The organism is Pseudomonas sp. ICMP 561 (assembly GCF_002699985.1).
Taxonomy (GTDB): Bacteria; Pseudomonadota; Gammaproteobacteria; order Pseudomonadales; family Pseudomonadaceae; genus Aquipseudomonas; species Aquipseudomonas quasicaspiana.
Window position 1 is genome coordinate 173,015 of record NZ_LKBT01000045.1, and the last position, 113,383, is coordinate 286,397.

Genomic DNA, 113,383 nt, shown 5'->3' on the forward strand with positions numbered 1-113,383 from the left:
ACCCTCCGACCAAAAGTCATCCAGCAGATGCAGATAGTGGTCAGACAGCCGCTCGCGGGTATAAGTGAATATTGCCTTGAGCCCCTCACCGCCGATGTTCCTTGCCAGAAATGCCTCATCCACTGTGTCGTGGCGGGTATACAGCGCAACGACATCACTGTGAGATGCATCCATGCCTTCAATAAGTGCTTGAATCATCCCGTCCGTGAGAGAGATCGAACGCAACAACGAACCGTCCGTGGTTCGTTCATTGAGGAACAAGATGTCAGGGTTGTAATCGACTCCGGCCTTGAGCAGCGCTGCGCCTATGAGTGTTCGAGCCGCTTGACGCAAGCTGGGCAAAGAAGAAATTAATTCGGCTGCCTGGGCTGAGGCTTCACACAGTCGGCCCAGAGACAGGGATATTTGCGAAGAGGACGAAACAGAACCCGAGGACGTGAAACGCGATGCGACAGAAAGATCATTCATGATATAGCTCCACTAGAGCGGTCACGTCCAAGAGGCATCCAGCCAAATGAAAGAACACGTGAACCGCCGAAAACACGTTCATAAGACGCGTTCGATGGATCTATTTTGCGGTATCTATTGATGTCCCCAAGGACAGAAATTGACGGGAAACGCGAGTTAGCCTGACAGACATTTTACCGGTGGCTGTAAGCAATCCCGTAGCGACCATTGCGTTTACTGCAACACTCCATATCTCGAACCCCTCTTTTTCAGGGTTCAGCGAGTCACTATCATCCGGGCCACGTTGATTTTGAAGCTCCTGGATCTGCGTAATATTTAGCCGCTGCCCGTGCAGCGGCTTTTTTTTCGCCACTACCTGATCGGCTTCAAAGCTTGTTGCTTGGGAATTTCACCTGCATCCTCCCGACGTTTGCGTGTAACGCTGTCGTAGCTGTCGCCCGTGGCACCGAAGTGCTGCAGGCACTTCAATACGTGTACGGCTCGCACATAATCAGGCATCAACAGCTTTGCGTATTTATCGCCTTTAAGAGACTTCGCCTTTATCTCATCAATCTGCGTAACGAAAAACTCCAGCACATTTATTTCTTCATCAGGGTTGGAGGGATTACCGTCTTTATCAAACTCCAGCGCAGCGCGACCTAACAAATCGGCAGTCAGATTATCAATCAAGCCAAATGAATAGAGTTGCTTGCCAACTTTATCGAGACCAGAGGAGCTGATACTTTCCGGATTAAAGCCTTTGAACATCGGTTTTAGCTTGCCTAATTCCATCTTTGTCGTGTTAAGCGCCGTACGATTTTCGCCGATCTCGTCAAGCATTCTACTGACTTCAGCGGCACGATGCCTGACCGCAGGTTGAGTGGGTAATGGTTTAAAAGTTACGGGCGGAAGTTCTGGAATATACCATCGGCTCATGATCATGCTCCTGCAATGAAAGTTCCTGTATCGAGGAGCATATCGGTGCCTGACACGCAGACTTTATAGGGTATGGACTGCAGATTTAAAATCCAGAGAAGTACTACACTTGAAGTGGAAAAGCCTTACACAGCATCAATATATTTCAGACAACTTATTAATAAAATAGGAAATATCACCATTGTAAGCTCTCATCCTTTTACCCCATAACAACATCACTTTAATAATGGATTAAAACGCAGACCTGGTAGGAGCCAACTTGTTGGCGAAGCGTAATTTCTGACGATGCAGGTCCGACGTCTCGCCAACAAGTTGGCTCCTACCAGGGTCACCCGCTTGCTTCGCTACAGCGGTGTGTCATGTACATCGGGGCAGCTCTCATCAAACATCACTTCAATAATGGATCAAAACGCAGACCTGGTAGGAGCCAACTTGTTGGCGAAGCGTAATTTCTGACGATGCAGGTCCGACGTCTCGCCAACAAGTTGGCTCCTACCAGGGTCACCCGTTTCCTTAACGAAAGCGAGGTGTCAGGGACATCGGGGCAGCTTGTACAGATCCATTGCTCCGCAAGAGCGCCTTTCGCAACTCAATTAGCACCACTCATACTGCATATTTCTGCAAATGAGCCATCATTTCTTTAAGCGCCTCGACGTTGTCCTGCGGATGGACCGCTTCATTGAAGTCACTGATAACTTGCCATTGAGCTGCGACGTCCTCCGGGCTGAAGCCGGCACGGGGATCGAAGCCCGCACCAAGACTGCGTTCCCAGCGAACCTTGCCGATCCAGCCGCCACCCACTTCGAATAAACCTGCGGTGTCCTGACACGCTTCGCTGCCCAGATACACCACCAACGGGCTGACCAGTTCCGGCTTGAGCAGTTCGAACACGTCAGGCGGGAGCAGCCCTTCGGTCATGCGGGTTCCGCCGGTGGGAGCGATAGCGTTGACCAATATATTGTTTTTACGTCCCTCCAGCGCCAGGGTACGAGTCAACCCATAAAGGCCTAACTTGGCCATCGCATAATTGGACTGGCCAAAGTTGCCGTAAATACCGGAAGTGGATGAGGTGAAAATCACCCTGCCGTAATTCTGCTCACGCAGGTGCGGCCAGGCGGCATGGGTCACTTTGTAAGCGCCTTCCACATGAACACGGTAAACCAGATCCCAGTCGGCGTCATCCATCTTCGCAAAGGACTTGTCGCGCAAGATACCGGCGTTGTTCACCAGCACATCAACACGTCCAAAAGCGTCCAGAGCGTTCTGGACGATTTTGTCGCCGTCGGTCACCGAGTCATGATTGGCGACAGCGATACCGCCCGCCTCACGAATTTCGGCTACAACGCGGTCGGCTGCCGAAGCATTGGCACCCTCGCCGTGCGCCGAACCACCAAGGTCGTTGACCACCACCCGCGCACCGTAGCGCGCGAACAACAGAGCATGAGCACGGCCAAGGCCGCCGCCTGCCCCCGTGACAATGACGACCTTGTCTTCATAATGAATGGCATGACTCATGATTGACTCCGGCAAAGGATTGCAAGAGACCAGTGTCATCCACCCATGCGGCAGTCACAATCAACACAATCGATGCTGAATAGTGCGCGATAACGGAGCGGGATAATTTAGAAGTCCCGCACGCAGTGTCAGGCGCGCAACCGCTCGATCAGCGTAGCCAGCCAAGGTTCGGCGTCGGTCTCCGGAGTGACGCTTTCACTGCCATCCAGACGCAGCATTTCCTGGACTTCATTCACACCCAGCTCGGCAAACAGCTCACGAATCAGCTCGCCCCCGCCACAGAAAGTGTCGCCATAGCTGGCGTCGCCCAACGCGATCACTGCGCCCGGCAGACCGCGCCAGGCAGCTGGCAATACGTCGCGAATCTGCGAATAAATAGCCTGAATGTTATCGGGCAGCTCGCCCATACCGGTGGTCGATGTCACGCCCAGTAGCGCTTGCGGCTCAAAGGCCTGAAGCTCGGCCAAGGTCACGCGAGGGTTGTGCAAGACTTCAAAACCAGCGTCACGCAGGATCTTCCCGGCATGACGAGCGACTTCTTCAGCCGATCCGTAGACCGAACCGGAAATAATGGCGACTTTCATGAATCATCCTGTAGCAACGTAAAAAACGTTTGGCATTATGCCCCAAGTGGCCTCATGACCTAGAATGCGGACTTTGCTTCTTCGCTCCGGATACTTTCATGATCAACGCAAAACTGCTGCAGCTAGTAGTTGACGCCTCCAACGACGGTATCGTCGTCGCCGAGCAGGAAGGTGAGGACAATATCCTCATTTATGCCAACAAGGCATTCGAAACCCTGACGGGCTATGCCGTCGACGACATTCTGTATCAGGATTGCCGTTTCCTGCAGGGTGACGACCGCCATCAGGCGGCGCTGGACCATATTCGCGAAGCGTTGATCAACAAACAGCCGTGCCGCCAGATCGTGCGCAATTACCGCAAGGATGGCAGCCTGTTCTGGAATGAACTGTCGATCACGCCCGTGTTCAATGAAGCTGATCAGCTGACTTATTTCATCGGTATCCAGAAAAACGTCACGCAGCAGATCGAAGCCGAACAGCGAGTGCTGCAGCTGGAAGCGGAGCTGAAACTGGCACGCGAAGAAATAGATTCATTGAAAAGTTGACGAATGGATGTAACAAAACGTTGAATTAAAGGTCTGCTTCCTCAATAACGGGTTCCTTCGAGCTCCATCATGCCCCACGAAACGCTACTCACTCAGGCTGAGCTGGATTTCATCCAGAGCATGCAGCACAACCCCAAGCTGAACGTGCGCGATGCGACACGTAGCCTGACTGTGAACGGCGGAAGGCAAATTCAGGATTTGCTGACACGTCTGGCTGCTCATGAGCAAGTCACGATCCAGGCGCAGTTCGATAACCAGCAAATGACTTTCCCGCTGCACCTGGTGGAAGACGAATTTCACGCGCTGCATCTGGAACTGGGCGCACCGTCTATCTTCGAGGAAGGGCCACGCATCCGTCCATGGCGTCTGACGCTGCCGGAACCGGTAGCGCTGGAGACAGAGAAAGGCGCACAGACCGCGCTGTGGGTGCATGAGATTTCGTTCAAAGGCGTGCTACTGGAACACCGCAAGACCACGCGGCCTCCCAAGCTCTTCAACGCCTGGTTCGTTCCACCAGGGCACGCGCCGATTTCCATGCGAGGCGCTTTCGAGCGTCTTACCGAGTCAGGTCTGGCGGCTTACCGGTTGAGCGACCGGAACAAGGAAGACACTGAACGTCTGCGTCAGTACATCCTGCAACAGCATCGCAAGATGTACCCGACGATGCACCGCGGTTAAGCCTCACCCTCAGCTATCAAGACGCCCCTTCAGAAACAATTGCAGACCACGCTGCATGGCAAGCCCCTCGCTGCCGATGCAGGCAACCGGCGAGCCGTCCAGCGCTTCCCGAGCAAGATCCGCCCCTTCGCCCGCCAACAGCAGCGGACAATCCAGTGCCAGCGAGAGACGCTTCAGACGACGAGAAAAGTCCGGGGCTGGCGGATGATTGCTGTAGAGCACCACGGCAACGGGCTCGACCTTGCCGCACACCAGTGTCAGCTCTTCCAGTGGCTGCCCCAGGGCCAGCACTTGAATGTCCAGATCCGGGCTGCCAATCAATAGCCCGGCAACCCACAGCTCCAGTTCCCGGCACTGCTCAGGCACGGCAGCGAGAATGACCTTGTGCGCTGCCGAGCCACGAGCGAACTGCAGGCGCTGCGATGCTCGTGCACGCAGGAAGCTGTCCAGAAACAGCCACTCACTGGCCTGACCGAACTGATCATGATGCAGAAGCAACTCTCTCCAGACCGGCAGAAACACGTCTTCGAACACCACCGTCAGCGGATAAGTCGAGAAGACCCGGCCATAGAGTTGCTCAAGGCGCGCGTCATCAAACGTCCCTACTGCCTGTTTTATCTGCTGCTGCAATTGCGCCCAGTCACCGGGCAGAACATCGCTGTCGAGTGCCGATGCCTGTAGCCGAACGTCATTGGTCTTCTCCAGAATCTTGCCGACTTTGCTCACTGCGACGCCGCGCTCGATCCAGCCAAGGATACTGCGCACTTCGTCGATATCGGCCTGTGAGTAAAGACGATGCCCGCTTTCTGTGCGAGTTGGCTGAATCAGACCGTAGCGCCGCTCCCAGGCACGCAAGGTGACCGGGTTGATGCCCGTGATACGGGACACTTCGCGAATGGGGAAGAGTTCTTCTTGCTTTAGACCGGAGCAAGGGTCCAGGCCAGTAGCGGATTCAGTCATGACGAGGATCGCTTGAAAACAATCGGCGCATTGTACGCCTGCACCGGGCTTATTTCGCAAAAACAGGGCCCAATACGGCTATTCGTCAGGGAATTACTGCCGCCCTATAGCTTATTCAAGGATTTCAGGAATAATCCTTGCTTGCTTGAACAACGAAGCTGACGCCGCCCACCACCCCGGAGCTGCGTCATGTGACTTCCTTACCCGGGAATCTCACTCGTTTATCGGAGATACATAATGTCTACCACTCCTGTCACCCTGCTGGTTGCGCGCCGCGTTGCCCATGGCCGCTATCAGGAACTGATCGCCTGGCTGCATGAAGGCGAAAGACTGGCCACCGATTTTCCCGGTTATCTGGGCTCAGGCGTGCTCGCGCCGCCACCCGGAGACGACGAATTCCAGATTATTTTCCGCTTTGCCGACGCTGAAACCATGCACGCCTGGGAGCATTCCGCCTCCCGAAGCTCCTGGTTGGTGCGTGGCAGCGGCCTGTTTGCACAACCTTCAGAGCATCGCGTCAGCGGGATCGACGGCTGGTTCGGCGCAGCTGGCCAACGCCCACCACGCTGGAAGCAGGCCGTAGCCATCTGGCTGGCATTCTTTCCGGTGTCGCTGCTGTTCAACTTCGTACTCGGCCCGTTGCTCAATGACTGGCAATTGGTACCACGCATCATGATCAGCACAATGATCCTCACGCCGCTGATGGTCTTCTGGTTCATCCCGCTGTCGACCCATCTGCTGGCCGGCTGGCTGAATCCGGAACCTGCCCCTGGCCGATCAGGCTCTGAGTCTGTGCGCAGCAATTGAATCAAGCTGGCCCGGAAGCGTTGAGCTGCCGGGTCCGGAGCACCCCCGCCGCAACAAACTTCGGTATGCTATGCGCTCTCGTGACGACACCACTGAACGCATGCCAAACAGTTGCTAATGAATAATCCAATCCTGATTACCGGGGCCAGTCAGCGGGTCGGGCTTGAACTGGCTATCGAACTGGCCAAAGCGGGCCATTTTGTAGTCAACGCCAGCCGCAGCATTGCGCACACCCCTGCACACCCGAACATAGTTTCGTTTCAGACGGACCTGCTGCTTGCAGAAGACCGGATGGCACTTGTCGGCTATCTGAAAGCCAATTACACCGGCCTTCGTGCCGTGATTCATAACGCATCACTTTGGCTTGATGACAGCGTCGACAACCTGAACACCATGTTCAAGCTGCACATGGAAGCGCCCTATCACTTGAACCATGAGTTGGCACCACTGCTGGCCATGAGCGAGAAGTCGGACATCATCCATATCTGCGACGAAACCTCATCGCGAGGCAGTAAAAGCCATATCGCCTACGCAGCGACGAAAGCTGCACTGCAGAACATGGTTCTGTCGTTCGCCGAAAAGCTCGCGCCTGATATCCGGGTCAACGCCGTCTTGCCGGGCCTGCTGATCCTCAAGGAAAACAGCGATGAGGCCTATCGCAGCCAGACACTTAAAAAAGCCTTGCTCGAGTTCGAACCCGGCTCCAGGCCTTTGATCGATGCGGTGTTCTATCTGCTCAATACGCAATACAGCACTGGAAGCAGCGTGGTCGTTAATGGCGGCCGGCATCTCAAGAAAGGGATTTGAAAACGCGCTTCAAATCCCTCATGTTGGCGGGGCTATCATGCTTCGCCTCCCCCCATTGAAAGTGGCAGGAATGATATGACTGACCAACAACGCCTTGAACTCGAAGCAGCGGCCTTTCGCAGGCTCGTTGCGCATCTGGACAGCCGCAAGGATGTGCAGAATATCGATTTGATGAACCTGTCCGGCTTCTGCCGTAATTGCCTGTCCAAGTGGTACAAGGCAGCCGCCGACGAGAAACACATTGAGGTCAGCCTCGATGAGGCTCGCGAAGTGGTTTACGGCATGCCGTATAGCGAGTGGAAAGCCCAATACCAGAAAGAAGCCAGCGTCGAGCAGCAAGCGACGTTTGCCAAGGAAACCAAGCATGACTGATCTGAATACACTGCGCGCCAGCCTTGAAAGCGGTGAGCATCTCTTCGCTGACACCCTGGCATTCATCGCCGCTGGCTATGATTACCAGCCACAGGCGTTTACCAACGGCGGCGTGGAAAACGCTGCTGGCCAGAACGAAGGCTCATGCAAGACATTGGGCCTGGCGCTGCTGGAAGGCCTGAGCGACGAACAGGCGCTATTGGCTTTTGGCGAACATTATCGTTCGGTTGTCGCTACGCCAGACGGCAGCGATCACGGCAATATCCGTGCACTGATCGCCAATGGGTTGGCGGGCGTGAAGTTCGCGGACGAGCCGCTGACGCGCAAGGCTTGAGCCTGCAGGATCAAAAACAAGATAAGTATATGAATTGAAACGCTTTCCTGTAGGAGTGAGCTTGCTCGCGATAGCGGTAGATCTGTAGAGAAATGATCGTCTGACCTAACGCTATCGCGAGCAAGCTCACTCCTACAGAATTAAGTGTTTTCTCCACCGACAGCGCTGTATCAAGGAGATCGCGGGACCCCATGCGGGAGTTTCGCGTCAAAAAAAACCGGCCTGGGCCGGTTTTTTTATTGCTGCTGAACAGCCGCTATCAGAACGAAGCGTTCGCCAGGCCGTCCAGATACCGCTCGGTATCCAGTGCAGCCATGCAGCCTGCGCCAGCCGAAGTGATGGCCTGGCGGTAAACGTGGTCAGCCACGTCGCCTGCCGCAAACACACCCTCAACGCTGGTTGCAGTGGCATTGCCTTCACGGCCGCCCTGCACAACCATGTAACCGTCTTTCAACGCCAGCTGGCCTTCGAACAGCGAGGTGTTTGGCGTGTGGCCGATGGCGATGAACACACCGTCCACTTTCAGCTCGGAGGAGCTGCCATCGTTGTTTTTCAGACGTGCGCCGGTCACACCCATGTTATCGCCCAGCACTTCGTCCAGTGTGGCGTTCAGCTTGAGCTCGATCTTGCCTTCGGCAACCCGGGCATGCAGCTTGTCGATCAGGATCTTCTCGGCGCGGAAGGTCTCGCGACGGTGAACCAGAGTCACTTTGCTGGCGATGTTAGCCAGATACAGCGCTTCTTCAACAGCGGTGTTGCCACCGCCCACTACCGCCACTTCACGGTTACGGTAGAAGAAACCGTCGCAGGTTGCGCAGGCCGAAACACCTTTGCCCATGAAGGCTTCTTCAGAAGGCAGGCCCAAGTAGCGAGCGCTGGCACCGGTAGCAATGATCAAAGCATCGCAGGTGTAGGTGCCGCTGTCGCCTTTCAGGCTGAACGGCTTGCCAGCCAGGTCCACAGCATTGATGTGGTCGAAGACGATTTCAGTCTCGAAACGCTCAGCGTGTTCACGCATACGCTCCATCAACACCGGGCCGGTCAAACCATGCGGATCGCCAGGCCAGTTATCAACCTCGGTGGTAGTGGTCAATTGACCGCCAGCCTGCATGCCGGTGATCAGCAAAGGCTTGAGATTGGCACGCGCGGCATACACCGCAGCGCTGTAACCGGCAGGGCCAGAGCCGAGAATGATTACCCGGGAATGACGTACATCAGACATGACAGACTCCTATCGACCGACCATTGACGCCGTGGTCGTACCGGCTGGAATAAAAAGGATCACCGATAAGCACTTGGGGAAGGCTCAGAAACACGGCAATCCTGAAAAAATTGAGGCTGCGACCAAAGCCGCAGCGACGTGTTACAGGCTAGTAGCGTTTTCGGCCAGGTAATCAGCAACGCCTTTTGCGTCAGCTTTCATGCCTTTTTGACCTGGACGCCAGCCCGCTGGACAAACTTCGCCGTGCTCTTCAGTGAACTGCAGCGCTTCAACCAGACGGATCATGTCTTCAACGTCACGACCCAATGGCAGGTTGTTCACCACCTGGTGTTGAACAACGCCTTCACGGTCGATCAGGAACGAAGCACGGAGTGCTACGCCGGCATCATGCTCGATACCGTAAGCGCGGGTGATCTCGTGCTTGACGTCAGCAACCATGGTGAATTCGACTTCGCCGATGCCGCCCTTTTCTACCGGGGTGCTGCGCCATGCGTAGTGAGTGAACTGCGAGTCGATGGAAACACCTACCACTTCAACACCCAGCTCGCGGAACTTAGCGATGCGGTTGTTATGGGCGATGATTTCCGAAGGGCAAACGAAGGTGAAATCCAGAGGCCAGAAAAACAGCACAACGTATTTGCCACGCAGCGAGGACAGTTTGAAGCTGTCAACGATGGAGCCGTCGCCCAGCACTGCTGCTGAATCGAAATCCGGTGCCTGTTTGTTTACCAGTACGCTCATGATGTCTCCTTGGAGGATCAAATTTGAAAGGGATAGGTTGAGAAATTGATGGCCAGCCTATCGGGGCTGCAAAGATTAAGGAAATATCGTTTCACAATCCACCTCATAGGCAATCCCTATTCCGATAAGCCCTTTATTCAAGCCGTTGGACAAATTTTACGCTCATGGGTTTATTACTGCGAATGTCCATCTTCCCAGGCCCAAACATAACTGTAGGACCGGCTTTAGCCGGGAGAGGGCCAGCGCATTCGGCGCAAATGCAGCGTCTGGAATTACGACCTCGCGGCTGAAGCCGCTCCTACGCAGACTGTGTGAAAACGTAGCGAGCGACGGCAAGACAAGGCAAAAACAGGCGAAAAAGCGGAGTCTAGGTGTTCTAAATGAGCATTTTTCGCCTGTTTTTAACGCAGTATTGCCGAGCGCAGTAGTTTTCACACAGTCTGTACGGGCACGCACAATTTGGCGGTCTGAAGCCGGTCCCAACGCGCCAACACCGCTTTCACCCGTCAGGCAAAGCCGGTAATGTCGGCGGGTTTTCCATCATTCGGAGGCTGCCATGCCTGCTCCCGCTCTCTCGGGCCCGCAATATCTGCGTGAAGGCCTGAAACTGGTGCTCAGCCCAGGCCTGCGTCTTTTTGTGCTGCTGCCCCTGACCATCAACTTGTTGCTGTTCGGTGGCCTTATCTATCTGGCCATGCATCAGTTCAGCATGTGGGTCGATACGCTCATGCCCGAACTGCCAGGCTGGCTGAGCTTCCTTAGCTATATTCTCTGGCCACTGTTCGTCGCTCTGGTGATATTCATGGTGTTCTTCACCTTCACCATGCTCGCCAACATCATCGCCGCGCCATTTAATGGCTTCCTTTCGGAAAAGGTGGAAGTGGTCGTCCGCGGCACTGATGACTTTCCACCCTTCAGTTGGGGTGAACTGATTGTCATGGTGCCACGCACCTTTGGCCGGGAAATGCGCAAATTGGGCTACTTCCTGCCTCGCGCCATCGCCCTTTTCATTCTGTCGTTCATCCCCGTGGTCAACCTGATTGCCGCGCCGTTGTGGCTGCTGTTCGGGGTCTGGATGATGGCGATCCAGTACATCGACTATCCGGCAGACAACCATAAGCTGGGCTGGAATGAAATGCTCGCGTGGCTGCGCGCCAAACGCTGGCAGAGCCTGAGCTTCGGCGGCATCGTTTATGTCGCGCTGCTGATCCCGGTGATCAACATCCTGATGATGCCGGCGGCTGTCGCTGGCGCGACTTTATTCTGGGTGCGGGAGCGAGGCGAAGAAGCGTTACTGACGCATAAATCCTGAAACTAATAAAAAGGCCCTTGATTGGGCCTTTTTTTTATTATCGCCACAAGAAGTCAAGCTCAACCAAACTTACCGACAATTAATATAAAAAGAAATATCCCACACCTCTATCCAATACTTCCTACAAACACCAAAAACGCCATTAAAACCTGCCCGGCAAACCATTGCCTATTAATGGCAAACACCTGCCGACTTCCTACAAAACTCTTTCTGTAGGAAGTTTACGTAGGAGCATAACTCCGTTTTCCATCTCGCCTTATTTCATTAACAGTTGCAACCACTCTATTTCCTACACGAAAGAATCTGGCACTCCTGTTGCTATGAGAGTTATAAAACAAGGAGTGAGCAAAACATGGAAATCAAGGCAAATCCCGTCCACCCCAATGCTGCAACCGCGCCAAAGAAAAACCCACAGGCCGACTCCACAGGGTTCGCGAAAATCCTGAATAACATGACCCAACCAAAACCCGCTCAAAAAATCGAAGCACAGCCCGCCGCATTGTGCCGCCAGATCAAACCGCGTTCACACCTGCAACTGACCAGTCTCAACCCAGTAGGCACCCTGCACAAGCCAAAGCCTGCGGCGCTGGAAACAATCGGCGAGTCGCGGATTTTACCGTTTGTTTTATCGACTACACGCTAGACATGCGGATCAGGAGCAGCAATGAACATCAACAATCCAGGATATATCGAACGGCGGCCTGTCTCTGACAGACTTAATGAAAGTATCAAACCAACCAACAGGTTTTCACAACAAAACAAACACAGTCTTGAAGAACCTCCATTCGCAAGAACACTTAAAGAAAAAACAGGCTCAGTGGAAACCCCGGTCTACGCTCGGAGCGCCTCCACAAAAACGGAATGCAACCGCTTGATGAATGAAATTTTGTCAAATCCTGAAGTCGCCGACATGCGGGTAAGGGGTTACGCCCATGAATCACTCGGTGTAGTGGCCTACAGCATCGCGGAATACCCCATTCTCAGGCTTGTAACTACAGGAGAAATTTATACGCCAGAAGTACAAGCAGAATACGATAGCATCTGGAAAGAATGGCAATACGGCCGACTATCACTTTATGAAACAGAGCTTTCCAAAGGTACTCCAGCGGCGGAAATACTCAAAAAACTATGGCAGTACAATGACACAATGCCTGCTGATTTTCTAAAGCGTGCGGGCTGGTGACAGAAACATAAAGGGCTGGGCTGACACACTCATCAGCCCACCCTCCAGCATCAGTATCTCTCTACCATTGAACAGTCAACGAACCCTGCAAGGTGCGAATCGGGAAAAACGGACTGCGATATGCCCTGATATTAAAATAGAATGGAAATTCAGCGTAATAGCTATTAAATACTGAAGTAGAGCCAGACGGTCGGTTAGTCACATCAAGGCATTGGTTGGTAACCATTTGGCATAGCTCAACCGTGACCGGTTGCGAGCGCCCTTGATTCACCCAGCTCCAGCTAACATTCCTCGCCCTGACCGCCACCGGGGGAGCCGGTGCGTAGGGTACATTAAATCTATATGTCTGATTTTTAACTTCAATATTGGGTAAGCTGAATGTCGAATGATATTCATCTGCAAACGACAGTTCGGCCATCATTGCCATACAAAAAACCAACCCAATACATATGCATTTACTTTTCATTAAACTATATCCTTATCACAAAGGCCACTGAAAAAGCTTTCCAAGCCAGCACCTCTGTTTTCAAATTTTAATGCGACCAGAGATCGCAGACATGTCTAAACTAGACAAAACTCACTTTACGCAAGAAAACCCTGAACCTTATAGACATATGTATTACAGCCTCACTTTCAGAGTTCTCCTACAACATCTCTAAAATGTAGGACATGAACTACACGGGCATCACAATGGCTATCAAGTTTTCGTACCATTACACGTCTTCGTCACAAATCCATCACCCCCCCGCCACATAACCGAAATCATTGCAGCCGACACTGGCTGTCATGAGCCAAATTCTTCACATCACGTTAATTACTGAAACCTTCGCCCCCGAGATCAATGGCGTTGCCAATACCCTGGGCCGTTTGTGCGATGGGCTGCGGCTGCGTGGGCACCGGGTCGAGCTGGTGCGGCCTCGTCAGTCTGGCGACGTCGGGCTGGCTGCCGATGATTTGATGCTGTGCCGCGGTTGGCCGATTCCGGGTTATCCGGGGCTGCAATGGGGGCAGTCGTCAATGCACAAGCTGTTGCGCCGTTGGCAGCGACAGCGTCCGGACGTGCTGTATATCGCCACAGAGGGACCGTTAGGGCTGTCTGCCTTGAGGGCGGCGCGACGTCTGGGGATTACCGTGATCAGCGGTTTCCACACCAACTTTGCCCAGTACACCCAGCAATACGGTATGGGCTTCATGAACCGCCTGCTGACTCATTACCTGCGCTGGTTTCACAACCGCTCCAAGATGACCTTGGTACCCAGTGTCAGTCAGAAAATAGCGCTTGAAAGACGGGGCTTCGAACGTATCGAGCTCTTGTCACGCGGGGTGGACAGCGCGCTGTTCCATCCTTCGAAACGCTCACAGCCACTGCGCGAAAGCTGGGGGCTGAACACCGGTGATATCGCCGTATTGCATGTCGGAAGACTCGCGACCGAAAAAAACCTCTGCCTGCTCAATTCCACCTTTGAAGCGCTGCGCAACAAATACCCGCAACGCCAGTTGAAGCTGGTGATTGTAGGTGACGGCCCGCAACGCGCAGCGCTGCAACAGCAACTTCCGGAGGCTATTTTCTGCGGCACTCAGCGCGGAGAAACACTGGCTGAACACTACGCCTCAGGGGATGTGTTTTTGTTCCCGAGCCTGACCGAGACCTTTGGCAACGTTGTGCTGGAGGCGCTGGCTTCGGGGCTGGGTGTCGTGGCGTATGACGAAGCCGCGGCAGGGCAGCATATTCGCCACGGCCATAATGGCGCGCTGGCCATGCCGGGCGACGAGGCCGCGTTCATTGATGCAGCCTGCTGGTTGCTGGAGGACAGCGAAACCTTGCGTCGCGTACGCCTTAATGCGCGGCAGCACGCCAGTCGCCAGGGTTGGGGAGCAATCATTGATCTGTTCGAGCGCAAAATGCTCAGTGCCTGCCCGACACCAGAACCGGCAAAGCCTGAACCGGTCCATGGTGCCGAGCTGAAGCTCAAACGCTAGACCAGCGTCGTCAGCGCATCGCGACTAAAGGGCAGAATGTCTTGCTCACGGCCTTCGCGGACTTTCACGGCCCAATCTGGATCGACCAGTAATGCGCGCCCGACGGCGACCAGATCAAACTCTTCATCGCCAAGACGCTTGAGCAGATTCTCCAGGCTGGCGGGCTGAGCGATCTTGTCGGTGTTGACCATGAACTGCAAGAACTCGCCATCCAGCCCGACGCTGCCCACGGTAATGGTCGGTTTGCCGGTCAGTTTCCTCGTCCAGCCGGCCAGATTAAGGTCCGAGCCTTCGAACTCCGGCTCCCAGAAACGCCGCGTAGAGCAGTGGAAAATATCCACGCCAGCGTCAGACAATGGCTTTAAAAACTCACCAAGCGCCTCAGGCGTTTGCACGAGACGCGCGCTGTAATCCTGCTGCTTCCACTGTGAAAAACGAAAGATGATCGGGTAATCAGGGCCGACCGCGGCTCTGACGGCTTCAATCAATTCAATAGCGAAGCGCGATCTGTTGGCCAGGCTGCCGCCGTACTCGTCGTCACGTTGATTACTGCCCTCCCAGAAAAACTGATCCACCAAGTAGCCATGGGCGCCATGGATTTCTACACCGTCCATGCCGATGGTTTGAGCGTCCTTGGCGGCCTGGGCAAATGCGGCGATGACTTCATCAATGTCCTGCTGGCTCATGCCATGCACCACGACCTGACCATCCTTGAGCTTTTCCATCGGGCCGTAGGCCGGGACGCTGGCATCCGGCTCCGTTCCCAGACGGCGCACGGCACCCACATGCCACAGCTGCGGGACGATCTTGCCGCCTTCGGCATGCACCGCCTCGACCACTTTCCTCCAGCCAGCCAATGGCGCATCACCGAAGAACTGGGGCACGTTCGGGTAACCGTTGGAGGCTTTGTGATTGACGGTGGTGCCTTCAGTGATGATCAGGCCGACACCTGCTGCAGCACGGCGTCGGTAGTATTCGATCACTTTCGAATTGGGGACATGACCGGGCGAGAAGGAACGAGTCATTGGCGCCATGACCACCCGTGACGACAGCTCAAGGCTGCCCAGGTGGAAAGGTTTGAACAGGGCTTTGACCGGCATGCGAGGCTCCTTGGTAATCATTTCGAATCATCAAGGATAGGGCGGGGTTTCAGGCGGGTGACAGCACTATTGATCTGGGTGATTTAGGTTGAGAAGCAGCTGCAGGCTTCCCGTTGGAGGCCACTCTGTGTCCCTGACATTACGCTGTCACGAAGCAAACAAAGAAGCCGTAGGACCGGCTTTAGCCGGGAGGGTTTAGTTCTGACGAAGAACACTGTGCGAATGTACCGACCCCCTCCCGGCTAAAGCCAGTCCTACGGATGCGCAAGCTGCATTAGCTCAACGCTTTCTCAATCGCCAGAATCACAGCCGGATCATCCGGTGCTGTACGAGGAGAGAAACGCGCGAGCACTGCGCCATTCTTGCCCACCAGAAACTTTTCGAAATTCCAGGTGATGTCGCCTGGAAACTCTGCGCCTTCACCGGCCAGCAAGCGGTAAAGCTGGTGACGATGAGGATCATTCACCTCAAGCTTCTCGCCCAAAGGGAACGTCACGCCATAGTTGAGACTGCAGAACTCTTGGATTTCCTGCGCAGAACCTGGCTCCTGCCCGGCAAACTGGTTGCACGGCAGGCCCAGCACGCTGAAGCCCTGGTCCTTGTATTTCTGATAGAGATTCTCGAGCGCCGCGTACTGAGGCGTCAGCCCGCACTTTGAAGCGACATTGACGACCAGAACCACTCGCCCCTTGAAGGTCGCCAGCGACAACTCCTGACCATCCAGATCCTTCAATTTAATGTCGTGAAACGCACTCATGACCCACTCTCCCCTCAAATCCCGCGGACAAAAAAGGCGCCTGCCAGACTGCTTGAACCAAGTTGTTCGCGCAGAACCTGCCTGGGCGCCTTTTCAGCTACCTGAGCTTAGCAGCTCAAATCAATGGTGGTGACCACCTTCGCCATGCACGTGACCGTGGGCGATTTCTTCCTGGCTGGCATCACGAATATCAACGATCTTCACTTCGAAGTTCAAGCGCTGACCGGCCAACGGGTGGTTGCCGTCAACGGTAACGTCGTCGCCGTCCAGGTCGCGGATAGTCACGATCTGCATGCTGCCGTCCGGGCCGGAAGCGTGGAACTGCATACCCACTTCCAGTTCGTCGACACCTTCGAACATGCTGCGGCTCAGGGTGCTGACCAGTTCGGCGGAGTATTCGCCGTAGGCGTCTTCCGGCTCGATAGCGACTTTCAGTTCGTCACCAACATTCTTGCCGTCCAGAGCCTTTTCCAGGCCAGGGATGATGTTACCTGCGCCTTGCAGGTAAACCAGCGGCGCGCCGCCAGCGGAACTGTCGATGACCTCACCAGCGTCATTGGTCAGGGTATAGTCAATGGAGACAGCCTTATTGGCGGCGATCGGCATGGGTCAAGACCTTTTGCTTAAGATTGAAGAACGAGCAAGTTTAACCAAGCCATCGCTCGAAAGCGAACGCAACACGGACAGACGCAGACAGACGGGCCCTATTGGATAACGTGACGGTTACAGATTTCCGGCAGGACGAAGAGGGCCATTGGGTGGTCATACTCTCGTGCGGACATACTCAGCACCTGCGTCATCAACTACCCTGGCAATCACGCGCCTGGGTACTTGATCCAAAACAACGGCTGCAAAAAATAGGTAAAGGCTTTCGCTGTGGCTGGTGTGCGCAGCCTACGGATAACGATAACCTTAGCCACCTCTGAGACGCTGCAATTCGACAGCGCCCTGTTTCCGGTCAGTTGGCTGTCCATCGCCGCCTTGGCCCTTGTACTGCTCAAGCGAGAACCCTGAATGCAGACTTTCTTTATTGCCCCCACAGACTTTGGTGTGGGTCTGACATCCATCAGCCTTGGTCTGGTGCGCACCCTGGAGCGTGCCGGGCTGAAAGTCGGCTTCTTCAAACCCATCGCCCAGCCGCACCCCGGCGATCTGGGCCCGGAGCGCTCTACCGAGCTGGTCGCTCGCACTCATGGTCTGAATCCGCCACGACCACTGGCCTTGTCCCACGTAGAGCGGATGCTTGGCGATGGTCAGCTGGATGAGTTGCTGGAAGAAATCATCAGCCTCTATCAACAGGCCGCAGTCGGCAAAGACGTGTTGATCGTTGAAGGCATGGTGCCGACCCGACACGCTAGCTATGCGGCCCGGGTTAACCTGCACCTGGCCAAGAGTCTGGATGCCGATGTGATTCTGGTGTCCGCGCCGGAGAACGAAGTGCTGGCCGAACTCTCGGGCCGGGTCGAATTGCAGGCTCAACTGTTCGGCGGCCCCAAAGACCCGAAAGTCCTGGGGGTGATTCTCAATAAAGTCCGCACCGATGAAAGCATGGAAGCCTTCGCCGCACGGCTCAAAGACCATTCGCCTTTGTTGCGCAGCGGCGACTTCCGCTTGCTGGGCTGCATTCCCTATCAGGCTGAACTGAACGCGCCGCGTACCCGTGATGTGGCCGAACTGCTCGGCGCGCAGGTGATCAACGCCGGCGATTACGATCAGCGGCGCATGTCGAAAATCATTATCTGCGCCCGCACCGTGCTCAATACCGTGCAGTTGCTCAAACCGGGCGTGCTGGTGGTAACGCCCGGTGATCGTGACGACATCATTCTTGCCGTCAGCCTTGCGGCCATGAACGGCGTGCCACTCGCAGGCTTGCTGCTGACCAGCGACACCGTGCCGGACCCACGCATCATGGAGCTGTGTCGCGGCGCATTGCAGGCTGGCCTGCCGGTTCTGTCGGTCAGCACCGGTTCTTACGACACCGCCACCCAGCTCAATCAATTGAACAAGGAAATTCCTATTGATGACCGCGAGCGTGCCGAGATCATCACTGATTTCGTCGCCAGTCATCTGGACGCCAACTGGCTGCACCAACGCTGTGGGACCCCGCGAGAACTGCGCCTGTCCCCGGCGGTGTTCCGTTATCAATTGATCCAGCGCGCTCAGGCCGCCAACAAACGCATCGTGCTGCCGGAAGGCAGCGAGCCGCTGACCATTCAGGCCGCCGCGATCTGCCACGCACGCGGGATCGCCCGATGTGTGCTGCTCGCCAGGCCCGAAGAAGTCCACGCGGTGGCCAAGGCGCAGGGCATCGAGCTGCCACCGGGCCTTGAGATTCTCGATCCGGATCTGATTCGCGAGCGTTACATCGCGCCCATGGTCGAGTTGCGTAAAAGCAAAAGCCTTAATGCGCCGATGGCTGAACAGCAACTGGAAGACACGGTGGTGATTGGCACCATGATGCTGGCGCTGGACGAGGTCGACGGGCTGGTTTCCGGGGTCATCCATTCCACCGCCAATACCATTCGCCCGGCCTTGCAACTGATCAAGACCGCACCGGGCTGCACGCTGGTGTCATCGGTCTTTTTCATGCTGTTTCCGGATCAGGTACTGGTCTATGGCGACTGCATCATGAATCCGCACCCAAGCGCCAGCGAGCTGGCAGAAATTGCCCTGCAAAGTGCCGATTCCGCAGTGGCTTTCGGTATTACGCCGCGGGTCGCAATGATCAGTTATTCCAGCGGCAATTCGGCCAGTGGCGAAGAAGTGGAAAAGGTTCGTGAAGCGACCCAACTCGCCCAGGAAACGCAACGCGACCTGCTGATCGACGGGCCGCTGCAATACGATGCTGCCGCCAACGAGAACGTCGCCCGGCAACTGGCGCCGGATAGCGCCGTAGCAGGTCGCGCCAATGTGTTCGTATTCCCCGATCTGAACACCGGCAATACCACCTACAAGGCGGTACAACGCAGCGCTGATTGCGTGAGCATCGGCCCGATGCTGCAAGGCCTGCGCAAGCCGGTAAACGATTTACCACGTGGAGCACAGGTGGATGACATCGTCTATACCATCGCGTTGACCGCGATTCAGGCAGCCACTCTTTCCTGACACACTGCTGCGTCATACTCACACGATGCTGTCGCCTGCCAGGCGACAGCATCCGAACTCTCTTCTGGAGCCCTTCCGGTATGGATTTTCTGCCTGCCCCATTGCGCGGTTTCATCGCCTCGCTGCTGTTGGCGCTGAACACCATTGTTTGTTGCACGCCGCTGTTCGTCGTCGCCATCTTCAAGCTGTGCCTGCCCTTCCCAGCAGCTCAACGCGTGACGGACTGGCTGATGAGCCACATTCACGAAGCGTGGATCGCCAACAACAACCGCTGGATAAATCTGCTTGGGCATACCCGCTGGCATTTGAGCGGTCTGGAAGGCCTGGATTACGAACACTCGTATCTGGTCACCAGCAATCACCAGAGCTGGGTCGACATCATGGTGTTGCAGTACGTCTTGAACCGCCGGATTCGCCCGTTGAAGTTTTTCCTCAAGCAGGAGTTGATCTGGGTGCCGATCATAGGTCTGGCATGGTGGGCACTGGGTTTCCCGTTCATGAAGCGCTATTCCAAAGCGTATCTGGCGAAACACCCGGAGAAGCAAGGCAAGGACCTGGCCACTACCCGACGCACCTGCGCCAAATTCCGCAACAACCCGGTGGGTATTTTCAACTTCGCTGAAGGCACCCGTTTCACCAGCGGCAAACAGGCCGCGCAGTCATCACCGTTCCGCTACCTGCTCAAGCCCAAGGCAGGCGGAATCGCGTTTGTACTGGATGCGATGGGTGAACAGCTGGAGTCGATCATCAACGTCACGATTCATTACCCGCAGGGTCGGCCAGGTTACTGGGACCTGCTATGCGGCAATGTTCGGGAGGTGGTCGCGCATTTCGAAGAGATCAAGATTCCGCAGCACTTCATCGGCAAGAACTACGATCAGGACGGCGAATACCGTCTGGAATTCCAGCAGTGGATCAATAAGCTGTGGGAAGAGAAGGATCAGTTGTTGGCGCGGTTGCACAGCGAGTATCCGGGTGACGCGAAACCATAACACCCTGTAGGAGTGAGCTTGCTCGCGATAGCGGACTGTCAGTTATATACCCAGTGACTGACAAACCGCTATCGCGAGCAAGCTCACTCCTACAGATCTAACGTATGCCCCGCGACAGCGCGGTGCCATTGGCACCGCAGCCCCTCGAATTACTGCTGATACTGCTCATATTGCTGACCCGGAATCGGTTTGAGGTTGACCTCAACGCGACGGTTCTGAGCACGGCCGTTCACATCAGCGTTGCTGGCAATCGGCTGATCAGGACCGGCACCCCGCACTGACAGGCGGGCAGGATCAACGCCTTGCGACGTCAGATAGGTGCTCACGCTCTGCGCACGTTGCTGAGACAGGTCCATATTGTGCTGACGCGAACCTGTACTGTCGGTGTAACCAACGATCTCGATGTTGTTCTGATTGAACTGCTTCAACGAACCGGCAAGGTTGTTCAGCGGTGAGTAGAAGCTGCTGGCGATAGCCGAGGAATCGGTCGCGAAAGTGATATTGCCCGGCATGATCAGCTTGATCTGATCGCCCTGACGCTGCACTTCGACGCCGGTGTTGGCCATGCTTTCGCGCAGCGCCTTTTCCTGTTTGTCAGCGTAGTAACCGTAACCGGCAGAAGCAGCGCCCACTACCGCAGCACCAATCAAAGCCCCTTTGCCGCGACTATTGTGATCGATCGCTGCACCAGCCAAAGCCCCCGCCAGCGCACCCAGCCCGCCGTATTTGGCCGTTTTGCTGACACCGCCAGCGCTTTGCGCCTGGCCCTGATTGTCGTAAGGGTTTGGTGACGCACACCCGGAAAGCATAGCCACGGCAGTAGCGGCAATAATCAAACGACGCGAGGTAAACATGCAGATGCTCCTGAATTCTATGAACATCAAGTCCTCAGACTTGTGACGAAATTAGAGCATGGCAGCCCTGTTAAATTCCTTAACCCTGCCTGAACAGCGCTCAAGCCCGAACGAACGGGTTCTCACGCATTTCATCCCCCAGCCGGGTATCAGGACCATGCCCTGTGACAACCGTAGCCTCTTCATCCAGTGTGTACAAACGCTGCTTGATGGAACGCACGATGGTCGGCTGGTCCCCGCCCCACAAATCCGTACGACCGATACCTCGACGAAATAAGGTGTCCCCGGCAATCAACAATCCGGCATCGGCAAACCAGAAGCTCATCGAGCCAGGCGTATGACCCGGAGTATGCAGCGCCACACCACAACCGCAGGCCAGCTCCTCATCATCGGCTAACCAGCGATCCGGCGGCGGCACGGGCGTATAAGGCACGCGAAAAACCTGACATTGCGTCTCAAGGTTGTCCCACAGGAACTGATCCTCTTTATGCAGGTGCAACGTCGCCCCGGTCTTCTCTTTCAAGAGCCCCGATGCCAGAAAATGATCGAGATGCGCATGGGTATGGATGATGCTCACAACCTTCAGATCCAGTGCTGTCAGGCGAGCCAGAATCAATTCATGGTTGCCCCCCGGATCCACCACGATGGCTTTTCGGGTGATCGGATCGCCAATGATCGTGCAGTTGCACTGCAATGGGCCAACGGGGAATGTTTCTCGTATCAGCGTGGGCTTTGCCGCTTGCATGCAGGGCCTGCGAAGGTTAATGGATCAATCGGGATTGAAGACTACCGACCGGAAGCCTCAATTGCTCTCAGACTTTGCGCCCTTTAGCTCACAGTTCGTGCTGCCTGTAACGCCACTGGTATGCACGCTGACATGCCGTGTCTTGAAGCCCGGTGTCTCAAGCAATTGCTCTTCAGATTTGCTGTCCGCGGTAGCGACCTGGTACGTAATTGATCCATCCTCGTGCCACGCCAGCCGAAGGGAAAAGTCGCCGTTCGTATCGAGCGCCTTGAAGAACGTTGAACGCACGATCGGTTTGTCATTCAGGTGCGTTCGCACGCTGAAAAGTCGCGTGTCCCCAACAGGTTTTGTGGGTGAGCTGGTGAGGAACATGCTGTAGTCCTCTTTATCGTCCTCGGCCGCAGCCAGCACGACAGAGGGAACCCATGCGTCGCCCAGGTTATTTTTCTCGACGTGCACCTGGCAGACCAACTCACCTTTAGACAGAACGTTGTGTCGTACCAGCGTGTGATATTGACCATAAGGAACATCGAAGCTTTGGGAAATTTTCAGCGGCACTGGCTGGCATGCCTGAAGCGTCCAGACTGCCGCAAGACCAACGAGCACCTTGACGGCTAAACCTGATTTTTCAGTGGTGCAATCAATGCGCATCGAGCTTCCTTGGGTGAAATAGGTTTTCTGACAGTGCGCATTTTAGGCGTGGGATTGGCAATCGTCACCGAGCAACGCGAAAGATCGTTGCTGATGCCTTGAGGCAAAGTCTTCATGTCAGCCGAAACCAATAGCATCCTGGAAAGCGAAGCGCCTGATCATTGAGCGCTAACCACAGCGATGAGTCATGGATGGGTTCCAGGATCGGAGCCGTCGGCCAAAGCTCAGCTCAACAGGCCTAGCTCCTGTGCCCGGGCCACGGCCTGGGTTCGGCGCTCGACCCGAAGCTTGCCATTGATGTGGCTGGCGTGGGTCTTGACGGTGTGCAGCGAAATAAAGAGCTGATCACTGATCTCCTGATTCGAGCAACCCTGGGCGATCAACTGCAGGACGCTTAACTCCCGTGCGCTCAGGGTGTCCCTGGCAGAAAAGGTCTCAGTGCTTTCTTTGAGCTGGGTGCAGGCCAACATAGGCAGCCTTTCCAGGAGTGCATCGCGCACCGCACAAGGGGCGAACTGCAGCAGTTGCTCGCGTAACCAGCCAGGGTGATGCTCAATCAGCTCATGAAACGGCAACAACGCCCCGCCCGTTGCGGCGCGCAAACTCTGATCCAGTAAAGCGCGGGCCTTAGCCTCGTCGCCGGTGCCAATAAACAACAACATCTGCTGGATCAATGCCGTCAGGTTCAGAAGTTGACCATCGACGCTACGAGCATGAATCTCCAGTTGATTGAGGCGTTGCGCGCAAGCGTCGACCTTCCCCTGAACTCGCTCAAGTGCAGCGCACTGCAACTCGACATAATGCGGAAGTTGCGGATGGCACTCAGGTGATGATGCTGGCGTATCGCCGCTGTAGGTCTGGGTCAACCGCAGTAACCAGGCTTCGGCCAGATCGAGTCGGCCTTGCGCCAACCACAGCTCACACTTGACCAGCGTGATCATCGCCAGATAGTAAATCGACGGCACGTCCCAGATGTGCATCAGCCGCTCGGCTTCGGAAAGCTCCGCGAACGCCTCGGCAAAGCGCCCTTCTCGCCCCAACAGCCCTGCAATCACACAGTGGCCGATCAGCACGCTGATGTCCCGACATGCCCGCGCTTCGGCAAGACCAGCCAGTAGCTGCGCGCGACCGGTCTCATCCTGCATGCGAAGGGTCAGTAAATAGCCTTCATAAAGCGTGAGTCGCGCACGAACGGCGTACAAGCGTTGTGCAGACAAGCCCTTCAGACGGTGTAGCCCGTAGCGAACCTCATCGAGCGCACGCAGGATTTCACCGCGAGCCTGCAACGCACGGGCGCGATCATAACGCGCGAGGGCTTCGAACAAGGGATTGGCGACCCGCTGCGCCAGCTCAAGCGCGTCACGATTCAAGGCGCGAGCACGCCACAGGTCACCTTCGGCAATCGCCAGACTGGCCAGGGTCGACAAGCACATCAAGCGCTGGCCATAACGTTTGCGCGGCAGGCTGAGCAATGCCTCGCTGCAATAACGCTGAGTCTTTTCAGTGTCACCTCGCCCGCGGGCAATAATCCCGCTCAGGGCCAGCCACTGAGCGAGCATTGATTCTTGCGCCGTGGCAGAAGGTGCCGGCAGAAAACGACTGAGATGTTCGGCCAATTCTTCGGCGGCATCAAGTTGACACGCCAGCCCCAGCGCCCAGGCGTACAACACAATCAGTCTCGGCGTACTGATCAGCAGGCTGTCGGGCAAATCCATCTTCCAGCGTAACAACATGCCGACGTTCTGCTCAGCCAGCAGTTGCTCTTCGGAAAGGTTCTGGACCAGATTGGCGGCGACGTCCAGGTGCCCGGCCCGCAGCGCCTGTTCAACCGCTTCATCCAACAAGCCCTGTTCGCTGAACCAGCGGCAGGCATTAAGATGCAGGCGGTTTTGTTGGGGGCCGTCTTGAGCCTTGGCGCGCAGCAGATCGGAAAACAGGTGGTGATAACGGTACCAACGACCGTGCTCATCCAGCGGTACCAGAAATACTTGATGCGCCTGCAAATAACCCAGCAATTGCGCGCTGTCATGGCTGTCCCTGACGGCGTCGCACAGCTCGAAGCAAAAACGCTCCAGGCACGCGGTGTCATACAGAAAGGCCTGCACATCGTCGGGCAAGCTATCGATGACTTCTTCAAGCAGATAGTCGCGTATCAACCCCTCACCACCATGCAGCGCTTGCGGCAACTCGTTATCAGTCCCCTCTTCAGATGCCGCCAGCAACCAGAAGCGTAGCCCGGCCACCCACCCCTCGCTGCGCTCGATGAGGCTCTGCAGCGCATCGGCCCCGAGCGAGTGGCTACGTGCACCCAACAGGGATAAAGATTCAGCATGTGTCAGACGCAAGTCGTGTTCGTTAAGCTCTACTAATTGCCGCGACAGCCGCAGACGCGCCAGATGCCACTCGGGGCGCTGGCGACTGGTGACCATGATGATCAATCCGGCAGGCAGGTGATTGAGGAAAAACTGCAGACAGCGATCCAGCACGGGCCCTTGGGCCAAATGGTAATCGTCCAGCACCAGCAATACTGGCTTGCCCAGCATCAGGTGCATCGACAGCTCATCAAGCAGACCATCGAGCCACTCTTCAAAAGCGAAGGGCTGATGACGCTGACGCATCTTCAATAAACCCAGGGCCTGAGCGCCCAGCTGTGGGAAGAACTGTTGCAGCGCTGCCAGCAAACGCTCCAGAAAACGCCCCGGATCGCTGTCACGCGGACTCAAACCCAACCATGCACTTTGCCAGTCCTCGGGTAGATTCTGGCAGAACTCGATAGCCACTGAGCTCTTGCCGAAACCGGCAGGCGCACTGATCAAGAGCAGCCGTCCGGATAAACCGGCAGCCAATCGTGTACAGAGACGGTTACGAGGTACGTAGCCGTCAGGCAAGGGTGGCCGGAAGAGTCGTCCTTCCAGCGCGGGGACCACGTTGCCTGCGAACGCTTGCAAACGGGACAAATCAGTCATGGCCGGCTCTTGATCGGCTAGGCGAATGCTCTGGAGACTAGCCGGTAAGTCAGCTGTTTTGAAGGTTGCGCGGGAAAAGACTGTAACAATTTCCCTACAATCATTGACTCGAATACACAGCCATAAAAAAGCCCCGGTGAAGGGGCTTCAGGTGCAAATGATCGGTGGGAGTTTGCCCGGTGTATGGACGCTGCGCTGTGGCACAGCAAATACCATCCCTGTAGGAGTGAGCTTGCTCGCGATAGCGTCAGGCCGGATGATAATTTCTCAACAGTTCGACCGCTATCGCGAGCAAGCTCACTCCTACAGGTCCAATATTGCGCTGTGCCAGAAAGAATACCTTCGCAGCCTTCAGCAGTTACTCGAAAAGATGGTAACTGAAGTTACCGAACACCCTCCTGACGCAACGCATTTGGTGTGAACTCACTGGTAGTCGCAGTGAAGCCGAAGTCATAGGCCCTCTTCTCTTCGTTCTTCATGCCCAGCGCCAGATAGCGGCCCGATTGCAGGTCGTATATGGCTTCCAGGGCATACCACGGCACTTGCTTGTCGTAGTAGTTCTCGGCATGAGCTTCAGCAACACGCCACAGCTGGCCACGACCGTCGTAGTGGTCGATGACCGCGGCTTGCCAGGTATCTTCATCAATGAAGAAATCACGCTTGGCGTAAATGTGACGCTGCCCTTCCTTGAGGGTTGCGGTGATGTGCCAGACGCGGCGCAACTCGTAGCGTGTCAGGTCCTGATTGATATGCCCTGCCTTGATGATGTCAGCGTACTTGAGCTTCGGATCGTCCAGTTTGTAGCTGTTGGCAGCGATGTACATTTCCTGCTTGCCGACCAGCTTCCAGTCATACCGATCCGGTGCGCCGTTGAACATGTCCAGATTGTCGGATGTGCGCAAGCCATCAGCGGCAGTGCCCGGTCCATCATAGGAAACCTGCGGAGCGCGGCGGACCCGACGTTGCCCTGCGTTATAGAGCCAGGCAGAACGCGGTTCGGCTACCTGATTGAGGGTTTCGTGGACCAGCAGCACGCTACCGGCCAGACGCGCTGGCGCAGTGACTTCCTGCTTGAAATAGAACAATACGTTGCCGGGATTCTTCGGATCGTAGTCCTTCATTTTGTCGCGAAATACAAACTGATCACTGAAATACACCAGGCTGTATGATCCGTTCGGCTGCGGCGTTGCCTGGGTCACCAGACGCTTCACGCTACCGCCACGATAACGCCCAATGTGGTTCCAGATGACTTCGGTAGCACTCTGAGGAATCGGGAACGGTACCGCTGTATCGAAGTTTTCGACACCATTACCACCCCCTACGAGCTTGGCATTGGTGGCATTTCTCTTGATGGCAGCCGACACGTCATCCGGTACCGTCGCGCCGCGATGGGACGGGTAGACCGGCATTTTGAAGGTTTCCGGGTAACGCTTGAACATCGCATACTGGCCCGGCGCAAGGTTGGCTTTGTACTGCTCAACGTTAGCGGCGGTGATGGTGAACAGAGGTTTCTCGCTGGCATAGGGGTTGGCCAGGAAGCCTTTGCTGTCCACCGCCCCGGCATTCTTCGGCATCGGGCTCCAGGCAGGAATAGTGTTGCTGGCATTCCCGGCCTTTTCAGCGCCCATTGGCGTCAGCGTAGTGCCCAGCTTTGCAGCTTCGGATTCAGATACAGCAGCCATCACACCAGTCGCCAACAGCGACAAACCCAGCACACCGACCTGCAACAGATTTTTTGTTATTTTCATATTCATCGTCGTCCTGAAAATACCGGGCTCTTAGAAGTTCATGCCAAAGCTGAGCGACACAAAATCGCGATCATCAACCGTGGTGTACTTGCCATCAAAGAAGTTGGTGTACGCGAGAGCCGCTGTGTAAGTGTTCTGATACTCGGCATCCAGTCCCAGACTCACAGCTTTGCGGCCTTCCTCGAAGTTGCCGCCAGGCCCTGGCGAATAGCCTTTGACGTCATGAGACCAGGCGACGTTTGGACGCAGGTTTACCCCGGCAAATACGCTGTTGTAGTCCCAGATGGCGCGAGCGCGATAGCCCCAGGAGTTGGCTGTGGTGAAGCCGTCATCTTCGCAATAGCGGGTGAGGTTGTTTTGTGCGGCACCCGTAAGCGTGCCTGCGTTGAGTGTCGCGCACTGCCCATTAGGCAGCGGGCCAGGACCATAACTCGGGTCACGGCCGTAGCGAATTTTAGAAGTGCTATCCAGGCCGCCAACATGCGTCCAGCCCACCTCACCCACTACGGTCAGACGTTCAGCCCCCATGACTTGATCAAAGAACTGAGTGAAGCTGGTTTGCAGCTGAGTGATTTCTTTACGGCGATAGCCCTTTTGATCGGTATCCGGGCGACCTTGCAGCACCGAAACGTTCGGGTTCAGAGGGGTGATGCCCGAATACAGGATATCGGTGGTATTGATCTGCACCGGAGCATTCGGCCGGTAGCTGAGTTCGCCGGACCAGGCCGTGCCGGTTGGCAATGTGGTGGAGAAGCTCAGGCCGTAAAGATGAATGTCTTCCGGGTACTCGACGTAGTAGCTGGAATTACCCGCAACGACCAGAGGTAAAAGCGTCGGCGCCAAAGCCCTGGCCGTAGCCAACGGAATGCCACTGCCCACAAGTCCACCCACTAACCCTGCGGCACTATAAGCGCTGGCTGGAGCGCCTCTGCCACTGAAAATCGGCGCACGACTGTGATAATTCATGAAATACGCACCGAACTCGGTGTCCAGCGGCTCGAAGTTATAGTGCATGGCTAAGCCAAACTGGCCACTGTCACGAGCATCCCGATCAGGGCCGCGACGTACGACTGCACCTTCATCCGGGTTGCCGAAAGATACGCCGCGTTGGCCGAGGCTATTGAAGACCGCGCCACGCGCCCCGGCGGGCAAACCGGCGGCAGTCAGTGAACTATTAAGGCCGCTTCGACTGCGCAATACCGCCAGGTTGCTGTCACAACCATCCGAAATCACATCCGGCTGCGAGAAGAACGTGCCGCAGTTATCGGTAACGGTCTGGTCCCACTCAAGCTGGTAGAAGCCTTCTGCCGAAAGGTTTTCAGTGATGCTCTGCGACAGGTAAAACATGTTGACCGGAATCAGGCCTTCCTTGATTTCGGCGCCTGGACGACGGAACGCGGACACATCGACCGGGTTGATGCTGTTGATGCCGCCCTGGATGAAAGTACTTTCACCCCAACTGACCACTTGCTTACCGAAACGCACCGAACCTGGCTCATCGCCAATGCTGTAGTTGTGATAAACGAAGGCGTCGAGAATTTGCCCGCCGGAAGACTTGGCGCCTTCCTTGCGGTTGGAATCGCTGATGTCCTTGAACTCCCGGTTCTCGTCCTTGAGTTCAAAGTCATACCAGTATTTGCCGCGTACAAACACGCCGGTGTCGCCGTACTTCAATTCAAGATCGTGAATGCCCTTGAAGATTTTCGAAAACGTTTCACCGCGTTTGAAGTTCAAGTGGCCGTCATCGGACGTCTGCGACAGACCATGCCCGCCGTTGTTCGAACCGATGAGATTCTTGTTGGCATTTTCGGTGGACCAACTGGCGCCCACGGAGAGCGAAGAGTCGAACTTGCCTTCGATTTCGCCAATGTTGAAGCTGACGCCGAAAGCAGGACCGGCGAGCGTAGAAGCGATACTGACGGCCAAAGGCAGTTTTGCCCGGCGCCAGAACTGGTTTGCTGATGTCATCAACGCTACTCCATGTGTTTTTTATTGTTTTGGCAGTGGTACTGCTAAAAAACGGGCAGCCGATCTTTCGAAAGACAGCCCAGCGCTCATCGGGTAACCCGGAAGGTTACAACGATTCGCCTTGTTATTGGTTTTTACGCAGCCCCTGTATCGACTATAGCCAGCCCAACGCACTGCTTGATCCCTCTAAAGTGTGATTTGTGGCGCTAAACGCTCTGGGAAGCGCCTGTTGGGAGATTTTTTATGGGGCTGCAAGCCCGCGGAGATTCCTTGGTCTTGTAGGACCGGCTTCAGCCGGGAGGGCGGCATTGCTGACGGAAGAAATGTAGCGAATCCACCGATGCCCTCCCGGCTGAAGCCGGTCCTACAGAACGCTTACAGCGTCGACAAAAAAGCGCTATTGGTGCTCTGCCATTCGGCGATGTCCAGGCGCATTCGCTTCTTGTCGAGCTTGCCGACGCTGGTCTTGGGAATTTCAGTAACAACCGCAATCTGGTGCGGGATTGCCCACTTGTTGATGTGCCCCAGTTCAACGAAAGGCTTGAGATGCTCTTTCAAATCCTTGGCCTCAACGCTGTGCCCTTCACGCAACACCAGCAACGCAAAGGGCCGCTCTCCCCACTGGGGATCAGCGATGCCCACTACCGCGACTTCGCGAACCCCCGGATGGCGACTGCACAGATCCTCCAGCGCCAAAGAAGAAATCCATTCACCACCGGTCTTGATCACGTCCTTGATCCGGTCGCGGATATCGATCACACCCATGCTGTCGAGCGTCGCCACATCACCTGTGTGCAACCAGCCGCCGGCCCACATCTCGGCGCCTTTCTGCGGCTCCCGGCAGTAACCCTCGCTCAACCAGGGGGCGCGCAGCACCAGCTCACCCATGGTTTCACCGTCAGCCGGGAGGAAATTGCCGTCTTCATCAACGATTGCTGCGTCTACCAATACGCCAGGCACACCGGCCTTGATGCGGTAGGTGATGCGCTCGTCTTCGCTACCCGCACGCAATTCGTCATTCAAATGAGCAACCGAAATCAGCGGGCCTGTTTCCGACATGCCGTAAGCAGCCGTCAATTGAATACCCCGCGCTTTGGCCGCCTCATAGAGTGTCCGGTTCAGTGAGCTGCCGCCGATGATGATTTTCCAGCCAGCAAAGTCGACGCCCTGCGCGCTTTTCGCGTTGAGTACCATCTGCATGATGGTCGGCACACAGTGGGAAAAGGTCACCTTCTCCTTACGCCACAACTCGACCAGAAACTCCGGATCGTAACGACCAGGATAAACCTGCTTTACCCCCAGCATGGTTGCTGCATAAGGCATGCCCCAGGCGTGAACATGAAACATTGGCGTGATGGGCATGTAAACATCACTGGTATTCAGCAATCCCTCGATGCTGCCTAAACCGCTGGCAAGTCCCAAGGTATGCAGCACCAACTGACGATGGCTGAAGTACACGCCTTTGGGGTTGCCCGTAGTGCCGGTGGTGTAAAAAGTGGTGGCGACAGAGTTTTCGTCAAAGTCTTCGAATTCATACTGGTCGCTCGCCTGGGCCAGCAGCGTCTCGTACTCGCCGATCAGGTTCGGCAGTTCGGCGGTCTTCTCGGGCAGGTCCGTCAGCAACAGGGTTTTCTCGACCGTGGTCAGATGCCCGGCCATTGCTTGATACAGGCCGACGAACTCACTGTTGACCAGCACAAACTTATCGTCGGCGTGGTTCATGGTGTAGGCGATTTGATCAGGCGAGAGCCGCACATTGATGGTGTGAACCACTGCACCAATCATCGGAATGGCGAACATGCACTCAAGGTAACGATGGCTGTCCCAGTCCATCACCGCCACCGTATCTCCGGCTTTCACCCCCGCCGCGCTGAGTACGTTTGCCAGCCGACAGACGCGCTCAATCAACACTGGATAGGTGTAGCGGACTGAGTCGCGGTAGACAATTTCCCGGGTTTTTTCGTATCGACTGCCTGACATCAATAGCCGCTTGATCAACAGAGGATATTGGTAGGCACCGTCGGCTGGCGGAATAACGCGGGTCTGTAGCATAAGAGTTCCTTTTCAAAGTACACAGGCGTGGCTTGAAATATGGACTCTAGAGCGGTACCTCGCCAGTCAAATCAGCCGAAGGGATGATTTGCGACCCGGATACTGCCTGCTCCGATCTGTAAGAGGGACGGTATTTCTGACACCACGCTGTCTGGCAGCAAACATTGGATCTGTAGGAGCTGCCGAAGGCTGCGATGGCGGTGTGTCAGCATAAATGCCTCGCAGCCTTCGGCAGCTCCTACCGTTGTATCGCATAGGGCAAGAATTTGTATCAATGACTTTCAGTCAGCGCCAGCTTCAACCCCAACGCGACCAGCACACCACCCATCGCCCGATCAAACCAGTGGCCCATGCGTGCAAAGCCTGCGCGTACGCGCTCCTGACTGAACAGCCGCGCGACCAGGCAGAACCAGAGGCCTGTCGCAACCGCCAGATAAACGCCATAACCGGCTTGTACCCACATCGGTGTGTGCGGGTTGATCACCACGGTAAACAACGAAAGAAAAAACAGCGTTGCCTTGGGGTTCAAGCCATTGGTAATGAACCCACTGGTGAATGCACCACGGGCCGTGCGCTCGCCTGCAACAACATTGACCGGCGCATCACCGGGGCTGGCAGGTTTGGCCCTTAGCGCTTTGATGCCGATGTACAGCAAATAAGCCGCAGCAGCCCACTTGAGGGCGTTGAACAATACGATGGACTGCGAAACGATCAAGCCAATCCCAAGCAATGAATAGCCGACGTGCAGAAAGATCGCCGTACCCACACCCATGGCGGTATAGGTGCCGGCCTTGCGTCCGTGGGCAACGCTTTCACGAACAACCACCGCAAAATCGGGGCCGGGGCTTGCGACAGCGAGCAAGTGGATCAAGGCAACGGTAAGAAACTCAGGCCAGTACATGGGGACACTCCAAAAAATAATCTGGCTAAAAGGCAAGCAGGCCAGGAATGTAAGCAGACGTTTCGCTCTGGTAGGCTAGCCACATTAAGGCTTCGATATGTCTATTAACAGGTACAGCTGATGAGCAATCACGTTAAGGCAGTTTTTCTCGACTACACGTCACTGGATCTGGGCGATCTGGATTTCAGCGAGCTGCGTGAATGCTTCGGTGAACTGACGCTGCACGCCAGCACCAGCGCAGACGAGGTAATCGAGCGCCTGCAAGGCGCACAAGTGGCAATCAGTAACAAGATCGTGATCGATTCCAACACGTTCGCAGCATGCCCTGACCTGAAGCTGGTACTGGTGACGGCCACCGGGACCAATAACATTGATCTTGTGGCGGCCCGTCATCACGGAGTTACCGTATGCAATTGCCACGGTTACGGCACGCCGTCAGTGGCGCAGCACACCTTGATGCTGCTGTTGGCCTTGGCGACCAGCCTGCCCGATTATCAGAAGGCGGTTCAGCAAGGCCTGTGGCAAAAGTCGAAACAGTTCTGCCTGCTGGACTTTCCCATCGTCGAACTGGAAGGCAAAACCCTCGGTTTGCTGGGGCATGGCGAACTGGGTAGCGCCGTCGCGAAACTGGCCGAAGCTTTTGGCATGCGCGTACTGCTGGGGCAAATCCCCGGTCGCCCTGCCCGGCCGGATCGTTTACCGCTGGAAGAGCTGTTGCCGCAGGTGGACGCACTCACGCTGCACTGCCCGCTTAACGACGACACCCGCGACATGCTGGGTGCCCACGAGCTCAGCTTGCTCAAGCCTCACGCCTATGTGATCAATACCGCCCGCGGCGGACTGATCAACGAGCAGGCACTGGCTGATGCCCTGCGTGAGGGTCACTTGGGCGGCGCCGCCACCGACGTACTCACGGTCGAACCGCCTACCGCGGATAATCCGCTGCTGTCAGGTGACATTCCCCGCCTGATCATCACGCCTCACAGCGCCTGGGGCGCTCACGAGGCACGGCAGCGGATCGTCACTCAGGTGACTGAGAATGCGCTGGGATTCTTCGCGGGCAAGCCGGTTCGGGTGGTGAGTTAGGTCGCACCACTGTGTCCTGACATCGCATTTTTGCGAGTCAAACACCGAACCTGTAGGAGCGCACGAGCACCGCGAGGCCGCGATAGCGGTATATCAGACAGACCGCCATCGCGGCCTCGCGGTGCTCGTGCGCTCTTACAGGATGTATTTCAATTCAAGGGATCGCGCCGCCGTTGCAGGCTCCAAACTGTTAGACTCCGCGCTTTTTCGAGGAGCCCACCATGGACCCGCGCAGTGAAGTGTTACTCCGTCAGGCCGAATTGTTTCAGGGCTCCCTGCTGCTGGCGGGCCTGCCTGCTGACGATTTGCTGGGTCGCCTGCCGAACGCGCAAGGATGGTGCTGGCATTCGGGCGATCAAGCCGCGCTGGACGCTCGCTTCGAAGGTCGCAGCCATTTCGGAGTAACAGCCCCCGAGCAGCCATTCGAGGCCGCCGTGGTGTTTTTGCCCAAAGCGCGAGAGCTGACCAACTACTTGCTCAATGCCCTCGCCTCGCGTCTGGCGGGCCGTGAATTGTTTCTGGTCGGTGAAAAACGCAGCGGTATCGAAGCTGCGGCCAAACAGCTGAGTCCGTTTGGCCGAGCCCGCAAACTCGACAGCGCCCGCCATTGTCAGCTGTGGCAAGTCACCGTTGAAGATGCCCCGAAAGCGGCAACGCTGGAAAGCCTCGCCCAGCACTACGAAGTCGAAATGGAGGATGGCCCACTCAAGGTTGTCAGCCTGCCGGGCGTTTTCAGTCAGGGTCGACTGGATCGTGGCTCGGCATTGTTGCTGCAAAATATCGACAAGCTGCCCAGCGGCAATTTACTCGACTTCGGCTGCGGCGCCGGAGTGCTGGGCGCTGCGGTAAAACGTCGCTACCCGCACAACAACGTGATCATGCTCGATGTGGACGCCTTCGCCACTGCCAGTACGCGTCTGACCCTTGCCGCAAACGGCCTTGAGGCCGAAGTCCTGACGGGCGATGGTATCGATGCAGCTCCTATGGGTTTGAGCACAATTTTGAGCAATCCGCCGTTCCATGTCGGTGTCCATACCGACTATAAAGCGACCGAGAATTTGCTGAGAAAAGCACGCCAACATCTGAAATCAGGCGGCGAACTGCGGCTAGTTGCCAATAGCTTCCTGAAGTACCAACCGATCATTGAGGAGCATTTTGGCATGTGTGCGATCAAGGCTGAGGGCAACGGCTTCCGGATCTATCGTGCCAAGCGGGCTTGAAAATAAGCACTTGCCGAAAGCGAAAGCTGAAGGCAGAATCCGCTCCGTCCTAGGGGAGTAGTCTCCCACGAGCGCCATGCTCGTCCGGTACGCATCAACATACTTGGTCCTCAGACCATGGTGCGTACGACCCCGAATCCGCTCAGACGGATCGGTGGTTTGACAAGACCTATGACACGAACACCTTACCCGGGGCGGGGAGGCTGTACGTGTCATAGCCGTGTCGACCCGCCCCTTAGGAAAACCTGATGCTGGAATCCCTGTTGGTCCCCACCGCTGTTGTCGCGCTTGCCGAAATAGGTGACAAGACCCAACTTCTTGCCCTTATTCTGGCCGCTCGCTTTCGCAAGCCATGGCCAATCATCGCTGGCATCGTTGCCGCAACCCTGGCTAACCACGCCGCCGCCGGTGCCGTTGGCGCCTGGTTTGGCAGCTTCTTCTCCGACGCCACCCTGCACTGGATTCTCGCCGCGAGCTTCACGGCGACGGCGCTATGGACGCTGGTTCCAGACAAAATGGATGACGACGAGGCCAATACCGCACGCAAGTTTGGCCCGTTCATGACCACGCTGATCGCGTTCTTCATCGCCGAGATCGGCGACAAGACGCAAATCGCCACGGTCATGCTCGCCGCGCAATATTCCTACCTGTGGCTGGTCATTCTAGGTACGACGCTGGGTATGTTGCTGGCCAACGTGCCAGTGGTACTGGCAGGTAATTTCGCAGCCGAAAAACTCCCGCTGACCTTGATCCGCCGTCTGGCGGCAGGCGCTTTCTTCGTCCTTGCGCTGGTTGCGGTCTACAAGGCGATGCAGGTGAGTGGCTGGGTATAACGACATTGACCTGTAGGAGCGCGCTTGCCCGCGATGCGTCAGACCAGACAAAAAATTTGTCTATCTGACAGGCACTATCGCGGGCAAGCGCGCTCCTGCCAATGGGCGTACTCAGGATTTTTTGGCAGCGTTATACAACGGCATCACCTTGGGAATAGCAGCCTGCAACGAAGCAATGCGACTTTCCGAAGCGGGGTGAGTGCTCATGAATTCAGGTTGTGAACCGCCTGAGTTCTGGGTCATTTTCTGCCAAAGGGTGATCGCGGCGTTCGGGTTGTAACCCGCACGAGCTGCCAGCTCCAGGCCGAGCAGATCCGCTTCGTTTTCGTTACTGCGACTGTTAGGCAGCGTCAGGCTGTAATTCACCACGGTATCGGCCAGCGCCATGCTGTCCTGCCCCAGGCCCAGAATGGCACCCGCCCCTTGCTTGGCCATCGCAACGCCGTACGCCTTGGACATCGACTCGCGTCCATGCTCGCGCAGGGCGTGGGCGATTTCGTGCCCCATCACCGCCGCGATCTCATCGTCAGTCAGCTTCAACTTGTCGATCAGACCGGTGTAGAAAATGATCTTGCCGCCAGGGCCGCAGTTGGCATTCAACTCATCACTTTTGATCAGGTTCACTTCCCACTGCCACTGCGCAGAATCCGGGCGCAACTTGGGTGCCTGACCGATCAGGCGATCGGCAATGGCATGCACGCGCTTGGCATTGGCGCTGGTCGTGTCCAGCACGCCTTTGGTCGACGCCTCGCCGACGGTTTCTTTATAGGACTGGGCATACATCTGATTGACCTCATCGGTCGAGAGCATGCTGAACATGTATTGCTTGCGCTCTACACCGACCGAATCGCCACTGGTGGTATTCACGGCCTGACACCCGCCAAGCAGCAAGGCGGCGCTCAAGGCACATAGAGCAAATTTCTGACGCATGATGGATCTCCCTTTGAACATGGCGCTCATCCTAGGCGGTGAACGACGGATGCGCCAGATGTTGGCTGACAGCCGATTTGTCCGCATGGACCGGTTATGGTTCCCGCCCACCATATCCGTAAACGACACATCGGCACGATTTACGCCGTTTGTAAGACCGTTGCTCATGAATCCAGAAATAAATGCCGATAGCGGTAGATAGCGCAAAGCCATGCATGGAGCTCTCATGAAGTTCAAATCGATCCAGTCTTCCATCGCAGCACTGGCGGGTGCGATTGTCCTCTCTGTCGTTGCCGCTCTGGTGCTCTACTCGGTTTTCGCCAACGAACGTACCCAGGAACTGATGGATGAGCGAACTCAGTCCCTCTTCGAACACGTCATGGAACAGCGTCTCAGTGCACTGGTTCAAACCCAGGCCAGCGAGATAAAACGCGAGCTGGAAGCGCCGTTGCTGATCACCGCAGGCCTGGCCCAAGTCAACGCATTGCTGGGCGTTACCGACAAAGCAGGCGAACCACAGCTGAAAACCAGCCGTGAGCAACTGCTCAACATGCTGCGCCACACCGTAGAACAGAATCCGAAAGTGCTGGGTGCCTACATAGGCTGGGAACCGAAGGCCCTGAATAATGATGATGCAGCCTACGTTGGCTCATCCAGCACCGGTGCCGACCCGGCAACCGGTCGCTTCATGCCATGGTGGTATCGCAATACCGATGGATCGCTGGCCCTGGAAAAACTGGCCAGCCTGGAAGACACCAAATTGCTCTCCACCGGTGTGCGCGCCAGCGAGTACTACATGTGCTCGCGCGATACCAAAAAGCCCTGCGTCATTGACCCTGCGCCCTACAAAGTCGGTGACAAGATGGTGATGCTGTCCTCTTTCATTGAACCCATCATGGTCAACGGAACATTTCAAGGCATCGTCGGCGCGGACCTGTCGGTCAACTTCATCCAGGACATGCTGACTACCGCTGACAAAAAACTGTACGACGGCGCAGGTGAGATGGCATTGATCTCCACTGGCGGTTCGCTGGTGGCTTACACCAAAGACGCCAGCAAGCTGGGAGATAAAGCGACGACCATCCTTGATGCCAACGAAGTCGAGAACCTGAAGAAGATTGCTGCAGGCGAGGTGCTTTACGACATCGACCGGGACCACGGCCACATTGAGGTCTACATGCCCTTCAGTATCGGCACGACCGAGGCGCGCTGGACCTTGATGATTCAGGTGCCTCTTGAGGCCGTCATGACGGACGTGAAGAAGCTTCACGATGACCTGGAAGAGCAACGCAAAGACGACGTGTTCGGTATGGCCTTGGTCGGTCTTCTTATTGCTGCACTGGGACTGGTGGTGATTTGGCTGGTGTCCCGCGGTATCGCGAAACCGCTCAAACAAATGGTGCTGATGCTGGACGATATCGCCCAGGGCGAAGGCGATCTGACCCGCCGTCTGAAAAGTGACCGGGTGGATGAAGTCGGCCAGATCGCGATTCGCTTCAATACGTTCCTGAGCAAGCTGCAGGCCATGATCACCCAGGTGGTTGCCTCTGTGCAGAAGGTCAGTGACTCATCGGAACACACTGCCGACATCGCCATACGCACCAATCAGGGTGTGCATAAGCAAATGTCGGAAATAGAACTGGTTGCCACCGCCGTTCACCAGATGACCGCCACCGCGCAGGACGTCGCCCGTAACGCCACCCAGGCAGCACAAGCGGCAAGCCATGCCGACGGCGCGGCCAGTCAGGGGATGAAAATCGTACAGAACACCTCGAACTCCATCAGCGCCCTTGCGTCGGAGATCGGCCGCGCTGTAGGGGTGGTTCAGACACTCGCTGCCGACAGTGAAAACATCAACGCGATCCTGACCACCATTCGCGGCATCGCCGAGCAGACCAACCTGCTGGCTCTGAACGCCGCCATCGAAGCCGCTCGCGCAGGTGAGCAGGGTCGCGGGTTTGCCGTGGTTGCCGATGAAGTGCGCAACCTGGCGCAGAAGACGCAGCAGGCGACTCAGGAAATCCAGGCCATGATCCAGCAACTGCAAAACGGCACTCGCCAGGTGGTGCAGGTGATGGAGCAAAGCCAGGGGAAGACAGAAGAAAGTGTCGGTCACGCGGCAGAAGCTGCGCAGGCGCTGGAAACCATCACCAAAGCGGTTTCGGTCATCAATGACATGAACACCCAGATCGCCAGCGCCGCCGAAGAGCAGAGTTCGGTCGCCGAGGACATCAACCGTAACGTGACAAACATCGGCGAGGTGGCCAACGAAGTCGCGAGCGGCGCGGACGAATCCAGCCAGGCCAGTGCGGAACTGACGAAACTGGCCGAGCAACAGCGGCGGTTGATCAACCAGTTCAAGGTGTAAGGGCCCGCACAGCCCTCCTATCAAACAGAATATAACTTACTGATTAGAATGGTTTTTATCTGTAGGAGTGAGCTTGCTCGCGATAGCGTAATGCCAGACAGTAATTTCTTGACAGGACTACCGTTATCGCGAGCAATGTGGATCGCCACCCCGGTCACTCCTGCAAGATCCGTGTTTGCTGCGCGACAGTGCGTGCGACTCCTGCCGCAGCAACCATCACAACGGCGTCAAACACTCCGGCGCGTTTAACTTCGGATCATTGACAAGATTTGCCAGTGGGCGCTCGCGCAGAGAGGTTTGCGGCGCGGCGAGCAAGGCTTGCAAGGTCGGCAGCGGCGTGTCGGCCGCCAGCCAGTCCTTCTGCCCTTGCGGGTCCAGAATCAACGGACGCCGCTGACTCGCGGCCAGTTGCGTAACCACCGCGACACTCAAGTACGTATGGCCCTGCACCGGATAAGCTTCCCAGATCGCTGCGAAAAACAGCGCTGAGCCCTCCCCCGGCGTCAGCCAGAATGGACGTTTGCGCGTCGTGCCGCGCCATTCATAAAAGCCATTGGCGGGCAGCAGGCAGCGGCGCAAGCGAAAGGCCTCGCGAAACATGGGTTGCTCGGCAATGGTTTCAGCACGGGCATGAGCCGGTGTTCGCGACAGATCAGTCAGCCAGGGTGGCGTCAGCCCCCAACGCGCCCGGGCCAGTTCAAGATCGCCGTCAGTTCCAGCGGTGGCGCGCAACATGAGCACCGAATCCGCTGGTGAGATATTCCATTGCGCCTGTTGGTCAGCCGGAAAACCGGGCAAGGCCGCAAAAGCGGGCGTCCAACGAAACAGCGCATAACGTCCACACATGGGGCAACAAAACTCGTTTGGACGTGCCGAGCGGTGAAGAAAAGGCGCTTACGCCACTCAACACACCAGCACGTCAGGGAAATTGTCCGGCTCATCACCGGGCTCGCCTCCAGAGAAGGGCAGCGCCGCATTGTACTCAGTGATCAACTGCCGCGCCCGCTCGACCTCATCGTTATCCACCAGCAGGCCCAATAGCCCGAGGGCCGGCAACTCGCCAAGGGCACCCAGCAAGTGCCCACCGGTCAGGTGCGCTTCAATTCCCTCGCTGGCGAGCATGCCTTGCAACAGCTCGCCTTCCATCAGATTTTCAGGCTCGTAGACTTTCTGCATCACTCGTTCTCGCTGCGAACATCCAGATTCCAGTCTTCACCATCGGTTTGCAGGTCGAATACGATGGGCCGACAGCATACCGGGCAATCCTCAATGTACTGCTGATCACCGCCGGACAGATCCAGCACGGCCTCAACAGGCTCACCGCAGTAAGGGCAGTCGTAACTCTGAATTTCCTGCATCGCGGTCTCCGGGTTCAGTTGTGCGTATAATCGCGCTCTTTGAAGGCTCCGATAGAGTCTGGACGCAATTCCCAGACCCGGCCTCCCCTATTTTTGTCACCCTTAACAAGAGAGCATGATGGGCGAATTTGATGCCATCCGACCTTACAACGACGCTGAAGTCTCAGCGGTACTTGAGCGTTTGCTCAGCGACAAAGAATTTCTATCGATCCTGACCCGCTTCCGCTTCCCTAAACTGGCGGGCGCTTTGGGCTGGGCATTACAACCGATCATTGCCCGCAAACTGCGCCGTCAGTTCGTTGGTATCAATTCGGTCGCTACTTTGCAGGACAAGGTCGAGTACTACGTCGATCACACCATTGAGCGCGCTACCGACGGTGTGACCTACACCGGTGTCGAGCAGTTCAAATCCGGCAGCGCCTATCTGTTTCTGGCCAACCACCGCGACATCGTGATGGACCCGGCCTTCGTCAATTACGCGGTTTACCACGCTGGCCTGCCAACACCGCGCATCGCGATTGGCGACAACCTGCTGCAAAAACCGTTTGTCAGCGACCTGATGCGCCTGAACAAAAGCTTCATCGTGCATCGCTCTATCGCCGGGCGTCGGGAAAAGATGGCGGCTTATCAGTTGTTATCGGCTTACATCAACCACTCGATTCGCAATGACTGCCAGTCGATCTGGATTGCCCAGGCCGAAGGCCGTGCCAAGGACGGTGATGACCGTACCGAGTCGGCGATCCTCAAGATGTTCCATATGAGCCGCAAGGACGAGCCGTTCGCCGAGGTGATCAAGTCACTGAACCTGACGCCAGTGTCGATCAGCTATGAGTACGATCCTTGCGACCAGGCCAAGGCCCGGGAGCTTTACATTCGCGCGACGACCGGCAGTTACACCAAAGTGCCGGGCGAAGATGATGTCAGCATCGCCTTGGGTATTACCGGCTATAAAGGCCGTGTCCACGTGAACTTTGCTCCGCCCATTACCGAGCTGTTCGAAGACACCAAGGCGCTGGCCACGGAAATGGACCGGCAGATTCTCGGCGGATACCGCCTGTTCCCGGTGCATTACCTGGCGTATGCACAATGGGCCGATGCGGATTCGTCGCTCAACGTGCCATTGGCCAAGGATGTATTTGCCGCGCCGGAGCTGGCAAAGGCTCAGGAAGAATGGCAACGCCGTCTCGACGAGTGCCCGGCAGAGCATCGTCCTTACCTTATCCAGCAATACGCGACGCCGGTGCGCAATCAGTATCGCGTCAAGGCTGGTATCCCGCTCTGATCCTGCTGATGGTAAAAGGCGCTGATATTCAGCGCCTTTTTTATGCCCGAAACTTGTCAGACAATTTTCATTATCGTCATGTGAACGTAACCTGATCCGGGCACTGTATGGCTCCTTCGAGGAAGAACTTCGACCCAATGGAGCTTCACATGCTGCACGCCAAAAACCAGGACCGCCTTTATCTGATTGCCCCTAGCGATGAACAGGAAGCCCTGATCGATGCCTGGTCCTTCAATGTTCAGGATCGTCACTGGCTCGTGTATTGCGCCCTTGGTGGTCACCAGCACCACGACCTGCCAGACATGGATCTGCAGACGGGATTCAGCTTTCTGGATTTTTATCAGCAGGCGGCTTGAGCCTGAACGAAGATCATAGAAAGGAAAAACTCTAACTGTGGGAGCCGAGCTTGCTCGCGATAAGGCTGGACGCGGTTTACGTTAAATCGTGTACAGCTTTATCGCGAGCAAGCTCGGCTCCTACTGAAGACTGAGTTAAGACATGCAAAAAAAGCCCGGCATCTCGCGAGAGAGCCGGGCTTTTTTTACAACAGCGCAGGTTTTACTGAGCCAGCGTGTTGCCGATGGTCTGATCCTGGAACAGACGCGTCAGGGCGTCGCTCAACACGTCGCTGACCAGACGGGTATTGGTTTCCTGATTCGGCGCCATGCCGAAACGCTGGTCCAGCGAAGCGGCATAACGACCGGCGTAGCTGCGGCCGTTGTTCTTCACTTCGGCACGGAATGTAGTGCTGATAGTCGCTTCAGTCACGTACAGGCCTTCTTTCGGCGATTGGTACTTAAGATCCGCCAGAGTAATAGTCAGCTGTGGACCGCCGCCGTTAGGCGACGGGGTGAAGCCCAACAACCGCACGGCGGCTTCTGCCTGAGCCTGCAACTTGGGCAAGACGTCAGCACTGGATACGCTGACGGCGCTGGTTTCCGGATACATACCGCCGCGAGTACCCAGCGTCGGGCTTGGACGGCCATCGACCACACGCACCATCACAGGCTGACCACGACCTACCGGCGCCAGCTGGGCGTTCAGCTTGGGCTGCGGGCTAAGTTGTTGCGGGCTGTGGGCACAGCCAACCAGAGTCAGACTCGTTACAGCAAGCAAACCAAACAAAATGCGACGCAGCATGCTCATCTCTCCAATGGGCCAGGCACTAAATGTGCCGCAGTATAGCGGCCTCCCAGCACCGCCAACCAGTGAAAATCGGACCGCGCCAGACATGCAATGGTTCAGCAACACCTACGTCACGATGATGTCATGTGCGGTGTGCAGAATTGCGCCTAAACCAATCGGGAGCCGCCCCATGGACTTTATCTGGTCACTCTTCACTGCTCGTCCCAAGTACCGCAACTACGCGCGCATCGATCAACGTGGCGTTTGCTGCGCTTTCAAGCAGTGCACCCAGCCACCAGCCGGCCAGGACTGGGTTGAAGTCACGGAGCAGAATCTGTCGTGGCTGAACAAGCCACTGCCCCTCAATGCCCGCATCACCCGCCGCGCCGGACAACCTGCAGCCCGCCAGTTGCGCATGGCCTGACTGCAAACCGAATAAAAGTCACTTAATACGATCAATTCCTGTCGTTTCATCGCTATAATCTTCCCCCGATTATAAGGACGTCTCCTGATCGGGCCTCGCAGCATGGCTAATCTCCGGATTAGCGCCTTCGTAATGCCCACAGAGAGCCGCCCACACAGGTCACGATTACGCAGATGCGCGTGTTGATCGGTGCTGACGGGCTCGAATATTTTGAATCCGTATCGCTCGCCAACACGCCGGATCGCATGTCTCTGACCTGCCGGTGCTGCCATCGCGCAGCCCTTTTGAGGTTGAGGTTCGCGTCTCCAAAAGAGCGCGGAAAAACGGGTTTCACTACTTCACAAGAGTGTGGCGAGCAAATGAACAGGTACGCGTTTGTAAATGCACCATTAGCATCTGACCCAGCCATTTTGAACAGGATCTATTGCTGCTGCGCAGCCTCCACGACTGGAGTCTGAAGCCTGTCCGCTACGGATTTGGTTGCATAACGGATGCCTTGACGATAGTCGAATGGCTGACCGGGCTGAAAAATGCGTTCATGCTGACTTGATGAATTCAAGCCCGTTTGGTGGCCTCCGTTGACGATGCGAAGAATTGCGAAGAATCGGACATGCAGATCCTGGCCAGGATTATCGGGACACAACTTTGAACAAAGTCCCGCTACCAGGCATCTGACCTCAGGATCGTATGCCGTCAATTTGGTGCTGCAGATTTTGGAGACGCGTTAATGGCGCATAACGAAGCAGTCGATGTGGTATTGGTTGGGGCGGGCATCATGAGTGCCACCCTTGCCGTACTGCTCAAGGAGCTCGACCCCGGCCTCAAGCTGGAAGTCGTTGAGCTGATGGACTCTGGCGCTGCGGAGAGTTCCAACCCGTGGAATAACGCCGGTACCGGCCATGCGGGTCTGTGCGAACTCAATTACACCCCGCCGGCAGCTGATGGCTCCATCGACATCAAGAAAGCAGTGCAAATCAATACCCAGTTCGAGGTTTCCAAACAGTTCTGGGCTTACCTGACGCAAAAAGGCACCTTCGGCTCCTCGAAGAGCTTCATCAGTGCAGTGCCGCACCTGAGCTTCGTGCAGGGCGAGAAAGGCATCGCTTTCCTCAAGACCCGTTTTGAAGCCATGCGCACGCACCATGCGTTCTCGTCCATGGAGTACACCGAAGACAAGGCGACCCTGGCCGAGTGGATGCCGCTGATGATGCCCGGCCGCCCGGCCGATGAGCAGATCGCCGCAACGCGAGTCATGAACGGCACTGACGTCAACTTCGGCAACCTGACCAATCAACTGCTCAAGCACCTGAGCAGCGGTCCGGATGCGCAGGTCAAGTACAGCAAGCGGGTCACAGGCCTGAGCCGCAAAGGTGCGGGCTGGAGCGTCAGCATCAAGGACGTGAACAGCGGCAGCACCCGTGAGATCGACGCGAAATTCGTGTTCCTGGGCGCAGGTGGCGCGGCGTTGCCGTTGCTGCAGATGTCAGGCATCGAAGAAAGCAAAGGTTTCGGCGGCTTCCCGGTCAGCGGCCAGTGGCTGCGCTGCGACAATCCTGAAGTGGTCAAACACCATCAGGCCAAGGTCTACAGCCAGGCAGCGGTTGGCTCGCCGCCAATGTCTGTGCCGCACCTGGACACCCGCGTCGTCGACGGCAAGAAATCCCTGCTGTTCGGACCTTACGCCGGTTTCACCACCAAATTCCTCAAGCACGGCTCGTTCCTCGACCTGCCGCTGTCGGTACGTATCGCCAACATCAAACCGATGCTGGCCGTGGCCCGCGACAACATGGACCTGACCAAATACCTGGTCAGCGAAGTCATGCAGTCCATGGAGCAGCGTCTGGAATCTTTGCGCCGCTTCTATCCCGAAGCGAAAGCCGAAGACTGGCGTCTGGAAATTGCAGGCCAGCGCGTGCAGATCATCAAGAAAGACCCCAAGAAAGGCGGCGTTCTGCAATTCGGTACCGAACTGGTTTCGGCCAAGGACGGTTCCCTTGCCGCACTGCTGGGTGCTTCGCCAGGGGCTTCGGTTACGGTTTCGATCATGCTGGACCTGATCGAGCGCTGCTTCCCTGAAAAAGCCCGCGGCGAGTGGGCAAGCAAGCTGAATGAGATCTTCCCGGCCCGGGAAAAAGCTCTGGAAACTGACGCGCAGCTTTATGAGCGGGTCAGCACCCAGAACAACGAGCGTCTGGAACTGGTCGAGAAACACAGCGAAGCACACAGCATCGCCTGATTTTGCCAGTAAAAAGAAACGCCCCTCGGGGCGTTTTTTTTTGGCCGAAAAAACCTCAACCGCGGGCTTTTTCGATCAGCTCAATGTATTCGTCGGCGTTACGCTGGTCCTTGATCGTCGCAATGAAATCATTGCCGTGCTCGTCCTTGCCATCCAGGTCGTAACCGGCTTCAAGGAAGAACACCAGAAAGCGCTCGAAATCATTGACCCGCAAACCGCGGTAAGCCTTGATCAGCTTGTGCAAGGATGGCGAAGTAGCGTCAACCGGTTCAAAGAGCAGGAACGCTTTAACCTGCTCGTCACCGATCTCATCACCAATCAACTGCTTTTTATCTTTACGCATTGCGTACTCCAACTGGATCGCTGACTTGTTAACCGGCGGGCAGTTTACCCCTCGCCCGGCAAAAGCCTCAACGAGTACGCACCGCCCCAGTGTGCAGGTCGGCCCAGATGTGGCCATTGGCATAGCTGAGGAACTGGCAGTAAAGCTTCTCGTTGCGCAGCAGGTCCATCAGTGTTCGATATTGTGTGACCGGGTAATAGAGGTTCAGCACCCGGCTCTTGTCATCAAAGACCGGTTTCTTCAGGCTTTTGCTCTCGCCATCGAAATGAATCAGCACCTCATTAATCGTAGCGCCCTTGTTCATTGGCTTGCCTTTGAGACGCAGCAGTACCGGGGCGGTTACGGGGATCGGTGTTTGATTGGACTGACGCTGGTTACCCACCACCACCGAATACTCGGTGATCTGCAGCAATTGCTGCTGCTCGGGTTCCCCTTCACGCAGATTCAGGTCGTCTGGCGGCAGGTATTGGGCGTGCATGGGTTCAGCTGAAACAGGCGCTGCAACTGGTAGGCAGCACAGCAGCGCGAGTGTTGCGCTACGGATCAAAAGCTTCATTTCGACTTCCCGCAAGGACAGGGCTGGCACTTTAGCATGCGGGGTGAAGAGAGATCGCCCTCGCGGCTGAAGCCGCTCCTACGGAACGGGGGGCTCCGTAGGAGCGGCTTCAGCCGCGAGGGCGTCCTTCTTGGCAATAAAAATGTAGCGCGATCAACGGCCATCTCCCGGCTAAAGCCGGTCCTACAGGATGGGGTGTGCCTTTGAACTACATCCCTTTAACCGCATAAATCCCGGCAGCATTGCGCCAGTAACCCTTGTAATCCATGCCATAACCGAAGATGTAACGGTCAATGCATGGCAAGCCTACGAAATCGGCTTTCAGGTCAGGACGCGCTTTGCGGTCATGGTCTTTGTCGATTAAAACGGCGGTGTGCACCGCTCGGGCACCGGCATGTTTGCAGAAGTCGATGATCGCGCCCAAGGTGTGACCTTCGTCGAGGATGTCGTCGATGATCAGCACGTCGCGGTCGATGAACGAAACTTCGGGCTTGGCTTTCCAGAACAGATCGCCGCCGCTGGTTTCATTGCGGTAGCGGGTAGCGTGCAGGTAGGAAGCTTCCAGCGGGAAGTTCAAGTGCGTCAGCAGTTTGCCGGAGAAAATCAGGCCGCCATTCATCACGCAGAATACGACCGGATTGCGGTCAGCCAGCTCGGCATTGATATGCGCACCGACGCGAGCAATGGCCGCTTCGACTTCAGCTTCTGTGTACAGGCAGTCGGCTTCGCGCATGATTTGACGGATATGCTCGAGATCAGCGGACATGGCGCTCTCCTGGGGGCAGTGTAAGAAAAGCGGGCAAAGGTACGCATCCGCTCCAGTCAGGGCAAGCAATTCTGGACTAACGTGTCAGGAATTGTCTGAAAACACCGCAAGGCACGTAGGACAGTAACAGCTGAATAGATTAACCTAGGCCGTTTTTTTGCCCACGCCGGAGCTTTTTCCTATGCCTATTCGTGAGATCCGCCATCCGCTGATCCGCCACAAGCTCGGCCTGATGCGCCGCGCCGATATCAGCACCAAGAACTTCCGTGAGCTGGCTCAGGAAGTCGGTGCCCTGCTCACCTATGAAGCCACCTCCGATCTGCCGCTGGAGACCTACGATATCCAGGGTTGGGCGGGTACTGTCCCGGTCGAAAAGATCGCAGGCAAGAAGATCACTGTCGTACCGATTCTGCGCGCTGGTATCGGCATGCTCGACGGCGTGCTCAGCCTGATTCCGGGCGCCAAAGTCAGCGCCGTGGGTGTGGCACGCAACGAGGAAACCCTCGAAGCCCATACTTATCTGGAAAAACTGGTTCCGGAAATCGACGAACGTCTGGCCATGATCATTGACCCGATGCTCGCTACCGGCGGATCGATGGTTGCCACGATCAACCTGTTGAAAAAAGCCGGCTGCAAGGAAATCCGCGCCATGGTGCTGGTTGCTGCACCGGAAGGTATCGCAGTAGTTGAAGCCGCCCACCCGGACGTCATGATCTACACCGCCTCCATCGACGAACGCCTCAATGAGCACGGCTATATCATCCCGGGCCTTGGCGATGCCGGTGACAAGATTTTCGGCACCAAGCAAAAGGACGCGTGATGAGGCAGGACGAGTTCAACGATCCACTGTGGCGCACCGTGCTGTCCGGTGCGCAGATGCTCTTCGTGGCATTCGGCGCGCTGGTATTGATGCCGCTGATCACAGGGCTGGACCCTAACGTCGCACTGTTTACCGCTGGCCTGGGTACATTGCTGTTTCAAATCGTCACCGGGCGTCAGGTGCCGGTGTTCCTGGCGTCGAGCTTCGCGTTCATCACCCCCATTATTCTTGCCAAAGGCCAGTTCGGCCTCGCGGCGACCATGGGCGGGGTCATGGCGGCGGGTTTCGTTTACACCTTTCTCGGCCTGGCCGTGAAGATCAAAGGCACTGGCTTCATTGACCGACTGCTGCCGCCGGTGGTTATCGGTCCGGTGATCATCTCCATCGGCCTGGCGATGGCACCCATTGCCGCGAATATGGCCATGGGTAAAAGCGGCGACGGCGCGGAACTGATTCCATACAGCACCGCGATGCTGATCTCGATGCCTGCGCTGCTGACCACGTTGATCGTGGCCGTGTTCGGCAAGGGCATTTTCCGTCTGGTGCCTATTATCTCCGGCGTACTGGTGGGCTTTGCGCTGTCGTTCTACTTTGGCGTCGTCGACACGGCAAAAATCGCCGGGGCGCCTTGGCTGGCTTTGCCTGCGTTCACCGCTCCAGAGTTCAACTGGCAGGCGATTCTGTTCATCGTCCCTGTGGCGCTGGCGCCCGCCATTGAGCACATCGGCGGTGTGATCGCAGTGGGCAGCGTGACAGGCCGTGATTACCTGAAGAAGCCAGGCCTGCATCGCACGCTATTCGGGGACGGCATTGCTACCACCGCGGCGGGCCTGTTTGGCGGCCCACCCAACACCACCTACGCCGAAGTCACGGGCGCAGTGATGCTGACCAAAAACTACAACCCGAAAATCATGACCTGGGCGGCTGTGTTTGCGATCACCCTGGCATTCATCGGCAAGTTCGGTGCGCTGCTGCAAAGCATTCCGGTGCCGGTGATGGGCGGGATTCTCTGCCTGCTGTTCGGTTCGATTGCGGCGGTGGGCATGAACACCCTGATACGCCACAAGGTCGACCTGGCCGAAGCCCGCAACCTGGTGATCGTTTCAGTGACGCTGGTGTTTGGTATCGGCGGCGTGTTGATCGGAACGGGCAACGGCCCGGACGATTTCGGCCTGAAGGGTATTGCCCTGTGCGCGGTAACAGCTATCGCGCTGAACCTGCTATTGCCGGGCAATGACGGGTGGAAGAACAAGCAGGAATGAAAAACTGTAGGAGCCGAGCTTGCTCGCGATAGGGCTGGACGCGATTCACTTTAGATCGCGCGGCCATTATCGCGAGCAAGCTCAGCTCCCACAGATTCAGCCTTGCAGCTTCACAACATCAATGGCGCCCGCTCGCACAGTTTGTTCAATGCCGCGGCCCAGTTCGGGTCATCGTTCAGGCACGGTATCAAGGTCAACTCCTCTCCCCCGGCAGCCTTGAACTGCTCCGCACCGCGATCACCGATTTCTTCCAGCGTTTCGATGCAGTCCGCAACAAATGCCGGGCACATCACCAGCAACTTCTTCACGCCCTGAGCAGCCAGTTCTTCCAGCCGCGCTTCGGTGTAGGGTTCGATCCACTTGGCCCGGCCCAGTCGCGACTGGAACGACACCGACCACTTGCCATCGGCAATGCCCATCTGCTTCGCAAACACGGCTGCCGAACGCAGGCATTGTGCGCGATAGCAGGTAGCAAGTACTTCTGGCGAAGCGTTCTTGCAACAGTCGGCATCCTTGAAGCAGTGATTGCCGGTTGGATCAAGTTTGGTCAGGTGTCGCTCGGGCAAACCGTGGAAGCTCAGCAGCAGGTGATCATGGGGCTGCTCAAGATGAGGTTTTACGCTTGCAACCAAAGCGTCGATATATTCCGGCTGATCATAAAACGCCTGCAGTACAGAGAACTTCACGTTCAGTGACTTGGCCTTCACAACCCGTTTGGCCTCCTCGATCACCGTAGTCACCGTACTGTCGGCAAACTGCGGGTAAAGCGGAGCCAGGGTAATTTTGCTGATGCCCTGAGCTGCCAATCGGGTCAGCACGGTTTCAATGGACGGCTCACCGTAACGCATGGCCAGTTCAACCGGGCCTTGTGTCCATTCTTTAGTCATGGCCTGGTGCAAACGCTTGCTCAGTACCACCAGCGGTGAGCCTTCGTCCCACCAGATAGAGGCATAGGCATGGGCGGACTGCTCAGGTCGCTTGATCAGAATCAGCGACACCAGCAGCCGTCGCACCGGCCACGGCAGATCAATGACGTAGGGGTCCATCAGGAACTGGTTGAGATACCGGCGAACATCAGCCACAGACGTGGAGGCTGGTGAACCCAGATTGACCAGCAACAGCGCGTGATCGGTCATGCAACATCCTATTTCAGTGGCGGCCGAGGAAATCGTCCAGGGCGGCGTGCAGTTCGGTAAATTTGAATGTGAAACCGGCTTCTTCCAGTCGGGCAGGTCGAGCGCGTTGACCGCCCAATAGCAAAACAGACAATTCGCCCAACAAGATTTTCAAGACCAGTGCAGGCAACGGCATGAAAGCAGGACGGTGCAGGACACCGGCAAGTGTTTTGGCAAACTCATGATTGCGGACCGGGTGGGGAGCGCAAAGATTATAGGGGCCCTGTGCGTCACTCTTGTGCAACAGAAAATCAATCGCGGCGATTTGGTCTTTGATGTGTATCCACGGCATCCACTGCCGACCGTTGCCGATGGGCCCGCCCAGGCCGAATTTGAAGGGCGGCAGCAGCCGCTGCAACATACCGCCATCACTGGAGAGCACCAGGCCGGTCCGAATGATCACCACTCGCACGCCCAAGGCCTCGGCTCGCTGCGCCGTTTCTTCCCAGGCGTCGCACAGATGACTGGCGAAATCTTCTTTCACCGGCAGAGAAGTTTCGTCCAGCTCACGCTCGCCACCGTCGCCGTACCAACCCACTGCCGAGCCGCTGATCAGCAGCTGTGGCTTCTGCGAACGTTGCTCCATCCAGCTCAGCAATTGTTCGGTCAAGCCAATACGGCTGTCCCACAATTGGGTTCGGCGCTTGCGCGTCCAGGGCCGGTCAGCAATGGGCGCGCCTGCAAGATTGACCACCGCGTCCAGCGGTTGATCATTCAACTCACTGAGTTGGGCGATACCTCGCACTCCGCTGCCACACAATCGCGGTACTTCATCAGGCCTGCGGCTCCAGACCGTGATCTGATGACCCTGTTGAGTGCAGAACTGGCAGAGTTGTCGTCCTATCAGACCAGTACCGCCGGTCAGCAATATGTGCATGGCAGGTTTCCTTGCGTGGCGTTCACGAGCTTTCGGTAGTCTATTTTTTATGCGTCAACAGATGGCTTATGAACCATAGGCCAAACATTGCCAGGAAGCGTCCGGACTGTCCGTATGGATAGTTGCCTGTCGCCTTCAAGTATCAGATTTTAGATCTCGAGCCGTACGAGACAGGCTATGCAGGCCCCAGGCTGTAATCGAAGCAAGTTATACCAAAAAACAATATTGTACAGGTTTTAACTACGGCGTAGTCTGTGCAGACAAGGTAACGAGGCCCCTATGACTGTACCTATCGCAATCATCGGTACCGGCATCGCCGGACTCTCCGCGGCCCAAGCGCTCCATGCTGCCGGGCACTCGGTTCATCTTTTCGACAAAAGCCGCGGCAGTGGCGGAAGGATGTCCAGCAAACGCAGTGATGCAGGCTCGCTCGATATGGGCGCGCAATATTTCACTGCTCGCGACCGGCGCTTCATGGCTGCGGTGCAGCAGTGGCAACTTCAGGGTTGCGCGGCTCAATGGACGCCATCACTTTACAACTCCCACGTCGGACAGCTCAGCCCGTCACCCGACGAACAGGTTCGCTGGGTCGGCCAACCCGGCATGAGCGCCATTACTCGCGCCATGCTGGGCGACTTGCCGGTGTCGTTCTCCTGCCGGATCACCGAAGTCTTTCGTGGCGAGCAGCACTGGAGTCTGCAAGACGCAGAGGGCCAGAGTCACGGCCCATTCAGTCATGTGATCATCGCCACGCCCGCTCCCCAGGCAACGGCATTACTGGCCAGCGCGCCAAAACTTGCAGGTGCTGCCGCCAGCGTGAAAATGGACCCGACCTGGGCCGTGGCGCTGGGGTTCAGCAGCCCGTTGCAAACGCCTTTGGAAGGCTGCTTCGTACAGGACAGCCCCATTGACTGGCTTGCTCGAAATCGCAGCAAACCCGAGCGCGATACCACTCTGGACACTTGGGTGCTGCACGCTACCAGCGCCTGGAGCCGACAGCACATCGACATGCCCAAGGAAGAAGTCATCGAGCATTTACACGGCGCGTTTGCCGAACTGATTGGCTGCGCAGTGCCTGCACCGACATTCAGCCTGACGCACCGCTGGCTCTATGCCCGCCCTGCCACGGCTCACGAATGGGGTGCGCTTTCAGATCCTGATCAGGGCATTTATGTGTGCGGCGACTGGTGCTTGTCAGGCCGCGTCGAAGGCGCCTGGCTCAGCGGCCAGGAGGCAGCGCGTCGCTTGCTGGAACACCTCAATTGAACCGCCTCAATCCGCGCAAGCTGCTGCTGTCGAAATGGACAGCCGCTCAGCCGGTCAACCGCGAAAAGCATTTTCTGGTCACTGAGTTGTTTCGGGACGACGAAGGCACAGTGCTTGAAATCGAGCTGCAAGCGGTGCTGACACAACGCAGTGAACGCTTGCCCTGGCAGACGTTGCAGGACGCTGACACCTGGAAGATGGGCTGGAAATAACCCAAGGCCTGACTGGCGCCCTCCGTAGGACCGGCTTCAGCCGGGAGGACGTCGGATAATTCTCTAAATTTCCTTCGGTAGAAATACTGCTCTCCCGGCTAAAGCCGGTCCTACAAGGGCGGGGAGCGCTGACCCACCCCATACAAACCCTATACAAACCATTTGACTTGTACAGCATTGAACCTATGATGAACCGAAGTTGTACAGCGAATAACCTCTGTACAATTATGTTCCGAGGTTTGCATGCTTTCTCCTGCAGTCCATAAACCGAAACTCGGCATCAGTGCCTGCCTCATGGGCGACGAGGTACGGTTCAATGGTGGTCATAAAGAATCCCATTTATGCACCCGCGAGCTGAGTCGATATTTCGAGTTCGTCACCGCGTGCCCGGAAGTGGCCATCGGCATGGGCATCCCCCGCGAACCCATCCGTCTGGTAGGCGATGCGCAAAGCCCTCAGGCTGTCGGAACGGTAAACAAAGCGCTGAACGTTACCCAGCCTCTGGCCGACTACGGGGTAAAGATGGCCGAGGAACTGGGGGATATCTGCGGCTATATCTTCATGCAGAAGTCGCCGTCCTGTGGGCTTGAGCGAGTCAAGGTCTACACGGAAAACGGCGCTCCCGTTGAGGGAGGTGGACGCGGGATTTATGCTCAGGCGTTTTGCGAACTGCACCCCAATCTCCCGGTAGAAGAAGACGGCCGCCTCAACGACGCGGTGTTGCGCGAAAACTTCATCACCCGCGTGTTTGCCTATGCCGCGTGGCAAGACTTGCTCAAGGCAGGTATCACGCGCCGCAGCCTGACCGAATTTCACTCGCGTTATAAATATCAGCTCATGGCCAACGACCCGGTGCAGTACAAAGTACTGGGCAATTTTCTGGGCAGCATGGGCCGCAGCGATCCCAACGAGATCGCACCGCGCTATTTCAGCGACTTGATGGCGGCCCTGAAAAAACCCGCTACCCGCCGCACCCATACCAATGTCCTGCAGCACATCAGCGGCTATCTGAAACAGACCCTGAACGCGGCGGACAAGCAGGAAATGCAGCAAATCATCGCCCAATACCATCAAGGCATCGTGCCGTTGATCGTGCCCTTGACGCTGCTCAAACACCACTTCCGCCAACATCCTGATCCTTACGTGGCCTTGCAGGTTTACATGCAGCCGCACCCGGAAAACCTCAGCCTGCGGAATGCGATCTGAACATGAACAACACACTGCATGTGATCCCTGCGCCCGAGCCAACCGATGAAGACCCGGGGGTTGAAGGCGGCTGGTTGCCGATACGGGAAGTCGCCCGTCAGACCGGAGTCAACGCAGTCACGTTGCGTGCGTGGGAACGTCGCTATGGGCTGATCGTGCCGCACCGTACGCCGAAAGGGCATCGACTGTATTCCGGCGAGCATGTCCAACGGGTGATGAACATTCTCACCTGGCTCAATCGTGGCGTATCGGTCAGCCAGGTAAAAAACCTCATCGACAGCCGCCAACCGGACACCAGCGTCGCCGGTAACGATTGGGACGATTTGCGTCACAACCTGATCAAGGCCATCAGCGAACTGGCAGAGCGCAGGGTTGACGACCTGTTCAACCAGGCCATGTCGCTTTACCCACCGCGAACTGTCTGCGAACAACTGTTGATGCCGTTGCTGACAGAGCTTGAATTTCGCTGGCAGGGACACTTCGGCGGGCAAATGGAGCAGGTGTTCTTCTACTCCTGGCTGCGCAGCAAATTCGGTGCCCGGATTTACCACAATAACCGTCAGCTCAGCGGTAAGCCGGTATTGCTGGTCAACCATTCTGATTCACCGCTGGAGCCGCACCTGTGGCTCAGCGCCTGGCTGATCAGCAGCGCCGATTGCCCGGTTGAGGTTTTCGATTGGCCGCTGCCCAACGGTGAACTTTCGCTGGCTGCCGAGTTGCTTAAACCGCGAGCGGTATTGCTGTATTCCAGCAAAGCATTGAATCCCGGCCAGCTCCCAAAATTGCTCAGTAACGTTCAGTGCCCGACCGTACTTGCCGGTGCCTGTGTCCGTATACATTGCGACGACCTCGCCATGACGATCAACAAGATAGAAGGCCTGCACCTGGCCGAAGACCCGCTGGGCGCCCTCGCCGCTTTGCAGCTACTGGATCTTATCTAAGGAATAAACATGCAACTGCTATGGCTGCGCAGCGATTTGCGCATTCACGACAATACCGCCCTGACCGCTGCCATAGAGCAGGGTCCGGTGGTGGCTGTTTACCTGATCAGCCCCACGCAATGGCGCAGCCACGACGACGCCCCCTGCAAAGTAGATTTCTGGCTGCGCAATCTGGTCGAGCTGCAAAAAGCCTTGGGCGAATTGAACGTGCCATTGCTGATCCGCGAGGCCGACAGCTGGGATGAAGCACCACGAGTGCTGCTGGAACTGTGTCGCGAGCACAATATCCAGTCCGTACATGCCAACGAAGAATACGGTATCAACGAAACCCGCCGGGACGCCGCCGTCGCCGATGCGCTTGAGGACGCCGACATTCAGTGGCGCAGCTATCTGGATCAGCTGTTTTTCAAACCTGGCACGGTGCTGACCAAGACCGGCACCTACTTCCAGGTGTTCAGCCAGTTCCGCAAAGTCTGCTACGCCCGCATGCACCAAGCCATGCCGCCGCTGATTCACTTGCCGAAACCTCAGGCAGCGCTGGATATAAAAAGTGATCGCGTCCCCGAACAGGTAGAGGGATTCGCCACGCCTCCTCAGGCACTGCAAGCCTTGTGGCCTGCTGGTGAGGACGAAGCGCGTCGGCGACTGGCCGCCTTCAGCGATGAGCAGATTGATTACTATCGCTCCGAGCGTGACTTTCCGGCCAAACCCGGCACCAGTCAGTTGTCGGCGTACCTGGCTGCTGGCGTGATATCGCCGCGCCAATGCCTGCATGCGGCCTTGAGCAGCAATCAGGGTGAGTTCGAGACAGGCAGCGTCGGCGCAGTCACCTGGATCAACGAGTTGCTCTGGCGTGAATTCTATAAACACATTCTGGTGGGCTTCCCTCGAGTATCGCGGTATCGCGCTTTTCGCCCGGAAACCGAAGCCCTGAAATGGCGTGATGCCCCCGAGGAGCTGGCCGCCTGGAAAGAAGCGCGCACAGGCCTGCCGATCATTGACGCCGCCATGCGCCAGTTGCTGGAAACCGGCTGGATGCATAACCGCCTGCGCATGGTCGTGGCGATGTTCCTGACCAAGAATCTGCTAATTGACTGGCGCGAAGGCGAACGCTTTTTCATGCAGCACCTGATCGACGGCGATCTGGCCGCCAATAACGGTGGCTGGCAGTGGAGCTCGTCGACGGGTACCGATTCATCGCCGTATTTCCGGATATTCAATCCGTTGTCGCAATCCGAGAAGTTCGACCCTGAAGGTTTGTTCCTGAAGAAGTGGTTGCCCGAACTGACCGACCTCAACAAAAAAGAAGTGCATAACCCGGCGGCGTCTGGCGGCCTGTTTGGTGTGGCTAGTTATCCCAAACCGATTGTCGACCTGAGTAGCAGCCGCGCCCGCGCGTTGGCTGCGTTCAAGGCTTTGCCTCATCGCCAGCCCGCGGCAGAGGTTGCTGATGACTGATTTCCTGCGGCGCTTTGCTCATGAATTTGCAGCTCTGGACAAGAACAGTCTGGACCGCCTCGGTGACCTGTACAGCGACGATGTGCAGTTCACCGATCCGCTGCACCAGATTCACGGGCTGCCGCAGATGCGTCGTTATTTCGCCGAGTTGTACGCCAATGTCAGCGATCTGCGTTTTGACTTTCATGGGTTTGACCAGGTCAGCGAGGGCAGCGGTTATCTGCGCTGGACAATGAGCTACTCCCATCCGCGCCTTGTCAGAGGAAAGACGATCCGGGTTGAGGGCTGCTCGCATCTGCTCTGGCGCGACAAGGTTTATCAACATCGTGACTATTTCGATGCAGGCGCTTTGCTGTACGAGCACTTGCCGATCATGGGCCAGCTGATTGCCTGGCTGAAAAGGAGATTGGGATGAGTGATTCGAACGTGCGACGTATCTGGTTGACCGGTGCCAGCAGCGGCATTGGCCTGGCGCTCGCCGAAGAGCTGCTCGTCGCCGGTCACAAGCTGGCGCTGACGGCTCGAACTCTGGGCCCGCTCGAAGAGCTGGACCGACGTTTTCCCGGGCAAGTCCTGCTCGTACCAGGGGATTTGACCGATGGCGAACAAATCACCGCAATCGGTGATCGCATTGGCCAGACGTGGGGGGCCCTGGACAGCGCGATCATCAACGCTGGCACGTGCGAATACATTGACACCAACCATTTCGATGCCGCGCTGCTTGAGCGAGTGGTTCGTACCAATCTGCTGGCCAGTTCCTACTGCGTGCAAGAAGCATTATTGCTGCTGCGCAAAGGCAACAAGCCGCATCTGGTGGGCGTGTGCAGTTCGGTGACCTATCTGCCGCTCACCCGCAGTGAGGCTTACGGCGCATCCAAGGCCGGCATGCGTTATTTGTTCGAATCCCTGCGAATCGATCTGGCCCACGAAAATATCGACGTCACCGTCGTCAGCCCAGGCTTTGTCGATACCCCGCTGACAGCTAAAAACGACTTCGCCATGCCCATGCGCTGGCCGGTCAAAAAAGCCGCGAAATACATCTCCGAGCGCTTGCAGCGGACACGTCGCCCGATGGAAATCGCATTCCCCGGATTGTTCATTTTGACTCTGCGTTTATTGGCGCTGCTCCCTACCCGTCTGCAACTTGCGTTAGGCAAACGCATGGCCCGCTCAGCGGCTCAACACAAGGACGCCCAATGAAGATCGCCATCATCGGCAGTGGTATTGCGGGCCTGACCAGCGCTTATCTGCTCAACCGTTCTCACGACATCACGGTGTTCGAGGCGGCAGACTGGATTGGCGGGCATACCCATACCGTTGATGTAAACGTGAATGGCCGCGATTACGCCATTGATACCGGCTTTATCGTGTTCAACGACTGGACCTATCCAAATTTCATCCGCTTGCTCGGCCAACTGGACGTTACCTTCAAGCCCACCGAAATGAGCTTCTCCGTCACCGATCCTAAGACCCGGACCGAATACAACGGTAATAACCTAAACAGCCTGTTTGCCCAGCGCAGCAACCTGTTGTCCCTGAGTTTCTGGGGAATGCTGCGCGACATTCTGCGTTTTAACCGCGAAGCGCTGGCCGATCTGGAAAGCCAGCGGATCGCTCAAGACACCACCCTGGGTGAGTACCTGCGCAGCCGCGGTTACGGCGAGCGCTTTATTGATCACTACATCGTGCCCATGGGCGCGGCGATCTGGTCCATGTCCCTGGCAGACATGCTCGCCTTCCCGCTGCAATTCTTCGTGCGGTTCTTCAAGAATCATGGCTTGTTATCCGTCAGCAATCGGCCGCAATGGTGCGTCATCGAAGGCGGTTCCAGCCGTTACATCGAGCCGTTGACAGCGTCGTTTGCCGAGCGGATTCGTTTGTCGTGCCCGGTCAATCGCGTTGAGCGGGATGCAGAAGGCGTGACCGTTCACAGCGCCGCAGGCAGTGAGCGCTTTGACAAAGTCGTGTTTGCCTGCCACAGCGATCAGGCCCTGAAAATGCTTGCGCAGCCGAGCGCCGCCGAGCAGGAAATCCTGGGTGCCCTGCCCTACGCCGAAAATGACGTGGTGCTACACACAGACACCCGCCTGTTGCCCAAGCGACCGCTGGCCTGGGCCAGCTGGAACTATCGACTCGGCGGCGGCAAGCAACAATTGGCCGCTGTGACCTATGACATGAACATCCTGCAGGGCATCGACAGCGACACGACCTTTTGCGTCAGCCTCAATCAGACCGAAGCCATCGACCCGAACAAAATTCTTGCCCGCTATACCTACTCCCATCCGCAGTACAGCCTGGCAGGCGTAGACGCTCAGGCGCGCTGGCCTGAACTGGATGGCGTTAACCATACCTGGTTTTGCGGCGCTTACTGGGCCAATGGCTTTCATGAAGACGGCGTGGTCAGCGGCCTTCGGGTTGCCTCGGCGTTGGGCGAATCATTGTGAACAGCGCCCTGTACAGCGGCTGGATAGCCCACCGGCGCTTTGCGCCGCGGGCTCATGACTTTCGTTATCGGATCGGCCTGCTGTATCTGGATCTGGATGAACAGCGCGAGGTATTGAAAGCCTCTCCCCTCGCAGGTAAAAGTCGCTGGTCGCCGTTTTCATTCCGGGAAACGGATTACCTGCGTGAACTTACGCGCAAAGGCATACCACTGACAGACGCCGTCCGTGAACGCATTGGTCAAGCCATCGGCCATGTTCCGCAGGGCAAAATCTGCCTGCTGACTCAAGCGCGCAGTTGGGGCCTGGCCTTTAATCCAGTGAGCTTTTTTTATTGCTTTGAAGAGGATGGCGCGCTGGCGGCGATTCTCTGTGAAGTCAGCAATACACCGTGGCGCGAGCGCTACCACTATGTATTACCTGCTGACGGTGAAGGGCATCAGCACTTCGCCGTAGCCAAGGCCTTCCACGTTTCGCCGTTCCTGCCCCGCGATCTTGAATACCGGATGAGTTTCAGTCCGCCCGGCGAGCGTCTCGGCGTTCACATGGCAGACTGGCAAGGCGATCTGAAAATGTTCGACGCCACGCTTAACCTGCAACGCCAGGACCTGACAAGAAGCAATCTGCATCGTTATTTACTGGCTTTTCCATGGATGACCGCCAAAACCTGCCTGGCGATTTACTGGCAAGCATTGCGTCTATTTTTGAAACGCGTTCCACTTTTCTCTCATCAGGCCGCTGACGGCGACTACCGCACTGCCGCCACGCAATTGAAGGGTAAACCCCATGAAAAGCAGTAGCAGTTTTTCGGCCAATCTGGGCACCAACAGCCTGACCGCCAACATCCTGCGGCGCGGCGTGCTACGCCAGCTTGCCCGGTTGCGCAGCGGCCAACTGGTCGTCAATGAAGGCGATGAGCGCCATGTATTCGGCGTGGCAGGGGCCGTTGTCCAGGGCGAGATCCAGATTCTCGACTCAGCCACCTGGGGCATGGTCGCCAGTAATGGCTCCATTGGCGCAGGCGAAGCCTACATTCATGGCTACTGGACCTCGCCGGACCTGACTGCCGTCATCAGGGTTTTCGTCAGCAACCTGGATGTGCTGGACGCGATGGAAGGCGGAATAGCACGGCTGGGCCGCCCCTTCATTCAGGCGTTGCACTGGCTGAATCGCAATACCCGTGAAGGCTCGCAGAAAAATATCGCCGCCCATTACGATCTGGGCAACGAGCTGTTCAAGCAGTTTCTTGACCCCACCATGATGTATTCGGCGGCGCAGTTCCTGACGCCTGAAGACACCCTGGAACAGGCGCAGTTGAACAAGCTGGAACGAATTTGTCAGAAGCTGGCGTTGAAACCCGAGGACCACCTGCTGGAAATCGGTACCGGCTGGGGCAGCATGGCGATTTACGCTGCGCAGCACTATGGCTGCAAAGTCACCACGACGACACTGTCCCAAGAGCAGTTCGCCTACACCGAGGAGCGAATTGCGACGCTGGGCCTGAAAGATCAGATCACCCTGCTGCTCAAGGACTATCGGGACCTTACCGGACAGTTCGACAAGCTGGTCTCGATTGAAATGATTGAAGCGGTCGGCCACCGGTTTCTGCCAACTTACTTCAAGCAATGCGCCCACCTGCTCAAGGACAACGGCCTGATGTTGCTGCAAGCCATCACCATCCGCGAGCAGCGCTACGAACAGGCCAAAGGCAGTGTCGACTTTATCCAGCGCTATATTTTTCCCGGTGGCGCGCTGCCGTCGGTGCACAAAATGCTGGAAATTGTCGGTCGCGACACTGACATGAACCTGCTGCATATGGAGGATTTTGGCCTGCATTACGCGCGCACCCTGCGCATCTGGCATGACAACTTCCGCCACGCTCATGGTTACCTCGCAGAGCTGGGCTACGACGACTACTTCCTGCGGCTGTGGGAGTTTTACCTGTGCTACTGCGAGGGTGGTTTCCTGGAACGTACCATCGGCACCGCGCAGTTGCTGCTGGCCAAACCCTGCGCATCGCCACAGCCGCTGTTGGGCCGCTTCAATGCTTAAGCAGATCGCCAATGCCGTGCTTTTCCAGCTCGGCTGGTTTGCCTGCGTGCTGGGCGGTAATAGTTATTGGCTGTTGATCCCGGTTGGCGTCCTGCTCATTCATCTGCTGTGGATAAGTTCGTGGACGGCCGAAGGTAAATTATTGCTGTGGATAACCGGCCTGGGCACCTTGCTGGACAGCGGGCTGATGCTGCTCGGTGTCTTCGACTTTGGCAGCCAGGGCTTGCTGATCCCGCTGTGGCTGATTCTGCTGTGGGCAGTATTGGGCACTACGCTCAGGCATTGCCTGGCCTGGACCGCAAAACCGTGGTGGCGCGCCAGTATCCTTGGAGCGATTGGCGGGCCGATGTCGTATTACGCCGGTTCGCAGCTGGCTGGCGTGCAGCTGCCGCTGGGTTTATGGCCGAGCATGGCACTGCTGGCGATGCTATGGGCCGTAGTGTTTGCGCTGCTGCAATGGCTATCCGGTCGATTGCTCGCCGGTCATTCAGTCAACATGCCCGCCTCGCGCTGACATACACTGCGCGCCTATGACTGCCACCCTGATCCCGACCCGCCCGATTACCACCGAAACCGCCATCACCTGCTCAACCTGCGCGGCCTGTTGCTGCCAGCTTGAGGTCATGCTGATTACGGACACCGGCGTGCCTGAACGCTTTATCGATACAGACGACTGGGGCGGCGAAGTCATGCTGCGTCTCGACGACGGCTGGTGCGCCGCGCTGGATCGCAACACGATGATGTGCACCATCTATGAGAAACGTCCGCTGATCTGCCGGGAGTTTGAGACCGGTTCAGAGGAGTGCATGCATGAAAGGCTGGGGATTGAAGGGGCTTACTTGTAGTTGTAGCCGAAGCCTACACAGATCCGTAGGACCGGCTTTAGCCGGGAGTGGGTTGTCCAAAAAAAACATATGCGTCGAGCTTCCTGGCCCTCTCCCGGCTAAAGCCGGTCCTACAAATAGTCGAGATTAGAGCGGCATCGTGTAATGCAATGCGTAGCTCTCAATACCGTCGTTTGGCTCTTTGATACCAGCGTTCGAGTAGTGGGTCGCACGGATGCCAATTTCATGACCGCCGTTGAAGCGCACGCCAAAGCCGATACGGTCTTCAAAGTTGAAAGCCGAACCCAGTTTGTTGTCTTCGATTTGCGTATTCGAGAATACAGCGACACCGATACCGGCTTCGATGTATGGCTTCACGTTCTGGCCAGCGAATTCGTAAACAAATACCGGGGAGAACGAAAGGCTGTTGTTGCTGGAACGCTTGTCGCCATCCCAGTACGTGTAAGCGCCATCCCAATAACCGGTCAGGCGACCTACATCGCTCTGCAGCCAGCTTTTATCCCAATCAAACTTCATGCCCAGGCGGTAAGTCTGGGTCGTCTGGCCCGTCTGACCGACCGAAAACTCAACGCCAGCGGCTTGAGTAAGTGAAGTTTGCCCCATCAACGCAGCCGCAAGCGCAGCCAAACACAACAGACGCTTCATCAGAAACTTCCTATTTCGAATGCAATTATTAGGTGTTTTTGCAGATAACCGACTTGCTATAGAAATCCGGCGTGGAACGTTAGTTCCAATGCCATGCAAAGCTTTTCACGATTTTTTTACAAATCGAAGAATCGCACATTGTCAGATTTTTTCCATAGTGTAGGTAGGATGTTTCCGAAATTATACAAATCAGCGCTGGTCCAGAACTGCGTTTCCTGGGCGTTTCCATCGTGCAGGAGGCCGTGTTGAGCCAACAACCGCTGGAGCTGGCGAGCCACGGCGTGACCGGTGTCGATCAAGATGACCGATTCCGGAATCATTTCCCGCAGCAGAGGTTTGAGGAAGGGATAGTGGGTACAGCCGAGGATGATCGTGTCGCAGCCCTCGGCGAGAAGCGGTTCGACATAGCCCCGCAGCAGGGCACGAATGGTCGGGCTGAACAGATCGCCCGCTTCGATCAGTTCCACCAGGCCAGGGCACGGCTGCGTCACGACCCGTACATCACCCGCGAAACGGTCGAGCAAGGCGGCGAACTTCGCGCTTTGCAAAGTACCGGTGGTAGCGAGCACCCCAACCACACCACTGCGGGTCGCAGCCGCCGCCGGTTTGACCGCAGGCTCCATTCCGATAATCGGCCAGTCAGGATAATGTTCACGCAATTGAGCGGCGGCAGCGGCAGTCGCGGTGTTGCAGGCCAGCACCAGTGCCTTGGCCCCTTGCTCGCGAAAGAATTGCGCGATGATCATGCAGCGTTCGCGGATGAACTCCGGGGTTTTCTCTCCGTAAGGGATATGCCCGCAGTCCGCGACGTACAGCAGCGACTCGTTGGGTAACAGGTTGTGAATCTCGCCCAGCACCGACAAGCCACCTACGCCGGAATCAAATACGCCCACCGGCGCATCGCTGGCTTTACTCATGCTGCCCTGCACCGCAGACGCTACACCCCGGATCACGCTTGACCTTCAATTCACGAAAGCGGGTGCTCAGCGCGTCAATCAACAACAAACGCCCCACCAGCGGCTCACCGAAACCGACTAGTACTTTGAGTGCTTCAAGGGCCTGCAGGCTGCCGACCAATCCCACAAGAGGCCCGATCACACCGGCTTCGCTACAGGTCAGCTCGGCTTCGCTGCCGTGACCGTATAAACAGTGGTAGCAAGGGCTTTCAGGTCGACGTGGATCGAACACCGACAACTGCCCTTCCAGGCGAATGGCCGCACCGCTGACCAAGGGGGTTCTGGCCGCCACACAGGCGGCATTGACCGCACCACGAGTCGCGAAATTGTCTGAGCAATCGAGTACCAGATCGACACCCTCGACGGCCGTCGCCAGGGAATCGACATCCAGCGCGGCGCGATGAGGGACAAGAGATATCTCAGGATTGATTGCAGTCAGACGAGCGATGGCCGAATCCACCTTGCTCTGCCCGACTGTCTGGCTGTCGTGAATAATCTGGCGTTGCAGGTTCGTCAGGTCAACGGTATCGAAGTCGGCCAGGTGCAATTCGCCAACACCTGCGGCGGCCAGATACAAGGCAACGGGAGAGCCCAGGCCACCGAGGCCCACGATCAGCACCCGGCTTTGCTTGAGTTTGAACTGACCTTCGATATCGACGTGCTGCAGCAGAATCTGTCGGCTATAGCGCAACAGTTCCTGATCACTCAGCACGGCAGACGCCCAAAGGTAATGCGCTCATGGTCGCCCAGGTCGCGGCGGGTCTGAATCTTCTCAAAACCATGGCGGCTCAACAGCTCGCGGACCGCTGCGCCCTGATCGTAGCCGTGTTCCAGCAGCAACCAGCCATCGTCGTTCAAGTAGTTGGGGGCCTGCTCGATGATCATGCGCAGATCATCCAGACCATCCGACCCTGCCACCAGCGCGCTGCTGGGCTCGAAACGCACGTCGCCCGCCGCCAGATGCGGATCTTCGGCAGCGATGTACGGCGGGTTACTGATGATCAGATCGAAACGCTGACCCTCAAGAGAGCTGAACCAGTGACTGCTCAGCACCCTGGCGTTGTCCAGATGCAGACGTTGACGATTGCGCTCGGCCAACGCCACGGCTTCAAGCACCCGATCCACCGCCGTCACTTGCCAGACCGGCCGCTCGCTGGCCAGAGCCAACGCAATAGCGCCAGTACCGGTGCCCAGGTCGAGCACACGAGTGGGCGCAAAGGCAGGCACCAGTTCCAGCGCGGCCTCAACCAGCATTTCGGTTTCCGGACGTGGAATCAATGTATGAGGCGCGACGTCAAGATCCAGCTTCCAGAACCCCTGCTGCCCCAGAATGTAGGCCACGGGTTCACCGGTACGACGGCGCTGCAGATGGGAAGCAAAGGTCAGTGCGGCTTCGCTGCTGACAATTCGCTCCGGCCAGGTATGCAGGAAACTGCGCGGTTTACCCAGCGCAGCCGCCAGAAGCAGCTCAGCATCAAGACGGGCAGTTGGTGAATCAGGAAGCTCGGCGCTTCTTAACAGGCTGGCGATGATGGTCATTTACTCACCCAGTGCCGCTAGTTGGTCTGCCTGATATTCGGCAAGTAGCGGCTCTATCACTGCATCGACACCACCGGCTAAAACTTCATCCAGCGAATACAAGGTCAAATTCACGCGGTGATCCGTTACTCGCCCCTGAGGGAAGTTATAAGTCCGGATACGCTCGGATCGATCACCCGAGCCCACCAGCAGTTTACGCTCACTGGCAATTGCATTGGCAGCAGCGCTGGTTTGCTGGTCGTTCAGTTTGGCAGATAGCCAGGACATCGCACGGGCACGGTTCTTGTGCTGCGAGCGCTCTTCCTGGCACTCGACGACAATACCCGACGGAAGGTGAGTAATGCGAATCGCCGAGTCGGTCTTGTTGACGTGCTGACCACCCGCGCCCGATGAGCGATAGGTGTCAACACGCAGGTCCGCAGGATTGATTTCGATTGCCTGTTGCTCGTCCGGCTCAGGCAGAACGGCTACTGTGCAGGCGGAAGTATGGATACGACCCTGGGATTCTGTTTCCGGAACCCGCTGCACGCGATGCGCACCGGACTCGAATTTGAGCTTGCCGTAAACGTTCTCGCCTTCAACCCGGGCAATCACCTCTTTATAGCCGCCATGCTCGCCTTCGTTTTCGGACAGAATCTCTACCCGCCAACCACGGCGCTCGGCATAACGCGAATACATGCGGAACAGATCGCCGGAAAAAATCGCCGCCTCATCGCCACCGGTCCCGGCGCGAATTTCGAGGAAAACGTTACGCCCGTCATTCGGGTCCTTGGGCAGCAGCATGCGTTGCAGCTGGCTTTCCAGATCGGCGAGCAACTGCTTGGTCTCGCGGACTTCCTCCACCGCCATTTCACGCATGTCCGGATCGCTGTCCTTGAGCAGTGCCTGAGCACCGTCCAGATCAGCCAAGGCCTTGAGCAGCTGTTTATAAGCAGCAACGATTGGCTCTACTTCAGCGTATTCCCTGGAGTACGCACGAAATTTGGTCTGATCCGAAATAATCTCGGCATCGCCAAGCAACGCGGTCAGTTCCTCGAAACGATCGCTGAGGATATCGAGTTTGTTGAGCAGTGAGGCTTTCATTGCGGGGGTTTATCCGTCGAGCCCTCACCGAGGGCAAAAAGTTCCTGGGCCATGGCCAGCGCGTCGAGGCGGCCTTCGGCAGAGAGTTTTTTCAACTGCACGCTCGGCGCGTGCAATAACTTGTTGGTCAACCCGCGCGCCAGCTGCACCAGCACGTCTTCGGCGTTGCCGCCGTTGGCCAGCATACGCTGGGCCTTGAGTAATTCTTCGTCGCGCAATCGCTCGCTTTGCTGCCGATAAGCCCTGAGCACGTCCACTGCGGCCAGTTCACGCAGGCGGAACATGAATTCATTGGCGCCCGTCGAGACCAGCTCTTCGGCTGCCATGGCAGCGCCCTGGCGACTCTTGAGGTTCTCGGCGACGACTTCATGCAAGTCGTCGACGGTATATAGATAGACGTCGTCCAGCTCGCCGACTTCGGGCTCGATGTCCCGTGGCACAGCGATATCGACCATGAAGATCGGCTTATGTTTGCGCAGCTTCAGGGCACTTTCAACTGCGCCCTTACCAAGAATCGGCAGTTGGCTGGCCGTCGAGCTGATCACAATGTCGCTATTGACCAGCTCTGCCGGGATGTCAGAGAGCAATACCGCATGAGCGCCAAATTCGGCAGCCAGAATACTCGCCCGCTCAAGGGTCCGGTTGGCAACCACGATGCGCTTGACGCCAAGGTCATGCAAATGACGCGCAACCAACGTGATGGTTTCACCCGCGCCGATCAGCAAAGCCTGGCTGCGTTGCAAATCACTGAAAATCTGTTTCGCCAGACTGACAGCGGCAAAAGCCACGGAAACCGGGTTTTCACCAATAGCGGTATCGGTGCGTACCTGCTTGGCAGCGCTGAACGTGGCCTGAAACAGTCGGCCCAGCAACGGACCGATGGTGCCGGCTTCCCGGGCCACGGCGTAGGCGGACTTCATCTGACCGAGAATCTGCGGCTCACCCAATACCAGCGAGTCGAGCCCGGAGGCGACTCGCATCATGTGACGAACAGCCGCATCGTCGGCGTGCACATAAGCACTCGCGCGCAGCTCATCCAGGCTCAAATGGTGATATTCGGCCAGCCAGGCGAGCACCGTCTCAGAACCGATCTGGTCCTGTTCGATGTACAACTCGCTACGGTTACACGTAGAAAGGATCGCAGCTTCGCGGCTATTGGTAAGGCGGCAAAGCTGCTGCAAGGCCTCAACCAGCTGCTCTGGCGTAAATGCCACGCGCTCGCGGACGTCTACTGAGGCAGTCTTATGGTTGATACCAAGTGCAAGGAAGGCCATTCAAGGTCGCTGATGGTGACGTGAAGCCGACAATTGTCCTACTTCAATAGACTCAGAACAACCACCGTTGACTATTGTCCTAATAGACTCACGCTGCAAACGCCCCGAAATGGCGCTTATGGCATAAACAAATATGCGTTCCGGCAGTTTTCCAACCGGCTGTGGGTTTGCTCCCAGCCTTGTGTCATGATGCTCAAAACCGCAGGTAAGTCGTCCCTTCTTATATATGAATAGATCCTCCGCGCTGTTTCTCGCCCTCGTCTTTCTCAGCGGTTGCCAGTCCATGGCTCCGGTTCAGCCGCAGACTACTCCTGCGCCGAAAGACACCGCCCCCGCACCTGAAGCCAAGCCTCAGGTCTACGGCTCGTTCACTCAGGAAACCCTCGTCAGCCTGCTGAGCGCGGAACTGGCTGGCCAGCGCAATCGTTTCGACATTGCCCTGGACAACTACGTGACCCAGGCGATCAACACTCAGGATCCGGGTGTTTCCGAGCGCGCATTCCGCATTGCCGAGTATCTGGGTGCCGATCAGGCGGCGCTGGACACTTCGCTGATCTGGGCCAGAAACGACCGGGAAAACCTTGAAGCACAGCGCGCAGCAGCCATTCAACTGGCTCGGGCGGGACGCTATGACGACTCCATGGTGTACATGGAAAAAGTCCTGCAAGGTCAAGGCGACACGCATTTCGACTTCCTGGCACTGTCAGCGGCGGAAACCAATCCGGAAACCCGCAACGCGCTGCTTACCAGCTTTGACCGACTGCTGGTCAAATACCCAAACAACGGACAGCTGATTTTCGGCAAGGCATTGCTGCTTCAACAGAACGGTGACGCACAAGCCTCACTGAAGCTGCTGGAAGATAATCCGCCTAAAGAAGGTGAAATTGCTCCGATACTGCTACGCGCTCGCCTGCTGCAAGGCTTGAACCGTGGCAAGGAAGCATTGCCGATCCTCGAAAAAAGCATCAAGAAATACCCGGACGACAAGCGCCTGCGCCTGACTTACGCCCGCATGCTGGTTGAACAGAACCGCATGGAAGACGCCAAAGTGCAGTTCTCCAGCCTTGTGCAGCAGTATCCAGATGACGATGAACTGCGTTTTTCCCTGGCGCTGGTCTGCCTTGAAGCCAAGGCGTGGGATGAAGCAGCAGGTTATCTGGAAGAGCTGATAGCCCGCGGCGCTCATGAGGATTCCGCGCACCTGAACCTGGGGCGCATCCATGAAGAGCGTAACGATCAACAAAGCGCACTTGCCGAATATGCCCAGGTTGGCCCCGGCCCGGATTATCTGTCCGCACAGTTACGTCAGGCCGATATTCTGATGAGCAACGGCAGCGCGGCCGAAGCTTCCAAACGTTTGTCAGAGGCTCGCGATTCACAACCTGACTACGCGATCCAGTTGTACCTGATCGAAGCCGAAACCCTGTCCAGCAACAATCAGGTGGATCGCGCCTGGCAGTTGCTGAATCAAGCGCTCAAGCAGTATCCGGATGACCTGAATCTGCTGTACACCCGCTCGATGATGGCGGAAAAACGCGGTGATCTGGCCCAGATGGAAAAAGACCTGCGCTCGATTCTCAAGCGTGAGCCGGAAAACGCCATGGCGTTGAATGCGCTGGGCTACACCCTTTCCGACCGCACCACGCGCTATGCAGAAGCCAAGGAGCTGATCGAAAGAGCCCACAAACTCAATCCGGAAGATCCTGCAGTCCTCGATAGCCTTGGCTGGGTAAACTACCGCCTGGGTAATCTGGACGAAGCCGAGCGCCTGCTGCGCCTGGCACTTGAACGCTTCCCCGATCATGAAGTGGCCGCCCACCTGGGCGAAGTGCTGTGGGCCAAAGGCGAGCAGCGCGAAGCCCGCAAAGTCTGGGGCAAAGCCCTTGAAGAACAACCTGACAGCCCTATTCTGCGCAGCACTCTGTTGCGCCTGACCGGATCCGAGACTCTTTAATTTTATGTTTTTGCGCCATGTAGTCGTATTCAGCCTCATCGCCCTGCTCGCCGGTTGCGCAGGCCTCACTTCCCGGGAAGCCGTCGAAGGCAAGGGAGACCCGGCGCAGTGGCGTCAGCACAAAGAACAACTGACCGCCCTCGACGGCTGGCAGATCAACGGCAAGGTCGGCATTCGCGCGCCAAAGGATTCAGGAAGCGGCACGCTGTTCTGGCTGCAACGCCAGGACTACTACGACATTCGTTTGTCCGGTCCACTGGGACGCGGCGCCGCACGCTTGACCGGCCGTCCCGGCAGCGTTGCGCTGGAAGTTGCCAACCAGGGTCGCTACGAGGCCCCCACTCCAGAGACACTGCTTGAAGAACAGCTCGGCTGGAAACTGCCCGTGTCGCATCTGGTCTGGTGGGTGCGCGGCCTGCCCGCCCCCGACAGCAAGAGTCGGCTGACACTTGATGGTGACAGTCGTCTGGCAAACCTTGAACAGGATGGCTGGCAGGTTGAATACCTGAGTTATGTCGAACAGAACGGTTATTGGTTGCCCGAGCGCGTCAAGCTGCACGGCCAGGACCTTGATGTCACGCTGGTGATCAAGGACTGGCAGCCACGCAAACTGGGTCAATAAGCATGAGCGATGCACGCCTGACCCTGCCCGCTCCTGCCAAACTGAATCTGATGCTGCACATTCTCGGCCGTCGCCCCGATGGCTATCACGAACTGCAAACCCTGTTTCAGTTCGTCGACTACGGCGATGACCTCAGCTTCGCCGTTCGCCAGGACGGTGAAATCCGCCTGCAGACCGATGTTCCCGGTGTTCCCCATGACAGCAACCTGATCGTCAAGGCAGCCCGGGCACTGCAACAACAATCGGGTTGCACCCTCGGCATGGACATCTGGCTGGAAAAGCGCTTGCCCATGGGCGGCGGAATCGGCGGCGGCAGCTCCGATGCAGCGACGACATTGCTGGGGTTGAACCATCTGTGGAATCTTGGCTGGGACGAAAATCGTCTCGCCGCGCTGGGCCTGACTCTCGGGGCAGACGTTCCGGTTTTCGTACGCGGACATGCCGCATTTGCTGAGGGTGTAGGGGAAAAACTCACCCCTGTAGACCCGGAAGAACCGTGGTATCTGGTACTCGTGCCGCAAGTATCTGTAAGTACAGCAGAAATTTTTTCAGATCCACTGTTGACACGTAACACTCCTCCCATTAAAGTGCGCCCCGTTCCCAAGGGAAACAGTCGAAATGACTGCTTACCGGTTGTAGCAAGGCGTTATCCAGAAGTACGTAACGCTTTGAATTTGTTAGGTAAATTTACCGAAGCAAAATTAACCGGAACTGGAAGTTGTGTGTTTGGGGCCTTCCCAAACAAAGCTGAAGCTGATAAAGTCTCGGCCCTTCTTACAGAGACCTTTACGGGGTTTGTAGCAAAAGGAAGCAACGTTTCGATGTTGCATCGCAAGCTGCAAAGTCTGCTCTAAAAAGGAACCGGGTACTGGGTACTCGTTGCAACAAATACAGGGGCGTCGCCAAGCGGTAAGGCAGCAGGTTTTGATCCTGCCATGCGTTGGTTCGAATCCAGCCGCCCCTGCCATTTTCCTATACTCATCCAGGTTACCCTCAGCCTTCAGGTACTGCGCGTGTCCAAGATGATGGTCTTTACGGGGAACGCTAACCCCGATCTGGCTCGACGTGTCGTACGTCAGCTGCATATCCCACTAGGTGATGTTTCTGTCGGCAAGTTTTCCGACGGCGAAATTTCTACTGAGATTAATGAAAACGTCCGCGGTAAAGACGTATTTATCATTCAGCCGACTTGCGCTCCGACCAACGATAACCTGATGGAACTGGTTGTGATGGCTGATGCCTTCCGCCGCTCCTCAGCGTCCCGAATCACTGCTGTGATTCCTTACTTTGGTTATGCCCGTCAGGATCGCCGTCCGCGTTCCGCACGTGTGGCTATCAGTGCGAAAGTTGTTGCTGACATGCTTACCGTAGTCGGGATCGATCGTGTTCTCACGGTTGATCTGCATGCTGACCAAATCCAGGGTTTCTTCGATATTCCGGTAGATAACATCTACGGCTCCCCGGTTCTGGTGGATGACATTGAAGATCAACGTTTCGAAAACCTGATGATCGTTTCCCCGGATATCGGCGGCGTCGTGCGTGCACGTGCTGTTGCGAAGTCTCTGGGTGTTGATCTCGGGATCATCGACAAGCGCCGTGAGAAAGCCAATCACTCTGAAGTGATGCATATCATCGGTGATGTCGAAGGGCGTACCTGTATTCTGGTCGATGACATGGTCGATACCGCCGGCACACTGTGCCATGCGGCCAAGGCCCTGAAAGAGCATGGCGCTGCCAAGGTCTTTGCCTACTGCACACACCCTGTGCTGTCGGGTCGGGCGATCGAAAACATTGAGAATTCCGTGCTGGATGAACTGGTGGTGACTAACACCATCCCGTTGTCCGCTGCAGCACAAGCCTGTAGCCGTATCCGTCAACTGGATATCGCTCCGGTAGTCGCTGAGGCGGTCCGCCGCATCAGCAACGAAGAATCGATCAGCGCGATGTTCCGCTAAGGGGTTTCCCTTAGCTGACACCCTGTTGACGAAAAGCGCCCCGCCCTGACATTCGGTCAGGGCGGGGCTTTTTTGCCCATATCGTCCTGACGTCGGTCGCAAACGTCAGGTCGAATGTGGCTAATTTGGAGATACAAAATGAACGATTTTACTTTGAATGCTGAACTGCGTTCCGACCTGGGGAAAGGTGCGAGCCGCCGCCTGCGTCGTCTCGCAAGCCTGGTTCCAGCTGTAGTTTACGGTGGCGACAAAGCCCCTGAATCCATCAGCCTGCTGGCCAAAGAAGTTGCAAAACTGCTGGAAAACGAAGCTTCGTACAGCCACATCATCGCGCTGACCGTTGATGGCAAAAAGCAAAACGTGATCATCAAAGCTCTGCAACGTCACCCGGCCAAAGGCCACGTGATGCACGCTGACTTCGTACGCGTTGTAGCTGGCCAGAAACTGACCGCTATCGTGCCTGTGCACTTCATCGGTGAAGAAGTTCCAGTCAAGAAAGGCGGCGAAGTTTCGCACGTTACTTCCGAGCTGGAAGTAAGCTGCCTGCCGAAAGATCTGCCTGAGTTCATCGAAGTAGACGTGTCTGCTCTGGAAATCGGTTCGATCGTTCACTTGTCCGACGTTAAAGCACCTAAAGGTGTTGAGTTCGTTGCTCTGGCGCACGGTAACGACCTGGCTGTTGCCAACGTCCACGCCCCACGCATCGCACCGACCGAAGACGAAGCAGAAGAAGGTACTGCCGAGTAATTCATTACTCGGTCATACCGGAGTTGCTCGGGAAACCGCTGTAAAAGTCAGGCAAAACGGGCAGGATCGCGGAGTTTACATCATGGTAAATGAGCAGTTTTCTTCCAGTTTTGCCGCTGTCTGCAGCGGCTTCAACCACAACTCCATAAAAGGGCCCCTGTCGTGACTGCCATACAACTGATCGTTGGCCTGGGAAATCCAGGCGCTGAATACGAACAGACCCGGCACAACGCAGGGGCTCTTTTTGTTGAGCGTATCGCTGACGCGCAACGAGTCAATCTCGTCGCCGAGCGCAAATTTTTTGGCCTGACCGCACGCTTCACTCATCAGGGTCAGGATGTTCGTCTGCTGATTCCCACTACCTACATGAACCGCAGCGGTCAGTCCGTGGCGGCGCTCGCTGGTTTCTACCGGATTCCGGTTGATGCCATCCTGGTGGCGCATGACGAACTCGATCTGCCACCGGGCGTTGCCAAGTTTAAACAGGGCGGCGGACATGGCGGACATAACGGGTTGCGGGACATCATCGCGCAGCTCGGCAATCAGAATACATTTCACCGCTTGCGGCTTGGCATCGGCCACCCGGGCGACGCCAATAAGGTCTCCGGTTTTGTTCTGGGTCGAGCGCCACGCGCCGAACAGGAGAAACTGGACGCCAGCATCGACTTTGCCCTCGGCGTGCTGCCGGATATCTTCGCCGGTGAATGGAACCGGGCGATGAAAAACCTGCACAGCCAGAAGGCCTGACATCACTCGAGGGGAAACACCATGGGCTTCAATTGCGGCATCGTCGGCCTGCCCAACGTCGGCAAATCCACTCTGTTCAACGCCCTGACCAAGTCCGGTATTGCAGCGGAGAACTTCCCCTTCTGCACCATCGAACCGAACAGCGGCATCGTGGCCATGCCAGACCCACGCCTTGCGGCATTGGCGGCCATCGTCAATCCCAAGCGCATCCTGCCGACCACCATGGAATTCGTCGACATCGCGGGCCTGGTAGCCGGTGCGTCCAAAGGTGAAGGCCTGGGCAACAAGTTCCTCGCCAACATCCGCGAGACCGACGCTATCGCTCACGTGGTTCGCTGCTTCGAAGACGACAACGTGATTCACGTTTCCAACAGCGTCGACCCGAAGCGCGATATCGAAATCATCGACCTGGAACTGATCTTTGCCGACCTCGACAGCTGTGAAAAACAGCTGCAGAAAGTCACGCGCAACGCCAAGGGCGGCGACAAGGATGCAGTGGTTCAGAAAGGCCTGCTGGAGCAGTTGATCGCTCACTTCACCGAAGGCAAGCCAGCCCGCAGCCTGATGAAGAACATGAACGCTGACGAAAAAGCAGTGATTCGTGGCTTCCACCTGCTGACCACCAAGCCGGTCATGTACATCGCCAACGTTGCCGAAGACGGTTTCGAGAACAACCCGCTACTGGACGTCGTTCGCGCCATCGCCGAAGAAGAAGGCGCAATGCTGGTACCTGTCTGCAACAAGATCGAAGCGGAAATCGCTGAACTCGATGACGGCGAAGAAAAGGACATGTTCCTCGAAGCGCTGGGCTTTGAAGAGCCAGGCCTGAACCGCGTGATCCGCGCAGGCTACGAAATGCTGCACCTGCAGACCTACTTCACAGCTGGCGTTGAAGAAGTCCGCGCCTGGACCGTACGTGTCGGTGCCACAGCACCACAAGCCGCTGGCGTGATTCACACAGACTTCGAAAAAGGCTTCATCCGCGCCGAGTGCATCGCCTACAACGACTTCATCCAGTACAAGGGTGAAGCCGGTGCCAAGGAAGCCGGCAAATGGCGTCTGGAAGGCAAGGACTACATCGTCAAAGACGGCGACGTGCTGCACTTCCGCTTTAACGTCTGATCGGAGTGTTCAGTTTCAGGTGTGTCTGAAGCACTGAGAAACCGACCAACCCTCATTAAAACCGCGCCTTTGCGCGGTTTTTTTGTTTCTTCATCACCAAAAAAGTCCTGTCCCCCAGTGCCGGCGACCAGGCGTGGACTTTTCTCGGTACCAAGGTCGAAGGGTACAAAAAAAACCGGTCAAGTGTTACAAAAGCTTCTCTTGAACACCATCTGAGGGATCCAGCATGTTCGTTCGTAGTACCGCTCTGGCGGCCGCCGTCGCCGCCACCCTGCTCTGTTCATCGACATTCGCCGTCCAAGTGCCTCCAAAGCAACTCCTCAAAAACGCCGAAGCCGAACAGAAGGCTTATCTGGCGACCGTTGAACAACTCGTAGATATCGATACCGGTACCGGCCAGGCGCCAGGGCTCAAGACCGTCAGGGAAATGCTCGTAAAACGCCTCGAAGCATTGGGGGCAACGGTGCAGACCACCCCAGCTTCGCCATCAACGGGCGATAACATCGTCGGTACGATCAAGGGCAATGGCAGCAAATCATTCTTGCTGATGATTCACTACGACACGGTGTTTGGGCCGGGTACGGCGGCCAAGCGGCCATTCAAGGTGGAAGGCGAACGTGCCTTTGGGCCGGGTGTAGCAGACGCCAAAGGTGGCGTGGCCATGGTCCTGCATTCACTCAAGCTTTTGCAGGATCAAAAGTTCAAGGACTTCGGCACCATCACCGTGCTGTTCAACCCGGACGAGGAAATGGGCTCGGCGGGCTCGAAAAAGACCATCGCCGAACTGGCTCGTAAACACGACTACGTATTCTCCTACGAGCCGCCTGACACGGATGCGGTAACGGTAGCCACCAACGGCATCAACGGCGTGTTCGTGGAGGTCAAAGGCAAGTCATCCCACGCAGGCTCCGCTCCTGAAGCGGGCCGCAATGCGGCAATGGAGCTGGCCCATCAACTGGTCCAGCTCAAGGACCTGGGTGACAAGGCCAAGGGCACCACAGTGAACTGGACGATGATCAACGCCGGTACCAAGCGCAATATCATCCCGGACAGCGCCGTTGCTGAGGGTGACATGCGCTACTCGGACCTCGGCGAGTCAGACCGTGTGCTTGGCGATGGTCAACGTATCGCGCAGAGCAAAATGATCGATGGGACTCAGGTGACTTTTCGTATGGACAAAGGCCGCCCGCCACTGGTGAAGAACCCTGCCACCGAAGACCTGGCTAAATTGGCGAAGACGCTATACGGCGAGATCGGTCGCAACATCGAGCCGATCGCCATGCGCTTCGGTACCGATGCCGGTTATGCCTATGTGCCCGACAGCCAGAAGCCTGCGGTGCTGGAAACCATGGGCGTGGTTGGCGCCGGGTTGCACTCCGAGGACGAATACATAGACCTGTCGAGCATCGCGCCGAGGCTTTACCTGACGACGGCGATGATTATGCAACTGTCTGGAAAGTAGTCGTCAGTACACATAAAAGCCACGGTTGACCTCGGACCTATTGGAGATCGCGCAGCAAACATTGGGTCTTGTAGGAGCGAGCTTGCTCGCGATAGCGGTTGAATTGTTGAGAAATTATCGCCTGACCAAACGCTATCGCGAGCAAGCTCACTCCTACAAAAAAACTTTTGAATCCAAATAGTTATTCTATGTTTTTTGCGGTGGCCATCACTTCCCATTAAACGCCGTCATGTCCTGCTGCAACAGTCCCAGCAATCGGCTCGAACCAACGCTCAACTGCCTGCCCAACCGGCTGATGATATGCACCTGTGACTCGCTGAACACTTGGGATTCCAATGGCAATGCTATGAGCTTGCCGCTCGCCAGTTCGTCCACCACCACGAACGTCGGCAACAGGGTTACACCGCCGCTCATGGCAAAGCGTTTGAGCATGGCGAAGGTGTTGCAGGTCAGGGTTGGCATCAGGGAAACGCCGCACTGCTGTTCGGCCTGAGTCAGGATCTGACGGATGCCGTAGGAAACCCCGAGTAGACCCAATCGGTAGCTGTCCAGATCTTTCAACGGGATCGGCCCGTCATGCTGCGCCAAAGGATGGTCGGGGCTGACCATCACGCAGACCGGCTGTTTCTGGTGGGCGTGGGAGCGAATCTTCGGGTCTGCGGGTGGGTTGAACACCAGGCCGATGTGCGCCTCGTCTTCTACTACCTGACGGATTACTTCATTGGTGCCACACACGTTCACTTGCAGTTCGACCTTGGGGTACAGCGTCGAGAATTTTGTCAGCGGCTCGGTCAGGCCATCGATAAACCCTTCACCAATCGCCAACACCACCGAACCACTCTGCAAACCGCGCAACGCTTGCAGCGACTCCAGTAAAACCTCTTGCTGAGAAAGTCGCTGACGATAGTAAGCCAGCACGCGATCCCCCGCCTCAGTCGGCTTAACGCCACGACGATGACGCTCCAGCAAGGGTGCGCCCAGCTCATGCTCCAACTGGGCGATCTGCCGACTGACTGCAGACGGCGCAACGTCGAGAAAATCCGCCGCTGCACGAACACTGCCCAGTCGTACGGCCTCGAAGAAATAAAGAATGCGTCGATCCTGAACCAGACTCATGGGCCACCTGCGTTGCTTTCAACGCAACAAAAATGAATTTGGTGATTATTGCTGTGTGTGCAGAGCGGTGTCCATACTCGGTTCATCTGCCGATAACCATTGACGGTGCGACGTAGCCTGTCAACCAGCTGAGCGAGCATTCTGAATGACTTTAAAAGTAGGCGTGATTGGACTGGGCAACATGGGCGGCGGCATGGCTGCAACCCTGGCCAGCAAAGGCTTTGACGTAAGCGGCTTTGACCTTTCACAGGCAGCACTGGAAATTGCCGAGAGCAAAGGCGTCAAACCAGTCGCTGACCGCACCGCACTGATCAAACAGGTCGACGTGCTGATCCTGTCATTACCAAAAGCAGAACACGTTGAACTGGTTTGCCTGGGCGCTGAAGGCGTACTGCAACACGGCAACGCTGGCCTGATCGTGGTCGACACCACCACCTCGACACCGGAAGCCAGCCGCAAGGTGGCCGCTGCTCTGCTGCAAAAGAGCATTGGCTTCATCGACGCACCGGTTTCTGGCGGCCCTAAAGGTGCAGCCACCGGCACTATGTCCATGGTCATCGGCGCAGAAGACGCAGACCTGGAAAAAGTATTGCCGGTACTCGAAGGCATGAGCGGCACACGGGTTCACGTCGGCAAATGCGGCGCGGGCAACGTTGCCAAGATCGCCAACAACATGCTCGCCGCCTGCCACCTGATCAGCACCGCAGAAGCCGTGAGCATGGCTGCCAAAGCGGGCGTCGATCCGGAAAAACTGATGCTCGGCCTTAATGCCGGTTCCGGCCGCAGTGGCGCCACCCAAGTGATGTTCCCGACCTGGGTACTGAACAAAACCTACAACTCCGGCTTCACCATGGGTTTGATGCGCAAGGACGTCGGCCTGGCCAGCGATCTGGCTGATAGCCTGGATATGGACCTGCCATTGGCGCGCATCGTCGCCCAACTGTGGGCCGCCAGCAGCGAAACGCTGCCGGACGGTGAAGACTTCAACTGCATCGTCCAGCGGACCGATGCCCAGCTGTTCGGCAAAGGGGAATAACCGATGAGCACGCAAAAACTGCTGGACTTGATGCGCCCGTACTGGGGCGACCGCAACACAGTAGCCAGCTACGTTGGCGGCGAATTCGTAGAAGGCCATGGCGAGCCGGTGGAAGTGCGCAACGCCCACGACGACAGCCTGATGTTGAGCTTTCCCGATGCCGACGCATCACTGGTGGCAACCATCGATGCCGCGGCGAAAACCGCCCAGTCCCAATGGGCAGCCCTGACTGCTCAGGCCCGTGGCCGCTTGATGTATCAGGTCGGCGCGCTGATTCGTGAGGAAGCCGCCAATCTGGCGCAGATCGAATCCATCACCGCCAACAAGCCAATCCGCGATGCCAACGTTGAAGTCGCGAAAGTCGCCGAAATGTTCGAGTACTACGCCGGTTGGGCCGACAAGCTGCATGGCGAAGTCATCCCGGTGCCGACCTCGCACCTCAACTACGTAACCTACGAGCCGCTGGGCACGGTGCTGCAAATCACCCCATGGAACGCGCCGATTTTCACCTGCGGCTGGCAGATCGCTCCGGCGATCACTGCTGGCAACGCCGTGATCCTCAAGCCGTCCGAGCTGACTGCTTTGTCTTCGCTGGTGGTCGCGGTGCTGATCGAGCGCGCCGGTGTGCCAAAAGGTCTGGTCAACGTCGTGGCCGGTTTCGGTCACACCATTGGCCAAGCGCTGATCGCCAAGGCTGATATCCGCAAAGTAGTCTTCGTAGGCTCCCCCGCCACCGGTCGTCACATCGCGACTGCCGCCGCGCAACGTTGCATTCCTTGCGTGCTGGAGCTGGGTGGCAAGTCAGCGAACATCGTCTTTGAAGACGCTGATCTGGAGGTTGCCCTGCGCGGCGCTCAGGCCGCGATTTTCTCCGGAGCTGGTCAAAGCTGCGTATCCGGTTCACGCCTGCTGGTGCAGGAATCGATCTTCGAGCGTTTCACCACTGCCCTGGCCGCAGCCGGTAAACAATTCAAGGTAGGCGACCCAAGCGACCCTGAAACACAGATCGGCCCGATCAACAACGCCAAGCAATATGCACACGTAAAGAGCATGGTCGAAAACGCGCTCCAGGATGGTGCAAAGCTGGTGGGTGTCGATGCTGATCCGCTGCCGAACGTGCCGGGCTATTACGTCAACCCAACCGTGCTGGCGGGTGACAATGCACTGAACTGCGCGCAGGACGAAATCTTCGGTCCGGTGGTCGTAGCGATTCCGTTCAAAGATGAAGCAGAAGCGATCCGTATTGCCAACGACAGCCGCTTCGGTCTGGCAGGCGCGGTATGGACGCGCGATGTTGGCCGCGCCCACCGCGTCGCCAAACAAGTGCGCGCCGGGACCTTCTGGGTCAACGGTTACAAGACCATCCACGTCAGCTCGCCTTTCGGCGGCTACGGTGACAGCGGCTACGGTCGTTCGTCGGGCCTCGACGCACTGCGCGAATACAGCGAAGTCAAAAGCGTCTGGGTCGAAACGGCTGCCGTACCTGCGGTCAGCTTCGGTTACGGCGCGAGCCTGGAGTGAATCTGATGAAGCTATCCCAAACGTTGATCGAAGACGCCACGGTATGGCGTCGCGACTTCCACTCGGCCCCGGAACTGGGCTTTGAAGAACTGCGCACCTCCGAGCGGGTTGCGCAGTTGCTCGAAAGCTTTGGCATTGAAGTGCATCGCGGCCTGGGCGGCACGGGCGTGGTGGGTACCTTGCGCACCGGCGAAGGCCCAAGTATCGGCATTCGTGCCGACATGGATGCCTTGCCGATTCAGGAGCTGGGTACCCACTCCCACGCGTCGACGCACAAAGGCTGCATGCATGCCTGTGGTCACGACGGCCATACCGCGATTCTGCTGGCCACCGCTCGCCACCTGAGCGAGACCCGCAACTTCAAAGGCACCGTGTATTTCGTGTTCCAACCCGCGGAAGAAAACCTCGGCGGCGCAGGCAAAATGATTGATGACGGCTTGTTCGAGCGCTTCCCGATGGACGCCATCTACGGCCTGCACAATTGGCCGGGCGCCCCTGCCGGGCAGGTGATCATCAATCCGGGGCCAATGATGGCTTCGCTGGACACCTTCGAAATCACCCTGACCGGCAAAGGCAGTCATGCTGCCATGCCGGATAAAGGCGCCGACCCGATTGTTGCCGCTGCGCAGTTGGTGCTGGGCCTGCAGACCATCGTATCCCGCCGCCTTTCGCCACTGGACTCAGCAGTGGTCAGCATCACTCAGTTCAACGCCGGTGAAGCGATCAACGTGATTCCGGAAACGGCGGTGCTGCGCGGTACGGTGCGCTGCCTGCAAACCCCGGTGCGTGACAAGGTCGAGAAGTTGATTGGCGAGTTCGTCGAGCAACTGCCAGTCGCGTTTGGCGTGACAGGCAAGCTGGCTTACAAAGTGGGCTATCCGGTCACCGAGAACAACGTCGATGCAGCGGCCACGATTCGTCGTGCAGCCATCACGGCGGTGGGTGAGGAAAACGTGCAGTGGGGTTGTAACCCGTCCATGGCGTCCGAAGATTTCGCCTACATGCTCCAGGCTCGCCCCGGCGCTTACATCTGGCTGGGCGTGGACGGTGAAAAACCATCAGCGGCGTTGCACAACCCGTACTACGACTTCAACGATCAAGTGATCGGCGCAGGCGTGGCGGTGTGGACGAAGCTGGTGGAACAGGAATTGGCTGCGAGCTAACACAACACTGTTGGAGCGAGGCTTGCCCGCGAATGGGCCTATCAGGCGACATCTTCGTCAACTGACCTGGCGCCTTCGCGGGCAAGCCTCGCTCCAACAAAATCCTCAGCACTCCACCCACTTCACCGCCAACCCACCGCGTGACGTTTCCTTGTATTTATCAAGCATGTCCGCGCCGGTGTCGCGCATGGTGCGGATGGCCTGGTCCAGGGAGATGAAATGCTCGCCGTCGCCACGCATGGCCATTTGTGCGGCGTTGATCGCTTTCACAGCAGCAATTGCATTGCGCTCGATACAGGGTATTTGCACCAGACCGCCAACCGGGTCGCAGGTCAGGCCCAGGTTATGTTCCAGCCCGATCTCCGCAGCGTTTTCCACCTGCTCAGGCGTCGCGCCAAGAATCTCTGCCAGGCCCGCAGCCGCCATGGCACAAGCAGAACCCACTTCGCCCTGACACCCCACTTCCGCGCCGGAAATCGAAGCGTTCTTCTTGCACAGAATGCCCACCGACGCCGCGCTCAAAAAGAACCGGACGATGTCATCTTCATTGGCATCAGGATTGAATTTCATGAAGTAGTGCAGGACCGCCGGGATGATCCCCGCAGCGCCATTGGTAGGCGCCGTCACCATACGCCCGCCTGCCGCATTCTCTTCGTTGACCGCCAAGGCGAACAGATTGACCCATTCCATGGCGCTGAGGGTCGAGCTGATCACGTTGGGCTTGCCCAGCTCCTGCAAACTGCGATGCAGCCGGAAAGCACGACGCCGCACATTCAGGCCACCGGGCAAGATGCCCTCTTCTCTCAGGCCTTTGTTCACGCAGTCCTGCATGGCGCCCCAGATGTGCAGAATCCGCGAGCGGATTTCCGCTTCGGTGCGCCAGACTTTTTCGTTCTCCATCATCAGCGCAGAAATACTCAGACCGTGCTTTTTGCACAGGCGCAGCAGCTGGGCGCCGCTGGAGAAATCGTAAGGCAGCTCGGTGGTATCGCTGTCCAGAATGCCGCTGGCGGCTTGCTCGGCATCAACGACAAACCCACCGCCGACCGAATAATAAGTCTGCTCATACACTTCACCAGTGGCACCATAGGCGCAGAGCGTCATGCCGTTGGGGTGATAAGGCAGGCTCTCTTCCAGCAGACGCATGTCGCGCTGCCATTCGAAGGTAATGCGCTGTTCGCCGCCGAGCAGCAGAACCTGTTGCTCCAGCACAGCGTCTACACGAGGTGCGACCAGCGCCGGGTCCACCTGATCAGGCCACTCGCCCATCAGGCCGATAACCGTCGCACGGTCACTGCCGTGACCAATGCCGGTGGCCGACAACGAACCATACAAACGTACCTCGACGCGCTCGACCTTGTTCAGCAGATCCAGCTCGCGCAACTGCACGGTGAAGATCGCAGCAGCACGCATGGGTCCGACCGTATGCGAACTGGAGGGGCCGATGCCGATTTTGAACATGTCGAAGACGCTGATAGCCATACGGTTTGCTCGATTCGTGAGAGGCTGTCGCCTCGAAAGACACTTTGTTATGTGCTGGTATTTTTAGGCTCCAGCCAAGCGATCCACAAACGAAACTTCCTAAGCCATGGTTAAGCAGAACTGATAGATGAGCAAAATCCTCAACGCGCAAATGCACGCATGGCTTCAGGTCTTCGCCTGTGCTGCCCGGCACCTGTCGTTTACCCGCTGCGCGGACGAACTGCATGTAACGCCCGGTGCGATCAGCCAACAGATGCGTCAGCTCGAAGAGCGACTGGGGTTTGCGCTGTTCCATCGGGTCGGTCGTGGTCTTGAACTGACCGCCGAAGGGCAGCGGCTGGCCATCGTTGCCAACGAGGTACACAGCCGTATTGATGATGAGTTGAGGCTGTTGCACTCGGGCCGCATCGGCGGCGTGTTCAAGCTGCGCTGCATCCCTTCCTTTCTGAGCAAATGGCTGATGCCGCGCCTGCCGCAACTGGAACAGGCGTTTCCGGACATTCAGCTACGAATCATTGCCGAGGACAGCAGCGGCTCCTTGCGCGATGACGATTTCGACCTGGCCATCGACCTCAACGACGGCAGCTATCCGGGGCTGATGACGACTTCTTTATTGGAGGAAGAGCTGTTCCCGGTCTGCTCGCCCGCGCTGCAAGCTGGCAAGCCACCGCTGGATACTCCCAGCCAGTTGGTGCATTACCCGTTGCTGCACGACATCACCGCCTGGCGCGGCAGCTATGAATACGCCGAGTGGGAGTTTTACCTGAATGCTATCGGCGCTTCAGGCGTTGATGTGCGTCGTGGTCACACGTTCAATCGCAACCACCTGACCATTGAAGCGGCGATCATGGGCATGGGCGTGGCGATTGCGCGCAAGGCGCTGATCACCAACGAACTGGAAGAAGGTTCGCTGATCATCCCGTTCGGCCACCCGATTGCAGCCCGCAAGAAGTATGTATTGGTCTACCGCGAAGGCGCCCTGCAAACCCCGGCACGCAGGGCGGTGCATGACTGGCTGGTGGAGCAGGCAAACCTCGCTTGATCCTTCTCGCGGCTAAAGCCGCTCCTACGACGGATCGCAGAGTTCACACAAATCCGTAGGACCGGCTTTAGCCGGGAGGGCGTCATTCGAGACGAATGAAATGTGGCAAATGATCTATTGCCCTCCCGGCTAAAGCCGGTCCTACGGATCCTGCGAAACCACCACACACAAAAACGCCGGGCAGATTCGATCTGCCCGGCGTTTTTTATTGCCAGCCACTCAATGCTTAGTGAAAGAACTCTGCAATCAGCACAGCACCAATGAACGTACCGAAGTTGGCCAGGAACGACACCAGCACAATGCGCCAGCCCAACAGGCGGAACGCTGGCAGGTCTTTGGCTACCGACAAACCGGCGAACGCCAGCATCGGCGTGATCACGGCAAGCATGTTGATCGAACCCACCATCTGCGCGATTTCTGCGGCCCAAGGGCACGCTGGCGAAGTCATGAACATGGCAACCAGAGACACGGTGCACACCGCCGGGATCTTGCGGCGCAGGGCAACACAGATCATTTCGCCAATGAACACCGCCAGGATCATCACTGCGATACCACCGAAGGCCGCTGGCGACAGCGTCTTGTAGCCGACATAGTTGGCGATCAATGCCAGGGCACCGGCTGCCAGCCAAGCGCTGATCCGACCGCCCCAACCCAGTTCCTTGACCTCAAGGGACACCTGGTCATGCTTCAGACCCGTGCTCATCACCGAAGCCTTGGTCGTACGACCGATGATCGGCTCAAGCACACGGTAGCCCCAGACCGCCAGCGGCAAGGAGATAAACAGCGTGAAGTAAGTGCCAATGGTCGTGGTGATCAGGTTCGACGCGGCGGCAAGCGCCATGACTTCCTTGGCCACTTCCGGGGTCTGCTGCGCCGCAATCGCGCCCGCTGCCGCCGCCATCATGCTGCCGGAACCGATGCCTGAGCCCATCGCCAGCGAGTTGGGATGGAAGATCCCGAGGCTGGTAATGAAGCCTGCAACAACGGCAATGAACAACGCGCCGAACAATGTCCCGGTCAGATACTCGGCCAATACACCGCGACCTTCCGGGGAGTCCATGCCGTAGCGCTCGCCAATGATCGCCAGGCTTGGCTCACGACCGACAGAGAACGTCGCACCAATGGCTTCTCGCTTGATACCCAGCATCAGCGCCACTGGCAGACCGAGAATCACGGTGCCAACAAAGTGGCCAAACTCCTGGAACAACAGCGCCCAGCCTGAAGCAAACACCAGCGGCAAAGAACCGCCGACGACCATGCCCAGTTTGGCGATGAACACCAAAAGCGCCGGTTGCAGGATGGAAGCAGAACGCACCTGATCGCCGAGGCTCAGGCCGATCGGGCCCGGCATACGGCGGCTGAAAATGCCGATGCCCGCGCCGATCAACAGCGCCCAGACCATCGGCAGCAGAACGACTTTGCCAGGGCCGAGGGGAATACTGATCGCACCGATTGCCTCGGCCACCACGAGAATGACCGCTGCCCAGATATACAGTTTTACGGTCGATGAAACGGCACGATTTTCGCCCAGCGTCGCAGCGTGAGAATGTTGCATGGTTGTCCCCTCACCTGTTGACCAATCGTCATGCGACTGGCCAATAGTTGTTGTTTTTTCAGGAGGTGCCGACGGCACCCAGGGCAGATTCAAAAGTCCATGTCAGGCATGGAGACTCGCGTGCTGCGAGCGGAAAAACTTGATGCTCTCGCCTGCTTTATGACGCCCCTTGTGAGGGTTGCTCCGTCAGCAGATCCGGCCTTTCGCCCCCGGCTGGTGGCGTCGGGGTGCAGTTCGAGTATGGGTAGGGAGAGGACACGCACCAATATTACAGAATGAATTTATTGTTGCCTAAAAGAGAACACCAAAAGGCTCCTCTATCCCTTGTTGGAGCGAGGCTTGCCCGCGAACCAGCCGACTCTCTATGCCAGACAAACCGCATTATCGTTCTTCGCGGGCAAGCCTCGCTCCAACAGAGAATACGTTCAATTTGGATGGAGTCGGCACTAGGAGACTCAGCAGACACTTCCCCTCGCCCCCGAATTGCTCGGAGGCGGGTCTCACTCAACCCTCAATCCAGCTGAAAGCGCGACGTGTTATCGCTCAACGCGCGGCTGCCTTTGCTCAACGTATCGGCAGCCTGATTCACAGCCCGCGCACCTTCAAGCAAACGTCCGGCGGCCTGATCGACCTGCTGAATGTTGCCACTGACTTCGTCGGCCGTGCTGGCCTGCTCTTCAACCGCAGTGGAAATCTGCGCCAGGGTATCGGTAACGCCCTGCACAGCGCTGGCGATCTCAACCAGACGCTGACCCAGATCAGTTACCGACTGCGCGTCGTTGACCGCCTGACCACATGCCGACTCCATCAAGCCCACCGCCTGGCTCACTGTGGAGCGCAGGCTATCGACAGTGCTGGCAATTTCCGCTGTAGACACCTGAGTCCGTTGTGACAGGCTGCGAACCTCATCGGCAACCACCGCAAAACCACGCCCCTGCTCACCCGCTCGCGCCGCTTCGATGGCTGCGTTAAGCGCCAACAGGTTGGTCTGCTCGGCGATACCACGAATCGCATCGACTACCGACTGAATCTGTTGCCCTTGCTCACTGACTCGGCCCAACGCCGCAGCGGTGTCCGTCAGGCGTTGATTAAGCTGCTGAATGCTAGTCGTCGTGCGCTGGCTGTCACGGCTGCTTTCCTCAGCGATCTTGCGGGTCTGCCGGGCGCTGTCGGAAGCCTGCTCACAACTTTTCGCCACGCCTTGTGAAGTTGCCGCCAGCTCAGTTGCCGCCGCTGCGATCTGGCTGATCTGGTATTGCTGCTCTTCAACTTCATTCAAGGTGCCGCTGGATTGGGTGTTGAGGGTCAACACCGCACTGCCCAGTTGCTTGGTCTCATGATTCACGCCCAGCAGACTGGTGCGCAACTGCACCACCGCCACGTTCAGTGCCGTGCTGATCGCCGCCAGTTCATCGCGACCTTGCACTTCAACCTGAACACAGAGATTACCGTCACGCAGCGACTCGGCAAGCGTGGTAATGCCGCGAGCACTGCGACGGATCGAGGCTTGCAGGCAGGCGAACAGATACATCGCGGCCAGCAACAAGACGCCAAAGCAGATGCCCATCGGAATGAACTGCATGTTGGATTTCTGGTGGTAATACGCGAGACGGGCGTCCAGCGACTGCAAAGACTGATTACGCAAGTTCGTCAGATCGTTGAGCAACGCATCGACGCTGCGCTCGTACGCAGGGGCATCAAGCTTGATCGTCGCGCCGAACACTCCGTCATCCAGTACCTTCAACTCGTCAGTGAGCCGTTGCATGGTGGCGTTGTAGTTTTCGGCCCACGGTTTCATTTCGGCAGGAAGCTTGGCCTGCAGGAAGTCGCCAGTCTTGATCAGTTGATCCCTGGCATCGCTAATCCGCCCGCGCAGCTCACGCATCTGCAAACGGCTTTGCAGGCTGAACTGCCCGGTGACCACTGACGTCTGGCCAATACTCGCCATACGACCGATACGCTCGACCAGATCAGGGATTTGCTGGGTCGACATCTGCATCAACAGATACGTCTCCAGCCATGGGTCAAGGATCAGGCCGCTGTCCGTCGCAATTTGCTCGCGCAAGGCCTGCACGTTGCCCAAGGCATTGGTGAACCGGTCATAACCATCCGGCCACCAGCCGACGGTGCGCAGGGAGGCGATGTCCATGCCGGTCACCGAGCCCTTCAGCGTGTCGTAACGCTTGAATGCATCAGCGCTGGCTTCTTCTTTTCTGAGCGAGGCCCCAAGCGACTCAAGTGCCTGCGCAATACGCGGGCCTGCGGCGTCCATCGCCGTCATCGCGGCTTTGGCGGCGGGCGTCGGCTCCTTCAGAATGTCAGAGGCCTTCCAGCGCGCAGCATTGTCCCGCTGATGGGAAAGCTCGCTGTCGAGCTGATCCAGTGCCAGCAATTGAGTCACACCCGAGCGCTCGCCCACGATCGTCTCGAGTTTGCTGCGATAGTCCTGGCCGATCATCCAGAGGCTGCCCACCAGCGGCAGCATGAACAGAAGAAACAGCATCTGAAACTTACGCGCGAAGCCAAAACGGCTAAGCATGCGCATACCCGGCGACAAAATACTGTACATGACCGACCTACTCCCCCAGAACACCCGGCAGAAACGGCAGGAGCCATTGCAGATGTCTTCGAAAAACTACTACCGGCAAAATGCCATGTTATTGATTGGATTACGATAGCCGCCCAGCGCTTCTTGATTGGCGCCATTGCAGAAACCGTCAACTTTACGATCACCTAGCAATATTCAGACCGTGTAGGCGATTGCTGTTTTCACCAGTAGGAAGCTTCCCGCTTGGTGGACAGCCGCTACAAAAGTACGTCACCAATGGTTACGCTTTATCATTTCCCGGAGGAGAGACCCCAAATGGTCGGCAAACACCCCCAGCTGAGCGTGGCGCCTCAACCCGCCGGAGCCAAACCCAATCCTCAGCAAAAACGCTTTAATAGCCTGCTGAAAAAGATCGAAACCCACCGCAGCACGCTGGAAGGCTGGAGCACCGCTGAACAGGCGTACACGCAACTCTGGGCTGAAGAGTTCACGCCAGCCGTTGAGCAGCTCAGTGCTGTGCAGCTGGAGTTGCTGCGCACGGTGGACGCCGCCAGCTCGCAGATAAAACTCAGCAAACAAGACCGGGCAACCTTGACTGACATCGTCTGTGGCCTGGTCGAAGACCTCATGGACGAATCGCATCCTGACAGCCAGGAACTCAAGGAGATTTTTGCCAGGCATTCCGGCGAAGACTTCGACGACGTTCAGCAAGAGGAACTGGCGCACTTCAAAGCGCATATGGAGCATAAGTTTGATCTCGACCTCTCGGACGGTGATCACATCACCTCTGAACATGAGTTTGTCGAATTCCTGCAAGAGAAACTGTCGAGCTACGCCGATGCCGCCGACCGCGATGAGCAGCTCTCAGAACCGCCGAAAAAGTCAGCCCATGAACGGCGCAAAGAAGAGGACCAAGCCAAGAGTAGCCAATCCGTACGTGAGGTCTATCGCAAACTCGCCAGCGCCCTCCATCCCGACCGGGAAACGGACGAACACGAGCGTGCGCGCAAAACCGACCTCATGCAGCGAGTCAACAAGGCCTATGCCGAGAAAGACTTGCTGAGCCTGCTGCAACTGCAACTTGAGATCGAACAGATCGACACGGACCATATCAGCAACCTGCCACTGGAACGCATCAAGCACTACAACCGGGTGCTGGCCGAGCAGGTCAAGGATCTCGAGGAAGAGATCCACGTGCAGAACATGATCTTCAACGGCCGATTCGCCCTCCCTCCGTATGAGACCACCAAGCCCGCGCAGGTCCCACGCAAGTGCAACAAAGTGCTGAACGAGCTGGATGCCGAGCTTTTCGATATGGAACAGGAGGTCGCCTTCCTGCAAGAGTCGCCGAAAAACATCAAAGTCTGGCTGCGCGCGCAACGAAATCAGCTTGACGATATGCTGGACTCAGGCCTGCTGGACGATCTTTTTCGCTAACGGCAACCGGGTTTCGTCCTTGAATAGCGGGGACGAAACCCTAACCGCTTGATCACACGCATAAATTTTTCAGAACAAGGGTTGACACATATCCCTTATCCGCGAATAATGCGCGCCACTTGGCTACATAGCTCAGTTGGTTAGAGCATAGCATTCATAATGCTGGGGTCCGGGGTTCAAGTCCCTGTGTAGCCACCAAGTACCTGCTTCATGACATCATCGATGCTCATGAAGCAACAAGAAGCCCGCCTAGTGCGGGCTTTCTTGTTTCTGGGATTGCTCCTTTTTATCACCCAGATACCTTCCCTCCGCCCTCCTTTCTGACACCTGAGCATTACTCACTTTTGAGTTAGCTCAAGACTGAATTCAAGATAATTTTTAGAGCATGCTGAGCGCATACCCTTTAAATACGCTGATCTCCGGTATTTTTTTCAAGATAACCTTTCTGCCGGTTCGAGATATTTTCTATATGCCCACGTTTACCCATCAAGACCTTGGTCTTCTCAATCCGTCCTTTGACTCGGACCTTGTCGATGTATTGAGCGATCTGGAACATCTGCGCCGCCCAAGGCTTGAAGGCGATACGCCGCCGCAGGTGTTCTATCAAATCAAATCGCTTTTCCATGCACTGGAAAGCCTTGGTTCTGCCCGCATAGAGGGCAATCACACTACTTTGGCGGGCTACATAGATAGCAAGGTAGAAGGCAAGGCTCAGGACACGGACCAACTGCGCGAGGTTGCCAATATTGAAAAGGCGATGGATTACATTGAGGAGATCATGGCTCCCGGCGCGGCGCTGACGAGCAGACGATTCGAGAGCTACACCCGATGACCGTAGACGATCTGGTACGTGAGGGCGACAACGCCCGAAGCCTATCGCATGAAGGTCTGGTGCATGACGGCTTTGGAATATGACTGGCGGCACACCGGTTGAACCAAGACAAATTCCACTGCCTTGGCATTCGCCATGGTTATGAACAACTGGGTGTCACTACGAACAGCCTGGCAGGCTATTACAACTCGTTGACGGACCAGACCATAACTCAAGACATTTGGATTATTATGCCAAAGGACACAGAGGAAGAAAAACCTGGGGCGGCGGTTTTACTTGCAGATAAACCTTTGGAGATGTGATGAATAGCTACAGATCAATACACGAATTATTTAAGAATCTTTCCCTGTTAGATTCGGGGGAGTGGATTTATGCAAAGATAGCTACCTGGAAGAGCAATCCAGAAAATACAGACTTTTACTACATCCCATGCGACTACATCCAAAACCTGGACGATGACGAAATATATCTGGATGAAGAAGACATGGAGATGCCTTTGGCAGTCAGAGGATTAGAGTTGAGAGGCTGGATGTTGGTGAGCTCGCTGAATTATATAGCCAGCAACAATCCACACAGTGGAAAAGACAGCAAATGGATTGTCGAAGAGATCAATTACTATAGGGACAATGATACATATAGAACCTAAAACTTACAGCGCGGAGCAACAAGAATCTTCCATACTCTCCAGACGAGTGTTTAAAATCTGGATTCCGATGACACATTTCTTATTTTTGCAACGTTGGAAGAGGCATCAAGCTAGAAGCAGATATACCGCAAAATCGAGTTGCCGAATGCTCAACTGCGCGCCAAGGTTGAGCATACGTTTCGAGTGATCAACCGCCAGCTTGGTGATACGGAAGTACGCTCCCGAGTGTAGCTGAAAAACGCTGCACAGCAGACCCCGCTGTTTGTTCTTTCCAATCTGCGGGGGTGCGAAAGCGATTACTGAATGCAGGAGAGGTGCGCCTGTAATACGCACAATGAGCGCTGAAAAGCGTTTGTTCGCAGGGAGGGGGATTATTTTTTCGGTATCGATCTTTCAAGTTGATCACCGATGCAGTGGTCAAGGTTCGGGCCGATATAAATAAATCCGGCAATGACTTTCGGTATGGTTTTATCTCCCCAGTATAGAGTCCCACTTGCAGATTCCAAGTCATAGATGTGACTTTCTCCGATTAACTCTCCACTGCGGTTGTCATACAAACGATAAAAACCTGGGTGGCTCCACGATGGCAACATTTTCGGTGGTATATCGTTATTTGGATCAGGTTTTCTATGAAGTATCATGGGTAGCACCCAGAATGGCGCAAAGGTTTCAACTCTATAGCACCCATTGGGGCTAATGTGAGCGTGGCCCAACTTTTTGGCTAACCCTTTTTCCCACCACTCCGATGCAGTCCAGAGACCGCCTGCAATGGACAGATAAGTGAGAAAAAGAGCCCAGCGACGTGACGTTGGTTTCATTTCGGTTTCTCATGGGTGGGTCGATCACGCATGCAATCAGGAACGTTCGGGCCTATAGGGATCAGCCCTGAATACAAGAAACCCGGCCTTCCCCCCAGTCCATTCCCCATGCCCCGGATTCACGATCATAAATCTCGGTCTCTGAAATCAATTTACCGTTTCGATGATCGTACAGTTTGTAAAAACCGGGGCTGCCCCACCAAGAAAACCATTTCAATGATCTAACTCCGTTAAGGTCCGGTTGTGGGTGGAGGATGTCAGGCAGCACCCAAAAGGGCTTGAAAACTTTCAGTCGATAGCACCCGCCGGGGCTGATTAGCGGGGTTCCTGATCTTTTGGCTAGCGCTCTTTCCCACCACTCGGAGGCGGTCCATAGACTGCCAGCTACAATGATAAATTATTCGTTTTTGTGATGTTTTCAAGGCCGCATACCTAGATCAATAGTGATCAAATTTCTTCCACACTGTGTCCGCCAGAAAATGGGCGAAGCAAAACCTGATTTTCGATTGAATCGACGCTTTTTGAAAGCCTGAAGCGTAGCAGCCAGATCAAGCCGCATCAGATATAACACCTGTGCTTTGAGAAAATTATGAAACTTAAATACTTCAAGCACACCACACCACCGTGAGTGACCTTGCTTTAAAAGATAATAAAAAACATGAACACCCAGCTACCAGACAACCGCTGGGCAGATAACTTTGTCAAACCAATTTTGCGGAGTGGCACGCCTCACCCAATAGTCCGCCTGACAACACATTCAAAAAGCTCGAGACATTTGATTTCTTCAAGCGAAATTACTATTGTACCGCTGCCGAAAATGCAATTCATGACCGCACCCCCATTCGTTTTTCACTGGTAGGGATACCCGATGCGCTGCCTTTTAGCACTGAGCTTGTTGTTTTTCCCATTCCTGGCCTCTGCTGCCTCTCCGAACTGCGAAACATACCTGTCGGGCTGGGCTAAAAAATTGCATCCGACGCTAGCCTTTGACAAGCAGCGTTCCGCGTGTAAAACGGCCAATGATGATCCCGACCAGACACTGGCAGTTCTGGTTCTTGAAGAAGAAAGAGTTAAGGTAGAAGACGAGCCTGAAGATTGGGTCACCTATGGCCTTGAGATCATTAGCGCTAAAAAAGGGGTGATAGAGAGCCATGTTTACGAGAGCAATGCTATCGATATTTCTCTGTTCAAGTTTTCCGGACTTAGTCTTGATACGGCCAGCTATCAGCTCACCCCGGGCGCTCATACTTTTGGAGTCATTTTAAAACATGATATGGCGATTGAGCCTCTCACCCGTTCCTTAACACTACTTTATCTGTATACCGATGAAGGAAAAAGGATGCGAAAAATCCTTGAATTGGAAAAAGACATAGCGTCCGCCGAACAAAATCCCGATAGCTGCGCGGGCAGTTTTTCAGAGGCGCACCTTACTCTAAGTATTGGCAACAACAGCAATCACGGGTATGCCGATCTGGAGGTGGCGGAAAAAGTAATCGCTACCGAAAAAACGGATACGGGTAATGGCTGCACTAAAGAAGAAAAGCCTACCTCGAATGAATACGTACTGATCTATAACGGCGAACGCTACAACCCAAAGTATTGATAGATAACTCTCAGCACCGCGGCGGGTTGCGGGCTTTCTTGTTTTTGGCGTTCGCCAATCTCAACACTGCCTCATCTTGCGTGCTCCTATCGCTTTTGATTCCCGACCCAACAGCGCATAACTGTATGGATTGAGGAGCTTTCTGTGGACTGTCCGTCTGGCTGCGAACTCAACCCACGTGAGAGCGAATTTATTCGCGAAGGGGTGACACATCCTGTGCGCATGTATCGCCTGAGCATCGCCTCCCAAATGGAAGTTGAGCGCCACCTTGATCCGTCCCGCGGGTCAGCCATGAGCCAGAGATCGTAGCCAACCCTCGCGGTGTTTATCAGGCGTTGACCTTATCCAGCCTGACTTCCATCAACTCCAGCACATCACAGCTGTCTTGTAGCAACAGGAAAGCGGCCTCAGCGACGTGAGCCAACTGGTTCTCATCGGCGTCTTTGGTCGTGGTGCTGGCTAAACAGCTCATCAGATTTTTGACTGCGCGCAAGCGTTGCGTGGCGCAGAGGTGCAGGTCGGCCATTGGGGCTTCGGGGTTTATGAAGAGGACGGTATTGGGATATTGATTCAGCGGAGTATGTTGGGTCATGAATGAATCCAGAGGGTAATGGCTAAACTCGCCACCCGTCTCATCGCCAAACGAAATCAGGTGGCAACTGTGCGCAGGTTGGCGAACCGGTCATACCCACCCGGCAGACCCGAAGGTCTCCCGCGCACAGCCGCCATAAATGTCGCCCGCACGAAGTGAAGACAACCAGCAACTGAAGCTGTTGAAAAGGTATGAGCCGGATCGCCAAACCCGGTCGCTGATGTGCAGCGACGGGGCGAATGATAAGTGCGGGGTTTGCCTGGTGCAACCGCTGTTAAATCGATGTTGAGACTGAGTGAAATCGCTTCATTGATAAGCCTGGATCTGAACCCACATGATGCTGGTCTAGAATCAGCACTGACGCTTGATGGCTTACAGGAGCACCACCGTGAAAACTCACAACGTCCATGGAGACAAGAAACACCTGACCCAGCCTGTCGTTGCGGCTGCGGATGGCGAAACAATCATCATTGCCAAGACTGAATCTCCAGTCACTGAACTGATGCCTACAACCTCTAAGCGACGCGGAATGCTGCCCGATATGAGGTTTAATGCTGAGGCTTTCGAAGCCATGGATTCAGAAATTGCTGATTTGTTTAAGTAAAAAATGAAGCTGCTGCTCAACACTTACGGGACGATCACACAGACCAGCCCTCATCTTTCAGTGCAAGAGGGGCCGTCCCGTCTTCGACGCTGCGTTGTCGCGTGGCAGCAGGCTCCTACAGGCGAAAAGTATTCCATCAGATGGTTAAATTTTGTTTGATGAGACCCCGGCAATGCGGGCTTGATCCCACCCGCTCAATAACCGCAAATTATTCAAGTAAACGCTCCACCTGCGGACATTCTGTGAACGCAACCTTCGTTCAATTCACTAAGGCAGCCAACCCCGATGGCCTTTGTATTAGTTTTCATTGGTTTTCTGGCCTTTGTGTCGGGCTACATTGTTTCGCTTGAAGACCGGCTTCAGCGCGACGGAAAATTTTGCCCGTTCAGTGTGCGCACGAACCTCAAGGCATCTGTGCGAGCACGCAAAACCCTGACCTGGCTAGGAATGCTGATCTGGGTGATAGCGGGTGCATGCTACCTCTGGGGACCGCCAATTGAGGTCGCGCCTGATGACCAACTCGGTGGGCTGGGCGTTATCGGGCTTATCTTCGCGCTCATGTATTGGGGCCGTGCAAGAGAACATGAATTCCAGAAAACCGGAGCATCGACCGACTCATATGCTTATCAGGATGCAATCGAGCCTCACGAATGGTGGCCGATTACGTTCCGGGCTTTGATTGATGTCGCGAAAATTCTGCTTTTTCTGATCTTGATGTACGGGATCAAGCGGTTGATCAATCTCTAGTCCGGGGCGGTCTGGCGGCGGAGCCTTTCAATCTCCGCCACCACCGCACTCAACCGCCCCTCCTCCGACAAATCCCCCTCCAACCTGAGCACCTCGCACCTGCGCTGCTCAAGCCAAGCCCGATGCTGCTGCAAACTCCGCCCCGGTTCGGTACCGCTGTCGTACTGCGCGGCCCATGCCAGAAACTCGGGCCTGGCCACACCGAAACGCTGCTCTTCGCGCAGCTTGAGCCGGGCGAGGCGTATGTCGCTGGGGACGTAGAGGAAAACCACTAGATCGAAAGTATCTTCAAGTTCGCTGCCCCAGCCCATTATCGAACCGGAAACAACAGCCTCGGCAGCGGCGCGCATATCGAATAACAATGCAGCGCCACGCTGATCCTTGGCCACCATCTGTTGATAAGGAGGGTTAGTGGGCAGCCATTGATAATCATCACCCTCCAGATGTCGCGCCGATAGTGCCTGGGACAGGTCGCGACCTAAAGTCGAGGTACCGGAGCCTGGTGCTCCGGTAATAAGAATATGCATAGATTCCGGGCCAATCAGATACTGAAAGAGTGCGTCGCAGAACAAGGTCGGAATGCTAATTCATTAGTTTATTGCGATCCATTGAACAGGCGCCTTGACCTCAACCTAACTAGAGGTCTGAAACTGCCGACTCTTTCATCAGGAGTCAGCCTATGTCCAAGTTTGATATCGCCCCTGCTTTCCAGTTATCCAATCCACCAGGCCTGTACGATCCAAGTCCAAATGGTTATTCCCACGTAGCCCAATTGCAGCCGCAGGCGCAGCTCCTGTACATCGCTGGGCAAGGTGGTGAAGACCAACAGGGTCAACTGTCTTCAGTGTTTGCCGAGCAAGCCAGACAGGCGCTCGCCAATCTCGCCATTGCGCTGCAATCCAAAGGTGCCAGTCTGAATGACGCATTCAAACTGACGCTGCTGATTGTCGATCACGACCAGGAAAAGCTGCGCATTTGGGTTGAAGAAGCTGATCGAGCGTGGGGAATATCGATGAAGCCTGTGTGCACATTGATTCCGGTGCCGCGTCTTGCGCTGGACGGGATGCAGATTGAAATTGATGCTATTGCAGCCATTCAGTAAGAAGTTGTACGACGCCTTCCATGATGTCTCTAACTAGACATTGGACCTGTAGGAGCTCACCGAGGTTACGAGGCCAGCGATAGCGGAGTGTCAGACATACCGCCATCGCTGGCCTCGTAACCTCGGTGAGCTCCTACAGGAATCGAGTCATTTAAGAATCGTATTTCAACGATGGGCATGAACTCCCATTCGCTCTGAAAATCATCAGGATTATCCCCATCGTCGCCAATCTGGCCGATATGCGGCATGGAAATACCAAAAGCGTCCCGGATGCGACATCGCAACACCTTGACAAAAATCGGAAATAATTTGTCGCATCTTTTTCAAACCTGATAGCATCCTGCTACCCGTGATGAGCAGACGATACTTGAGTATCGCGCCTCAATGCTGTGCTGGATGAATGTTGTTCATGCAGTCGCACCTACGCAAACGATCACAATTAGAGCAACCCTTGAGGTCTGCCAGCCCTGTTCCAGATTGCGCGCTAGCGCTTGAGATGATCGCGAGTTGTACGTTGACTGGTAACGTATGCCTTTTACGTTAACCATCGCCGGTTGGAAAGAACCACCAACCATCGCGTTTCGTTGAAACGATCCGGAACCTGAAAACGTCGCCGTCAATGTCCTTCAATCGAAGGCGCATCCGGCTGCGCGCTATTTACGTTGGCTAAAGGGGTTGCACAGCAGGTCGAGGCTTTCGATTTCCGATAGCACCGTCCGGGGTTTTCTTGTGAGCATTCATAGGGGCCTCACCATGTTGTTGAATAAACCAACGTCACGAAGGAAGTTTCTGCTTTCTTCCTTGATTGCACTACCTGCGATAGGCGTCGCCATTAAAGGCCTGAGCGCTGCGGAAGCAGCGGAGATGGTTGCGCCAAAACTTGAAGAATATCGTCCGACTTTTTTCAGCGCATCTGAATGGGCTTTCATCATGGCGGCCTGTGACCGCCTGATCCCGGCCGGTGGCCGTGGGCCTGGCGCGCTGGAAACCAACGTCCCGGTGTTTATCGATCAGCAACTGGCCAGCGATCTGGGCAGCGAGATCTATCTGGAAGGTCCTTTCAAACTCGATGCGCCGGCGGAAATGGGTTATCAGATTCCTTATCGTCCGCAAGAGATCTATCAAAAAGGCATCAAGAGCGTTGACGCCTTTTGTCAGGAGAAGCACCAGAAGAACTTCGCGTCTCTGGATGCAGCCAAGCAAGAAGACGTCTTGAAGCAGCTGCAGAAAGGCGAAGTGAGCTTCAAAGCGTTTGGCGAGGACGTGCTCAAGTCCAAGCAGTTCTTTGGCGAACTGTTGAACCACACCAAGCAGGGTTACCTCTCGGACCCGATCTATGGCGGCAACAAGGGCATGAAAGCCTGGATCGCCATCGGTTTCCCCGGAGCCCGCGCCAGTTACGTGGAGTGGGTGACACAGCACAACGTCAAGTACCCCCTCGGCCCGGTCAGCATCAGCGGCCAGCGCGGTTGATCTCCCTTCGCCAAGCATTTCCAGGATAGTTTTCTCATGGCAAATATTACTAATGACGAAGTCGACGTAGTCGTCGTCGGCCTCGGCTGGGCTGGCTCGTTGATGAGCATTGAACTGGCTCAGGCAGGTTTGGAAGTACGCGCTCTGGAGCGCGGTGAAGATCGTAACAACACCGACTTCGCCTATCCAAAGCCAGCGGATCAATATGCCTACGGCATCCGCAACAAGATCATGGCCACGCCAAAAGCGGCGGCCATGACTGTTCGCCACACCGCCAACGACGTTGCTCTGCCTACCCGTAAATGGGGCGCTTTCGAGCCAGGTACTGGCGTGGGCGGCTCGGGCCTGCACTGGACCGGCGTATTGATTCGTCCGACCCCGACCGACATCAAGCTCAAGACCTATGCAGACCAGGCTTACAAGCCGGGCATCCTGCAAGAAGACATGCGCATCGGCGATTACCCGTTCACGTGGGATGAAATCGAACCGTTCCTCGACAAGTTTGACAAGATCTGTGGCCTGTCGGGTAATACCGGCAACCTGCAAGGTCGCATCATCGAAGGCGGTGACCCGTTCGAAGGTCCGCGTTCCAGCGCCTTCCCGCTGCCGCCCCTTGAAGACACCCTGAACTGCAAGATGTTTGCAGACGTGGCGCGCAAGATGGGCTACCACCCGTTCCCGAACCCGTCGGCGAACGTGTCACAGGCGTGGACCAACCCGTACGGTAATCAGATCGCCCCGTGCAACTACTGCGGTTATTGCAGCAAGTACCCGTGCCTGAACTACTCGAAAGCCTCGCCGCAAACCGCGGTGCTGGATTCGCTCAAGCGCATGGAAAACTTCTCGTACCGGGTTAACGCCAACGTACTCAAAGTTGAGCTGCACCCGGACGGCAAGACCGCCAAAGGCGTGACCTACGCCGACGCCGACGGCAACCTGGTATTCCAGCCTGCTGGCATCGTTGTGTTGGCGGGCTTCCAGTTCGTCAACGTGCGCCTGATGCTGTTGTCCGGTATCGGCAAGCCTTACGACCCGATCACCGAAACCGGTACTGTTGGCCGCAACTACGCGTTCCTGAGCAACGGCGGTTCCACGCTGTTCTTCAAGGACAAGGAGTTCAACCCGTTCGCTACCGCCGGTGCTACCGGGCAGATGTTCAACGACGTTTCGCCGGGCAACTACGACGGCGCAGCACTGGGCTTCATTGGCGGCGCGAAGATTCACAGTTCGCAAGCCACCGGCGCACCTATCGGTACAGCGCTGCCAAGCGGCACGCCGGATTGGGGCCAGGGCTGGAAAGAAGGCATGCAGGATTGGTATGGCCACTCGATGAAAGTGAGCATCACCACCAGTTGCCAGTCTTATCGTGGTCACTACGTGGACCTGGACCCGACGTACAAGGATCCATGGGGCTTGCCACTGCTGCGTATCACCTTCGACTGGAAACAGAACGAGCTGAAACTGCAGCAGCACTTGCGCAAAATCGTGCTGGATATCACCAAGGAACTGGGTCCGGACAGCTACAGCGAAAGCTTCCTGGCGATGGACTCTCATTGGGATATCACCAAGTACGTATCCACCCACAACGTGGGCGGCGCGGTCATGGGCGACGATCCGAAAACCACGGCACTCAATCGCTATCTGCAGAGCTGGGACGTGCATAACGTCTTCGTACCGGGCGGCAACGCCTTCCCGCAGAACTTCCAGGCCAACCCGACGGCTTTGATCGGCGCATTGACCCTGTTCTCGGCTCAGGCCATCAAAGACCACTACATCAAAAACCCTGGCCCACTGGTTCAGGTGTGAGGAGCGAGAACATGAAATCCAGATCCCGCTCCCCGCTGCTGGTACTTCTGGCAGTTTGTGTAGTGCTTGCCCTGCTGGCCTGGCTGGTCAGTGTGTTCCTCAACAAATCGGGTGACGCATCTGCGCAGATGACTCAGGAAGTGACGCCTGAACTCATCAGCAAAGGCGCTTACCTGGCACGCGCTGGCGATTGCGTGGCGTGCCACACCGCTCACGATGGCAAAACCTTCGCGGGCGGTCGTGGTATCGAGTCGCCAATCGGTACGATCTACGCCACCAACATCACGCCGGATAAAGACACCGGTATCGGTAGCTGGACCTATGGCGACTTCGAGCGCGCAGTACGTCGCGGTGTCGGTCACGATGGCAGCGCGCTTTACCCGGCGATGCCGTTCCCGTCGTATGCCAAGGTCTCGGATGAAGACACGCAAGCGTTGTATGCGTACTTCATGAAAAGCGTTGAGCCAGTCAAGCAAGCCAATCAGGCCAACGATATTCCGTGGCCACTGTCGATTCGCTGGCCGCTGGCTTACTGGCGCACGTTCTTCTCGCCAGCACCGGAATCGACGGTTGCACCTGTTGCGGGCACCGATCCGCAACTGGTTCGCGGCGCGTATCTGGTACAGGGCCTGGGCCACTGCGGTTCTTGCCACACACCGCGTGCGCTGACCATGCAGGAAAAAGGCCTCGACGAGAAAAGCAGCGACTACCTGACGGGCGCTCTGCTCAACGACTGGGCTGTGCCTTCGATCCGTGGCGTTGCTCACTGGTCGCAGGACGAAATCGTCGACTACCTCGGTTCTGGCCGTAATGCCAAAGCGTCGGTTGCCGGTGAAATGACTGACGTTGTCGCCAACAGCACGTCGCACATGACCGATGAAGACCTGCATGCGATGGCGGCTTATCTGAAGTCGTTGTCTGGCCCCGCTGACAAGAATGGCGAAACTGTTTATCAGCACAATGCTGAGCGCAGCGCCGCCACGGCCAGCAAACTGACCGCAGCCAAAGACCTGACCCTGGGCGAACGTCTGTACCTGGATAACTGTGGCGCGTGCCACTTTGTCAAAGGTGAAGGCGCTTCACGGATCTTCCCGCGTCTGGACGGTGCTTCGATCATCAACGCCGAAAACCCGACCGCGCTGGTTCACGTGATTCTCGCTGGCGCAAAAACGCCATCCACCGCGAGAGGCCCGTCGATCCTGCCGATGCCAGGTTTTGCCGAGCGCATGAACGACGCAGAAGTTGCCGAACTGGCCACCTTCCTGCGCCAGGGCTGGTCCAACCAGGCGCCTGCGGTGTCTGCGAAACTGGTTGAGGAAGTTCGCACGGCCCTGGCCGAAGGGCATCCGAAGCAACAGAAAAAGCTTGAGGCCAGCAACGAGAAGTAAGTTTTACTCGTTGTAGTCAGAGCTGTTCAGAAAGCCCGCCTTGTGCGGGCTTTTTGTTGGTAGGTAAATCAACCATGAACACCCGTAGGAGCGGCTTTAGCCGCGAGGCTCTCCCGCCCTGAAACCGGTCCCGCGAACTCAATTGGCGTATGCGGTAATTGGTCTGGGCGGCAACATTATGCAAGGGTGTGATCATTGGCAAATTCAGAATTATAAGTAAATATGCGAGAATTACTTATAAAAGACCTATATATTGCCTGTGAATACCATTACCTGGACCCGTAAGGCCGTTAAGCAACTCCTGAAATTGCACACGCCACATCAGGTTCAGATTCGCGATGCGGTGACCATGCTCACGGTTATGCCGGACGTAGCCAACGTCAAGATGCTGGTCCGACATGAACACGGATACCGGCTGAGAGTTGGTAACTACCGGGTCCTGTTCGATTGGGATGGCACAGTCAAAATCGTCAGCATACAAGAGGTCAAGAAACGTGACGGACGCACCTACTGACGTTCAAATCATCAACGGTCCGGATGGAAAACCGGCGTTCGTGGTGATCCCGTACGCGCAATACGTGGCTCAACACAAAAATCAAAGCGATTTGATCCCCCATGAGGTGGTCAGCAGAATCGTCGATGGAGCCTCCGCTATTCGCGCTTGGCGTGAGCATTTGGGACTGACTCAAGAAGAGGTCGCCCAGCGACTGGCCATCACCCAACCGGCTTACGCGCAACAGGAAACTGTCGCCAGACCGCGCAAAGTTACCCGAGAAAAAATTGCGCTGGCATTTGGTATCAGTGCAGATCAACTGGAGCTTTGAGAGTGTGATCCAAATGAAGCAGTGAAATACTGTTTTGTTGAAATCGCGCCCGGTGCGACAACAGGATGCAAGTCCGGGCAAAGCTCACAAATATTGGTACTCACCTGTAGGAGTGAGCTTGCTCGCGATGAACGGTGACGAGGTGCAGTTGACAAACCGAGTCGCCTGCATCGCGGGCAAGCCTCGCTCCCACAGATTGCAGGCCAACATAGAATCTCCTACGGGGCCGCAATATCAGGACTACTTACGCCGCGGCCGCGACACCACCGATTCGATGTTCTTGCGCCCGATCAGCATCGGCTTTTGCGGCGCGTCTTCGGTCAGCCACTTGAACATCACCAGACAATCCACCAACCCCAACCGCGCATGCTGGTAAGCACGTGGCAGTCGGCCGACGACGTCGAAACCGAGCTTCTGCCACAACGCCACCGCCACTTCATTACTCGCAACCACTGAGTTGAATTGCATGGCGAGGAAACCGCTTTCAATGGCTACCTTCTGTGAGTGCTCGCACATCAACCGCGCAACCCCACGCCCGCGCGCCGCTTCGGTGACCATGTAGCCGCAATTGCACACGTGGCTGCCGGGACCTGCGGCGTTGGCTTTGAGGTAGTAGCTGCCGAGCAGTACGCCCTCCTCTTCGGCGATGAAGGTGTGCAGCGGCATTTCCAGCCATAGGTGCAGGGCCTGCTCACGGGTCAGTTGCGGATCGTAGGCGTAGGTTTCCCGGGCAGCGATCACGCTCTGAAAAGTGGGCCAGAAAAGCTCGAAGTCTTCGGCGGTCATGGGCCGGATGTTGATCATGGGACAACCTTGAAGATGTGGGTCAAAGGGGAAGTTTCAGGCCTGGCGCGCAATGTGCCAAGAGGCGAACTCGCTGGACACACCACTGTAGGAGCTGCCGCAGGCTGCGAATAGCGGTGTGTCAGGTATAACTGATCGCATCCTTCGGCAGCTCCTACAAGGGCCGCCTATCAGTTGAAACTACCCCAACAGATGCCTGGATATCAGCCTGGAAATCTCAACCATGGAAGTCTTCCCGGTGAACTCGAACTTCACTTTGCCCAGTGCGGAAAAATAGATTTCAAGCTCCGAGTCCAGGTCGAAGGTGCCGGAGGTTTCGATGGAATACGCGACGATATTTTTATACGGCAATGAGGTGAAGTCTTTCTTGCTGCCGGTCAGACCTTGCACGTTGACGGCGATGATGCGCTTGTTGGTAAACACCACGCCGTCGCGCATGGACTTGTATGAATCAATGACCTGCTCACCTTCCAGCAAAAGCGCCGTCACACGCTCGGCGTATTCATCGTTCTGCTTGAGTTTGAAGAAGCCTTTGTTATTGAAATCGATCATCCACTGCGCCTCGCCTGTAAAGTAATCTTCCCGGATTGCTGCGGGCATGTTCAGGCAGTGCCGCATCGGTTTCAACAAGAGAATATCTGTATGGTAAAAAGCACTACCGACCTGACGGCCCGCGACGTCTATCAACTCCTGAAAGACATCGCCCTCGAAACGCGAACGTTGCACACGGTGAAAAGCCGAAAAGGGCAAATCGAAATCGAGGTGGATGGCTGGCAGCTCACACTGGTCAGTGAGGAGAACAAGCTGAGCCATTGCCAGGCCTGCCGGTCACCCGAAGGCAGTCACGGGACCGCAGACAGTTGGCAGCGCTACGGCACCGACCCGGTCAAGCTGCTGAGTATCTGGGAACATGAACAACTCCAGCGCCTGCTGAAGTTATCCACAACTCAGGAATAAACCCCAACGACACGGTTAACCGTTTTCAGTGCAGTACGTAGCGTGGGCATGTCTACAGAGCCGAGTGCCAGGCGGATCGCATGCGGCACGTGTACGGACACCGCGAAAGGCTCGGCAGTGGACACCGAAATGTTCTCGCGCATCAGCGCCGCCGCAACCTGATCCGCTCGTGCATCTTCGGCCAATGGCAGCCAGGTGAAATAGGAAGAGGGATGACGAACGCAATTCACTCCCCCCAACAGCTCATCCGCCAGCAATTGTCTGGCTTTGGCATCCGCACGCTTTTGCGCCTCCAGCCTGCTGACAGTGCCGTCATCCAGCCAGCCGGTAGCAATCGCCGTCATCACCCCGGCAGTGTTCCAGCTTGTGGCTCTGATCGCGCGTTCGAGCGCACTGACGCGGGAGGCCGGGGCAGCAATGAATCCAAACCGCAGCCCGGTGGCGACGCTCTTCGACAGGCCGGAAACATACACTGTGCGCTCCGGAGCCAGGTGCGCCAAAGGCGGTGGCGGATTGGGCGCAAGAAAAGCGTAAGCCGCGTCTTCGATGATAGACAGCGCATGTTGTCGCGCAATCTGCACCAGCCGCTCGCGTTGCTCGATACCCATCGCCCAGCCCATGGGGTTATGCAAGGTCGGCATGCTGTAGATCCCCCGCACTGTTCTGCGTCGGCAGAGTTTCTCCAGTGCATCCAGATCAGGCCCTGAATCCGTCACAGGCACAGGCAACACTTCCAGGCTCAGGGACTCAGCCAACACTTTGAAACCGGGATAGGTCAGCGCATCAGCCGCCACCACATCACCGGGCTTGAACAGCGCCATCATCGCCACCGTCAAACCATGCTGAGCGCCGTTGACCAACAACACCTGACCGGCCTCGACGGTCAGCCCGCGACTGCGCAGATGACGTGCCACGGACGCCCGCTCATGGCCTCGCCCGGCATGCGGCTGGTAGCGCAACAGCGATTCCAGATCACCGGACAATGCCAACTGGCGCAGCGCAGTGCGCAACAACTCGGCCTGCCCTGGCAATGACGGATAGTTGAAATTGAGGTCGATAACGCCGGTTGCGACGTCAGGCTGATCAATGCCATGCCCCGCCGGCAATGAGGTCTCCCGAACGAACGTGCCCCGCCCTGCTTCCCCACTCACCAGCCCCATGGCCTCCAGCTCGGCATAGACCCTGGACGCCGTAGCCAGCGCCAACCCCTCAGCCGTGGCCAGGGTTCGGTGTGTGGGTAAGCGCGTTCCCGGCGGCAAGCGCCCCGAACGAATATCCGCGGCGAACGCATCCACCAGTGATTTGTAGCGGGCGTGTGGCATGTCGAACTGTATCCATGACAATTTTTTGATTGTACTGATACTCGATCCTAGGATGCCTTTACGCAACCCGACTTGAGAGTGGCCCGCATGGAACAAGCATCTGCCCCAAAAATCGTTCCCATGGAAAATGCCACCCGAGGCTGGATCAACGGCTTTATCGGCGTCGTGATTTTCAGTGGCTCGCTGCCTGCTACTCGGGTTGCAGTCCTGGAATTCGACCCGGTGTTTTTGACCGTCGCCCGGGCAACGCTCGCAGGCGTGCTCGCGCTGTGCGTGTTGTTGCTGTTCAAAGAGCAGCGTCCGGCACGCCACCAATTACTGTCTTTATTGATCGTCGCCATTGGCGTAGTCGTCGGCTTTCCACTATTGACCGCGCTGGCGTTGCAACACGTGACGTCAGCACACTCCATCGTCTTCCTCGGCTTATTACCACTGGCCACGGCAATATTCGGTGTGCTGCGCGGAGGCGAACGGCCTCGTGCTGCCTTCTGGTTATTCTCGGTGCTGGGCAGCTTGACGGTGGTTGGCTTCGCCCTCTCTCAGGGCCTGAAGGCCTCGGCCACCGGCGATGTCCTGATGCTATTGGCGATTCTGGTCTGCGGCCTGGGTTATGCCGAAGGGGCCAGACTCTCGAGAACACTGGGTGGCTGGCAGGTGATCAGTTGGGCGTTGGTACTGTCGCTACCGTTCATGGCGGTGCTCAGCGTTTTGCTGAGTCCACCGTCGTTTTCGAGTATCAGCCCACCCGCCTGGCTGAGTCTGGGCTACGTATCGCTGTTCAGCATGTTGATCGGCTTCGTGTTCTGGTACCGCGGCCTCGCACAAGGCGGGATCGCTGCAGTTGGGCAACTGCAATTGCTACAACCGTTTTTCGGGCTGGCGCTGGCGGCGACGTTGCTGCATGAACAGGTCAGCGCGGGGATGCTCGGGGTAACGGTTGCGGTGATTATTTGTGTGGTGGGTGCGAGGAGGTTCTCCAGGTAGCGGGTAGAGATTGCCCTGCACCCTGGCACGGCGCCAAACCGGTAGGAGCGAACTTGTTCGCGAGGCGTCAGGCCTGAACCAACGCGTAAAGCCTCTCGTCAACAAGTTGCCTCCTACCTGGAGCGGCGCTATCTGATTACCCTGCACCCTTGCGCGGCGCCAAACAGGTAGGAGCGAACTTGTTCGCGAGGCGTCAGGTCTGACCCAACGCGTAAAGCCTCTCGCCAACAAGTTGCCTCCTACCTGGAGCGGCGCTATCTGATTACCCTGCACCCTGGCACGGCGCCAAACCGGTAGGAGCGAACTTGTTCGCGAGGCGTCAGGCCTGAACCAACGCGTAAAGCCTCTCGCCAACAAGTTGCCTCCTACCTGGAGCGGCGCTATCTGATCGCCCTGCACCCTTGCGCGGCGCCAAACGGTAGGAGCGAACTTGTTCGCGAGGCGTCAGGCCTGAACCACAGCGTAAAGCCTCTCGCCAACAAGTTGCCTCCTACCTGGAGCGGCGCTATCTGATTACCCTGCACCCTTGCGCGGCGCCAAACGGAAGGAGCGAACTTGTTCGCGAGGCGTCAGGCTTGAACCAACGCGTAAAGCCTCTCGCCAACAAGTTGCCTCCTACCTGGAGCGGCGCTATCTGATTACCCTGCACCCTGGCACGGCGCCAAACCGGTAGGAGCGAACTTGTTCGCGAGGCGTCAGGCTTGAACCAACGCGTAAAGCCTCTCGCCAACAAGTTGCCTCCTACCTGGAGCGGCGCTATCTGATACGGTAGGAGCGAACTTGTTCGCGAGGCGTCAGGCCTGAACCAACGCGTAAAGCCTCTCGCCAACAAGTTGCCTCCTACCTGGAGCGGCGCTCTCTGATTACCCTGATCGCCCGCTGCTTGATAACAGAAAGCCGACCGAATCAATCCAGCACGATAATCCTGCCTTCGAGCGTGAGGCTGTCAGCACGCATTTCATCGGGTTCTAGTTTGCTTTGGTACTCAGTCACCTCAACTTTTTTACCCACCGCAAGTTTGGCTGCGGAACACGGTGAAAACGTTGAGCATCGAACGCATTCACTCCTCCGGGGCATTCATGCTTTGCGTCTGCCAGAGCGTTCGAAATATCCCGTCCTGACTGCGCAATTCAGTTGGCGAACCGTCCTGCACCACACGGCCGCTTTGCAGCACCAGAACCCGGTCAAAGCTGGCAATGGTCGATAATCGGTGGGCGATGGCCAGCACCGTGCGCCCGCGCATCAGATTAGCCAGCGCCATCTGAATAACCTTTTCGGATTCCGAGTCCAGCGCGGAAGTGGCCTCGTCCAGAATCAGGATCGGAGAGTTGCGCAGAAACGCCCGCGCCAGGCCAAGCCGTTGCCGCTGGCCGCCTGACAACATCACGCCGCGCTCGCCCACTTGCGTACCGTAGCCGCTGGGCAGCGCGTTGATGAAATCTTCGCAATAAGCTTGCCGCGCCGCATCGATCACCTGTTGCTCAGTAGCCTTGGGTTGGCTGTAAGCAATGTTCTCGTAGATGCTGCGATTGAACAGCGCGGTTTCCTGGGGGACCACTGATATCTGTCGGCGCAGGCTGTCCTGACTGACCGAGCGGATGTCGCGGTCGTCGATCAGGATGATGCCGCTGCGCACATCGTCCAGGCGTTGCAATAGACTGATCAGCGTCGATTTACCTGCACCCGACACGCCAACAATGCCGACGCTTTGCCCTGCCGGTATCTCCAGAAAGAAATGCTTGAACACCGAACGTCCGTCCGGGTAGCTGTAGCTCACGTCGATGAAGCGAATATTGCCACGCGTCGGAGCCAGTTCTTCGTGGGTATCGCTCAAGCCATGGGGCTGGGCAATAATGCTGAGCGTCTCAGCGATCACGCCCATTTGTTGGGAGGTATCCACCAGAGCCAGGGCCAGATCCCGCGAGCCGTGAAGGATGCGAAAGGTCAATGCGCTGACCATCACCACATCACCCGCTGTCACCAGACCGTCGACCCACAAGTCTATGGCCCAACCGAGCATGCCCCCGGCCATCACCGACAGGCAGACGTCATGCAACACGCGGGCTTTTTCCAGATAAATCCAGCTGCGGCTTTGGGCCTTCGCTTCGACACCTATGGCTTTTTCCAGCCTTAAACGCTCCCGCTCACGGGCAGAAAAAGCTTTGATGCTCCACACGTTGGACACGAGGTCGACGATCTCGCCACCCACCCGCGCTGACTGCGAAGCAAAGGCAATGTGCTTGGCCCGGCCGTTTATACCAATCAACGTGATCAAGGCGGCGACCGCGATTACGCAAGCGATCAAAACCAGCGCCATGGACAATCGCACCGTACACAGCACGATGACCGCGCCGAGAAAATCGACACACGGAGGAATGATTTTCCACGCCAGCCCGCCGTAGATGGAACCGGCTGCAGCACCCGCCGATGAAATCCGGTTAGCCAGTGCCCCCGCAAAGTGTTGAGAAAAGTAGCGCATCGGATGCCCCGTCAAATGGCTGAACAAGTCGATGCGCAAATCTGCGCAACTGCCAACCACCGTTCGACATCCGAGCCAGCCACCTGCCCGCCAGAACAGGTTCTCCAGCACGATGAGCGCAATAAACAACACAAACGGGAACCACACATGACCTGCGGCGCGATCCTCTATGGCCATGGCGTCCACCAGCAGCTTCATGCCGTATTGCACGGCAACCGCACAACTTGCTGCCCCCACAACCAGAACCAGCATGGTGCCGAAGTGCCAGGGCCGTACCCGGACGTAACGCCAGAGAAAAGGCACTGGAGTATCAGGCAGCGGGCGTTCCCGTATTCGGCTATTGATCATGGCGAGTCGAAAGCGCCTGGATCTGCACGCACAAAGGATGATGCGGTGCCCGATTGCCCTCGCCGTCCGCATAACCAAACAGGCCTGCCGGGCAGTATCGACCGTCGTCCCAGCCGGGATAGTCCAGAAACGGATACCAGCACAGCGCCTCCACTTCCACGCCTCGCTGCCGGGCCAAAGCGATCTGTGTGCTGACGTAGTCGAGCCAAGGCACACGCTCCTCGTCTTCGGCACCGGTCTCCGAAATTAATAACGGTCGCTGGTAACGCTGCTGCACCTCCTTGAGCATGCCCGCGAATGGACGATAGGCAGGCTCACCGCGCAGGATTTTCCCGCCGTTGAGTACCCACTGGTTTTGCGGGTAGAAATTGACCCCGACGATGTCCAGGTACTCTTCTCGCCCACCCAGGCCTGGCCACTGACGACCCGTCAACAAATCCCAGCCTTCAAACTGCGCCAATCGATACTGTTCGGCCTGATTGATCTCGTCGCTTCGACTTGACCCCGCCACCACATTGATCAATGGATCACACTGCACAAAACGCGCGTTCGGCGTGTGCTGACGAACCGACTCAATCGCCGCGATACTGGCGCGTACCAATTGATGTTTGAGCTCCTGCCCTCGCCCGTGGGTGCAAGGGTTGAAATAACCCACGTCACCGCCCGCCCAGCTCCAGAAAGAGAGTTCGTTGATGGGTGAGAAAAACGGTACGTCCATGCCTTCGTCTTTCATCAGTTGGGCAACCGCTCCTGAAAACCGGGCGAAGCGCTCCACGAATTCAGGCCTCCAGATATCAAGCCCGTCGGGATAGCCGTAATGACACAGATCCCACACCACTTGCACGTTGTAATCGCGCGCAGCGCGCAGCATCGGCAGAAAACTGCTCCAGTCGTAGTAGCCCGGTCGGGGCTCGATCAGATGCCAGCGCAGTCCGTCGCGGGCGCAGGCAATTCCCAGTGACGCCAGTTGCGCGTAATCCTTTTCAACACTTCGGGCGTGGCCGGTTTCGGCGAGCATGTCCAGCCGCCGCCCATCCCGGCGACGGTGTGAGGAACACTCATAACCGGCCATGACAAACGAGTTGAACAACCGAGCGGAGGTCATCACAGCCCCCCGCGAAAACAACTCAATGGCAGCGCTTGCCGGCCGCACATCAGAGTGACCCGACTGCGTGGCTTAGCGCCGCGTTAGACTCCTTTTCGATACGTTGATAGAGCGCCAGCGCCTGCCCCACGACCTGATCCATGTTGTAGTACTTGTAAGTACCCAGCCGCCCCAGAAAAGTGACGCCCGGGGTTTCATCTGCCAGCGCGCTGTAGCGCTTGTACAGCTCTGCGTTTTCCGGGCGCGGGATCGGGTAGTACGGGTCGCCTTCAGCACACGGAAACTCATAGCTGATGCTGCTCAACGGATGCGTCTGGCCGGTCAACTGTTTGTACTCGGTGATTCGTGTGTAGGGCACGCTCTGATCGGGATAGTTGACGACGGCCACCGGCTGGAACTGTTCGACAGGCAGCGTCTCGTGTTTGAACTCAAGGCAGCGATACGGCAACCGGCCAAAGCAGAAGTCGAAATACTCATCGACCGGCCCGCAGAAAATGATCTCCCGATAGCTGACCTGATCCCGGGCTGCGGTGAAGTCAGTATTGAGCAACACGTCGATGCGTGGATCATCGAGCATGTTTTCGAACATACGCGTGTAGCCATGCAGCGGCATCATCTGGAACGCGTCAGTGAAATACCGATCATCATTATTGGTACGCGTGGGCACGCGAGAAGTGACGGACTTGTCCAGTTCCGAAGGGTCCAGGCCCCATTGCTTGCGGGTGTAGCCCTGAAAAAACTTCTCGTATAACTCACGCCCGATCTGGTTGATCACAACGTCTTCGGAAGTGCGAATATCCGCCACAGGCTCTGCGCGCTCAGCCAGAAAAACCTCGGCTTCATGCTCGTCCATAGCGCGACCATAGAGCGTGTTCAACGTGGTCAGATTGATCGGGATCGGCAACAGATGCTCGTCGACCTGTGCCAGCACGCGATGCTCATAAGGACGCCATTCGGTAAACAGCGACAGGTAGTCGACGATGCGCTGCGCATTGGTGTGGAAGATATGCGGCCCATAGCGGTGGACCATGATTCCGGCTTCATCCAGGTGGTCATAGGCGTTACCGGCGATGTGCGAGCGCCGGTCGACTACCAGCACATTCTTGTCGAGGCCCTGCGCCAGACGCTCGGCGATCACCGATCCGGCAAAGCCTGCGCCGACGATCAGATAATCGTAAATGCGCTTCTCACCTGCCTGCGACGGGCCTTTTTTTGCGTTCTCCATCGTTATCGTAGGCATTCGATCTGCTCCTTCATGAGGGCGCAGGTTTTATCCCACGACATGCCATCCAGCACTGCGTCAGCGCGTTGGTTGAATGAGACGTCAACCCTGGATTTCAGCGCAGCCTCAATTCCAGCAATGAATGCCTGCGGCGAATTGGCGATGGTGACTACACCTGAGTTGCCATAGCCGCTGATCACGTCGCGAATCGGCGTGGACACTACCGGGCAGCCGCCCGCCAGGTATTCCGGCGTTTTGGTCGGGCTGATAAATCGCGTCGATTCGTTGATCGCGAATGGCATCAGCGCCACGTCCCATCCCGACAGATACAGCGGTAGCTCGTCATAACTCTTGGGCCCCAAATAGTGAATATTGGGCTGGCGCGGCAGTGAGTCAGGGTCGATTTTTACCACCGGACCAATCAGCACGACCTGCCAGTCAGGTCGTTGGCTAGCCAGTTCGCTGACCAGTTCGATGTCGAATCGCTCATCGATGACGCCGAAGAAGCCCAGTCGGGGATAACCAATGCCAGCCTGGTCCGCGGGTTCTGGAAGCCTGTCACGGGCCGCTGCGAAGTGTGCAATATCGACGCTGCTGGGCACGGGATGGGCGTTGCCATGCTGAAGTTTCTTCGCCTCCCACAAGCTGTAGCCGCCGGTGAACACCACATCAGCCCTGGCCATCAACTGACGTTCTTTTTCCAGCAAATCAGACGGTGCGCCCTTGAAGGCCGACAGCTCGTCCATGCAGTCAAAAATCGTCACGCGAGCTTTCAGGTGGTCGGTGAATGACAGGCTCATGGGTGTGAGATACCACAGCAGCAGCTCTTTGGCCGAGGGTAGGTCTTTGCCCGAATGTTCGGCCAGATACCCGTCAAGCAATTCGCGTTGCCACTCCACTGCTTGCTCAGCGCTGGTGCCATGGGCAAAAAGGGGCACGATGACGGTAATGCCCGTTGCAGGTTGCGAGATATCGAGTGCCGGCTGAGGTGTGTCCGTGAAGATTGGCTCTTCAAAGAACAACACATCGTAATCCTTGGCCAAACGCGACATGACGTGTTGCGGTCGCTGATAAACGAACCCCCAGCGCAAATGAGACAGGCACAGCAAAGTAGGTCTGGCCAGACTGATTGCACGTGATGGGGTGTCGATTTTCACCAGCGAAAGGGCGTCGTCAGGCTGCTCTGGAAAATTCATGTCGGATTCCTTTTGAAATATGGATCCGAGACTGAAGCCAGCTTGATCGCGGCCTCGAAGACACTCGTCTGTTGAATAAAACGCTACTCGGTGATTGAGGATCACGTTCTGCGCGCTTCATAACTTGGAGGCCTGCCGTTCCCGCAGCGTTCAACACGCCCCCACGTAAAGCCGATGAACAGCAGGTACCGGTGAGTAAACGCCTTTGAACTCCCGCAGCACCTGGAGCCCATAACTTCATACACCTCATCGTCACGCCTGTGACAGTGAGCCGAAATACAGGCTCGGCAGGTAAGTAGTCGCCGTTCACACAGTGAATAAATGAGGCGAACTATGATCCTGGTGACTGGCGGTGTGGGCTATATCGGTGCTCACGTAGTGCTGGAACTGATGGAGCACGGCGAAGACGTCGTGATTCTCGATAACCTCTGCAATAGCTCACGCTCGGTCGTGGAGCGGATTGCCAAAGTATCGGGACGAAGACCTGTCTTCATCTTTGGAGACGTTCGAAATAAAGGCCAGCTAGATCTGCTGTTCAACGAATACACCATCAATGCCGTGATCCATTGCGCCGGTTTGAAAGCGGTCGCTGAAAGCGTGCGGGAACCGCTGCGCTATTACGACACCAACGTGGGCGGCAGCGTGACGCTGTGTCAGGCCATGGCAGACGCCGAAGTGTTTACGCTGGTATTCAGCTCATCCGCAACGGTCTATGGCGACTGTGCAGTGATGCCTATTGATGAAAGCTGCGCCACAGGTCAGCCCTCGAACCCATACGGCCAATCGAAACTGATGGCGGAAAACGTCATGAACAGCATGGCCGCATCCGATCCCCGCTGGTCGGTTGGGCTGCTGCGTTATTTCAATCCGATCGGTGCCCATGGTTCAGGGGAACTTGGCGAAGCACCGACCAACACACCGAATAATCTGTTGCCTTATCTTCTTCAAGTCGCCAGCGGTGAACGCGCAGCACTGGGCGTCTATGGCAATGATTACGCAACGCCGGATGGCACCGGCGTCCGCGATTATGTGCATGTGATGGACCTTGCCGAGGGGCATCTGAAGGCATTGCAGGCGTTACGACAGCTGCATGGCGTGCGGGTCTGGAATTTCGGCACGGGTCAGGGTTATTCCGTGCTGGAAGTCGTCAAGGCGTTCGAACGTGTCAGCGGTGTCGCCGTGCCGCTGACGTACGAGCCTCGCCGTGCCGGTGATATTGCGCGTTGCTGGGCAGATCCGGGCAAAGCCGCTGATGAGCTGGACTGGCGCGCCGGTCGCTCACTGGACTGCATGCTGGCCGATGCCTGGCGCTGGCAGTGCAGCATTCAGCCGGAGCGAATTGACACGCTAGTGGGCTAGGCTTTCGTCGTGAGTCATGGGTTTGTTCGAATTCAAATGCGCAGGCAGCATTGATTCCGCGTCACGGCGCTGGCAGGGTAGTCCACCTGAACTGACGTGGCGGCTGCCTGCGCCTCGTTTTCGAATCGAATAGATCGGGAGATTCGCACATGAGCAACGCACCTTACGTTCCGCCCAAGGTATGGAAAAACGAAGCCGTGGGTGGCCAGTTCGCAAGCATCAACCGGCCCGTCGCCGGGCCGACCCACGACAAGACACTGCCCAAGGGCAAGCACCCTTTGCAGCTCTATTCACTGGCGACGCCCAACGGCATCAAAGTGACTATCTTGCTCGAAGAGCTGCTCGCGCTGGGGCATACCGAAGCGGAATACGATGCCTGGCTGATCCGCATCAATGAAGGTGATCAGTTCTCCAGCGGTTTTGTCGATATCAACCCCAATTCGAAGATTCCGGCATTGGTGGACTACAGCGCCGAGCCGCCCATTCGCGTGTTCGAGTCGGGTTCGATCCTGCTGTATCTCGCCGAAAAGTTCGGGCGCTTTCTGCCGACCGATCCAGCAGGCCGCACTGAAACCCTGAACTGGCTGTTCTGGCAAATGGGTGCAGCGCCGTACCTTGGCGGTGGTTTCGGACATTTTTACGTCTACGCGCCGGAGAAAATGGAATACCCGATCAACCGCTTCACCATGGAGGCCAAGCGCCAACTGGATGTGCTGGATCGCCGCCTGAGTGAAAGTACGTATCTGGCGGGCGATGAGTACACCATTGCCGATATCGCAGTCTGGTCGTGGTACGGCCAGGTGATCCTGGGCGGTCTGTACT

110 protein-coding genes, 2 tRNA genes, 5 pseudogenes and 1 riboswitch (2 of these 118 cut by a window edge) are annotated in these 113,383 nt (G+C 56.6%); of the genes and pseudogenes, 68 read left to right on the forward strand and 49 right to left on the reverse strand.

Annotated elements, in window-relative coordinates; all coding sequences use genetic code 11:
* The 4 genes from AO242_RS22775 to AO242_RS22795 form a co-directional block, all read right to left on the reverse strand.
* Positions 1-468 carry the 5' end (the start) of a dermonecrotic toxin domain-containing protein gene (locus AO242_RS22775; protein WP_099270455.1) on the reverse strand. Its footprint begins 2,970 nt before the window's first position, so the window shows 468 of its 3,438 coding nt (coding positions 1-468); its start codon is at positions 466-468; the stop codon falls past the left edge of the window.
* Positions 469-819: 351 nt separating this feature from the next.
* Positions 820-1,383: a hypothetical protein gene (locus AO242_RS22785; RefSeq protein ID WP_141562239.1), complete on the reverse strand. Its 564-nt coding sequence runs from the start codon at positions 1,381-1,383 to the stop codon at positions 820-822.
* A 603-nt stretch (positions 1,384-1,986) separates the two neighbouring features.
* Complete coding sequence (locus tag AO242_RS22790) at positions 1,987-2,898, reverse strand: SDR family oxidoreductase (RefSeq protein WP_099270458.1); 912 nt, start codon at positions 2,896-2,898, stop codon at positions 1,987-1,989.
* 128 nt (positions 2,899-3,026) lie between these two features.
* Positions 3,027-3,482, reverse strand: a complete 456-nt coding sequence (locus AO242_RS22795) for a flavodoxin (protein ID WP_027899570.1) — start codon at positions 3,480-3,482, stop codon at positions 3,027-3,029.
* 98 nt (positions 3,483-3,580) lie between these two features.
* On the opposite strand from AO242_RS22795, the gene AO242_RS22800 reads away from it, so the two are divergent.
* Both AO242_RS22800 and AO242_RS22805 read left to right on the forward strand, forming a co-directional pair.
* On the forward strand, positions 3,581-4,027 hold the full coding sequence (locus AO242_RS22800; protein WP_027899569.1) for a PAS sensor domain-containing protein: 447 nt from the start codon (positions 3,581-3,583) through the stop codon (positions 4,025-4,027).
* Between the two features lie 69 nt (positions 4,028-4,096).
* Positions 4,097-4,705 carry a hypothetical protein gene (locus AO242_RS22805; RefSeq protein ID WP_027899568.1) on the forward strand — a complete coding sequence of 203 codons (609 nt, stop codon included), beginning with the start codon at positions 4,097-4,099 and terminating at the stop codon, positions 4,703-4,705.
* 9 nt (positions 4,706-4,714) lie between these two features.
* Here AO242_RS22805 and AO242_RS22810 read toward each other — a convergent pair whose 3' ends face one another.
* Positions 4,715-5,665, reverse strand: coding sequence for a MerR family transcriptional regulator (locus AO242_RS22810; RefSeq protein WP_099270459.1), 951 nt, complete (start codon positions 5,663-5,665; stop codon positions 4,715-4,717).
* Positions 5,666-5,902: 237 nt separating this feature from the next.
* On the opposite strand from AO242_RS22810, the gene AO242_RS22815 reads away from it, so the two are divergent.
* The 4 genes from AO242_RS22815 to AO242_RS22830 all read left to right on the forward strand — a co-directional run bounded on the left by AO242_RS22815 (position 5,903) and on the right by AO242_RS22830 (position 7,985).
* Positions 5,903-6,472, forward strand: coding sequence for an antibiotic biosynthesis monooxygenase (locus AO242_RS22815; protein WP_099270460.1), 570 nt, complete (start codon positions 5,903-5,905; stop codon positions 6,470-6,472).
* Positions 6,473-6,589: 117 nt separating this feature from the next.
* Positions 6,590-7,279: a dihydromonapterin reductase gene (gene folM, locus AO242_RS22820; protein WP_099270461.1), complete on the forward strand. Its 690-nt coding sequence runs from the start codon at positions 6,590-6,592 to the stop codon at positions 7,277-7,279.
* Positions 7,280-7,354: 75 nt separating this feature from the next.
* Positions 7,355-7,651: a DUF1244 domain-containing protein gene (locus tag AO242_RS22825; RefSeq protein WP_099270462.1), complete on the forward strand. Its 297-nt coding sequence runs from the start codon at positions 7,355-7,357 to the stop codon at positions 7,649-7,651.
* Positions 7,644-7,985, forward strand: coding sequence for a HopJ type III effector protein (locus AO242_RS22830; protein ID WP_099270463.1), 342 nt, complete (start codon positions 7,644-7,646; stop codon positions 7,983-7,985). The genes AO242_RS22825 and AO242_RS22830 overlap by 8 nt, the downstream gene beginning before the upstream one ends.
* Positions 7,986-8,244: 259 nt before the next feature.
* Here the strand turns inward: AO242_RS22830 and trxB are convergent, their stop codons facing one another.
* Both trxB and AO242_RS22840 read right to left on the reverse strand, forming a co-directional pair.
* Positions 8,245-9,207 carry a thioredoxin-disulfide reductase gene (gene trxB / locus AO242_RS22835; protein ID WP_099270464.1) on the reverse strand — a complete coding sequence of 321 codons (963 nt, stop codon included), beginning with the start codon at positions 9,205-9,207 and terminating at the stop codon, positions 8,245-8,247.
* 141 nt (positions 9,208-9,348) lie between these two features.
* Complete coding sequence (locus AO242_RS22840; protein ID WP_027899561.1) at positions 9,349-9,948, reverse strand: peroxiredoxin; 600 nt, start codon at positions 9,946-9,948, stop codon at positions 9,349-9,351.
* Between the two features lie 556 nt (positions 9,949-10,504).
* On the opposite strand from AO242_RS22840, the gene cysZ reads away from it, so the two are divergent.
* The 4 genes from cysZ (at position 10,505) to AO242_RS22865 (ending at position 14,423) form a co-directional block, all read left to right on the forward strand.
* Positions 10,505-11,260, forward strand: a complete 756-nt coding sequence (gene cysZ, locus AO242_RS22850; RefSeq protein WP_099270465.1) for a sulfate transporter CysZ — start codon at positions 10,505-10,507, stop codon at positions 11,258-11,260.
* A 352-nt stretch (positions 11,261-11,612) separates the two neighbouring features.
* The gene (locus AO242_RS22855) at positions 11,613-11,903 is read left to right on the forward strand and encodes a hypothetical protein (RefSeq protein ID WP_099270466.1); all 291 of its coding nucleotides are present in this window, start codon (positions 11,613-11,615) and stop codon (positions 11,901-11,903) included.
* 21 nt (positions 11,904-11,924) lie between these two features.
* The gene (locus AO242_RS22860; protein ID WP_099270467.1) at positions 11,925-12,443 is read left to right on the forward strand and encodes a hypothetical protein; all 519 of its coding nucleotides are present in this window, start codon (positions 11,925-11,927) and stop codon (positions 12,441-12,443) included.
* Positions 12,444-13,229: 786 nt separating this feature from the next.
* Positions 13,230-14,423 carry a glycosyltransferase family 4 protein gene (locus tag AO242_RS22865; RefSeq protein WP_099270468.1) on the forward strand — a complete coding sequence of 398 codons (1,194 nt, stop codon included), beginning with the start codon at positions 13,230-13,232 and terminating at the stop codon, positions 14,421-14,423.
* On the opposite strand, the gene AO242_RS22870 is transcribed toward AO242_RS22865, so the two are convergent.
* The 3 genes from AO242_RS22870 to AO242_RS22880 form a co-directional block, all read right to left on the reverse strand.
* A complete protein-coding gene (locus tag AO242_RS22870; protein ID WP_099270469.1) occupies positions 14,420-15,523 on the reverse strand; it encodes an NADH:flavin oxidoreductase in 1,104 nt (367 codons plus the stop codon). The two genes, AO242_RS22865 and AO242_RS22870, sit on opposite strands and share 4 nt — an antisense overlap.
* A gap of 274 nt (positions 15,524-15,797) precedes the next feature.
* Positions 15,798-16,280: a glutathione peroxidase gene (locus AO242_RS22875; protein ID WP_027899555.1), complete on the reverse strand. Its 483-nt coding sequence runs from the start codon at positions 16,278-16,280 to the stop codon at positions 15,798-15,800.
* A 120-nt stretch (positions 16,281-16,400) separates the two neighbouring features.
* Positions 16,401-16,886, reverse strand: a complete 486-nt coding sequence (locus tag AO242_RS22880; protein WP_027899554.1) for an FKBP-type peptidyl-prolyl cis-trans isomerase — start codon at positions 16,884-16,886, stop codon at positions 16,401-16,403.
* Between AO242_RS22880 and AO242_RS22885 the strand changes: the two are divergent.
* The 3 genes and pseudogenes from AO242_RS22885 to AO242_RS22895 all read left to right on the forward strand — a co-directional run bounded on the left by AO242_RS22885 (position 16,855) and on the right by AO242_RS22895 (position 20,377).
* Positions 16,855-17,206 (forward strand): annotated as a pseudogene (locus AO242_RS22885) (DUF3565 domain-containing protein). The gene AO242_RS22880 and the pseudogene AO242_RS22885 overlap by 32 nt on opposite strands.
* 88 nt (positions 17,207-17,294) lie before the next feature.
* Positions 17,295-19,385: a phosphate acetyltransferase gene (gene pta / locus AO242_RS22890; protein WP_099270470.1), complete on the forward strand. Its 2,091-nt coding sequence runs from the start codon at positions 17,295-17,297 to the stop codon at positions 19,383-19,385.
* A gap of 80 nt (positions 19,386-19,465) precedes the next feature.
* Positions 19,466-20,377 carry an acyltransferase gene (locus tag AO242_RS22895; RefSeq protein WP_099270471.1) on the forward strand — a complete coding sequence of 304 codons (912 nt, stop codon included), beginning with the start codon at positions 19,466-19,468 and terminating at the stop codon, positions 20,375-20,377.
* A 149-nt stretch (positions 20,378-20,526) separates the two neighbouring features.
* Here AO242_RS22895 and AO242_RS22900 read toward each other — a convergent pair whose 3' ends face one another.
* The 8 genes from AO242_RS22900 to AO242_RS22935 form a co-directional block, all read right to left on the reverse strand.
* Positions 20,527-21,231 carry an OmpA family protein gene (locus tag AO242_RS22900; RefSeq protein WP_099270472.1) on the reverse strand — a complete coding sequence of 235 codons (705 nt, stop codon included), beginning with the start codon at positions 21,229-21,231 and terminating at the stop codon, positions 20,527-20,529.
* Positions 21,232-21,331: 100 nt separating this feature from the next.
* Positions 21,332-21,976: an MBL fold metallo-hydrolase gene (locus AO242_RS22905; protein ID WP_099270473.1), complete on the reverse strand. Its 645-nt coding sequence runs from the start codon at positions 21,974-21,976 to the stop codon at positions 21,332-21,334.
* Positions 21,977-22,033: 57 nt separating this feature from the next.
* Positions 22,034-22,627, reverse strand: coding sequence for a hypothetical protein (locus AO242_RS22910; protein WP_099270474.1), 594 nt, complete (start codon positions 22,625-22,627; stop codon positions 22,034-22,036).
* Between the two features lie 224 nt (positions 22,628-22,851).
* The gene (locus tag AO242_RS22915) at positions 22,852-25,593 is read right to left on the reverse strand and encodes a LuxR C-terminal-related transcriptional regulator (RefSeq protein WP_099270475.1); all 2,742 of its coding nucleotides are present in this window, start codon (positions 25,591-25,593) and stop codon (positions 22,852-22,854) included.
* Between the two features lie 383 nt (positions 25,594-25,976).
* Positions 25,977-27,341, reverse strand: coding sequence for a DUF1329 domain-containing protein (locus AO242_RS22920; protein WP_176560688.1), 1,365 nt, complete (start codon positions 27,339-27,341; stop codon positions 25,977-25,979).
* Positions 27,342-27,371: 30 nt separating this feature from the next.
* Complete coding sequence (locus AO242_RS22925) at positions 27,372-29,309, reverse strand: DUF1302 domain-containing protein (RefSeq protein WP_099270477.1); 1,938 nt, start codon at positions 29,307-29,309, stop codon at positions 27,372-27,374.
* 375 nt (positions 29,310-29,684) lie between these two features.
* Positions 29,685-31,361: a fatty acid--CoA ligase gene (locus tag AO242_RS22930; RefSeq protein ID WP_099270478.1), complete on the reverse strand. Its 1,677-nt coding sequence runs from the start codon at positions 31,359-31,361 to the stop codon at positions 29,685-29,687.
* Positions 31,362-31,632: 271 nt separating this feature from the next.
* Positions 31,633-32,262, reverse strand: a complete 630-nt coding sequence (locus AO242_RS22935) for a LysE family transporter (protein ID WP_099270479.1) — start codon at positions 32,260-32,262, stop codon at positions 31,633-31,635.
* Between the two features lie 120 nt (positions 32,263-32,382).
* Between AO242_RS22935 and AO242_RS22940 the strand changes: the two genes are divergently transcribed.
* The 3 genes from AO242_RS22940 (at position 32,383) to AO242_RS22950 (ending at position 35,401) form a co-directional block, all read left to right on the forward strand.
* Positions 32,383-33,348 (forward strand): 2-hydroxyacid dehydrogenase, encoded by a 966-nt coding sequence (locus AO242_RS22940; protein WP_099270480.1) that lies wholly within the window; start codon positions 32,383-32,385, stop codon positions 33,346-33,348.
* 221 nt (positions 33,349-33,569) lie between these two features.
* A complete protein-coding gene (locus tag AO242_RS22945; RefSeq protein WP_099270481.1) occupies positions 33,570-34,568 on the forward strand; it encodes a class I SAM-dependent methyltransferase in 999 nt (332 codons plus the stop codon).
* A gap of 39 nt (positions 34,569-34,607) precedes the next feature.
* A riboswitch (yybP-ykoY riboswitch) is annotated at positions 34,608-34,728 on the forward strand.
* A gap of 88 nt (positions 34,729-34,816) precedes the next feature.
* The gene (locus AO242_RS22950) at positions 34,817-35,401 is read left to right on the forward strand and encodes a TMEM165/GDT1 family protein (RefSeq protein ID WP_099270482.1); all 585 of its coding nucleotides are present in this window, start codon (positions 34,817-34,819) and stop codon (positions 35,399-35,401) included.
* Between the two features lie 111 nt (positions 35,402-35,512).
* On the opposite strand, the gene AO242_RS22955 is transcribed toward AO242_RS22950, so the two are convergent.
* Entirely contained in the window at positions 35,513-36,331 is an 819-nt protein-coding gene (locus tag AO242_RS22955; protein WP_099270483.1) for a M48 family metallopeptidase, read from the reverse strand.
* A gap of 1,309 nt (positions 36,332-37,640) precedes the next feature.
* Between AO242_RS22955 and AO242_RS30285 the strand changes: the two are divergent.
* Positions 37,641-37,844: pseudogene (locus AO242_RS30285) on the forward strand (HAMP domain-containing protein); the annotation flags it as partial.
* A gap of 111 nt (positions 37,845-37,955) precedes the next feature.
* Entirely contained in the window at positions 37,956-38,699 is a 744-nt protein-coding gene (locus AO242_RS30290; protein WP_373562249.1) for a methyl-accepting chemotaxis protein, read from the forward strand.
* Positions 38,700-38,915: 216 nt separating this feature from the next.
* On the opposite strand, the gene AO242_RS22970 is transcribed toward AO242_RS30290, so the two are convergent.
* Genes AO242_RS22970 through AO242_RS22980 form a run of 3 tightly spaced genes read right to left on the reverse strand, consistent with a single transcriptional unit; the run spans position 38,916 to position 40,057 of the window.
* Positions 38,916-39,545, reverse strand: a complete 630-nt coding sequence (locus tag AO242_RS22970; RefSeq protein ID WP_099270486.1) for an SOS response-associated peptidase — start codon at positions 39,543-39,545, stop codon at positions 38,916-38,918.
* A gap of 57 nt (positions 39,546-39,602) precedes the next feature.
* The gene (locus tag AO242_RS22975; RefSeq protein WP_027899533.1) at positions 39,603-39,875 is read right to left on the reverse strand and encodes a putative signal transducing protein; all 273 of its coding nucleotides are present in this window, start codon (positions 39,873-39,875) and stop codon (positions 39,603-39,605) included.
* Positions 39,875-40,057 carry a CPXCG motif-containing cysteine-rich protein gene (locus tag AO242_RS22980; RefSeq protein ID WP_027899532.1) on the reverse strand — a complete coding sequence of 61 codons (183 nt, stop codon included), beginning with the start codon at positions 40,055-40,057 and terminating at the stop codon, positions 39,875-39,877. Before AO242_RS22980 ends, AO242_RS22975 begins: the two co-directional genes overlap by 1 nt.
* Positions 40,058-40,175: 118 nt before the next feature.
* Here AO242_RS22980 and AO242_RS22985 point away from each other — a divergent pair, with 118 nt between their 5' ends.
* Positions 40,176-41,339 carry a 1-acyl-sn-glycerol-3-phosphate acyltransferase gene (locus tag AO242_RS22985; protein ID WP_099270487.1) on the forward strand — a complete coding sequence of 388 codons (1,164 nt, stop codon included), beginning with the start codon at positions 40,176-40,178 and terminating at the stop codon, positions 41,337-41,339.
* Positions 41,340-41,488: 149 nt separating this feature from the next.
* A complete protein-coding gene (locus AO242_RS22990) occupies positions 41,489-41,695 on the forward strand; it encodes a hypothetical protein (protein ID WP_027899530.1) in 207 nt (68 codons plus the stop codon).
* A gap of 202 nt (positions 41,696-41,897) precedes the next feature.
* Here AO242_RS22990 and AO242_RS22995 read toward each other — a convergent pair whose 3' ends face one another.
* A complete protein-coding gene (locus AO242_RS22995) occupies positions 41,898-42,479 on the reverse strand; it encodes a YajG family lipoprotein (protein WP_099270488.1) in 582 nt (193 codons plus the stop codon).
* Positions 42,480-42,654: 175 nt separating this feature from the next.
* Here AO242_RS22995 and AO242_RS23000 point away from each other — a divergent pair, with 175 nt between their 5' ends.
* Positions 42,655-42,888 (forward strand): hypothetical protein, encoded by a 234-nt coding sequence (locus tag AO242_RS23000; protein WP_099270489.1) that lies wholly within the window; start codon positions 42,655-42,657, stop codon positions 42,886-42,888.
* Between the two features lie 727 nt (positions 42,889-43,615).
* Entirely contained in the window at positions 43,616-45,124 is a 1,509-nt protein-coding gene (gene mqo / locus AO242_RS23005; RefSeq protein ID WP_099270490.1) for a malate dehydrogenase (quinone), read from the forward strand.
* Between the two features lie 55 nt (positions 45,125-45,179).
* Here mqo and AO242_RS23010 read toward each other — a convergent pair whose 3' ends face one another.
* From AO242_RS23010 to AO242_RS23020, 3 genes are all read right to left on the reverse strand, one after another.
* On the reverse strand, positions 45,180-45,467 hold the full coding sequence (locus AO242_RS23010) for a PA4642 family protein (protein ID WP_027899526.1): 288 nt from the start codon (positions 45,465-45,467) through the stop codon (positions 45,180-45,182).
* A gap of 67 nt (positions 45,468-45,534) precedes the next feature.
* Positions 45,535-46,023, reverse strand: a complete 489-nt coding sequence (locus tag AO242_RS23015; protein WP_099270491.1) for a hypothetical protein — start codon at positions 46,021-46,023, stop codon at positions 45,535-45,537.
* Positions 46,024-46,231: 208 nt separating this feature from the next.
* A complete protein-coding gene (locus tag AO242_RS23020; RefSeq protein WP_027902893.1) occupies positions 46,232-46,789 on the reverse strand; it encodes a hypoxanthine-guanine phosphoribosyltransferase in 558 nt (185 codons plus the stop codon).
* Between the two features lie 181 nt (positions 46,790-46,970).
* Between AO242_RS23020 and upp the strand changes: the two genes are divergently transcribed.
* Complete coding sequence (gene upp / locus AO242_RS23025) at positions 46,971-47,609, forward strand: uracil phosphoribosyltransferase (protein ID WP_027902892.1); 639 nt, start codon at positions 46,971-46,973, stop codon at positions 47,607-47,609.
* Positions 47,609-48,871: a uracil-xanthine permease family protein gene (locus AO242_RS23030; protein ID WP_099270492.1), complete on the forward strand. Its 1,263-nt coding sequence runs from the start codon at positions 47,609-47,611 to the stop codon at positions 48,869-48,871. The genes upp and AO242_RS23030 overlap by 1 nt, the downstream gene beginning before the upstream one ends.
* A gap of 110 nt (positions 48,872-48,981) precedes the next feature.
* On the opposite strand, the gene hemH is transcribed toward AO242_RS23030, so the two are convergent.
* Both hemH and AO242_RS23040 read right to left on the reverse strand, forming a co-directional pair.
* The gene (hemH, locus tag AO242_RS23035; RefSeq protein WP_027902890.1) at positions 48,982-50,007 is read right to left on the reverse strand and encodes a ferrochelatase; all 1,026 of its coding nucleotides are present in this window, start codon (positions 50,005-50,007) and stop codon (positions 48,982-48,984) included.
* A 13-nt stretch (positions 50,008-50,020) separates the two neighbouring features.
* On the reverse strand, positions 50,021-50,923 hold the full coding sequence (locus AO242_RS23040; RefSeq protein WP_099270493.1) for a TIGR01777 family oxidoreductase: 903 nt from the start codon (positions 50,921-50,923) through the stop codon (positions 50,021-50,023).
* Between the two features lie 279 nt (positions 50,924-51,202).
* On the opposite strand from AO242_RS23040, the gene AO242_RS23045 reads away from it, so the two are divergent.
* The 12 genes from AO242_RS23045 to AO242_RS23100 all read left to right on the forward strand — a co-directional run bounded on the left by AO242_RS23045 (position 51,203) and on the right by AO242_RS23100 (position 61,344).
* The gene (locus tag AO242_RS23045; RefSeq protein ID WP_099270494.1) at positions 51,203-52,189 is read left to right on the forward strand and encodes an NAD(P)/FAD-dependent oxidoreductase; all 987 of its coding nucleotides are present in this window, start codon (positions 51,203-51,205) and stop codon (positions 52,187-52,189) included.
* On the forward strand, positions 52,186-52,401 hold the full coding sequence (locus AO242_RS23050; RefSeq protein WP_027902887.1) for a TIGR02450 family Trp-rich protein: 216 nt from the start codon (positions 52,186-52,188) through the stop codon (positions 52,399-52,401). The genes AO242_RS23045 and AO242_RS23050 overlap by 4 nt, the downstream gene beginning before the upstream one ends.
* Before the next feature lie 243 nt (positions 52,402-52,644).
* Positions 52,645-53,607 (forward strand): YbgA family protein, encoded by a 963-nt coding sequence (locus tag AO242_RS23055; protein ID WP_099270495.1) that lies wholly within the window; start codon positions 52,645-52,647, stop codon positions 53,605-53,607.
* A gap of 2 nt (positions 53,608-53,609) precedes the next feature.
* On the forward strand, positions 53,610-54,548 hold the full coding sequence (locus tag AO242_RS23060; RefSeq protein ID WP_099270496.1) for a MerR family transcriptional regulator: 939 nt from the start codon (positions 53,610-53,612) through the stop codon (positions 54,546-54,548).
* A gap of 9 nt (positions 54,549-54,557) precedes the next feature.
* Complete coding sequence (gene phrB, locus AO242_RS23065) at positions 54,558-56,006, forward strand: deoxyribodipyrimidine photo-lyase (RefSeq protein ID WP_099270497.1); 1,449 nt, start codon at positions 54,558-54,560, stop codon at positions 56,004-56,006.
* Complete coding sequence (locus tag AO242_RS23070; protein WP_099270498.1) at positions 55,999-56,421, forward strand: nuclear transport factor 2 family protein; 423 nt, start codon at positions 55,999-56,001, stop codon at positions 56,419-56,421. Before phrB ends, AO242_RS23070 begins: the two co-directional genes overlap by 8 nt.
* Positions 56,418-57,206, forward strand: a complete 789-nt coding sequence (locus tag AO242_RS23075) for an SDR family NAD(P)-dependent oxidoreductase (RefSeq protein ID WP_099270499.1) — start codon at positions 56,418-56,420, stop codon at positions 57,204-57,206. The genes AO242_RS23070 and AO242_RS23075 overlap by 4 nt, the downstream gene beginning before the upstream one ends.
* The gene (locus tag AO242_RS23080; protein WP_099270500.1) at positions 57,203-58,450 is read left to right on the forward strand and encodes an NAD(P)/FAD-dependent oxidoreductase; all 1,248 of its coding nucleotides are present in this window, start codon (positions 57,203-57,205) and stop codon (positions 58,448-58,450) included. The genes AO242_RS23075 and AO242_RS23080 overlap by 4 nt, the downstream gene beginning before the upstream one ends.
* Positions 58,447-59,247 carry a DUF1365 domain-containing protein gene (locus AO242_RS23085; protein ID WP_099270501.1) on the forward strand — a complete coding sequence of 267 codons (801 nt, stop codon included), beginning with the start codon at positions 58,447-58,449 and terminating at the stop codon, positions 59,245-59,247. The genes AO242_RS23080 and AO242_RS23085 overlap by 4 nt, the downstream gene beginning before the upstream one ends.
* Complete coding sequence (locus AO242_RS23090) at positions 59,234-60,499, forward strand: SAM-dependent methyltransferase (RefSeq protein WP_027902879.1); 1,266 nt, start codon at positions 59,234-59,236, stop codon at positions 60,497-60,499. The genes AO242_RS23085 and AO242_RS23090 overlap by 14 nt, the downstream gene beginning before the upstream one ends.
* Positions 60,492-61,013 (forward strand): DUF2878 domain-containing protein, encoded by a 522-nt coding sequence (locus AO242_RS23095; RefSeq protein ID WP_099270502.1) that lies wholly within the window; start codon positions 60,492-60,494, stop codon positions 61,011-61,013. The genes AO242_RS23090 and AO242_RS23095 overlap by 8 nt, the downstream gene beginning before the upstream one ends.
* 31 nt (positions 61,014-61,044) lie before the next feature.
* A complete protein-coding gene (locus AO242_RS23100) occupies positions 61,045-61,344 on the forward strand; it encodes a YkgJ family cysteine cluster protein (RefSeq protein WP_373562250.1) in 300 nt (99 codons plus the stop codon).
* A 126-nt stretch (positions 61,345-61,470) separates the two neighbouring features.
* On the opposite strand, the gene AO242_RS23105 is transcribed toward AO242_RS23100, so the two are convergent.
* The 6 genes from AO242_RS23105 to hemA form a co-directional block, all read right to left on the reverse strand.
* Positions 61,471-61,989, reverse strand: a complete 519-nt coding sequence (locus AO242_RS23105; protein WP_027902876.1) for an acyloxyacyl hydrolase — start codon at positions 61,987-61,989, stop codon at positions 61,471-61,473.
* 116 nt (positions 61,990-62,105) lie between these two features.
* Positions 62,106-62,906: a glutamate racemase gene (murI, locus tag AO242_RS23110; protein ID WP_099270504.1), complete on the reverse strand. Its 801-nt coding sequence runs from the start codon at positions 62,904-62,906 to the stop codon at positions 62,106-62,108.
* Positions 62,899-63,657, reverse strand: a complete 759-nt coding sequence (locus AO242_RS23115) for a molybdopterin-synthase adenylyltransferase MoeB (protein WP_099270505.1) — start codon at positions 63,655-63,657, stop codon at positions 62,899-62,901. The genes murI and AO242_RS23115 overlap by 8 nt, the downstream gene beginning before the upstream one ends.
* Positions 63,651-64,484 carry a peptide chain release factor N(5)-glutamine methyltransferase gene (gene prmC / locus AO242_RS23120; RefSeq protein ID WP_027902873.1) on the reverse strand — a complete coding sequence of 278 codons (834 nt, stop codon included), beginning with the start codon at positions 64,482-64,484 and terminating at the stop codon, positions 63,651-63,653. Before prmC ends, AO242_RS23115 begins: the two co-directional genes overlap by 7 nt.
* Positions 64,485-65,567: a peptide chain release factor 1 gene (gene prfA / locus AO242_RS23125; protein ID WP_099270506.1), complete on the reverse strand. Its 1,083-nt coding sequence runs from the start codon at positions 65,565-65,567 to the stop codon at positions 64,485-64,487.
* Positions 65,564-66,841, reverse strand: a complete 1,278-nt coding sequence (hemA, locus tag AO242_RS23130; protein WP_027902871.1) for a glutamyl-tRNA reductase — start codon at positions 66,839-66,841, stop codon at positions 65,564-65,566. Before hemA ends, prfA begins: the two co-directional genes overlap by 4 nt.
* A 226-nt stretch (positions 66,842-67,067) precedes the next feature.
* Between hemA and AO242_RS23135 the strand changes: the two genes are divergently transcribed.
* The 9 genes from AO242_RS23135 to AO242_RS23175 all read left to right on the forward strand — a co-directional run bounded on the left by AO242_RS23135 (position 67,068) and on the right by AO242_RS23175 (position 75,450).
* Complete coding sequence (locus tag AO242_RS23135) at positions 67,068-68,795, forward strand: tetratricopeptide repeat protein (protein WP_099270507.1); 1,728 nt, start codon at positions 67,068-67,070, stop codon at positions 68,793-68,795.
* A 4-nt stretch (positions 68,796-68,799) separates the two neighbouring features.
* Positions 68,800-69,417, forward strand: a complete 618-nt coding sequence (gene lolB, locus AO242_RS23140) for a lipoprotein insertase outer membrane protein LolB (RefSeq protein ID WP_027902869.1) — start codon at positions 68,800-68,802, stop codon at positions 69,415-69,417.
* 2 nt (positions 69,418-69,419) lie between these two features.
* Positions 69,420-70,271, forward strand: coding sequence for a 4-(cytidine 5'-diphospho)-2-C-methyl-D-erythritol kinase (gene ispE, locus AO242_RS23145; RefSeq protein WP_099270508.1), 852 nt, complete (start codon positions 69,420-69,422; stop codon positions 70,269-70,271).
* Between the two features lie 38 nt (positions 70,272-70,309).
* Positions 70,310-70,384: transfer RNA gene (locus AO242_RS23150), tRNA-Gln, on the forward strand.
* 46 nt (positions 70,385-70,430) lie between these two features.
* Positions 70,431-71,372 carry a ribose-phosphate pyrophosphokinase gene (locus AO242_RS23155; RefSeq protein ID WP_002552145.1) on the forward strand — a complete coding sequence of 314 codons (942 nt, stop codon included), beginning with the start codon at positions 70,431-70,433 and terminating at the stop codon, positions 71,370-71,372.
* Between the two features lie 138 nt (positions 71,373-71,510).
* Positions 71,511-72,119, forward strand: coding sequence for a 50S ribosomal protein L25/general stress protein Ctc (locus tag AO242_RS23160; RefSeq protein WP_027902867.1), 609 nt, complete (start codon positions 71,511-71,513; stop codon positions 72,117-72,119).
* Between the two features lie 162 nt (positions 72,120-72,281).
* Positions 72,282-72,866, forward strand: coding sequence for an aminoacyl-tRNA hydrolase (gene pth, locus AO242_RS23165; protein ID WP_027902866.1), 585 nt, complete (start codon positions 72,282-72,284; stop codon positions 72,864-72,866).
* Between the two features lie 21 nt (positions 72,867-72,887).
* Positions 72,888-73,988, forward strand: a complete 1,101-nt coding sequence (ychF, locus tag AO242_RS23170; protein WP_099270509.1) for a redox-regulated ATPase YchF — start codon at positions 72,888-72,890, stop codon at positions 73,986-73,988.
* 226 nt (positions 73,989-74,214) lie between these two features.
* Positions 74,215-75,450 (forward strand): M20/M25/M40 family metallo-hydrolase, encoded by a 1,236-nt coding sequence (locus AO242_RS23175; protein ID WP_099270510.1) that lies wholly within the window; start codon positions 74,215-74,217, stop codon positions 75,448-75,450.
* Positions 75,451-75,657: 207 nt separating this feature from the next.
* Here the strand turns inward: AO242_RS23175 and AO242_RS23180 are convergent, their stop codons facing one another.
* Positions 75,658-76,566 carry a LysR family transcriptional regulator gene (locus tag AO242_RS23180; RefSeq protein ID WP_027902863.1) on the reverse strand — a complete coding sequence of 303 codons (909 nt, stop codon included), beginning with the start codon at positions 76,564-76,566 and terminating at the stop codon, positions 75,658-75,660.
* 145 nt (positions 76,567-76,711) lie between these two features.
* Here AO242_RS23180 and AO242_RS23185 point away from each other — a divergent pair, with 145 nt between their 5' ends.
* Genes AO242_RS23185 through AO242_RS23195 form a run of 3 tightly spaced genes read left to right on the forward strand, consistent with a single transcriptional unit; the run spans position 76,712 to position 80,286 of the window.
* Positions 76,712-77,602, forward strand: a complete 891-nt coding sequence (locus AO242_RS23185; RefSeq protein ID WP_099270511.1) for an NAD(P)-dependent oxidoreductase — start codon at positions 76,712-76,714, stop codon at positions 77,600-77,602.
* 3 nt (positions 77,603-77,605) lie between these two features.
* Positions 77,606-79,123 carry an aldehyde dehydrogenase family protein gene (locus tag AO242_RS23190; protein ID WP_099270512.1) on the forward strand — a complete coding sequence of 506 codons (1,518 nt, stop codon included), beginning with the start codon at positions 77,606-77,608 and terminating at the stop codon, positions 79,121-79,123.
* Between the two features lie 5 nt (positions 79,124-79,128).
* A complete protein-coding gene (locus AO242_RS23195; protein WP_099270513.1) occupies positions 79,129-80,286 on the forward strand; it encodes a M20 aminoacylase family protein in 1,158 nt (385 codons plus the stop codon).
* Between the two features lie 105 nt (positions 80,287-80,391).
* Here AO242_RS23195 and AO242_RS23200 read toward each other — a convergent pair whose 3' ends face one another.
* Positions 80,392-81,768, reverse strand: a complete 1,377-nt coding sequence (locus tag AO242_RS23200) for an L-serine ammonia-lyase (protein ID WP_099270514.1) — start codon at positions 81,766-81,768, stop codon at positions 80,392-80,394.
* 127 nt (positions 81,769-81,895) lie between these two features.
* Here AO242_RS23200 and AO242_RS23205 point away from each other — a divergent pair, with 127 nt between their 5' ends.
* Positions 81,896-82,810: a LysR substrate-binding domain-containing protein gene (locus AO242_RS23205; RefSeq protein ID WP_099270515.1), complete on the forward strand. Its 915-nt coding sequence runs from the start codon at positions 81,896-81,898 to the stop codon at positions 82,808-82,810.
* Between the two features lie 226 nt (positions 82,811-83,036).
* On the opposite strand, the gene AO242_RS23210 is transcribed toward AO242_RS23205, so the two are convergent.
* Entirely contained in the window at positions 83,037-84,365 is a 1,329-nt protein-coding gene (locus AO242_RS23210; protein ID WP_099270516.1) for a DUF3100 domain-containing protein, read from the reverse strand.
* 511 nt (positions 84,366-84,876) lie between these two features.
* Entirely contained in the window at positions 84,877-86,934 is a 2,058-nt protein-coding gene (locus tag AO242_RS23220) for a methyl-accepting chemotaxis protein (protein WP_099270517.1), read from the reverse strand.
* Between the two features lie 294 nt (positions 86,935-87,228).
* Here AO242_RS23220 and AO242_RS23225 point away from each other — a divergent pair, with 294 nt between their 5' ends.
* From AO242_RS23225 to AO242_RS29835, 6 genes and pseudogenes are all read left to right on the forward strand, one after another.
* Positions 87,229-88,350, forward strand: coding sequence for a J domain-containing protein (locus AO242_RS23225; RefSeq protein WP_099270518.1), 1,122 nt, complete (start codon positions 87,229-87,231; stop codon positions 88,348-88,350).
* Positions 88,351-88,471: 121 nt separating this feature from the next.
* Positions 88,472-88,548, forward strand: a tRNA-Met gene (locus tag AO242_RS23230).
* Between the two features lie 271 nt (positions 88,549-88,819).
* Positions 88,820-89,230: pseudogene (locus AO242_RS23235) on the forward strand (Fic family protein); the annotation flags it as partial.
* 50 nt (positions 89,231-89,280) lie between these two features.
* Positions 89,281-89,484 carry a hypothetical protein gene (locus AO242_RS23240; RefSeq protein ID WP_099270519.1) on the forward strand — a complete coding sequence of 68 codons (204 nt, stop codon included), beginning with the start codon at positions 89,281-89,283 and terminating at the stop codon, positions 89,482-89,484.
* Positions 89,484-89,828: a hypothetical protein gene (locus AO242_RS23245; RefSeq protein WP_099270520.1), complete on the forward strand. Its 345-nt coding sequence runs from the start codon at positions 89,484-89,486 to the stop codon at positions 89,826-89,828. Before AO242_RS23240 ends, AO242_RS23245 begins: the two co-directional genes overlap by 1 nt.
* A 126-nt stretch (positions 89,829-89,954) precedes the next feature.
* Positions 89,955-90,154: pseudogene (locus AO242_RS29835) on the forward strand (IS5/IS1182 family transposase); the annotation flags it as partial.
* A gap of 45 nt (positions 90,155-90,199) precedes the next feature.
* Here the strand turns inward: AO242_RS29835 and AO242_RS23250 are convergent.
* Both AO242_RS23250 and AO242_RS29840 read right to left on the reverse strand, forming a co-directional pair.
* Complete coding sequence (locus tag AO242_RS23250) at positions 90,200-90,646, reverse strand: hypothetical protein (protein WP_099270521.1); 447 nt, start codon at positions 90,644-90,646, stop codon at positions 90,200-90,202.
* Positions 90,643-91,040 (reverse strand): annotated as a pseudogene (locus tag AO242_RS29840) (hypothetical protein). The gene AO242_RS23250 and the pseudogene AO242_RS29840 overlap by 4 nt, the downstream one beginning before the upstream one ends.
* 474 nt (positions 91,041-91,514) lie before the next feature.
* Here AO242_RS29840 and AO242_RS23260 point away from each other — a divergent pair.
* Positions 91,515-92,249, forward strand: coding sequence for a hypothetical protein (locus AO242_RS23260; RefSeq protein ID WP_099270522.1), 735 nt, complete (start codon positions 91,515-91,517; stop codon positions 92,247-92,249).
* Positions 92,250-92,577: 328 nt separating this feature from the next.
* Here AO242_RS23260 and AO242_RS23265 read toward each other — a convergent pair whose 3' ends face one another.
* Complete coding sequence (locus AO242_RS23265; RefSeq protein WP_099270523.1) at positions 92,578-92,841, reverse strand: hypothetical protein; 264 nt, start codon at positions 92,839-92,841, stop codon at positions 92,578-92,580.
* 388 nt (positions 92,842-93,229) lie between these two features.
* Between AO242_RS23265 and AO242_RS23270 the strand changes: the two genes are divergently transcribed.
* Both AO242_RS23270 and AO242_RS23275 read left to right on the forward strand, forming a co-directional pair.
* Entirely contained in the window at positions 93,230-93,445 is a 216-nt protein-coding gene (locus AO242_RS23270) for a type II toxin-antitoxin system prevent-host-death family antitoxin (RefSeq protein ID WP_099270524.1), read from the forward strand.
* 285 nt (positions 93,446-93,730) lie between these two features.
* Positions 93,731-94,192 (forward strand): hypothetical protein, encoded by a 462-nt coding sequence (locus tag AO242_RS23275; protein ID WP_099270525.1) that lies wholly within the window; start codon positions 93,731-93,733, stop codon positions 94,190-94,192.
* Here AO242_RS23275 and AO242_RS23280 read toward each other — a convergent pair.
* Positions 94,189-94,719 carry an AAA family ATPase gene (locus AO242_RS23280; RefSeq protein WP_099270597.1) on the reverse strand — a complete coding sequence of 177 codons (531 nt, stop codon included), beginning with the start codon at positions 94,717-94,719 and terminating at the stop codon, positions 94,189-94,191. The two genes, AO242_RS23275 and AO242_RS23280, sit on opposite strands and share 4 nt — an antisense overlap.
* A gap of 152 nt (positions 94,720-94,871) precedes the next feature.
* On the opposite strand from AO242_RS23280, the gene AO242_RS23285 reads away from it, so the two are divergent.
* The 6 genes from AO242_RS23285 to AO242_RS23310 all read left to right on the forward strand — a co-directional run bounded on the left by AO242_RS23285 (position 94,872) and on the right by AO242_RS23310 (position 100,785).
* Entirely contained in the window at positions 94,872-95,294 is a 423-nt protein-coding gene (locus tag AO242_RS23285) for a RidA family protein (protein WP_099270526.1), read from the forward strand.
* A gap of 753 nt (positions 95,295-96,047) precedes the next feature.
* On the forward strand, positions 96,048-96,767 hold the full coding sequence (locus tag AO242_RS23290; protein WP_027901258.1) for a gluconate 2-dehydrogenase subunit 3 family protein: 720 nt from the start codon (positions 96,048-96,050) through the stop codon (positions 96,765-96,767).
* 36 nt (positions 96,768-96,803) lie between these two features.
* On the forward strand, positions 96,804-98,573 hold the full coding sequence (locus AO242_RS23295; protein WP_099270527.1) for a GMC family oxidoreductase: 1,770 nt from the start codon (positions 96,804-96,806) through the stop codon (positions 98,571-98,573).
* Between the two features lie 11 nt (positions 98,574-98,584).
* Positions 98,585-99,961, forward strand: a complete 1,377-nt coding sequence (locus AO242_RS23300; protein WP_099270528.1) for a c-type cytochrome — start codon at positions 98,585-98,587, stop codon at positions 99,959-99,961.
* A gap of 259 nt (positions 99,962-100,220) precedes the next feature.
* Positions 100,221-100,475, forward strand: coding sequence for a type II toxin-antitoxin system RelE family toxin (locus AO242_RS23305; protein WP_099270598.1), 255 nt, complete (start codon positions 100,221-100,223; stop codon positions 100,473-100,475).
* The gene (locus AO242_RS23310) at positions 100,414-100,785 is read left to right on the forward strand and encodes a helix-turn-helix domain-containing protein (protein WP_099270529.1); all 372 of its coding nucleotides are present in this window, start codon (positions 100,414-100,416) and stop codon (positions 100,783-100,785) included. Before AO242_RS23305 ends, AO242_RS23310 begins: the two co-directional genes overlap by 62 nt.
* A gap of 240 nt (positions 100,786-101,025) precedes the next feature.
* On the opposite strand, the gene AO242_RS23315 is transcribed toward AO242_RS23310, so the two are convergent.
* Both AO242_RS23315 and AO242_RS23320 read right to left on the reverse strand, forming a co-directional pair.
* Positions 101,026-101,589, reverse strand: a complete 564-nt coding sequence (locus AO242_RS23315; RefSeq protein ID WP_099270530.1) for a GNAT family N-acetyltransferase — start codon at positions 101,587-101,589, stop codon at positions 101,026-101,028.
* Positions 101,590-101,769: 180 nt separating this feature from the next.
* Positions 101,770-102,141, reverse strand: a complete 372-nt coding sequence (locus AO242_RS23320; RefSeq protein WP_027899651.1) for a PH domain-containing protein — start codon at positions 102,139-102,141, stop codon at positions 101,770-101,772.
* A gap of 90 nt (positions 102,142-102,231) precedes the next feature.
* Between AO242_RS23320 and AO242_RS23325 the strand changes: the two genes are divergently transcribed.
* Positions 102,232-102,546 (forward strand): DUF7693 family protein, encoded by a 315-nt coding sequence (locus tag AO242_RS23325; RefSeq protein ID WP_027899652.1) that lies wholly within the window; start codon positions 102,232-102,234, stop codon positions 102,544-102,546.
* Here AO242_RS23325 and AO242_RS23330 read toward each other — a convergent pair.
* Positions 102,537-103,868: an aminotransferase-like domain-containing protein gene (locus AO242_RS23330; protein ID WP_099270531.1), complete on the reverse strand. Its 1,332-nt coding sequence runs from the start codon at positions 103,866-103,868 to the stop codon at positions 102,537-102,539. The genes AO242_RS23325 and AO242_RS23330 overlap by 10 nt on opposite strands.
* Before the next feature lie 87 nt (positions 103,869-103,955).
* Between AO242_RS23330 and AO242_RS23335 the strand changes: the two genes are divergently transcribed.
* Positions 103,956-104,852, forward strand: a complete 897-nt coding sequence (locus AO242_RS23335; protein WP_099270532.1) for a DMT family transporter — start codon at positions 103,956-103,958, stop codon at positions 104,850-104,852.
* A 1,060-nt stretch (positions 104,853-105,912) separates the two neighbouring features.
* Here the strand turns inward: AO242_RS23335 and AO242_RS23340 are convergent.
* Genes AO242_RS23340 through AO242_RS23355 form a run of 4 tightly spaced genes read right to left on the reverse strand, consistent with a single transcriptional unit; the run spans position 105,913 to position 111,202 of the window.
* Complete coding sequence (locus AO242_RS23340; protein ID WP_099270533.1) at positions 105,913-107,679, reverse strand: ABC transporter ATP-binding protein; 1,767 nt, start codon at positions 107,677-107,679, stop codon at positions 105,913-105,915.
* Positions 107,669-108,784, reverse strand: coding sequence for a beta-glucosidase (locus tag AO242_RS23345; protein WP_099270534.1), 1,116 nt, complete (start codon positions 108,782-108,784; stop codon positions 107,669-107,671). Before AO242_RS23345 ends, AO242_RS23340 begins: the two co-directional genes overlap by 11 nt.
* 49 nt (positions 108,785-108,833) lie before the next feature.
* The gene (gene glf, locus AO242_RS23350; protein ID WP_099270535.1) at positions 108,834-110,024 is read right to left on the reverse strand and encodes a UDP-galactopyranose mutase; all 1,191 of its coding nucleotides are present in this window, start codon (positions 110,022-110,024) and stop codon (positions 108,834-108,836) included.
* Positions 110,012-111,202 carry a glycosyltransferase family 1 protein gene (locus AO242_RS23355; protein ID WP_099270536.1) on the reverse strand — a complete coding sequence of 397 codons (1,191 nt, stop codon included), beginning with the start codon at positions 111,200-111,202 and terminating at the stop codon, positions 110,012-110,014. The genes glf and AO242_RS23355 overlap by 13 nt, the downstream gene beginning before the upstream one ends.
* Positions 111,203-111,535: 333 nt before the next feature.
* On the opposite strand from AO242_RS23355, the gene galE reads away from it, so the two are divergent.
* Together galE and yghU are read left to right on the forward strand one after the other, a co-directional pair.
* Complete coding sequence (gene galE, locus AO242_RS23360) at positions 111,536-112,561, forward strand: UDP-glucose 4-epimerase GalE (RefSeq protein WP_099270537.1); 1,026 nt, start codon at positions 111,536-111,538, stop codon at positions 112,559-112,561.
* Positions 112,562-112,710: 149 nt separating this feature from the next.
* Positions 112,711-113,383, forward strand: partial view of a glutathione-dependent disulfide-bond oxidoreductase gene (yghU, locus tag AO242_RS23365; RefSeq protein ID WP_099270538.1) — the 5' portion only. The gene runs 164 nt beyond the window's last position; only the first 673 of its 837 coding nucleotides appear in the window; the start codon lies at positions 112,711-112,713; the stop codon falls past the right edge of the window.

Coding starts and splice junctions, on each gene's coding strand:
- AO242_RS23160 (WP_027902867.1), top strand. CDS start 71,511: ATGAACGATTTTACTTTGAATGCTGAACTGCGTTCCGACCTGGGGAAA.
- AO242_RS23095 (WP_099270502.1), top strand. CDS start 60,492: ATGCTTAAGCAGATCGCCAATGCCGTGCTTTTCCAGCTCGGCTGGTTT.
- AO242_RS23070 (WP_099270498.1), top strand. CDS start 55,999: ATGACTGATTTCCTGCGGCGCTTTGCTCATGAATTTGCAGCTCTGGAC.
- AO242_RS23265 (WP_099270523.1), bottom strand. CDS start 92,841: ATGACCCAACATACTCCGCTGAATCAATATCCCAATACCGTCCTCTTC.
- AO242_RS23275 (WP_099270525.1), top strand. CDS start 93,731: ATGGCCTTTGTATTAGTTTTCATTGGTTTTCTGGCCTTTGTGTCGGGC.
- AO242_RS22870 (WP_099270469.1), bottom strand. CDS start 15,523: ATGCCGGTCAAAGCCCTGTTCAAACCTTTCCACCTGGGCAGCCTTGAG.
- AO242_RS23310 (WP_099270529.1), top strand. CDS start 100,414: ATGGCACAGTCAAAATCGTCAGCATACAAGAGGTCAAGAAACGTGACG.
- AO242_RS23330 (WP_099270531.1), bottom strand. CDS start 103,868: ATGCCACACGCCCGCTACAAATCACTGGTGGATGCGTTCGCCGCGGAT.
- AO242_RS23175 (WP_099270510.1), top strand. CDS start 74,215: ATGTTCGTTCGTAGTACCGCTCTGGCGGCCGCCGTCGCCGCCACCCTG.
- AO242_RS22995 (WP_099270488.1), bottom strand. CDS start 42,479: ATGCTGCGTCGCATTTTGTTTGGTTTGCTTGCTGTAACGAGTCTGACT.
- AO242_RS22830 (WP_099270463.1), top strand. CDS start 7,644: ATGACTGATCTGAATACACTGCGCGCCAGCCTTGAAAGCGGTGAGCAT.
- AO242_RS23020 (WP_027902893.1), bottom strand. CDS start 46,789: ATGTCCGCTGATCTCGAGCATATCCGTCAAATCATGCGCGAAGCCGAC.
- AO242_RS22985 (WP_099270487.1), top strand. CDS start 40,176: ATGGGCGAATTTGATGCCATCCGACCTTACAACGACGCTGAAGTCTCA.
- AO242_RS23285 (WP_099270526.1), top strand. CDS start 94,872: ATGTCCAAGTTTGATATCGCCCCTGCTTTCCAGTTATCCAATCCACCA.
- AO242_RS22895 (WP_099270471.1), top strand. CDS start 19,466: ATGGATTTTCTGCCTGCCCCATTGCGCGGTTTCATCGCCTCGCTGCTG.
- AO242_RS23010 (WP_027899526.1), bottom strand. CDS start 45,467: ATGCGTAAAGATAAAAAGCAGTTGATTGGTGATGAGATCGGTGACGAG.
- hemH (WP_027902890.1), bottom strand. CDS start 50,007: ATGACCGATCACGCGCTGTTGCTGGTCAATCTGGGTTCACCAGCCTCC.
- AO242_RS23295 (WP_099270527.1), top strand. CDS start 96,804: ATGGCAAATATTACTAATGACGAAGTCGACGTAGTCGTCGTCGGCCTC.
- AO242_RS22805 (WP_027899568.1), top strand. CDS start 4,097: ATGCCCCACGAAACGCTACTCACTCAGGCTGAGCTGGATTTCATCCAG.
- AO242_RS22865 (WP_099270468.1), top strand. CDS start 13,230: ATGAGCCAAATTCTTCACATCACGTTAATTACTGAAACCTTCGCCCCC.
- AO242_RS23000 (WP_099270489.1), top strand. CDS start 42,655: ATGGACTTTATCTGGTCACTCTTCACTGCTCGTCCCAAGTACCGCAAC.
- pta (WP_099270470.1), top strand. CDS start 17,295: ATGCAGACTTTCTTTATTGCCCCCACAGACTTTGGTGTGGGTCTGACA.
- murI (WP_099270504.1), bottom strand. CDS start 62,906: ATGAGTAAAGCCAGCGATGCGCCGGTGGGCGTATTTGATTCCGGCGTA.
- AO242_RS23320 (WP_027899651.1), bottom strand. CDS start 102,141: ATGATCGATTTCAATAACAAAGGCTTCTTCAAACTCAAGCAGAACGAT.
- AO242_RS22955 (WP_099270483.1), bottom strand. CDS start 36,331: ATGCGTCAGAAATTTGCTCTATGTGCCTTGAGCGCCGCCTTGCTGCTT.
- AO242_RS22980 (WP_027899532.1), bottom strand. CDS start 40,057: ATGCAGGAAATTCAGAGTTACGACTGCCCTTACTGCGGTGAGCCTGTT.
- AO242_RS22910 (WP_099270474.1), bottom strand. CDS start 22,627: ATGCGCATTGATTGCACCACTGAAAAATCAGGTTTAGCCGTCAAGGTG.
- AO242_RS23250 (WP_099270521.1), bottom strand. CDS start 90,646: ATGAAACCAACGTCACGTCGCTGGGCTCTTTTTCTCACTTATCTGTCC.
- lolB (WP_027902869.1), top strand. CDS start 68,800: ATGTTTTTGCGCCATGTAGTCGTATTCAGCCTCATCGCCCTGCTCGCC.
- AO242_RS22940 (WP_099270480.1), top strand. CDS start 32,383: ATGAGCAATCACGTTAAGGCAGTTTTTCTCGACTACACGTCACTGGAT.
- ychF (WP_099270509.1), top strand. CDS start 72,888: ATGGGCTTCAATTGCGGCATCGTCGGCCTGCCCAACGTCGGCAAATCC.
- AO242_RS22970 (WP_099270486.1), bottom strand. CDS start 39,545: ATGTGTGGACGTTATGCGCTGTTTCGTTGGACGCCCGCTTTTGCGGCC.
- AO242_RS23185 (WP_099270511.1), top strand. CDS start 76,712: ATGACTTTAAAAGTAGGCGTGATTGGACTGGGCAACATGGGCGGCGGC.
- folM (WP_099270461.1), top strand. CDS start 6,590: ATGAATAATCCAATCCTGATTACCGGGGCCAGTCAGCGGGTCGGGCTT.
- galE (WP_099270537.1), top strand. CDS start 111,536: ATGATCCTGGTGACTGGCGGTGTGGGCTATATCGGTGCTCACGTAGTG.
- AO242_RS23195 (WP_099270513.1), top strand. CDS start 79,129: ATGAAGCTATCCCAAACGTTGATCGAAGACGCCACGGTATGGCGTCGC.
- AO242_RS22810 (WP_099270459.1), bottom strand. CDS start 5,665: ATGACTGAATCCGCTACTGGCCTGGACCCTTGCTCCGGTCTAAAGCAA.
- AO242_RS22860 (WP_099270467.1), top strand. CDS start 11,925: ATGAACATCAACAATCCAGGATATATCGAACGGCGGCCTGTCTCTGAC.
- AO242_RS23300 (WP_099270528.1), top strand. CDS start 98,585: ATGAAATCCAGATCCCGCTCCCCGCTGCTGGTACTTCTGGCAGTTTGT.
- AO242_RS23245 (WP_099270520.1), top strand. CDS start 89,484: ATGAATAGCTACAGATCAATACACGAATTATTTAAGAATCTTTCCCTG.
- AO242_RS22785 (WP_141562239.1), bottom strand. CDS start 1,383: ATGAGCCGATGGTATATTCCAGAACTTCCGCCCGTAACTTTTAAACCA.
- AO242_RS23190 (WP_099270512.1), top strand. CDS start 77,606: ATGAGCACGCAAAAACTGCTGGACTTGATGCGCCCGTACTGGGGCGAC.
- AO242_RS23335 (WP_099270532.1), top strand. CDS start 103,956: ATGGAACAAGCATCTGCCCCAAAAATCGTTCCCATGGAAAATGCCACC.
- ispE (WP_099270508.1), top strand. CDS start 69,420: ATGAGCGATGCACGCCTGACCCTGCCCGCTCCTGCCAAACTGAATCTG.
- AO242_RS23200 (WP_099270514.1), bottom strand. CDS start 81,768: ATGGCTATCAGCGTCTTCGACATGTTCAAAATCGGCATCGGCCCCTCC.
- AO242_RS22840 (WP_027899561.1), bottom strand. CDS start 9,948: ATGAGCGTACTGGTAAACAAACAGGCACCGGATTTCGATTCAGCAGCA.
- AO242_RS23315 (WP_099270530.1), bottom strand. CDS start 101,589: ATGATCAACATCCGGCCCATGACCGCCGAAGACTTCGAGCTTTTCTGG.
- upp (WP_027902892.1), top strand. CDS start 46,971: ATGCCTATTCGTGAGATCCGCCATCCGCTGATCCGCCACAAGCTCGGC.
- AO242_RS22945 (WP_099270481.1), top strand. CDS start 33,570: ATGGACCCGCGCAGTGAAGTGTTACTCCGTCAGGCCGAATTGTTTCAG.
- AO242_RS22920 (WP_176560688.1), bottom strand. CDS start 27,341: ATGAAAATAACAAAAAATCTGTTGCAGGTCGGTGTGCTGGGTTTGTCG.
- AO242_RS22915 (WP_099270475.1), bottom strand. CDS start 25,593: ATGACTGATTTGTCCCGTTTGCAAGCGTTCGCAGGCAACGTGGTCCCC.
- AO242_RS23260 (WP_099270522.1), top strand. CDS start 91,515: ATGCGCTGCCTTTTAGCACTGAGCTTGTTGTTTTTCCCATTCCTGGCC.
- AO242_RS22900 (WP_099270472.1), bottom strand. CDS start 21,231: ATGTTTACCTCGCGTCGTTTGATTATTGCCGCTACTGCCGTGGCTATG.
- trxB (WP_099270464.1), bottom strand. CDS start 9,207: ATGTCTGATGTACGTCATTCCCGGGTAATCATTCTCGGCTCTGGCCCT.
- hemA (WP_027902871.1), bottom strand. CDS start 66,841: ATGGCCTTCCTTGCACTTGGTATCAACCATAAGACTGCCTCAGTAGAC.
- AO242_RS23220 (WP_099270517.1), bottom strand. CDS start 86,934: ATGTACAGTATTTTGTCGCCGGGTATGCGCATGCTTAGCCGTTTTGGC.
- AO242_RS23040 (WP_099270493.1), bottom strand. CDS start 50,923: ATGCACATATTGCTGACCGGCGGTACTGGTCTGATAGGACGACAACTC.
- AO242_RS23325 (WP_027899652.1), top strand. CDS start 102,232: ATGGTAAAAAGCACTACCGACCTGACGGCCCGCGACGTCTATCAACTC.
- AO242_RS23060 (WP_099270496.1), top strand. CDS start 53,610: ATGAACAACACACTGCATGTGATCCCTGCGCCCGAGCCAACCGATGAA.
- AO242_RS22930 (WP_099270478.1), bottom strand. CDS start 31,361: ATGCTACAGACCCGCGTTATTCCGCCAGCCGACGGTGCCTACCAATAT.
- AO242_RS22875 (WP_027899555.1), bottom strand. CDS start 16,280: ATGAGTGCGTTTCACGACATTAAATTGAAGGATCTGGATGGTCAGGAG.
- AO242_RS30290 (WP_373562249.1), top strand. CDS start 37,956: ATGTCGGAAATAGAACTGGTTGCCACCGCCGTTCACCAGATGACCGCC.
- AO242_RS23345 (WP_099270534.1), bottom strand. CDS start 108,784: ATGACCTCCGCTCGGTTGTTCAACTCGTTTGTCATGGCCGGTTATGAG.
- AO242_RS22790 (WP_099270458.1), bottom strand. CDS start 2,898: ATGAGTCATGCCATTCATTATGAAGACAAGGTCGTCATTGTCACGGGG.
- AO242_RS23135 (WP_099270507.1), top strand. CDS start 67,068: ATGAATAGATCCTCCGCGCTGTTTCTCGCCCTCGTCTTTCTCAGCGGT.
- AO242_RS22935 (WP_099270479.1), bottom strand. CDS start 32,262: ATGTACTGGCCTGAGTTTCTTACCGTTGCCTTGATCCACTTGCTCGCT.
- AO242_RS22905 (WP_099270473.1), bottom strand. CDS start 21,976: ATGCAAGCGGCAAAGCCCACGCTGATACGAGAAACATTCCCCGTTGGC.
- AO242_RS23355 (WP_099270536.1), bottom strand. CDS start 111,202: ATGAATTTTCCAGAGCAGCCTGACGACGCCCTTTCGCTGGTGAAAATC.
- prmC (WP_027902873.1), bottom strand. CDS start 64,484: ATGACCATCATCGCCAGCCTGTTAAGAAGCGCCGAGCTTCCTGATTCA.
- AO242_RS22880 (WP_027899554.1), bottom strand. CDS start 16,886: ATGCCGATCGCCGCCAATAAGGCTGTCTCCATTGACTATACCCTGACC.
- AO242_RS22825 (WP_099270462.1), top strand. CDS start 7,355: ATGACTGACCAACAACGCCTTGAACTCGAAGCAGCGGCCTTTCGCAGG.
- AO242_RS23105 (WP_027902876.1), bottom strand. CDS start 61,989: ATGAAGCGTCTGTTGTGTTTGGCTGCGCTTGCGGCTGCGTTGATGGGG.
- mqo (WP_099270490.1), top strand. CDS start 43,616: ATGGCGCATAACGAAGCAGTCGATGTGGTATTGGTTGGGGCGGGCATC.
- AO242_RS22925 (WP_099270477.1), bottom strand. CDS start 29,309: ATGACATCAGCAAACCAGTTCTGGCGCCGGGCAAAACTGCCTTTGGCC.
- AO242_RS23180 (WP_027902863.1), bottom strand. CDS start 76,566: ATGAGTCTGGTTCAGGATCGACGCATTCTTTATTTCTTCGAGGCCGTA.
- AO242_RS23080 (WP_099270500.1), top strand. CDS start 57,203: ATGAAGATCGCCATCATCGGCAGTGGTATTGCGGGCCTGACCAGCGCT.
- AO242_RS23205 (WP_099270515.1), top strand. CDS start 81,896: ATGAGCAAAATCCTCAACGCGCAAATGCACGCATGGCTTCAGGTCTTC.
- AO242_RS23225 (WP_099270518.1), top strand. CDS start 87,229: ATGGTCGGCAAACACCCCCAGCTGAGCGTGGCGCCTCAACCCGCCGGA.
- AO242_RS22975 (WP_027899533.1), bottom strand. CDS start 39,875: ATGCAGAAAGTCTACGAGCCTGAAAATCTGATGGAAGGCGAGCTGTTG.
- AO242_RS23290 (WP_027901258.1), top strand. CDS start 96,048: ATGTTGTTGAATAAACCAACGTCACGAAGGAAGTTTCTGCTTTCTTCC.
- cysZ (WP_099270465.1), top strand. CDS start 10,505: ATGCCTGCTCCCGCTCTCTCGGGCCCGCAATATCTGCGTGAAGGCCTG.
- AO242_RS23075 (WP_099270499.1), top strand. CDS start 56,418: ATGAGTGATTCGAACGTGCGACGTATCTGGTTGACCGGTGCCAGCAGC.
- AO242_RS23015 (WP_099270491.1), bottom strand. CDS start 46,023: ATGAAGCTTTTGATCCGTAGCGCAACACTCGCGCTGCTGTGCTGCCTA.
- prfA (WP_099270506.1), bottom strand. CDS start 65,567: ATGAAAGCCTCACTGCTCAACAAACTCGATATCCTCAGCGATCGTTTC.
- phrB (WP_099270497.1), top strand. CDS start 54,558: ATGCAACTGCTATGGCTGCGCAGCGATTTGCGCATTCACGACAATACC.
- AO242_RS23280 (WP_099270597.1), bottom strand. CDS start 94,719: ATGCATATTCTTATTACCGGAGCACCAGGCTCCGGTACCTCGACTTTA.
- AO242_RS23090 (WP_027902879.1), top strand. CDS start 59,234: ATGAAAAGCAGTAGCAGTTTTTCGGCCAATCTGGGCACCAACAGCCTG.
- AO242_RS22950 (WP_099270482.1), top strand. CDS start 34,817: ATGCTGGAATCCCTGTTGGTCCCCACCGCTGTTGTCGCGCTTGCCGAA.
- AO242_RS22990 (WP_027899530.1), top strand. CDS start 41,489: ATGCTGCACGCCAAAAACCAGGACCGCCTTTATCTGATTGCCCCTAGC.
- AO242_RS22815 (WP_099270460.1), top strand. CDS start 5,903: ATGTCTACCACTCCTGTCACCCTGCTGGTTGCGCGCCGCGTTGCCCAT.
- AO242_RS23210 (WP_099270516.1), bottom strand. CDS start 84,365: ATGCAACATTCTCACGCTGCGACGCTGGGCGAAAATCGTGCCGTTTCA.
- AO242_RS22795 (WP_027899570.1), bottom strand. CDS start 3,482: ATGAAAGTCGCCATTATTTCCGGTTCGGTCTACGGATCGGCTGAAGAA.
- AO242_RS23340 (WP_099270533.1), bottom strand. CDS start 107,679: ATGATCAATAGCCGAATACGGGAACGCCCGCTGCCTGATACTCCAGTG.
- AO242_RS23055 (WP_099270495.1), top strand. CDS start 52,645: ATGCTTTCTCCTGCAGTCCATAAACCGAAACTCGGCATCAGTGCCTGC.
- AO242_RS23030 (WP_099270492.1), top strand. CDS start 47,609: ATGAGGCAGGACGAGTTCAACGATCCACTGTGGCGCACCGTGCTGTCC.
- AO242_RS22855 (WP_099270466.1), top strand. CDS start 11,613: ATGGAAATCAAGGCAAATCCCGTCCACCCCAATGCTGCAACCGCGCCA.
- AO242_RS23045 (WP_099270494.1), top strand. CDS start 51,203: ATGACTGTACCTATCGCAATCATCGGTACCGGCATCGCCGGACTCTCC.
- AO242_RS22800 (WP_027899569.1), top strand. CDS start 3,581: ATGATCAACGCAAAACTGCTGCAGCTAGTAGTTGACGCCTCCAACGAC.
- glf (WP_099270535.1), bottom strand. CDS start 110,024: ATGCCTACGATAACGATGGAGAACGCAAAAAAAGGCCCGTCGCAGGCA.